This is a genomic window from Methylobacterium sp. PvP105 (assembly GCF_017876975.1).
In the GTDB taxonomy this organism is placed as follows: Bacteria; Pseudomonadota; Alphaproteobacteria; order Rhizobiales; family Beijerinckiaceae; genus Methylobacterium; species Methylobacterium radiotolerans.
Genome location: NZ_JAGIPA010000001.1, coordinates 2,399,268 through 2,510,452, shown reverse-complemented (window position 1 = coordinate 2,510,452; position 111,185 = coordinate 2,399,268). Strand labels below are relative to the sequence as shown.

109 protein-coding genes, 3 tRNA genes and 2 pseudogenes (1 of these 114 only partly in view) are annotated in these 111,185 nt (G+C 68.3%); 52 read left to right on the top strand and 62 right to left on the bottom strand.

The features are described 5' to 3' along the window. Positions 1-113: 113 nt before the first annotated feature. The 5 genes from J3A75_RS12050 to J3A75_RS12030 all read right to left on the bottom strand — a co-directional run bounded on the left by J3A75_RS12050 (position 114) and on the right by J3A75_RS12030 (position 7,466). The gene (locus J3A75_RS12050) at positions 114-1,439 is read right to left on the bottom strand and encodes an adenylate/guanylate cyclase domain-containing protein (RefSeq protein WP_012318478.1); all 1,326 of its coding nucleotides are present in this window, start codon (positions 1,437-1,439) and stop codon (positions 114-116) included. Beyond that, positions 1,439-2,851 carry a GTPase HflX gene (hflX, locus tag J3A75_RS12045; protein WP_012318477.1) on the bottom strand — a complete coding sequence of 471 codons (1,413 nt, stop codon included), beginning with the start codon at positions 2,849-2,851 and terminating at the stop codon, positions 1,439-1,441. Before hflX ends, J3A75_RS12050 begins: the two co-directional genes overlap by 1 nt. A gap of 362 nt (positions 2,852-3,213) precedes the next feature. Next, positions 3,214-3,465: an RNA chaperone Hfq gene (gene hfq / locus J3A75_RS12040; protein WP_007563033.1), complete on the bottom strand. Its 252-nt coding sequence runs from the start codon at positions 3,463-3,465 to the stop codon at positions 3,214-3,216. Positions 3,466-3,660: 195 nt separating this feature from the next. Further along, positions 3,661-5,025, bottom strand: coding sequence for a sigma-54-dependent transcriptional regulator (locus J3A75_RS12035; RefSeq protein ID WP_012318476.1), 1,365 nt, complete (start codon positions 5,023-5,025; stop codon positions 3,661-3,663). Beyond that, a complete protein-coding gene (locus tag J3A75_RS12030) occupies positions 5,022-7,466 on the bottom strand; it encodes a sensor histidine kinase NtrY-like (RefSeq protein WP_012318475.1) in 2,445 nt (814 codons plus the stop codon). The genes J3A75_RS12035 and J3A75_RS12030 overlap by 4 nt, the downstream gene beginning before the upstream one ends. Before the next feature lie 131 nt (positions 7,467-7,597). Here J3A75_RS12030 and J3A75_RS12025 point away from each other — a divergent pair. Both J3A75_RS12025 and J3A75_RS12020 read left to right on the top strand, forming a co-directional pair. Continuing rightward, positions 7,598-7,690: transfer RNA gene (locus tag J3A75_RS12025), tRNA-Sec, on the top strand. 210 nt (positions 7,691-7,900) lie between these two features. Continuing rightward, positions 7,901-8,149, top strand: coding sequence for a hypothetical protein (locus tag J3A75_RS12020; RefSeq protein WP_012318474.1), 249 nt, complete (start codon positions 7,901-7,903; stop codon positions 8,147-8,149). A gap of 33 nt (positions 8,150-8,182) precedes the next feature. Here the strand turns inward: J3A75_RS12020 and J3A75_RS12015 are convergent, their stop codons facing one another. After that, the gene (locus J3A75_RS12015) at positions 8,183-8,575 is read right to left on the bottom strand and encodes a hypothetical protein (protein WP_024830507.1); all 393 of its coding nucleotides are present in this window, start codon (positions 8,573-8,575) and stop codon (positions 8,183-8,185) included. 161 nt (positions 8,576-8,736) lie between these two features. Between J3A75_RS12015 and J3A75_RS12010 the strand changes: the two genes are divergently transcribed. Next, the gene (locus tag J3A75_RS12010) at positions 8,737-8,973 is read left to right on the top strand and encodes a DUF4170 domain-containing protein (protein WP_012318472.1); all 237 of its coding nucleotides are present in this window, start codon (positions 8,737-8,739) and stop codon (positions 8,971-8,973) included. A 196-nt stretch (positions 8,974-9,169) separates the two neighbouring features. Continuing rightward, positions 9,170-10,114, top strand: coding sequence for a ribose-phosphate pyrophosphokinase (locus J3A75_RS12005; RefSeq protein WP_012318471.1), 945 nt, complete (start codon positions 9,170-9,172; stop codon positions 10,112-10,114). A gap of 36 nt (positions 10,115-10,150) precedes the next feature. Here the strand turns inward: J3A75_RS12005 and glgX are convergent, their stop codons facing one another. Beyond that, the gene (gene glgX, locus J3A75_RS12000; protein ID WP_070999164.1) at positions 10,151-12,271 is read right to left on the bottom strand and encodes a glycogen debranching protein GlgX; all 2,121 of its coding nucleotides are present in this window, start codon (positions 12,269-12,271) and stop codon (positions 10,151-10,153) included. 54 nt (positions 12,272-12,325) lie between these two features. Then, positions 12,326-13,747, bottom strand: coding sequence for a trehalose-6-phosphate synthase (locus tag J3A75_RS11995; RefSeq protein WP_024830509.1), 1,422 nt, complete (start codon positions 13,745-13,747; stop codon positions 12,326-12,328). Between the two features lie 439 nt (positions 13,748-14,186). Here J3A75_RS11995 and J3A75_RS11990 point away from each other — a divergent pair, with 439 nt between their 5' ends. From J3A75_RS11990 to J3A75_RS11975, 4 genes are all read left to right on the top strand, one after another. After that, complete coding sequence (locus J3A75_RS11990) at positions 14,187-14,732, top strand: hypothetical protein (RefSeq protein ID WP_012318468.1); 546 nt, start codon at positions 14,187-14,189, stop codon at positions 14,730-14,732. 4 nt (positions 14,733-14,736) lie between these two features. Beyond that, complete coding sequence (locus tag J3A75_RS11985; protein WP_012318467.1) at positions 14,737-15,174, top strand: phage holin family protein; 438 nt, start codon at positions 14,737-14,739, stop codon at positions 15,172-15,174. A gap of 5 nt (positions 15,175-15,179) precedes the next feature. Further along, complete coding sequence (locus tag J3A75_RS11980; RefSeq protein WP_106427818.1) at positions 15,180-15,551, top strand: DUF3618 domain-containing protein; 372 nt, start codon at positions 15,180-15,182, stop codon at positions 15,549-15,551. A gap of 109 nt (positions 15,552-15,660) precedes the next feature. Next, a complete protein-coding gene (locus J3A75_RS11975) occupies positions 15,661-16,452 on the top strand; it encodes a hypothetical protein (protein WP_070999160.1) in 792 nt (263 codons plus the stop codon). Between the two features lie 177 nt (positions 16,453-16,629). Here the strand turns inward: J3A75_RS11975 and J3A75_RS11970 are convergent, their stop codons facing one another. From J3A75_RS11970 to J3A75_RS11960, 3 genes are all read right to left on the bottom strand, one after another. Continuing rightward, positions 16,630-18,159 (bottom strand): malonate--CoA ligase, encoded by a 1,530-nt coding sequence (locus J3A75_RS11970; protein ID WP_029361210.1) that lies wholly within the window; start codon positions 18,157-18,159, stop codon positions 16,630-16,632. Between the two features lie 117 nt (positions 18,160-18,276). Continuing rightward, positions 18,277-19,686, bottom strand: a complete 1,410-nt coding sequence (locus tag J3A75_RS11965; protein ID WP_012318463.1) for a malonyl-CoA decarboxylase — start codon at positions 19,684-19,686, stop codon at positions 18,277-18,279. Positions 19,687-19,962: 276 nt separating this feature from the next. After that, on the bottom strand, positions 19,963-20,154 hold the full coding sequence (locus tag J3A75_RS11960; protein ID WP_012318462.1) for a hypothetical protein: 192 nt from the start codon (positions 20,152-20,154) through the stop codon (positions 19,963-19,965). A gap of 334 nt (positions 20,155-20,488) precedes the next feature. On the opposite strand from J3A75_RS11960, the gene J3A75_RS11955 reads away from it, so the two are divergent. Continuing rightward, a complete protein-coding gene (locus J3A75_RS11955) occupies positions 20,489-21,664 on the top strand; it encodes an MFS transporter (protein ID WP_012318461.1) in 1,176 nt (391 codons plus the stop codon). Here J3A75_RS11955 and cobD read toward each other — a convergent pair. Continuing rightward, positions 21,657-22,691 (bottom strand): threonine-phosphate decarboxylase CobD, encoded by a 1,035-nt coding sequence (cobD, locus tag J3A75_RS11950; protein ID WP_029361211.1) that lies wholly within the window; start codon positions 22,689-22,691, stop codon positions 21,657-21,659. The genes J3A75_RS11955 and cobD overlap by 8 nt on opposite strands. On the opposite strand from cobD, the gene cbiB reads away from it, so the two are divergent. Beyond that, positions 22,683-23,678 carry an adenosylcobinamide-phosphate synthase CbiB gene (gene cbiB / locus J3A75_RS11945; RefSeq protein ID WP_012318459.1) on the top strand — a complete coding sequence of 332 codons (996 nt, stop codon included), beginning with the start codon at positions 22,683-22,685 and terminating at the stop codon, positions 23,676-23,678. The genes cobD and cbiB overlap by 9 nt on opposite strands. A gap of 119 nt (positions 23,679-23,797) precedes the next feature. Beyond that, entirely contained in the window at positions 23,798-24,712 is a 915-nt protein-coding gene (locus J3A75_RS11940; protein ID WP_012318458.1) for an NAD(P)-dependent oxidoreductase, read from the top strand. 19 nt (positions 24,713-24,731) lie between these two features. On the opposite strand, the gene J3A75_RS11935 is transcribed toward J3A75_RS11940, so the two are convergent. The 5 genes from J3A75_RS11935 to cobU form a co-directional block, all read right to left on the bottom strand. After that, the gene (locus J3A75_RS11935; RefSeq protein WP_012318457.1) at positions 24,732-24,908 is read right to left on the bottom strand and encodes a hypothetical protein; all 177 of its coding nucleotides are present in this window, start codon (positions 24,906-24,908) and stop codon (positions 24,732-24,734) included. 101 nt (positions 24,909-25,009) lie between these two features. After that, positions 25,010-26,356, bottom strand: coding sequence for an MFS transporter (locus tag J3A75_RS11930; RefSeq protein ID WP_012318456.1), 1,347 nt, complete (start codon positions 26,354-26,356; stop codon positions 25,010-25,012). A 78-nt stretch (positions 26,357-26,434) separates the two neighbouring features. Next, positions 26,435-27,877 carry a cobyric acid synthase gene (locus tag J3A75_RS11925; protein WP_076730191.1) on the bottom strand — a complete coding sequence of 481 codons (1,443 nt, stop codon included), beginning with the start codon at positions 27,875-27,877 and terminating at the stop codon, positions 26,435-26,437. Positions 27,878-27,900: 23 nt separating this feature from the next. After that, the gene (gene cobO, locus J3A75_RS11920) at positions 27,901-28,503 is read right to left on the bottom strand and encodes a cob(I)yrinic acid a,c-diamide adenosyltransferase (RefSeq protein ID WP_029359427.1); all 603 of its coding nucleotides are present in this window, start codon (positions 28,501-28,503) and stop codon (positions 27,901-27,903) included. Further along, complete coding sequence (gene cobU / locus J3A75_RS11915; protein WP_029359428.1) at positions 28,500-29,057, bottom strand: bifunctional adenosylcobinamide kinase/adenosylcobinamide-phosphate guanylyltransferase; 558 nt, start codon at positions 29,055-29,057, stop codon at positions 28,500-28,502. Before cobU ends, cobO begins: the two co-directional genes overlap by 4 nt. Before the next feature lie 117 nt (positions 29,058-29,174). Here cobU and J3A75_RS11910 point away from each other — a divergent pair. From J3A75_RS11910 to J3A75_RS11875, 8 genes are all read left to right on the top strand, one after another. Next, positions 29,175-29,250, top strand: a tRNA-Glu gene (locus tag J3A75_RS11910). Positions 29,251-29,628: 378 nt separating this feature from the next. Beyond that, positions 29,629-30,147, top strand: coding sequence for a hypothetical protein (locus J3A75_RS11905; RefSeq protein ID WP_127991222.1), 519 nt, complete (start codon positions 29,629-29,631; stop codon positions 30,145-30,147). Between the two features lie 68 nt (positions 30,148-30,215). Further along, a tRNA-Ile gene (locus tag J3A75_RS11900) sits at positions 30,216-30,291 on the top strand. A gap of 419 nt (positions 30,292-30,710) precedes the next feature. Next, on the top strand, positions 30,711-31,628 hold the full coding sequence (locus J3A75_RS11895; RefSeq protein WP_209650243.1) for a hypothetical protein: 918 nt from the start codon (positions 30,711-30,713) through the stop codon (positions 31,626-31,628). Positions 31,629-31,859: 231 nt separating this feature from the next. Next, entirely contained in the window at positions 31,860-32,108 is a 249-nt protein-coding gene (locus J3A75_RS11890) for a DUF4926 domain-containing protein (RefSeq protein WP_070999147.1), read from the top strand. Between the two features lies 1 nt (position 32,109). Then, positions 32,110-32,442 (top strand): DUF6883 domain-containing protein, encoded by a 333-nt coding sequence (locus J3A75_RS11885; protein ID WP_127991225.1) that lies wholly within the window; start codon positions 32,110-32,112, stop codon positions 32,440-32,442. A gap of 8 nt (positions 32,443-32,450) precedes the next feature. Next, entirely contained in the window at positions 32,451-32,858 is a 408-nt protein-coding gene (locus J3A75_RS11880; RefSeq protein ID WP_070999145.1) for a hypothetical protein, read from the top strand. A 43-nt stretch (positions 32,859-32,901) separates the two neighbouring features. After that, a complete protein-coding gene (locus J3A75_RS11875) occupies positions 32,902-33,600 on the top strand; it encodes a thermonuclease family protein (RefSeq protein WP_070999144.1) in 699 nt (232 codons plus the stop codon). 63 nt (positions 33,601-33,663) lie between these two features. On the opposite strand, the gene J3A75_RS11870 is transcribed toward J3A75_RS11875, so the two are convergent. Further along, positions 33,664-33,861 (bottom strand): hypothetical protein, encoded by a 198-nt coding sequence (locus J3A75_RS11870; RefSeq protein ID WP_070999142.1) that lies wholly within the window; start codon positions 33,859-33,861, stop codon positions 33,664-33,666. A gap of 286 nt (positions 33,862-34,147) precedes the next feature. Between J3A75_RS11870 and J3A75_RS11865 the strand changes: the two genes are divergently transcribed. Beyond that, on the top strand, positions 34,148-34,765 hold the full coding sequence (locus tag J3A75_RS11865) for a PAS domain-containing protein (RefSeq protein ID WP_312892390.1): 618 nt from the start codon (positions 34,148-34,150) through the stop codon (positions 34,763-34,765). Positions 34,766-34,964: 199 nt separating this feature from the next. Next, a complete protein-coding gene (locus tag J3A75_RS11860) occupies positions 34,965-35,231 on the top strand; it encodes a hypothetical protein (RefSeq protein WP_209650242.1) in 267 nt (88 codons plus the stop codon). Between the two features lie 265 nt (positions 35,232-35,496). On the opposite strand, the gene J3A75_RS11855 is transcribed toward J3A75_RS11860, so the two are convergent. Both J3A75_RS11855 and J3A75_RS11850 read right to left on the bottom strand, forming a co-directional pair. Further along, positions 35,497-36,099, bottom strand: coding sequence for a MucR family transcriptional regulator (locus tag J3A75_RS11855; protein WP_209650241.1), 603 nt, complete (start codon positions 36,097-36,099; stop codon positions 35,497-35,499). A 331-nt stretch (positions 36,100-36,430) separates the two neighbouring features. Then, positions 36,431-36,676, bottom strand: coding sequence for a hypothetical protein (locus J3A75_RS11850; protein ID WP_209650240.1), 246 nt, complete (start codon positions 36,674-36,676; stop codon positions 36,431-36,433). A 250-nt stretch (positions 36,677-36,926) separates the two neighbouring features. Between J3A75_RS11850 and J3A75_RS11845 the strand changes: the two genes are divergently transcribed. Beyond that, positions 36,927-38,840 carry a potassium transporter Kup gene (locus tag J3A75_RS11845; RefSeq protein ID WP_209650239.1) on the top strand — a complete coding sequence of 638 codons (1,914 nt, stop codon included), beginning with the start codon at positions 36,927-36,929 and terminating at the stop codon, positions 38,838-38,840. 93 nt (positions 38,841-38,933) lie between these two features. Here the strand turns inward: J3A75_RS11845 and J3A75_RS11840 are convergent, their stop codons facing one another. Continuing rightward, positions 38,934-39,941: a magnesium and cobalt transport protein CorA gene (locus J3A75_RS11840; protein WP_209650921.1), complete on the bottom strand. Its 1,008-nt coding sequence runs from the start codon at positions 39,939-39,941 to the stop codon at positions 38,934-38,936. 243 nt (positions 39,942-40,184) lie between these two features. Here J3A75_RS11840 and J3A75_RS11835 point away from each other — a divergent pair, with 243 nt between their 5' ends. Then, positions 40,185-42,317 carry a carbohydrate porin gene (locus J3A75_RS11835; protein WP_209650238.1) on the top strand — a complete coding sequence of 711 codons (2,133 nt, stop codon included), beginning with the start codon at positions 40,185-40,187 and terminating at the stop codon, positions 42,315-42,317. A 108-nt stretch (positions 42,318-42,425) separates the two neighbouring features. Here J3A75_RS11835 and J3A75_RS11830 read toward each other — a convergent pair whose 3' ends face one another. Together J3A75_RS11830 and J3A75_RS11825 are read right to left on the bottom strand one after the other, a co-directional pair. Continuing rightward, complete coding sequence (locus J3A75_RS11830) at positions 42,426-45,602, bottom strand: efflux RND transporter permease subunit (protein WP_127991227.1); 3,177 nt, start codon at positions 45,600-45,602, stop codon at positions 42,426-42,428. A gap of 39 nt (positions 45,603-45,641) precedes the next feature. Next, entirely contained in the window at positions 45,642-46,877 is a 1,236-nt protein-coding gene (locus J3A75_RS11825; protein WP_070999126.1) for an efflux RND transporter periplasmic adaptor subunit, read from the bottom strand. Positions 46,878-47,407: 530 nt separating this feature from the next. Between J3A75_RS11825 and J3A75_RS11820 the strand changes: the two genes are divergently transcribed. Then, positions 47,408-47,827, top strand: coding sequence for a TerB family tellurite resistance protein (locus J3A75_RS11820; RefSeq protein ID WP_209650237.1), 420 nt, complete (start codon positions 47,408-47,410; stop codon positions 47,825-47,827). Positions 47,828-48,217: 390 nt separating this feature from the next. Here J3A75_RS11820 and J3A75_RS11815 read toward each other — a convergent pair whose 3' ends face one another. Beyond that, positions 48,218-48,958 (bottom strand): carbonic anhydrase, encoded by a 741-nt coding sequence (locus J3A75_RS11815; protein ID WP_209650236.1) that lies wholly within the window; start codon positions 48,956-48,958, stop codon positions 48,218-48,220. Positions 48,959-49,541: 583 nt separating this feature from the next. On the opposite strand from J3A75_RS11815, the gene J3A75_RS11810 reads away from it, so the two are divergent. From J3A75_RS11810 to J3A75_RS11800, 3 genes are all read left to right on the top strand, one after another. Further along, positions 49,542-49,850, top strand: a complete 309-nt coding sequence (locus tag J3A75_RS11810; RefSeq protein ID WP_209650235.1) for a hypothetical protein — start codon at positions 49,542-49,544, stop codon at positions 49,848-49,850. Positions 49,851-50,055: 205 nt separating this feature from the next. Then, on the top strand, positions 50,056-51,393 hold the full coding sequence (locus J3A75_RS11805; RefSeq protein WP_209650234.1) for a DUF2157 domain-containing protein: 1,338 nt from the start codon (positions 50,056-50,058) through the stop codon (positions 51,391-51,393). Continuing rightward, positions 51,390-52,049 (top strand): GDYXXLXY domain-containing protein, encoded by a 660-nt coding sequence (locus tag J3A75_RS11800; protein ID WP_209650233.1) that lies wholly within the window; start codon positions 51,390-51,392, stop codon positions 52,047-52,049. Before J3A75_RS11805 ends, J3A75_RS11800 begins: the two co-directional genes overlap by 4 nt. Positions 52,050-52,393: 344 nt before the next feature. On the opposite strand, the gene J3A75_RS11795 is transcribed toward J3A75_RS11800, so the two are convergent. The 3 genes from J3A75_RS11795 to J3A75_RS11785 form a co-directional block, all read right to left on the bottom strand. Next, a complete protein-coding gene (locus tag J3A75_RS11795; RefSeq protein ID WP_209650232.1) occupies positions 52,394-53,650 on the bottom strand; it encodes a pilus assembly protein TadG-related protein in 1,257 nt (418 codons plus the stop codon). Beyond that, on the bottom strand, positions 53,650-54,060 hold the full coding sequence (locus tag J3A75_RS11790; protein ID WP_209650231.1) for a TadE/TadG family type IV pilus assembly protein: 411 nt from the start codon (positions 54,058-54,060) through the stop codon (positions 53,650-53,652). Before J3A75_RS11790 ends, J3A75_RS11795 begins: the two co-directional genes overlap by 1 nt. 124 nt (positions 54,061-54,184) lie before the next feature. Continuing rightward, on the bottom strand, positions 54,185-54,439 hold the full coding sequence (locus J3A75_RS11785) for a hypothetical protein (protein WP_209650230.1): 255 nt from the start codon (positions 54,437-54,439) through the stop codon (positions 54,185-54,187). A 162-nt stretch (positions 54,440-54,601) separates the two neighbouring features. Between J3A75_RS11785 and J3A75_RS11780 the strand changes: the two genes are divergently transcribed. Continuing rightward, positions 54,602-54,796 carry a hypothetical protein gene (locus tag J3A75_RS11780; protein ID WP_209650229.1) on the top strand — a complete coding sequence of 65 codons (195 nt, stop codon included), beginning with the start codon at positions 54,602-54,604 and terminating at the stop codon, positions 54,794-54,796. Positions 54,797-55,108: 312 nt separating this feature from the next. Here the strand turns inward: J3A75_RS11780 and J3A75_RS11775 are convergent, their stop codons facing one another. Then, positions 55,109-55,660: a PAS domain-containing protein gene (locus J3A75_RS11775; RefSeq protein ID WP_209650228.1), complete on the bottom strand. Its 552-nt coding sequence runs from the start codon at positions 55,658-55,660 to the stop codon at positions 55,109-55,111. Between the two features lie 1,085 nt (positions 55,661-56,745). Here J3A75_RS11775 and J3A75_RS11770 point away from each other — a divergent pair. Continuing rightward, a complete protein-coding gene (locus J3A75_RS11770; protein ID WP_070999115.1) occupies positions 56,746-57,012 on the top strand; it encodes a hypothetical protein in 267 nt (88 codons plus the stop codon). A 212-nt stretch (positions 57,013-57,224) separates the two neighbouring features. Here J3A75_RS11770 and J3A75_RS11765 read toward each other — a convergent pair whose 3' ends face one another. The 3 genes and pseudogenes from J3A75_RS11765 to J3A75_RS11760 all read right to left on the bottom strand — a co-directional run bounded on the left by J3A75_RS11765 (position 57,225) and on the right by J3A75_RS11760 (position 58,373). After that, positions 57,225-57,524 (bottom strand): hypothetical protein, encoded by a 300-nt coding sequence (locus tag J3A75_RS11765; RefSeq protein WP_209650227.1) that lies wholly within the window; start codon positions 57,522-57,524, stop codon positions 57,225-57,227. Positions 57,525-57,771: 247 nt separating this feature from the next. Continuing rightward, a pseudogene (locus J3A75_RS36505) lies at positions 57,772-58,036 on the bottom strand (hypothetical protein); the annotation flags it as partial. Between the two features lie 154 nt (positions 58,037-58,190). Next, positions 58,191-58,373 carry a hypothetical protein gene (locus tag J3A75_RS11760; RefSeq protein WP_070999111.1) on the bottom strand — a complete coding sequence of 61 codons (183 nt, stop codon included), beginning with the start codon at positions 58,371-58,373 and terminating at the stop codon, positions 58,191-58,193. A gap of 153 nt (positions 58,374-58,526) precedes the next feature. On the opposite strand from J3A75_RS11760, the gene J3A75_RS11755 reads away from it, so the two are divergent. Continuing rightward, positions 58,527-59,234, top strand: coding sequence for a thermonuclease family protein (locus J3A75_RS11755; protein WP_312892386.1), 708 nt, complete (start codon positions 58,527-58,529; stop codon positions 59,232-59,234). A 302-nt stretch (positions 59,235-59,536) separates the two neighbouring features. Here J3A75_RS11755 and J3A75_RS11750 read toward each other — a convergent pair whose 3' ends face one another. After that, positions 59,537-60,145: a thermonuclease family protein gene (locus J3A75_RS11750; protein WP_312892385.1), complete on the bottom strand. Its 609-nt coding sequence runs from the start codon at positions 60,143-60,145 to the stop codon at positions 59,537-59,539. Between the two features lie 492 nt (positions 60,146-60,637). Here J3A75_RS11750 and J3A75_RS11745 point away from each other — a divergent pair, with 492 nt between their 5' ends. The 3 genes from J3A75_RS11745 (at position 60,638) to J3A75_RS11735 (ending at position 61,944) form a co-directional block, all read left to right on the top strand. Then, positions 60,638-60,952, top strand: coding sequence for a hypothetical protein (locus J3A75_RS11745; protein ID WP_127991229.1), 315 nt, complete (start codon positions 60,638-60,640; stop codon positions 60,950-60,952). 373 nt (positions 60,953-61,325) lie between these two features. Further along, positions 61,326-61,565, top strand: coding sequence for a 3',5'-cyclic-nucleotide phosphodiesterase (locus J3A75_RS11740; RefSeq protein WP_083374326.1), 240 nt, complete (start codon positions 61,326-61,328; stop codon positions 61,563-61,565). Between the two features lie 127 nt (positions 61,566-61,692). After that, entirely contained in the window at positions 61,693-61,944 is a 252-nt protein-coding gene (locus J3A75_RS11735; RefSeq protein WP_083374325.1) for a 3',5'-cyclic-nucleotide phosphodiesterase, read from the top strand. A gap of 762 nt (positions 61,945-62,706) precedes the next feature. On the opposite strand, the gene J3A75_RS11730 is transcribed toward J3A75_RS11735, so the two are convergent. The 5 genes from J3A75_RS11730 to J3A75_RS11710 form a co-directional block, all read right to left on the bottom strand. Then, positions 62,707-63,174: a MucR family transcriptional regulator gene (locus tag J3A75_RS11730; RefSeq protein WP_070999105.1), complete on the bottom strand. Its 468-nt coding sequence runs from the start codon at positions 63,172-63,174 to the stop codon at positions 62,707-62,709. Between the two features lie 409 nt (positions 63,175-63,583). Next, positions 63,584-65,089 carry an IS66 family transposase gene (gene tnpC / locus J3A75_RS11725; protein ID WP_024827169.1) on the bottom strand — a complete coding sequence of 502 codons (1,506 nt, stop codon included), beginning with the start codon at positions 65,087-65,089 and terminating at the stop codon, positions 63,584-63,586. A gap of 102 nt (positions 65,090-65,191) precedes the next feature. Next, the gene (tnpB, locus tag J3A75_RS11720; protein WP_024827170.1) at positions 65,192-65,539 is read right to left on the bottom strand and encodes an IS66 family insertion sequence element accessory protein TnpB; all 348 of its coding nucleotides are present in this window, start codon (positions 65,537-65,539) and stop codon (positions 65,192-65,194) included. After that, entirely contained in the window at positions 65,536-65,952 is a 417-nt protein-coding gene (gene tnpA, locus J3A75_RS11715) for an IS66-like element accessory protein TnpA (protein ID WP_070998920.1), read from the bottom strand. Before tnpA ends, tnpB begins: the two co-directional genes overlap by 4 nt. A 40-nt stretch (positions 65,953-65,992) precedes the next feature. Then, positions 65,993-66,454 (bottom strand): PAS domain-containing protein, encoded by a 462-nt coding sequence (locus tag J3A75_RS11710; protein ID WP_209650226.1) that lies wholly within the window; start codon positions 66,452-66,454, stop codon positions 65,993-65,995. Between the two features lie 620 nt (positions 66,455-67,074). On the opposite strand from J3A75_RS11710, the gene J3A75_RS11705 reads away from it, so the two are divergent. Continuing rightward, a complete protein-coding gene (locus J3A75_RS11705) occupies positions 67,075-67,323 on the top strand; it encodes a hypothetical protein (RefSeq protein ID WP_070999103.1) in 249 nt (82 codons plus the stop codon). Between the two features lie 27 nt (positions 67,324-67,350). On the opposite strand, the gene J3A75_RS11700 is transcribed toward J3A75_RS11705, so the two are convergent. Continuing rightward, entirely contained in the window at positions 67,351-67,740 is a 390-nt protein-coding gene (locus J3A75_RS11700; RefSeq protein ID WP_070999102.1) for a heme utilization protein, read from the bottom strand. A gap of 629 nt (positions 67,741-68,369) precedes the next feature. Continuing rightward, positions 68,370-68,549 (bottom strand): hypothetical protein, encoded by a 180-nt coding sequence (locus J3A75_RS11695; RefSeq protein WP_149311573.1) that lies wholly within the window; start codon positions 68,547-68,549, stop codon positions 68,370-68,372. A 1,057-nt stretch (positions 68,550-69,606) separates the two neighbouring features. On the opposite strand from J3A75_RS11695, the gene J3A75_RS37245 reads away from it, so the two are divergent. Continuing rightward, entirely contained in the window at positions 69,607-69,855 is a 249-nt protein-coding gene (locus tag J3A75_RS37245) for a hypothetical protein (RefSeq protein WP_312892383.1), read from the top strand. A 56-nt stretch (positions 69,856-69,911) separates the two neighbouring features. Here the strand turns inward: J3A75_RS37245 and J3A75_RS11685 are convergent, their stop codons facing one another. Together J3A75_RS11685 and J3A75_RS11680 are read right to left on the bottom strand one after the other, a co-directional pair. After that, entirely contained in the window at positions 69,912-70,151 is a 240-nt protein-coding gene (locus J3A75_RS11685; protein ID WP_070999098.1) for a hypothetical protein, read from the bottom strand. Between the two features lie 460 nt (positions 70,152-70,611). Then, positions 70,612-70,872, bottom strand: coding sequence for a hypothetical protein (locus J3A75_RS11680; protein WP_209650225.1), 261 nt, complete (start codon positions 70,870-70,872; stop codon positions 70,612-70,614). A gap of 228 nt (positions 70,873-71,100) precedes the next feature. Here J3A75_RS11680 and J3A75_RS11675 point away from each other — a divergent pair, with 228 nt between their 5' ends. Together J3A75_RS11675 and J3A75_RS11670 are read left to right on the top strand one after the other, a co-directional pair. Beyond that, positions 71,101-71,289, top strand: coding sequence for a hypothetical protein (locus tag J3A75_RS11675; RefSeq protein ID WP_209650224.1), 189 nt, complete (start codon positions 71,101-71,103; stop codon positions 71,287-71,289). Positions 71,290-72,205: 916 nt separating this feature from the next. Continuing rightward, positions 72,206-73,389, top strand: a protein-coding gene (locus J3A75_RS11670) for an IS3 family transposase (protein ID WP_209650223.1) whose coding sequence is annotated in 2 segments (ribosomal slippage) — positions 72,206-72,470 and positions 72,470-73,389 — 1,185 coding nt in all. Because the reading frame shifts where the segments join, the coding sequence is not laid out codon by codon here. A 267-nt stretch (positions 73,390-73,656) separates the two neighbouring features. Here the strand turns inward: J3A75_RS11670 and J3A75_RS11665 are convergent. Further along, on the bottom strand, positions 73,657-73,923 hold the full coding sequence (locus J3A75_RS11665; protein ID WP_209650222.1) for a hypothetical protein: 267 nt from the start codon (positions 73,921-73,923) through the stop codon (positions 73,657-73,659). Positions 73,924-74,100: 177 nt separating this feature from the next. Between J3A75_RS11665 and J3A75_RS11660 the strand changes: the two genes are divergently transcribed. Beyond that, positions 74,101-74,721: a PAS domain-containing protein gene (locus J3A75_RS11660; RefSeq protein ID WP_209650221.1), complete on the top strand. Its 621-nt coding sequence runs from the start codon at positions 74,101-74,103 to the stop codon at positions 74,719-74,721. 100 nt (positions 74,722-74,821) lie between these two features. On the opposite strand, the pseudogene J3A75_RS11655 reads toward J3A75_RS11660, so the two are convergent. Further along, positions 74,822-75,546: pseudogene (locus tag J3A75_RS11655) on the bottom strand (transposase); the annotation flags it as partial. Between the two features lie 219 nt (positions 75,547-75,765). On the opposite strand from J3A75_RS11655, the gene J3A75_RS11650 reads away from it, so the two are divergent. The 9 genes from J3A75_RS11650 (at position 75,766) to J3A75_RS11610 (ending at position 86,953) form a co-directional block, all read left to right on the top strand. Beyond that, entirely contained in the window at positions 75,766-76,698 is a 933-nt protein-coding gene (locus tag J3A75_RS11650) for a hypothetical protein (protein WP_209650220.1), read from the top strand. Then, positions 76,695-78,971: a glycosyltransferase family 4 protein gene (locus J3A75_RS11645; protein WP_209650219.1), complete on the top strand. Its 2,277-nt coding sequence runs from the start codon at positions 76,695-76,697 to the stop codon at positions 78,969-78,971. Before J3A75_RS11650 ends, J3A75_RS11645 begins: the two co-directional genes overlap by 4 nt. Positions 78,972-79,031: 60 nt before the next feature. Beyond that, positions 79,032-80,108 carry a WcbI family polysaccharide biosynthesis putative acetyltransferase gene (locus tag J3A75_RS11640; RefSeq protein WP_209650218.1) on the top strand — a complete coding sequence of 359 codons (1,077 nt, stop codon included), beginning with the start codon at positions 79,032-79,034 and terminating at the stop codon, positions 80,106-80,108. Next, positions 80,105-80,908 (top strand): class I SAM-dependent methyltransferase, encoded by an 804-nt coding sequence (locus J3A75_RS11635; RefSeq protein WP_209650217.1) that lies wholly within the window; start codon positions 80,105-80,107, stop codon positions 80,906-80,908. The genes J3A75_RS11640 and J3A75_RS11635 overlap by 4 nt, the downstream gene beginning before the upstream one ends. A 97-nt stretch (positions 80,909-81,005) precedes the next feature. After that, complete coding sequence (locus J3A75_RS11630) at positions 81,006-82,289, top strand: glycosyltransferase family 1 protein (RefSeq protein ID WP_209650216.1); 1,284 nt, start codon at positions 81,006-81,008, stop codon at positions 82,287-82,289. Continuing rightward, positions 82,286-84,037: a hypothetical protein gene (locus tag J3A75_RS11625; RefSeq protein WP_209650215.1), complete on the top strand. Its 1,752-nt coding sequence runs from the start codon at positions 82,286-82,288 to the stop codon at positions 84,035-84,037. The genes J3A75_RS11630 and J3A75_RS11625 overlap by 4 nt, the downstream gene beginning before the upstream one ends. A 189-nt stretch (positions 84,038-84,226) precedes the next feature. Next, positions 84,227-85,237 carry a GDP-mannose 4,6-dehydratase gene (locus J3A75_RS11620; RefSeq protein WP_209650214.1) on the top strand — a complete coding sequence of 337 codons (1,011 nt, stop codon included), beginning with the start codon at positions 84,227-84,229 and terminating at the stop codon, positions 85,235-85,237. A 215-nt stretch (positions 85,238-85,452) separates the two neighbouring features. Continuing rightward, positions 85,453-86,187: a PAS domain-containing protein gene (locus J3A75_RS11615; RefSeq protein WP_209650213.1), complete on the top strand. Its 735-nt coding sequence runs from the start codon at positions 85,453-85,455 to the stop codon at positions 86,185-86,187. Next, the gene (locus J3A75_RS11610) at positions 86,144-86,953 is read left to right on the top strand and encodes an IS5 family transposase (RefSeq protein ID WP_209650163.1); all 810 of its coding nucleotides are present in this window, start codon (positions 86,144-86,146) and stop codon (positions 86,951-86,953) included. The genes J3A75_RS11615 and J3A75_RS11610 overlap by 44 nt, the downstream gene beginning before the upstream one ends. 6 nt (positions 86,954-86,959) lie before the next feature. On the opposite strand, the gene J3A75_RS11605 is transcribed toward J3A75_RS11610, so the two are convergent. The 9 genes from J3A75_RS11605 to J3A75_RS11565 all read right to left on the bottom strand — a co-directional run bounded on the left by J3A75_RS11605 (position 86,960) and on the right by J3A75_RS11565 (position 96,536). Continuing rightward, positions 86,960-87,193, bottom strand: coding sequence for a hypothetical protein (locus J3A75_RS11605; RefSeq protein ID WP_245364333.1), 234 nt, complete (start codon positions 87,191-87,193; stop codon positions 86,960-86,962). Between the two features lie 59 nt (positions 87,194-87,252). Further along, on the bottom strand, positions 87,253-87,996 hold the full coding sequence (locus tag J3A75_RS11600; protein WP_059409657.1) for a hypothetical protein: 744 nt from the start codon (positions 87,994-87,996) through the stop codon (positions 87,253-87,255). A 50-nt stretch (positions 87,997-88,046) separates the two neighbouring features. Next, positions 88,047-89,393 (bottom strand): hypothetical protein, encoded by a 1,347-nt coding sequence (locus J3A75_RS11595; RefSeq protein WP_209650212.1) that lies wholly within the window; start codon positions 89,391-89,393, stop codon positions 88,047-88,049. 9 nt (positions 89,394-89,402) lie between these two features. After that, positions 89,403-90,830 carry a peptidoglycan-binding protein gene (locus J3A75_RS11590; protein WP_209650211.1) on the bottom strand — a complete coding sequence of 476 codons (1,428 nt, stop codon included), beginning with the start codon at positions 90,828-90,830 and terminating at the stop codon, positions 89,403-89,405. Continuing rightward, complete coding sequence (locus tag J3A75_RS11585) at positions 90,827-92,188, bottom strand: hypothetical protein (RefSeq protein ID WP_029360572.1); 1,362 nt, start codon at positions 92,186-92,188, stop codon at positions 90,827-90,829. The genes J3A75_RS11590 and J3A75_RS11585 overlap by 4 nt, the downstream gene beginning before the upstream one ends. Further along, on the bottom strand, positions 92,185-92,787 hold the full coding sequence (locus tag J3A75_RS11580; RefSeq protein ID WP_143739314.1) for a hypothetical protein: 603 nt from the start codon (positions 92,785-92,787) through the stop codon (positions 92,185-92,187). The genes J3A75_RS11585 and J3A75_RS11580 overlap by 4 nt, the downstream gene beginning before the upstream one ends. A 4-nt stretch (positions 92,788-92,791) precedes the next feature. Beyond that, positions 92,792-94,753 (bottom strand): AAA family ATPase, encoded by a 1,962-nt coding sequence (locus J3A75_RS11575; RefSeq protein WP_059409659.1) that lies wholly within the window; start codon positions 94,751-94,753, stop codon positions 92,792-92,794. A gap of 85 nt (positions 94,754-94,838) precedes the next feature. Then, a complete protein-coding gene (locus tag J3A75_RS11570) occupies positions 94,839-95,939 on the bottom strand; it encodes an AAA family ATPase (protein WP_209650210.1) in 1,101 nt (366 codons plus the stop codon). Between the two features lie 3 nt (positions 95,940-95,942). Continuing rightward, positions 95,943-96,536: a hypothetical protein gene (locus J3A75_RS11565; RefSeq protein ID WP_059409661.1), complete on the bottom strand. Its 594-nt coding sequence runs from the start codon at positions 96,534-96,536 to the stop codon at positions 95,943-95,945. A gap of 273 nt (positions 96,537-96,809) precedes the next feature. Between J3A75_RS11565 and J3A75_RS11560 the strand changes: the two genes are divergently transcribed. From J3A75_RS11560 to J3A75_RS11550, 3 genes are all read left to right on the top strand, one after another. Beyond that, positions 96,810-97,442, top strand: a complete 633-nt coding sequence (locus tag J3A75_RS11560) for a LuxR C-terminal-related transcriptional regulator (protein ID WP_012318436.1) — start codon at positions 96,810-96,812, stop codon at positions 97,440-97,442. Between the two features lie 78 nt (positions 97,443-97,520). Beyond that, positions 97,521-98,354, top strand: coding sequence for a hypothetical protein (locus tag J3A75_RS11555; RefSeq protein ID WP_209650209.1), 834 nt, complete (start codon positions 97,521-97,523; stop codon positions 98,352-98,354). Between the two features lie 436 nt (positions 98,355-98,790). Then, the gene (locus tag J3A75_RS11550) at positions 98,791-100,437 is read left to right on the top strand and encodes a hybrid sensor histidine kinase/response regulator (protein WP_053621581.1); all 1,647 of its coding nucleotides are present in this window, start codon (positions 98,791-98,793) and stop codon (positions 100,435-100,437) included. Between the two features lie 17 nt (positions 100,438-100,454). Here J3A75_RS11550 and J3A75_RS11545 read toward each other — a convergent pair whose 3' ends face one another. From J3A75_RS11545 to urtA, 8 genes are all read right to left on the bottom strand, one after another. Further along, entirely contained in the window at positions 100,455-100,727 is a 273-nt protein-coding gene (locus tag J3A75_RS11545) for a hypothetical protein (RefSeq protein ID WP_053621582.1), read from the bottom strand. A gap of 97 nt (positions 100,728-100,824) precedes the next feature. After that, complete coding sequence (locus J3A75_RS11540; protein WP_024830534.1) at positions 100,825-101,031, bottom strand: hypothetical protein; 207 nt, start codon at positions 101,029-101,031, stop codon at positions 100,825-100,827. A gap of 317 nt (positions 101,032-101,348) precedes the next feature. Beyond that, entirely contained in the window at positions 101,349-102,677 is a 1,329-nt protein-coding gene (locus tag J3A75_RS11535; RefSeq protein WP_209650116.1) for an IS701 family transposase, read from the bottom strand. A gap of 64 nt (positions 102,678-102,741) precedes the next feature. Further along, on the bottom strand, positions 102,742-103,437 hold the full coding sequence (urtE, locus tag J3A75_RS11530) for an urea ABC transporter ATP-binding subunit UrtE (protein WP_024830535.1): 696 nt from the start codon (positions 103,435-103,437) through the stop codon (positions 102,742-102,744). A gap of 2 nt (positions 103,438-103,439) precedes the next feature. Further along, positions 103,440-104,237: an urea ABC transporter ATP-binding protein UrtD gene (gene urtD, locus J3A75_RS11525; RefSeq protein WP_012318430.1), complete on the bottom strand. Its 798-nt coding sequence runs from the start codon at positions 104,235-104,237 to the stop codon at positions 103,440-103,442. Next, positions 104,234-105,388 carry an urea ABC transporter permease subunit UrtC gene (gene urtC / locus J3A75_RS11520; protein ID WP_209650208.1) on the bottom strand — a complete coding sequence of 385 codons (1,155 nt, stop codon included), beginning with the start codon at positions 105,386-105,388 and terminating at the stop codon, positions 104,234-104,236. The genes urtD and urtC overlap by 4 nt, the downstream gene beginning before the upstream one ends. Positions 105,389-105,393: 5 nt before the next feature. Further along, positions 105,394-106,965 carry an urea ABC transporter permease subunit UrtB gene (gene urtB / locus J3A75_RS11515; protein ID WP_070999060.1) on the bottom strand — a complete coding sequence of 524 codons (1,572 nt, stop codon included), beginning with the start codon at positions 106,963-106,965 and terminating at the stop codon, positions 105,394-105,396. Between the two features lie 179 nt (positions 106,966-107,144). Next, entirely contained in the window at positions 107,145-108,440 is a 1,296-nt protein-coding gene (gene urtA / locus J3A75_RS11510; RefSeq protein ID WP_012318427.1) for an urea ABC transporter substrate-binding protein, read from the bottom strand. Positions 108,441-108,756: 316 nt separating this feature from the next. Here urtA and J3A75_RS11505 point away from each other — a divergent pair, with 316 nt between their 5' ends. Together J3A75_RS11505 and J3A75_RS11500 are read left to right on the top strand one after the other, a co-directional pair. After that, a complete protein-coding gene (locus tag J3A75_RS11505; RefSeq protein WP_012318426.1) occupies positions 108,757-108,975 on the top strand; it encodes a DUF6894 family protein in 219 nt (72 codons plus the stop codon). A gap of 254 nt (positions 108,976-109,229) precedes the next feature. After that, the gene (locus J3A75_RS11500; protein WP_043073482.1) at positions 109,230-110,009 is read left to right on the top strand and encodes a Crp/Fnr family transcriptional regulator; all 780 of its coding nucleotides are present in this window, start codon (positions 109,230-109,232) and stop codon (positions 110,007-110,009) included. A 3-nt stretch (positions 110,010-110,012) separates the two neighbouring features. On the opposite strand, the gene J3A75_RS11495 is transcribed toward J3A75_RS11500, so the two are convergent. Continuing rightward, positions 110,013-110,732 (bottom strand): HWE histidine kinase domain-containing protein, encoded by a 720-nt coding sequence (locus J3A75_RS11495; RefSeq protein ID WP_012318424.1) that lies wholly within the window; start codon positions 110,730-110,732, stop codon positions 110,013-110,015. Between the two features lie 57 nt (positions 110,733-110,789). Next, positions 110,790-111,185: the 3' portion of a Crp/Fnr family transcriptional regulator gene (locus J3A75_RS11490; RefSeq protein WP_012318423.1), read on the bottom strand. Its footprint extends 336 nt past the window's final position; 396 of the gene's 732 nt are visible here — the last part of the coding sequence; its start codon lies beyond the right edge, outside the window — the gene reads right to left on this strand; it ends in the stop codon at positions 110,790-110,792.

The following is a 111,185-nucleotide window of genomic DNA, read 5'->3' as shown; positions in this document are numbered from 1 at the left end:
ATCCCGGCGGGCGTAGCAGAAGTTGCCGCGGCCGCCAGCCTCACGGCGCTGCGAGCCCGCCCGCGGCAGCGGACACCGCAGCGAGGCCTGCGCTCCGCGCGGGCCGGCTCGCCTCAGGGACCCGGCGCCACCGCGATCGCCGACAGCGTGAGGTGCTCCGGCAGGGCGGCGTCCGGCACCGGGACGGCCCGGATCCCGGCCGGGAGGACGCCGCCGAGCAGATCCAGGAAATCCCCCGAGGCGGCGAGCTCGATCTCGGCCGCCTTGGCCCGGGTCTCGATCCGCGCCAGGGCGTTCATCGCCGGGCCCAGCACCGTGTACTCGGCCCGCACCCCGTCGTCGAAGACCCCGACCAGGAGGTCGCCCGCGTGCAGGGCGACGACCACCCGCAGGGGGAACAGCCCCTCCCGGGTGCGGGCCGCGTTGAGCGCGGCGATCCGGTCGTGGATCGACAGGGCGCAGGCGAGCGCCGCGCGCGCCTGGGCGTCGGGGTGTCCGACGACGAACTGCACCAGCACCGCGTCGCCGATGTACTTGTCGACGAGGCCGCCCTGCTCCGCCACCGCCGCCTGGGCGGCCGCCCGGACCGCCAGCAGGGCCGTCACCATGGCCTCGGGCGGGTGCTCCCGGGAGAGCCGCGAGAAGCCGCGGATGTCGAGGATCATCAGGCAGGCGTGGCGCCGGTGGATGCCGAGGCCGGAATCGCCGTCCTCGGCGGCGAGGTCGAGGGCGACCGTGTCGGGCACGAAGCGGGCGAGCTGGGAGCGCTCGTGCTCCATGCGCAGGGCCCGCGCCACCGCGGCGCGCAGGCGGATCATGCCGTCGACCACCAGGAGGCCCGCCACCATGAAGGTGGCGAGCCCGGTGACCTGCGCGGTCGGGAAGGTGTCGGCGTTCGGGAACAGGTCCGGATGGACCAGGCCGACCAGGAAGGCCGCGCTCCAGCAGACGGTGACGAGCCCGCAGAACAGCAGGGTCTGCGCCACCCGCATGCTCAGGCCGGTCTGGAGCAGGAGCAGGAAGGCGGGCAGGCGGCTCACCGCGTCGGCGCCGAGCCCCGCCCCGCCGCCGGCCAGCATGTGCTCGATGATCACGTAGACGGCGAGCCCGGCATTGAGCCCGGTGCCTGCCCAGCTGTAGGCGTTGGCCGCGGGGCCGCCGCCCCGCTCCCGCAGCCCGAACCAGACCGTGCCGAGCCCGTACAGGCCGAGGATGAGCCAGTGGCTCAGGGCGTGCAGCGAGCCGTCATAGGCCTGGGCCGCCATCAGCAGCACCAGCACGATCACCACCCGCAGGCCGAGCAGGCGCAGGCCGCCGCCGGCCTGCATGGCCCGCAGCACCGCCTCGTCGTCCGATCCGGGATCCGCCCGGCGCTCGGCCGGAGCCCGCGCGGGCCCCAGCGCGGAGAGCGTCGGGTTGCCGGCGCTGCCCGAGGCCATCAGCCGCCCCGGCCGAGGCGCCGGGCCGCCGCGAAGCGGTTGAGGAAGCGCGGCTCCTTCTCGGGGGCGATCCGGATCGCGAGGTGCAGGGTGCCGTCGGCCTCCGAGCGGCGGTCGAGGATCTCGGCGTTCTCGTAGAGCCAGTTCAGCGCCGCCCCGTCCTCCGGCGGCAGCGCCACCGCGAAGCTCGCGCGGTTGCGCCCGACCCGCGCCTCGATCCGGCTGGTGAGGGCGGCGAGCCCCTCCCCGGTCAGGGCCGAGACCAGGACCGGCGCGGCGCTGTCCCGGTCGTTGCGGGCCCTGGCCTGGCCGCTGAGGTTCAGGAGGCGGGTGCGCTCGTCGTCGTCGAGGAGGTCGGCCTTGTTCCAGACCTCGATGATCCGGTCGGCGCTGGTCTCGATGCCGAGTTCGCGCAGCACCGCCCCGACATCCTCGGCCTGGGCCTCGGAATCGACGTGGGAGACGTCGCGCACGTGCAGCAGCACGTCGGCCTCGATGGCGTCCTCGAGCGTCGCCCGGAAGGCCGCGATCAGCGGCGTCGGCAGGTCGGAGATGAAGCCCACCGTGTCGGACAGGATCACGGTCTCGCCGTGGGGCAGCTTGGTCGCCCGGGCGGTCGGATCGAGGGTGGCGAACAGCATGTCCTTGGCGGTGACCTCGGCCCGGGTCAGGGCGTTGAACAGGCTCGACTTGCCGGCGTTCGTGTAGCCCACCAGCGCCACGATCGGGTACGGCACCCGCGCCCGGCTCTGCCGGTGCAGGCCGCGGGTGCGCACCACCGCGTCGAGGTCGCGCTCGATCCGGGTCATGCGCTCCTGGATCATGCGCCGGTCGGCCTCGATCTGGGTCTCGCCGGGGCCGCCCAGGAAGCCGAAGCCGCCGCGCTGGCGCTCCAGGTGGGTCCAGGAGCGCACGAGCCGGGACTTCTGGTAGGCGAGGTGGGCGTGCTCGACCTGCAGCGTGCCCTCCCGGGTCGAGGCGCGGCGCCCGAAGATCTCCAGGATCAGGCCGGTGCGGTCGATGACCTTGGCGCCCCAGGCCTTCTCGAGGTTGCGCTGCTGCACCGGCGACAGGGCGCAGTCCATCACGACGAGGCCGATCTCGCGGGCGCGGATCAGGCCGGCGATCTCCTCGACCCGGCCCTTGCCGAGATAGGTGGAGGGCCGGATCCGCGGCAGGCTGATCGCGAGGCTCTCGACCACGTCGAGCTCGATCGCGGCGGCCAGCCCGGTCGCCTCGTCGAGGCGGGCCTCCACGGAGCGCGACGGCGCGGCCGGTCCGGGGCCGGCCCCCGCCGCGCCGCGCGCGAGGTAGGGGCCGATCACCAGGGTGTGGGTCGCCGCGGCGATCTCGCCCTCGGGGGCGGCCTGCGCCTGGAGGCGGGCTTCGCCGGACGTCAGCGTTTCGGTCATACGGCCTTTGGCACCGCCGGGACGCCGGCGGCTTCGTTCGAGAACTCGGACTCGACAGAATGGGGATGCGGGCGCGCCGGGCCAAGGCTCGGAGGCGGAAACGCGGCGGATATCCGCAGCCGCGCCGCAGCCGCGCCGCAGCCGCGCCGCAGCCGCGCCGTCTTCCCGAGGGCCGCGCGGCGGGGCCCGGGATCCGGACCCGCCGCCGTGCCGGCTCCGGGAACCCGTCGCGTTCGCGGATCCCGGGCTCGCCTGCGGCGCCCCGGAATGACGGCGCGAGAGGCCCGGGCCGGACGCGCGAGTCTACGCCCGGGCGACGGTCATCCGACGCAGCGGCCCCGCCCTCGTCCTGCCGCCGGCCCTCACGCCTTCTCGGCGGTCTCGTCCGGCTCGAACAGCTGCACCGGGTGGCCCGGCATGATCGTGGAGATCGCGTGCTTGTAGACCAGCTGGGAATGGCCATCCCGGCGCAGCAGCACGCAGAAATTGTCGAACCACGTCACCACGCCCTGGAGCTTGACGCCGTTGACGAGGAAGATCGTCAGCGGGATCTTGTTCTTGCGGACATGGTTGAGAAAGGTGTCCTGAAGGTTCTGTGCGCGTTCGCCCGCCATCTTCTTGGCCTTCTTGTTGTCCCGGCTCACTCGGCCCGGATGGGTATGCCGCGGGCCGGATCGTCCGATCATCCGGTCCGGCGTCGTGTATACAAGCACCATGACGACGTGAAAGCGTGGGCGCAAGCAACCCCCGTTCCAGCCGATCCGTGACGGATCGGCCCCGCCCTCAACGCGCGCCCCGGCGCCGCGGCCTCACGGGCCGATGCCGAGGGACTTCAACTTGCGGTGCAGGGCCGAGCGCTCCATGCCGATGAACTCGGCGGTGCGCGAGATGTTGCCCGAGAACCGGGCGATCTGCGCCACGAGGTACTCGCGCTCGAAGATCTCGCGGGCCTCGCGCAGCGCGAGGCTCATCAGCTTCTCGCCGCCCGCGCCCCCCGGCGTCGTCGGCACCAGGGCGCCGATCTCGGAGGGCAGCATCTCGGAGGTGACCTCCTGCTCCGGGTCGGCCTGCGTGAGGATCATCAGCCGCTCGACGTTGTTCTTGAGCTGGCGGACGTTCCCCGGCCAGTTGTGCGACTGCAGCACCGCCATCGCGTCCTCGGCGATCCGGCGCTTGGGCAGGCCGGTCTGGGACGAGATGTTGTCCATGAAGAACTGGATCAGCTCGGGCACGTCCTCCCGGCGCTCCGACAGGGCCGGCACCCGGATCGGCACCACCGAGAGGCGGTGGAACAGGTCCTCGCGGAAGCGGCCGGCGGCGATCTCCTCCTGAAGGTCCCGGGAGGACGAGGAGATGATGCGCACGTCCACGTGCACCCGCGTCGTGCCGCCGACCCGCTGGAAGTTCTGGTCGACGAGGACGCGCAGGATCCGGTTCTGGGTCTCGCGCGGCATGTCGGCGACCTCGTCGAGGTAGAGGGTGCCGCCGTGGGCCTCCTCCAGGGCGCCGACGCGCCGGCCGCTCTCGCCCTCGACCCCGAACAGCTCGGCCTCCATGGTCTCGGGCAGGATGGCGGCGGCGTTCAGGAGCACGAACGGGCCGTTCGCGCGGGCCGAGGCCTTGTGCAGGCTGCGCGCCGCGAGCTCCTTGCCGGAGCCCAGCGCCCCGGTGATCATCACCCGGGCGTTGGTCGGCGCCACCCGGTCGAGGGTCTGGCGCAGCTGGTTGATGGCGAGCGAGGTGCCGACGATGCGGTTGGTCGCGCCCGAGCGCGCCGTCAGGTCGCGGACCTCGCGCCGGAGCCGGGAGGCCTCCAGCGCCCGCTCGGCCACCAGGATCAGCCGGTCGGCCTTGAACGGCTTCTCGATGAAGTCGTAGGCGCCCGCCTTGATGGCCGAGACCGCGGTCTCGATGTTGCCGTGGCCCGAGATCATCACCACCGGCAGGTCCGGGTTGGCGGCCTTGATCAGGTCGAGCACCTGCAGGCCGTCGAGCCGGGAGCCCTGCAGCCAGATGTCGAGGAAGACGAGGTGCGGCCGGCGCGCCTCGATGGCGGCGAGCGCCTCGTCCGAGCCGCCGGCCGTGCGGCAGCGGTGGCCCTCGTCGTCCAGGATCCCGGCGACGAGGTCGCGGATGTCGGCCTCGTCGTCGACGATCAGGATATCGGCGCTCATGCGTGCATCTCCGCGATCCGGGGGGCCGTCGGCGCGGCGCCCTTCTCCTCTGTCGTGACGGGACTGGTCTGAGGACCGATCTCAGGGGCCGCCGCCGGTTCGGGCCCGTGCTCGCGCGGGACCCGCATCCGGACCTGGCCGCCGCGGCCGGCGGGATTGTCGTTCAGCTCGATCCCGCCGCCGTGCTCCTCCAGCACCTTGCTGACGATAGCAAGCCCCAGTCCGGTGCCACCCTCGCGGGTGGTCATGTAGGGCTCGAGCAGGCGCTGGCGCCCCTCGGCCGGAAATCCCTTGCCGTTGTCGGTGACGGCGATCACCGCGAACCCGTCCTCGACGGCGAGGCTCAAGGAGATCTTGCCCTTGCCGAGCTCGGCCTCCGGCACCTCGGCCACCGCCTCGACGGCGTTCTTGAGGATGTTGGTGATCACCTGGCTGAGCAGCCTGATGTCGAAGGCCGCCACGATCTTTTCGGACTCGCCGGCGCCGCCCTCCGCCGCGCCCGTCTGGGCCGAGAACGCGAAGTCGATGTCCGGGTGCGCCACGCGCATCATGAACAGGTTCTGCTTGGCGATCTCGGTGAGGTCGTTCGGCGCGATGGCCGGCTTCGGCATCCGCGCGAAGGCCGAGAACTCGTCGACCATGCGCTTGATCTCGTCCACCTGCCGGACGATCGTGGCGGTGCACTGGTCGAACACCTCCTTGTCGGCGGTGATGACCTTCCCGTACTTGCGCCGGATCCGCTCGGCGGAGAGCTGGATCGGGGTCAGCGGGTTCTTGATCTCGTGGGCGATGCGGCGCGCCACGTCGCCCCAGGCGGAGCTGCGCTGCGCCTGGACGAGGTCGGTGATGTCGTCGAGCGTCACCACCGAGCCGCGGGAGGCCCCCTGCGCCTGCTCGCTCGTGACCCGCACCGTGATGGTGCGCTCGCCCCGGGACCGGGTGAGCTGGACCTGCTGCTGCTGCAGGCTGCGCGGGCGCGCCTCGCTCTCGGCCAGCACCGGCGCGAGCTCCGGCACCGCGCGGGCCAGCGGCTGGCCGACGAGCGCGTCGCTCGCGAGGTCGACCATCCGCTCGGCGGCCGGGTTGGCGATGGTGACGAAGCCCGCCGCGTCCAGGCCGATCACCCCGGGCGAGACCCCCGACAGCACGGCCTCGGTGAAGCGGCGGCGGGTGTCGATCAGGTCGCTCGCGGCGATCAGGCCGGCGTGCTGGCGGCGCAGCTCCTGGGTCATCTTGTTGAAGCTCTCGCCGAGATGGGCGAGGTCGCCGCTGGTCTTCTTGGTCGGCACCTGGGCGTAGAAGTTGCCCGACGCCACCTGGTCGGCGGCGTTGATCAGCCGCCGGATCGGCGCCACGAACCGGTTGGCGAAGTTCATCCCGAACCAGACGGCCGAGAGCAGCGCGATCAGGGCGATCAGCAGGAACACCGACGCGAAGGTGATCTGGATCGAGCGGCGCAGCGAGTCGTAGGTGAGGTACTCGGCCGCCGCCGCCCGGGAGACGCCGGGGAACTCGATGGCGAGCTGGCTCACCTCCCGCTGCACCATCAGCACGGCGTCGTCGTAGGCCGGCATGCGCAGCAGCGCGGCGAAGACCCGGCCCTCGGTGGGCAGGAGGCAGATCGGGTCGGCGGAGTTGGCCGCGTCCTCGAAGGCCGCCGCCGAGGGCAGCCGGTTCGTCTTCAGGACGTCGATCTTGGCCCGGGCCACCACCTCGGTCGGCCCGCGCATGATCTGCGCCACCGGCAGGCCGAGATTGGTCGCCCGGGTGGTCAGGAAGGTCTGGAACCAGTCCCGGTTCACGTCGAAGTTCGGCCGGGCCCGGGTCAGGTCGTCGGCGAGGATGCGGATCTCGCGGGCGAGGCTCTGGCACTGGTTCTCCTGGTAGGCGTCGGCCACCTCCACGGATTTCAGCACCACGTCGCGGACCCGGTCGGTGAAGCCGAGCGACAGGCCCCGGTCGATCGTCACCGAGGCGACCACGGCGAGCAGGATCGTCGGCAGGATCGCGATCAGCGAGAACAGGCCGACGATGCGGGTGTGCAGCCGCGCCACCGCGGCGTTGGCCTTGCGGGCGTGCAGGAAGACCCGCGCCTCCCAGGCGATGATGACCGCGAGGCCGAGCACCAGGGCGGCGTTGATGGCGAGCAGCGTCACGCCGTAGGCCGGCGTCGGCGTCACCCGGATCACCCCGGCCAGGATCAGGAAGGTCGCGAGCGCCGAGACCAGGGCGGTGACCACCATGGCGGCGCCGATCCAGCCGGGACCGCGCGGGCCCGGCCGCAGCGATTCCGCCAGGGGCGTGCCGGACGGCTGGGCCGCGTCGGCACCCGCGGGCGTGCCCGCGTCCTGCTGGTCCGCGGTCTCGCCCGTCCCGTCGGCACCCCTCTCGGGGACCGGCGCGGGGCCTTCCTCTGTCCGTGAGCGTCTCAGGAACGGCATGACTGGTGCAAGGCCACAACAGTGTGGCGGAATTAATACGAATCCGGGCGCCCGGGCGGTGGACCGGCGGCGCGATCCGCCGCAGGCGGCCGGCCTTGACCCCGCCCCGCCCCGCCCGTACCCCCGGCCGTGGAGGCGAACGGGGTCTGGTGGCCCTCCTGGTCTTCAAAACCAGCGGTACGCCAACAGCGTACGGTGGGTTCGATTCCCATCCGCTTCCGCCACTCTTCGCGCAGTCGCGATCGGCAGATCAGTGTTCGCCGATATCCAGGCGACACGTGCGATAAAATTCGCAATACTGCTGCATCGGAACTGTGGGGGTGCCGGCTCGTTTCCCGCGGTCGATCCCGCACGGGTGCCCTCGTGAAGAACCGGTCCGCCACCATCGTCCCGTCCCCGCCGGCCTCGGCCGGCCGTGCGCGCTGAGGCCGGCCATGCTGGACAGACTCGTCACGTTCCTCCCGCCCGGCGCCCGCGAGGCGCTGCGGACCCTCGCGGCGCGCCGGCCTGTGCGACGGCCCGCGCTTCGGCCGGGCACCGAGGCCGCGATCCTGCCGGGCCTCGACACCCGGCCCGCCCCGATGGCGCCCTTGCACCCGCCCGCCGCCATCAACGACAATCCCCTCCAGGCCCTCCACGACGCCGTCGAGCGGGATCTGCGCGCCAGCGGCCACCTGCGCTGAGCCCGGGCCGAGGGCCCGTCCGTCACCGCTCCGTCACCGCTTGGCCGGCGCGGGGGCCTCGGGAATCGTCCCGGGCGCGATCCAGTGGCAGGCCGTCGTGCCGCGCACGCCGGCACAGTCGTAGCTCTGGCCGCCCAGCGTCACCTTGTCGACGATGCCGGTGAGCTCCGTGCGCGCCAGCGCCGCGCAGCCGAGATGGTCCGCCTTGGGATCGGCCAGGTGCGCCGCGGCGGCCGCCGCGCCGTCGCGCATCAGCATGCGGTAATTGGCCAGCGACGGGCAGCCGATCACCGGCGGCCCGGCCCGCCGGTCCGGGGCGCTCCTGTCGGCGCGCGCGCGGGGCGCCTGCTGCGCCTGAACCGGCGCGGCGCCGAGGCCGAGGGCCAGCGCGACGAGGACGGCGTCGGAGAGAGGGCGGCGTGTCATGGGCCGCTCGTAGCACGGCGCGTCCGGGGTTGCGCATCCGCCGCGGCGCCGCGCCCGGCCGCCGCGCAGGCCTGCGGCGGGCTCAGGGCTCGCCTGCGGATGTTCAGGCTTGACCGCGGGCCCGCCATTTGCGAGCGCCGCCGTGGAACGGAGGACGGGCCATGACGACGGCAATCGACAGCGACCAGAAGCTGCACTTGGTCTTCGGCGGTGAATTGCAGGATCTCGACGGGGTCCGGTTCCGGGACATCCGAAACCTCGACATCGTCGGCATCTTCCCGGACTACGCCTCCGCCCAGGCCGCGTGGCGGGCCAAGGCCCAGGCCACCGTCGACAGCGCGCAGACGCGCTACTTCGTGGTGCACCTGCACCGGCTGCTGGAGCCGCCGGCCCCCTGAGGGGACCGCGCGCGGCCCCGGCCCGGCTCCGGGTCCGCCGCGGGCACCCGCGGTGCGTGCGGGGCGGCCGTGAAGGCATTGTGACACTTCCTGCCCGCTGCTAAGAGCCTCGCCCGTCATCGGATCGTTCCGGCTCCTCGGGAGACCGGTCTGAACAAGAGCGGCGGGAGGTCCGGCCGCCAGCGAGCGGCCGCCCATGAAATCCTCGATCAAGATCATCGCCGGGAATGCCAGCCGGCCCCTGGCCGAGGCGATCGCGGCCTATCTCGAATTGCCGCTCGCCAAGTGCATGGTCCGGCGCTTCGCCGACATGGAGATCTTCGTCGAGCTCCAGGAGAACGTGCGCGGCGAGGACGTGTTCATCGTCCAGTCGACCTCGTTCCCGGCGAACGACCACCTGATGGAGCTGCTGATCATGATCGACGCCGCGCGCCGGTCCTCGGCCCGGCGCATCACGGCGGTGATCCCGTATTTCGGCTACGCGCGGCAGGACCGGCGCACCTCCGGCCGCACCCCGATCTCGGCCAAGCTGGTGGCGAACCTCATCACCGAGGCCGGCGCCGACCGCGTCCTGACCCTCGACCTCCACGCCGGCCAGATCCAGGGCTTCTTCGACATCCCCACCGACAACCTGTTCGCCGCCCCCGTGATGGTGCGCGACATCAAGGAGCGGCTGCCGAGCGCCGACCGGATGGTGGTGTCGCCGGACGTGGGCGGCGTGGTCCGGGCCCGCGCCATCGCCAAGCGGATCGACTGCCCGCTGGCCATCGTCGACAAGCGCCGCGAGCGCCCGGGCGAGTCCGAGGTGATGAACATCATCGGCGAGGTCGAGGGCCGCTCCTGCATCCTCGTCGACGACATCGTCGATTCGGGCGGCACCCTGGTCAACGCCGCCGAGGCCCTGCTCAACGCCGGCGCCAAGGACGTCTCGGCCTACATCACGCACGGCGTCCTGTCGGGGGGCGCGGTCTCCCGCATCGCCGCCTCGCGGATGAAGGAACTGGTGATCACCGACTCGATCCAGCCGACGCAGGCCGTCAAGCTCGCCCGCAACATCCGGGTGGCGACGATCGCGCCGCTGCTCGGCGAGGCGATCGGCCGGACCGCGACCGAGTCCAGCGTGTCCAGCCTGTTCGACTGACGGCGCCTCCCGGCCGATCCCGGGGGCGCCCCGCCCCTACCGGCCCTGCACCCAGCCGCCCCGGTCGCCGGTCTCCGTTCCCGGCGCGGTGAGCACCAGGACCGTGCGGCCCGGCAGCGGCACGGCGCCCCCGGCCGCGATCGCCGGCGCGCCGGGGGCGCGGGCGCCCGCGGGCTCGCCCGTGTCGAAGACCGGCGTCCACGGGCCGCCGATCACCGGGGCGAGGCGGAAGCCGACGGCCTCCGCCCCGGCATTGAACAGCATCAGCAGGCGGTCGCCCGGATCGCCGTCGTTGCCGATCTGCATGCCGAACACCTGGAGCCCGTCGTCGGACCAGTGCCGGACCTCCATCTCGATGCCCTCGGGGGAGAGCCAGTGCACGTCGCGCAGCGGCTCGTCGGGGTCGATCAGCGCGCCCGTGAAGAAGCGTCGCCGCCGCAGGGCCGGTTGAGCCCGGCGCAGGGCCAGCAGGTTGGCGACGAAGTCCGTGAGGGCGGGATCCGGATCGACGCTCCAGTCCATCCAGCTCGTCGGGTTGTCCTGGGCGTAGGCGTTGTTGTTGCCGCCCTGGCTGCGGGAGCGCTCGTCGCCCATGAGCAGCATCGGGACGCCCTGGGCCAGCATCACGGTCGCCAGCATGTTGCGCTTCTGCCGGGCGCGCAGGGCGAGGATCGCCGCGTCGTCGGTGTCGCCCTCGACGCCGTAGTTGCGGCTGACGTTGTGGTTATGGCCGTCGCGGTTGTCCTCGCCGTTGGCCTCGTTGTGCTTCGCCTCGTACGCCACCGTGTCGGCGAGCGTGTAGCCGTCGTGGCTGGCGATGAAGTTGACGCTGGCCAGCGGCGAGCGCCGGGACGGGGCGAACACCTCGCGCGAGCCGGTCAGCCCCTGCGTGACCTTGGCGAGGGTGGCGGAATCGCCCTTCCAGAAGCCCCGTGTGGCGTCGCGGAACTTGTCGTTCCACTCGCTCCAGCCGCGCGGGTAGCCGCCGAGCTGGTAGCCGCCCTCCCCGATGTCCCAGGGCTCGGCCACCATCTTGACCCGGGCCAGGACCGGATCCTGCGCCACCGCCTGGAAGAAGGCCGCCTGCGGGGTGAAGGCGAACGGGGCGCGCCCGAGGCTCGAGGCGAGGTCGAAGCGGAAGCCCGCGATGCCGTAGGCGGTGACCCAGTGGCGCAGGGAATCAAGCACGAGCTGCATCACCCGCGGGTGGCTCGCGTCGAAGGTGTTGCCGCAGCCGGTGCAATCGAGATTGCGGCGCGGATCGGCGGGGTCCAGCTTGTAGTAGCTGGCATTGTCGATGCCGCGGAACGACAGGGTCGGGCCGGTGTGGTCGCCCTCGGCGGTGTGGTTGTAGACCACGTCGAGCCAGGTCTCGATCCCGGCGGCGTTCAGCTCCCGGATCGCCGCCTTCAGGCCGCCGAGGCCGCCCTCCCCCAGGTAGCGCGGGTCCGGGGCGAAGTAGCCCAGGGGCTGATACCCCCAGAAATTGACCAGCCCCTTCTCGACCAGGAAGCGGTCATCCGCGAAGGCCTGGATCGGCAGCAGTTCCAGGGCGGTGACGCCGAGCTTCACGAGATGCGCGATGATCGCCGGGTGGGCGAGCGCCGCGTAGGTGCCGCGCTCCGCCTCGGGGATGTCGGGATGGGTGCGGGTCAGCGCCTTGACGTGCGCCTCGTACACCACCGTCTCGGCGAGCGGCCGGCGCACCGGATTGAGCGCGAGGTCGGGCACCTCCGGGGCGGTGACCACGCATTTCGGCATGTAGACCGCGCTGTCGCGCCGGTCGATCCGGTCCTCGCGCCCGCCCCGGCGATGGCCGTAGAGCGCGTCGTGCCAGCGGATCCGGCCGCGGATCTCCCGCGCGTAGGGGTCGAGGACGAGCTTCGAGGCGTTGAACCGGTGGCCCGCCGCCGGGTCCCAGGGGCCGTGCACCCGGTAGCCGTAGAGCTGGCCCGGCAGCACGCCGCGCAGGTAGCCGTGCCAGACGTCGTCGGTCCGGCAGGGCAGCCGCACCGTGCGGGTCTCGTGCCGCTCCCCCGGCTCGAACAGGCAGATGTCGACCGCGGTGGCGTGCTCGGAGAACAGGGCGAAGTTGACGCCGCGCCCGTCGAAATGGGCGCCGAGCGGCGCCGGCACCCCGTCGTCGACGGCGATCATGCGGGGCGTCCGGTCACACGGAGGGCGGCGGGCGGAAGCAGCGGGCGGCGCCGGCTATTCGGCGGCCGCCGCGGCGGTGGGCGGCTCGCGCTCGATCGTGCGGAAATTCTCGAGCTCCGCCAGGAAGTTGCGCGCCCACCAGTCGACGTCCTCGCGGGTCATGCGCTCGACCATCGGCTTCCAGCGCGCCAGCCGCTCGGCCTTGGGCATGTAGAGCGCGGCCCGGATCGCCTCGGCGACCTCGAACCGGTCGTAGGGGTTGATCAGCAGCGCCTCCGGCAGCTGCCGGGCCGCCCCGGCGAATTTCGACAGGACCAGCACGCCCGGATCGTCCTCGGACTGGGCGACGACGTACTCCTTGGCGACGAGGTTCATGCCGTCGCGCATCGGCGTGACGAGGCCGACCCGCGCGGCCCGGTAGAGGCCGGCCAGCACCGGGCGGGGATAGGCCTTGGTGATGTACTGGATCGGTGTCCAGGCCGGGTCGCCCAGCGAGCCGTTGATCTCGCCGACCTTCTCGTTCACCTCGCGGGCGAGCTGCTCGTATTCCGGCACCTCGCTGCGGGATTTCGGCGTGATCTGGATGTAGGTGACGTTGCCGCGCTGGTCGGGGTTCGAGGCGAAGAAGCTCTCCACCGCCTCCATCCGCTCGGGCACGCCCTTGGAATAGTCGAGCCGGTCGACGCCGATCAGCAGCTTGCGGGTCCGCAGGCCCGCGATGGTCTCGCGCACGACCTTGTTGGCGTTGGCCTTCTCGGCGGCCTCCTTGAAGCCCGCCACGTCGATGCCGATCGGGAAGGCGCGGATCCGGGTCCGGCGGCCGTCGACCATCAGCGAGCCGCCGCCGAGCGGGATCGCCCGCTGGGTGTCGACGAGGTTGCGCTGCAGGTTCTGGACGTCCGCCTCGGTCTGCAGGCCGATCAGGTCATAGTCGACGATGGCGCGCAGGAGCTCGCCGCTCGCCGGCAGCGAGTTGAACACGTCGGCGGCGGGCCAGGGGATGTGGTGGAAGTAGCCGATCGGGTTGTCGAGCCCGAGGCCGCGCAGCTCGGCGGCGAGCGGCAGCAGGTGGTAGTCGTGGACCCAGATGATGTCGTCGGGCTCGACCAGCTTGGCCAGCGCCCGGGCGAAGGTCCGGTTCACGCGGCTGTAGCCGGCGTAGTCCGAGCGCGAGAAGGCGCCGAGCCCGAGCCGGTAGTGCATGATCGGCCACAGGGCCCGATTCGCGAAGCCGGCGTAGTATTCCAGGTGGTCCTGCGGCGAGAGGTCGACGACGGCGTACTGGACCCGGCCCCGGTCGATCAGCGTCGGCTCCTCGGACGGCTCGTCCGTGATGGTGCCGCTCCAGCCGAACCACAGACCCTCGTAGGCCGTGAAGGCCTCCTTGACCGCGACGGCGAGGCCGCCCGCCGCCACCGCCTTGCCGCCCTCTTCCGGGACGGCGACGCGGTTCGATACGATCACAAGGCGTGCCACGCGGGTCGACTCCGGATCAGGGGCGCGGGTCGGGTCGAGGATCTCGCCGCGCCTGCATCGGGACATCACTACTATGTCAGAACGCGCGGAGTCCCTGCGCGATCCTTTGTTGGTCGTCCGGCAACCCAAGCGTGAAGCCGGGCGCGGGTCAAGTCGAGGCCCTGCCGTTCCGGGACAGGGCGACCGCTCCGTCCCGACCGGGCGCCCCGGGCGAGCGTCGTGCAAGCGTTGTGCGAGCGTTGTGCGAGCGTGGCGGTTCTGGCAGACCTTGCCTGAACGGGGACTGAGCGGTGCCGCGCGCCGCCCCGGACCCGGCGCGCGCACCGGAAGGACGCACGGAGGCCGGAACCCGCGACAGCCGAGTCGGTTACTCAGCCATCGCGGGGCCCGCGGTCGCCGCGAGCGGCCCCGTCCCCGCGCCGCGAGGAGTGTTTTCGAGATGGCCGGCAACGAGTTACCGCAAGGCACCCCCGTGGACCCGATCGCGGATCCGCACCGCGAGGGGCCGCACGACGCGCCGCACCACGCGCCGCACACCGCCGCGGAGGAGCGCGCGCAGTGGCGGGCCCTGCAGGGCGACGTCGAGGGGCTCGCCGACGTGGCGGCCGAGCGCGGGCGCGGCCTGCTCGACGCGGCCCGGCTGCAGGCGCAGAGCTACGTCGAGCAGCGCAAGAGCGATGCCGCGCAGTCGGTCCACGACCTCGCCCAGACGATCCGCAATTCCGGCCGCGACCTCGGCGACAAGCCGAACGTCCGCGCCTTCTTCGACAGCGCCGCCGACGGGCTGGAGCAGCTCGGCTCCTCGATCGAGCGCCGCAGCCTCGGCGAGTTCTACAGCGAGGCCGAGTCCTTCGCCCGGCGCGCGCCGGTCGCCGTGGCGGTGGGGACCTTCGTGGCCGGGCTGATCGCCGCCCGCTTCATCAAGTCGTCCAGCCTGCCGCCGGAGGCGCCGGACGGCGACGCCCGCGACAGCTTCCGGGCCTGACGCCATGACCCACGGCTCCGACCCGCGCCAGGCGGGCCCGTCCACGGGCCCCTCCGCCGGCCCCTCCAGCATCCAGAGCCTGATCGGCGACGCCCTGCGCGAGACCAACGAGCTCGCCCGCAAGGAGATCGCGCTGTTCCGGGCCGAGATGGCCGGCAACGTCCGCCAGCTCATCGTCGGCCTCGCCTGCATGGTCGGCTCGGCGGTGTTCGCCGTGGTCGCCCTGCTGGTCCTGATCGGCGCCTTCGTGAAGTGGCTCGCCACCATCGTGGGCTCCGAGTGGCTCTCGGCCCTGATCGTCGGCGGCGTGCTGCTGCTCCTCGCCCTCGGGATGGCCCTGTGGGCGCGCAGCGTCCTCTCCCTCTCGACCCTGGCCCCGACGCGCACGACGCGCCAGGTCCGCCAGGATGCCCAGGCCCTGTCGGAGCGCGTGTCCGGATGAGTACGATGAACGACCTCGAGAAGGAGATCGAGGAGAGCCGTGCCCGGCTCGACGACACGATCGACCGCATCCAGGGCCGGCTCTCGGTGCCGAATCTGGTGGACGAGATGCTGGGCAATGCCCGGCGGGTGCCGGCCCTGAACACCACCTACGATTCGGCCCTGGAGGCGGTGCGCCGCAACCCGGTGCCGGTGCTGCTGATCGCGGCGGGCGTCGGCCTGCTGTTCAACCGGATGGCCCGCGACGCCCAGCGCCGCCGCACCGAGGTCTCGGCCGAGCGCGTGCCCACCCTGAACACCGGCGCGGCCCGCGGCTACGACCCCGACCTCCCGACGGTCCGCCCGGCCCGCGATCCGCTGGACACGACCGAGATCTGAGGACCGACCCGTCCGGATCCGGGACGAGACACCTCGCGCGCCCGGGCGAACGACCGGGCGGACCGGCGCCGAAGGCGGGCCGCCGAGACCGACATTTGAGGACAGCGCCATGACCGACAAGCCGGGTACCCCTTCCAGCACCCCCGAGCAGCTCGCCGCCGAGGCGGGCATGCCGCACGGCGGCGGCGACAAGAGCCTGCGGCCGGACCCGGCCGGCCTCGGCGACCCGGGCGCGCCCGGCACGGCCGCGGGCGACTTCACCCTCCGGCCGGACCCGCGCGGCCTGCACGACCCGCTCCAGTCCGGCGCGGCGACGGGCTCGCACGACGCGGCCGGGCACGACGCCGCCGCGGCCGCGAAAGACGGCATCCGGGCGGCGGGCGACCGGGCCACCGAGTTCGCCGGACAGGCGCGCCGCACCGTGTCGGGCCTCGCCGACGACATCAACGACCGCCTCGGCGGGGCGGCCGACCAGGCCCGCGACCGCGCCTCCGCGGCCTACGACGATGCCCGGGAGCGGGCCGGCGCCCTCCATCGCCGCAACATGCGGGCGCTGGACGACCTGACCAACCAGGGGATCGCGGGGATCAACCGCGGGCGCACCGCCGTCGAGCGCTTCGTGGACGACAACCCGCTCCTCGTCGGCGTGGTCGGCGTGGCCGCCGGCCTGCTCCTCGGCGCGCTGCTGCCGCGCACCCGCCAGGAGGACCGGAGCATCGGCCCCTGGGCCGACGAGGTCCGCGACCAGGGCCTGCGCTACGCCCGTGAGGTGACCAATATCGGCCGGGAGTTCGTCCAGACCGCCCTCGATCCGGACAACCTCAACGCCGCCGCGCGCAAGGTGGCCGATCCGGAGGGGCACAAGCCGCCGGAGGGCGAGCGGACGCAGCACAATCTCTGATCCGGGTCCCGGGCCAGGCGCCGGCGGGTCGCTCCCGCACCGTCCGCACGGGCGGAGCGGGAGCGACCCGGGGCGCCGCGCGCCGGGAATCGCGGCGGCCGGCTTCCCGCCCCGGCGCGCGGGGACGGCGGGCCCAGGGACCGAGCTTCGTCGGCCCTGGCGCCGACGGCCGGATCGTCAGGCCCGGTACAGACCCGCGTGCGCCTCGCGGAGCAGGTTCTTCTGGACCTTGCCCATGGTGTTGCGCGGCAGCTCGTCCACGAACAGGACGCGCTTGGGGCACTTGAACCGGGCGAGGCGGCCCTCCAGGGCGGCCTGCACGCCGGCCTCGTCGGGGCAGCCGGCGCCGCCCACCACCACGGCGGTGACGGCCTCGCCGAAATCCGGGTGCGCCAGGCCGATCACGGCGGACTCGACCACGCCCGGCAGCGCGTCGATCTCGGTCTCGACCTCCTTCGGGTAGACGTTGAAGCCCCCCGAGATGATCAGGTCCTTGCCGCGCCCGACGATGTGGACGTAGCCCCGGCCGTCGACCTTGCCGAGGTCGCCGGTGATGAAGAACCCGTCGGCCCGGAACTCGGCCGCGGTCTTCTCGGGCATGCGCCAGTAGCCCTGGAACACGTTCGGGCCCTTCACCTCGATCATGCCGACCGCGTCGGTCCCGAGGGCCGCGCCGGTCTCGGGATCGACCACCCGCAGGGACACGCCCGGCAGGGGGAAGCCGACCGTGCCGGCGACCCGGTCCCCCGCGTAGGGGTTCGAGGTGCTCATGTTGGTCTCGGTCATGCCGTAGCGCTCGAGGATGGCGTGGCCGGTGCGGGCCTGCCATTCGCGATGGGTCTCGGCGAGCAGCGGCGCCGAGCCCGACACGAACAGGCGCATGCCCCTGGCCGCCTCCGGCGTCAGGCCCGGCTCCTTGAGGAGCCGGGTGTAGAAGGTCGGCACGCCCATGAGCACGCTGGCCCGCGGCATCAGGCTCAGGATCAGCTTCGGGTCGAGCCGGGGCAGGAACAGCATGGATCCGCCGCTCGCCAGCACCGTGTTGGTCGCCACGAACAGGCCGTGGGTGTGGAACACCGGCAGGGCGTGGATCAGCACGTCGTCGGCGGTGAAGCGCCAGGAGTCGACCAGCGTCCGGGCGTTCGACGCGAGGTTGTCGTGGGTCAGCATGGCGCCCTTCGAGCGCCCGGTCGTGCCCGAGGTGTAGAGGATCGCCGCGAGGTCCTCCGGGCCCCGGGGCACGTCCGCGAAGGCGGCGCCCGCATCGGCGGCCCGGTTGGCGGCCCGGTTGGCGGCCTCGGCGGCGCTGCCGCCGCCCGCCCCGTCGAGGGTCCAGATCTGCCGGACGCCGGCGGCGGCCTCGGTCAGGGCGTCGCGCCGGCCCGGGTCGCAGACGAACACGGTGGGCTCGGCGTCGCCCAGGAAGTAGCCGATCTCCGCCGGGGTGTAGGCGGTGTTGAGCGGCAGGAACACGGCGCCGGCCCGGACCGCGCCGAGATACAGGAAGATCACCTCGGGGCTCTTCTCGACCTGCACGGCCACCCGGTCGCCGGGCGCGACGCCCGCGGCCCGCAGGGCCGCTGCGTAGGCGCCGGAGCGGGCGATCAGGTCCGCGTAAGCGTAGCGGCGCCCGTCCGGCGTCTCGAGCGCGGTCTTGGCGGGATCGGAGGCGCCGTCCCGCACCAGGGAGAAGAGGTGGTTCGTCATCGTGAGGCTGGGCTATCACGGGCTGTGGGTCGCGCGCACCCATAGCCGCCCGGAGGCCCACTCGGCGAGCCCTTTCCGCGGCGGCCCGCCGTCCGTGCGGCCCGGAGAGCCGGGTCCCTACGCCTCGGCGAGCACCACGGCCCGGGGCGGCGGCAGCTTGGCGCGCAGCTCCCGGGTCACCGCCGGGGCCGCCACCACGGTGCCGAGATTGGCGTAGGTCTCGTGGTTCCGCTCGATGGCGGCGAGGTCGTACAGGTAATTGACCATCAGGCCGTGGGACTGGGCCAGCCCCTTCTTGGACGTGTCGCCCAGGAAGTTGATCCGGTCGAGGCGCGCGCCGTTGCCGAGATGGAACCGGGCCACCGGGTCGAGGGGGCGCCCGCGCTCGTTCTTGGCGCGCAGGAAATAGGCGGCCGCCGCCGGGATCAGCGCCCGGCGCACCGTCTCGGCCCGGGCCTTGTCGGCCGGCCAGGCCGGGTCGTCCAGCGCCCGCAGGGTCTCGACATCCTCGGGCAGCAGGCCCTGCGGGCTGTCGGCCCGGCGCTCCCGCGCCAGCCACGCGGCGAAGCCCGGCACCGGCGAGAGCGTCACGAAGGTCTTGAGCGTCGGGACCTCGCGGGTCAGGTCCTCGACCACCTGCTTGATCAGGAAGTTGCCGAAGGTGACGCCGGCGAGGCCCTTCTGGCAGTTCGAGATCGAGTAGAACACCGCCGTCGTGGCGGCGTGCGGCTGCAGCGGCTTGCGCTCCTGCGACAGGATCGGGGCGATCGCCGGGGCGATCTGGTCGGTGAGCGCCACCTCCACGAAGATCAGCGGCTCGTCGGCGAGCGCCGGGTGGAAGAACGCGAAGCAGCGCCGGTCCGGCGGCTCGATGCGGGCGCGCAGGTCGTCCCAGCCGGAGATGGCGTGCACCGCCTCGTAGCGGATGATCTTCTCCAGGATGTGCGCCGGCGTCGTCCAGTCGATGTGGCGCAGCACCAGGAAGCCGCGGTTGAACCACGAGGCGAACAGGTGCTCGAAGTCGCAGTCGAGGCTGTCGACGGCGTCCATCAGGGCCGGGTCGGCCTCGTCGCCGGCGCGCAGCGCCCGGCGCAGGTCGAACAGGTCCTCGCGCATCCGCACGAGGCTGAGCGTGCCGCCGCGGGCGAGGTTGAGGCGGCGGATCAGCTCCTGGCTGCGCGGCTCAGCGGCCTCGTGCAGGCTGCCGAGGCGGGCGCGGGAGGGGGCGGCGCGGTAGGCGGCGATCGCCTCGTCGACGGCGGCGTGGTCCGCGTCGAAGTCGAGGGCGATGGCCCGCAGGAAGGCGTGGCGCTCGGCCTGGCCGAAGCTCGCGTAGCGGTCGAGGATCAGGCGGGCCAGCGCCACCCCGGAGGCCTCGCCGCGCCGGGAGATCAGGTCCTCGCACAGCTTCACGAGGTCGCCGGCGCTGGCCCGGGATCCCATGTCGCCGCGGCCGATCCCGATCAGGTCGCGGCCGCGCTCGCTGATGGTCTGAAGCAGGTCGCCGAAGAAGGAGATCGCCGCCATGACCTTCGCACTGACCCCTGTCGACCCGGATTCGAGACGTGGCCGGCCCCGCGACGCCGGCTCGTCGATCGGGCGCGGGCGGAAGCGGATCCGGACGCCGCCGGGCGTCCCGATCCGCCCGCCATTCTACGGCGCCGCGGCCGCCGCGACCAGAGCTTGACCGGTCGCCGACGCGGGGCTCCCAGGGTGCGGGAGCGGCACGAAGATCGTGTGACGGGGGGGCGCACGACGGAGCCGGGCGGTCGGTCGTCAGGTCGCGCCGTCAGGGCCGCGCCGTCAGAGCCGCTCGGCCACCGTGGCGAGGTCCGCCCGCTCGCGCCAGTCGCCGACGCCGTGCTGGCGGGCGAATCGCAGCTCCGCGGCGCGGCGGGCGCGCTCGGGATCGCGGGCCCGCGCGATCGCGACCGAGCCGATCGTGAACGGCACCCCGAGGATCTCCTTGGCGAAGTCGACGCGGTAGTTCGGCATCCCGTACTCCCTGCTGCGGCGGCCCCGGCGCCGTTCTCGCGGAACGAAACCGCCCTCTCGTTCGTAGTCCGGTCCGTAAACCTCGCGAGGCTCGTCGCCCGGCGCACCGGTCCGCGGCGCCCGCCGGCATGGGGGCAGCGCCGGCTGCGTCTGATGCATATGGTGCGCCGTCGGCCCCGGTGAAGGGCCCCGGGGTGTGCCGGCAGGGATGCATCGCCGCAGCTTGCCCGGCGGCGCGCTCCGCCCGTATCGCTCGCGGCTCCGATCACCCTCCCCACACGGACCCGACCATGGCCCTTCCGCGGCGGCGTGCCTGCCTGCCCCCGACCCAGCCGTGACCACGCCCCTCGACGCGAAGGCCCGGCTCGGCCTGACGCTGATCGCCGGCGGGGCCGTGGCCAACATCTACTACAACCAGCCGCTGCTCGGCCTGATCGTGGCCGAGTTCGGCGACCGCGCCGCCCTGTGGGTGCCGACCACGGCCCTGGTCGGCTACGGGCTCGGCATCGTCGGGCTCGTGCCGCTCGGCGACGCCCTGCCGCGCCGCGCCCTGATCGTGGGACAGTGCCTCGGCCTCGCCCTGGCGCTGCTCGCCGTGGGCCTCGCCCCGAACCTCGCCTGCCTCGCGCTCGCCCATCTGGTGGTCGGGGTCCTGTCCTGCGCGGCCCAGCAGGCGGTCCCGTTCGCGGCCGAACTCGCCCCGGACGCGAGCCGCGGGCGGATCGTCGGCCAGGTCATGACCGGGCTCCTCACCGGCATCCTGCTCGCCCGCACGGCGAGCGGCTTCCTGGGGGCGCATCTCGGCTGGCGGCCGGTCTTCCTGGTCGCGTCCGTGCTGGCGCTCGCCATGGCGGGCATCGCGCGGGCCACCCTGCCCCACACGGTGCAGACGCACCCGCTGCGCTACCGCGCCCTGATGCTGTCGATCCTCCACCTCGCCCGCAGCCAGCCGGTCCTGCGCACGGCGAGCCTGTCGCAGGCGCTGCTGTTCGCGGGCTTCAACGCCTTCTGGGCGACCCTGGCCCTGCTGGTCGAGGGGCCGCCCTTCGGCCTCACCGCCGCCGGGGCCGGGCTGTTCGGGGTGATCGGCGTCTGCGGGGCCTTCGTGGCGCCGATCTCGGGCCGCTTCACCGACCGGCGGGGGGCGAAGCCCGTCGTCCTCGGCGGCAGCCTGCTGGTCGCCCTCTCCTTCGCGGTGCTCTGGGCGGGGGGCACCTGGTCGCTCGCCGCGGTGGCGCTCGGCGTGCTGCTCATCGACATCGGCATGAACGGCGCGCTCATCGCCAACCAGACGCGGGCCTACGCGCTGGTCCCGGGGGCGCGGGGCCGCATCAACACCGTGCTGTTCACGACCCTGTTCGTGTTCGGGGCGCTCGGCGCCTACGCCGGCTCGCAGGCCTTCCTGCTCGTCGGCTGGCCGGGCGTCTGCGCGGTCGGCCTCGCCTTCTCGGCGCTGGCCGTGATCGTGGCGGCCCGCGACCCGCACCCGCCGGGGGCGCGGCCTACCTGAGCACCCGCGACAGCCGGCACCAGCCCGCCCTGTCGGGCGGCAGGCCGAAGCGCAGGCGCTCCGGGCGCCCGGCGAAGCGCCGTACCGCGATCCCGGACGCCGCCAGCCGCCGGTAGAGGTCCGGCCCGTCGGGGAAATCGGCGGTCCGGAACAGGCACGTGCCGCCGACGACGCGGCCGCCGGCCCGGGCGATCATCCGGTCGAGGCGGCCCGCGTCCGCGGCCCGGGCCCGGGCGGCCTCGGCGCGCCAGCCCGCGTCCGACAGGGCCGCGCGCCCGATCGCCAGGGCGGGGCCCGACACCGCCCAGGGTCCGAGGGCCTCGGCGATCCGGGCCGCCGTGCCGGGCTCGGCGACCGCGAAGCCGAGGCGCAGGCCGGCGAGCCCGTAGGTCTTGCCGAAGGAGCGCAGCACCACGAGGCCCGGCGCCGAGTCCGGTGCGGCGACGTGAGGGCACAGGCTCTCCACCGGCTCCAGGTCGGCGAAGGCCTCGTCGGCGACGAGCAGGCCGCCGCGCCGGTTGAGCGCCGCGGCGAGCGCCCGGCGCTCGGCCAGCGGGTGGGTCCGCCCGTCCGGGTTGTTGGGATCGACGAGCACCGCCGCCCGGGCCTCGCCGAGGGCGTCGACGCCCGCGACCTCCGCCACCGCGTGCCCGGCCCGCGCCCAGGCGGCGGCGTGCTCGGCGTAGGTCGGCCCGACCACCGCGACCTCGGTCGGGGCCAGGAGCCGGGGCAGGGTCTCGATCAGGATCTGGGTGCCGGGCGCGGGCACGACGTGGTCGGCATCCGGCGCGCCGTAGGCCGCGGCGGCGGCCTCCCGGAGGGCGCGGACCTCGGCGGCCTCGGGCAGGCGCGTCCAGGCGCTGGCCTCCAGTGCGGGCACGCGATAGGGGACCGGGTTGATCCCCGTCGAGAGGTCGAGCCAGGGCTCCGGCGCGTCGGGAAAGGCTTGTCGGAGTCCGCCGAGATCGCCGCCATGCGCGATCGGGGCGACCTCACGCGCGGGAACGCTCCACACCGAATGGTCCATCTGCCCGGTACGTTTGCCGACACGCTCGCCGTCCTCGCCGTCGCCCTCGGGATCGAGGCGGCGGCCGGCTATCCCGACGCGCTCTACAGGGCGGCCGGTCACCCTGTCACCTGGATCGGCCGGCTGATCGCCGCCCTGGAGCGCGGTCTCAACCGCGGCTCGGCGCGCCGGCGGCGGGCCGCCGGCTGCCTCGCGCTGGCGCTGCTCCTCGCCGCGGTCGGCTCGGCCGCCCTCGCCGTCGCGGCGCTGGCGGGGCTCGCCGGCCCCCTCCCCGCCCTGCTCCTCCTCGGCCTGATCTGCGCCAGCCTGCCGGCGCAGCGCAGCCTGCACCAGCACGTCGCCGCCGTGGAGACGGCCCTGCGCGCGGGCGGCCTGGAGGCGGGGCGCCGGGCTGTGGCGATGATCGTCGGGCGCGACCCGGACCGCCTCGACGAGGCGGCGGTCTGCCGGGCCGCGATCGAGAGCCTGGCGGAGAACTTCTCCGACGGGATCGTGGCGCCGGCCTTCTGGATCGGCTGCCTCGGCCTGCCGGGCGGCGCCCTCTACAAGGCGATCAACACCGCCGACAGCATGATCGGCCACCGCAGCCCGCGCTACGAGGCCTTCGGCTGGGCGGCCGCGCGGCTCGACGACGGCGTGAACCTGCCGGCCTCCCGGCTCGCGGGCCTGCTGATCGCCGGGGCGGCGGCCCTGCGGGGCGCCGACGCCCGCGGGGCGCTCCGGGCGATGGCCCGGGACGCGCGCCGGCACCGCTCGCCGAATGCCGGCTGGCCCGAATCCGCCATGGCCGGCGCGCTGGGCCTGCGGCTCGCGGGGCCGCGGGTCTACGACGGCACCCTCGTCCCGGACGCCCATATGGGCGACGGCCGGGACGCGGCCGCGGCCGACGACATCGCCCGGGCCCTGACCCTCTACCGGACGGCCTGCTGGCTCCAGGGCGGGCTCGTGCTGGCGCTCCTCGGGCTCTGCCTGACCCTGGCGGGCTGAGCCGTCTTCGCTCCGCGCGCCGGGACGGCGGCATGCCCCGATCGGGCCTTGGCACGGCCCGCGCACCGGACGCATCGTGGCCGGACGGGGCCGGACGGGGCCGGATGAGGGAGACGCCGATGCGCGCTGTGTTCGTGGACGCCAGCGAGACCCTGGCGGCGGTGGCCCGGCGGCTGCTGCGCCCCGACGACCCGCCCTTCGCGATCCACGCGGATCCCGGCATCGCGCCGCAGGATCTGCCCGCGATCCTCGACGGCGCCGAGACCGCGGTGATCGACCACACCGCCCTCCCCCTCGACGTGGCCCGGGCCTGCGCGGGCCTGAAGCACGTCGTGTTCCTCGGCACCGGCGCCCGCAGCTACATGGACCCGGAGGCGCTCCGGGACGCGCTCGGCGTCACCGTCCACACCATCAAGGGCTACGGCGACACGGCGGTCGCCGAGTGCGCCTTCGCGCTGATGTGGGCCGCCGCCCGCGGCCTGCCCGAGATGGACCGGGCGATGCGCGCCGGATCCTGGCTGCGCACGGAGGGGATCCAGCTCACCGGCAAGACCGTCGGCCTCGTCGGGTTCGGCGGGATCGCCGCCGAGATGGCGCGCCTCTGCCGGGGCGTGGGCATGCGGGTGCTCGCCTGGAACCGGACACCGAAGGCCCATCCCGGCGTCGACTTCGTCCCCCTCGACCGCCTGCTCGCCGAGAGCGACGTGGTCTCGCTCCACCTGCTCCTCACCGACGCGACGCGCGGCTTCCTGTCGGCCGCGCGGATCGCCGCGATGAAGCCCGGCGCGATGCTGATCAACACCGCCCGCGGGGCGGTGCTCGACGAGGCCGCCCTGGTCGAGGCCCTGCGCACCGGCCAGGTGGCGCGGGCCGGGCTCGACGTGTTCACGGTCGAGCCCCTGCCGGCGGATCACCCGCTGGCGAGCCTGCCGAACGTCACCCTGTCGGCGCACTCGGCGTTCCGCACGCCCGAGGCCAGCGACAACCTGATCGGCGCCGCCCTCGCGCATTGCCGGCGGATCGCCGCCGGCTGAGGGATCGGCCGCGCGATCCTCAGTGCTCGGTGCCCGGCATGTTCGGCCGCGGCGCGCCGCCGTGGTGGTGGATCAGGTTCGAGCGCTCCGGGCTGCCCTTGGCGTCGGCGACCTGCTTCCGGGCCGCGGCGGCCAGGAACCAGATGCCGCCGAGCGTGCCGAAGGCGAGGATCAGTAGCGGGAATCCCTGGCTCATCGCGGTGCCCTCCTCGACGATGGCCCGCGGACGCGCGGGTCGGCATCATCCTGCCGGACAATCCGGCCTGAGGAAGGATAACGCACGAACCCGGCCCGTGTTCAGGCCGGTCGCGCGCCGGCCGGGACCGACCGCCGCGCCGCGTCCCGCCGCAGGGCCGAGAGGACCACGAACATGAGGCCGGCGCCCAGGGCCAGGCAGGCGGCCAGGAACAGCATCGGCACGAGGTCGCTCTTGGTCTGGTCGCGGATGAAGGGCACGGCGTTCTGGGCCACGAAGCCGCCGAGATTGCCCACCGAGTTGATCGCCGCGATCCCGGCGGCCGCCGAGGCGCCGCGCAGGAACGTCCCGGGCATCGACCAGAAGACCGGCTGGGCCGCGAAGGTCCCGGCCGCGGCCACGCACAGGCAGGCGAACTTCACGGCGTTGCCCGGCAGGACGACGCTGAGCGCGAGGCCCGCCGCCCCGACCAGGGCCGGTCCGACCACGTGCCAGGTCAGCGCGTTGCCCTGCGCGCCCGTGCGGGCGGCGTGGCGCGGCACCCACCACAGGGCGAAGGCCGTCGCCATCCACGGGATGATGTTGAGGAAGCCGTTGGTCAGGTTCGAGACGCCGAAGCCCTTGACCACGGTCGGCAGCCAGTAGCCCAGGCCGTAGGCGGCGAGCGGCAGCGAGACGTAGACCCCGGCGAGCATCAGCACCCGCCGGTCGAGGAGCGCCGCGAACGGGTTGCCGTGGTCGACGTGGCCGCCGTCCTCGCGCTCGGCCCGGAGCGTGCGGGCGAGCCAGTCGCGCTGGGCCTGCGACAGCCAGGGCGCGGTCTCGGGGCCGTCCGGCAGGACGAACAGCACCACCGCGGCCATGAGGATCGCCGGCGCGCCGGTGGCCAGGAACACCCATTGCCAGCCCTGGAGGCCGAGCAGCCCGTCGAGGCCGAGCAGCGCCCCGCCGACCGCCGCGCCGACCGCGTTGGCGACGGCGCTCGCGATCATGAACCAGCCGATCATCCGCGCCCGGTGGGTCTGGGGGAACCAGAGCGTGAGGGCGAAAAGCACGCCGGGGAAGAAGCCGGCCTCCGCGGCGCCGAGCAGGAAGCGCAGCACGTAGAACATCGCTGTGCCCTGGGTGAAGCCCAGCAGGACGGTGACGATCCCCCAGGTGATCATGATCCGGGCGAACCAGATCCGCGCGCCGACCCGCTCCAGGAAGACGTTGGCCGGCACCTCGAACAGGAAGTAGCCGAGGAAGAACAGCGAGGCCCCGAGGCCGTAGGCGGTCTCGGAGAGGCCGAGGCTGCCGACCATCTCCAGCTTGGCGTAGGAGACGTTCTGCCGGTCGATATAGGCGATCAGGTAGAGCAGGCCGAGGAGCGGCATCAGCCGCAGGGTCACGGTCCGGACGGTGCTCGCGGCGAGATCCTCCCCGGCGGGGGACGGCGTGGGCGGCATGGGGCGTTCCTCCGAGCGCGTGCGGCCCTTCGTGGCGGGGCCGGCATGACACGGAGTAATCCCTGGCTCAGGCCCCGGCTACCGGGCAAGCGCCAGGAGGCGGTCGCAGTCGACATGGGCCGCGATGTGTCGCGCGAGGCCGTCGAGGGCCGCCTCGACCCCGGCCTCGTAGCCGGCGCCCTCCGAGAGGGTGCCGAGGCGCGCGAGCCAGGCCGCCCGCTGGGCGTCGTCGGCGAACAGGCCGTGGACGTAGGTCCCGGCCACGCGCCCGTCCGCCGAGACCGCCCCGTCCCGGCGGCCGTCGGCGAGGCGCAGCAGCGGCCGGGCCGTGTCGGGGCCCGCGGTCGCGCCGATATGCATCTCGTAGCCGGAGAACGGCACGCCGTCGGGCAGGCTCGCGCCGGTGACGGCGGCGAGGCGCTTCTCCGGCGTCATCACGGTGTCGACGTCGAGGAGCCCGAGGCCCGGCACCGTGCGCGGCGCCCCCTCGATCCCGTGCGGGTCGGCGAGGCTCTTGCCCAGCATCTGGTAGCCGCCGCACAGGCCGAGCACCCGGCCGCCCCGGCGGACATGGGCGCGCAGGTCGACGTCCCAGCCCTCCTGGCGGAAGGCCTCCAGGTCGTCGATCGTGGTCTTCGAGCCCGGCAGCAGCACGAGGGCGGCCTCGGCGGGGATCGGCGTGCCGGGCCGGACCAGGACCACGGACACGCCCGGCTCCGCCCGCAGCGGGTCGAGATCGTCGAAATTGGCGATGCGCGGCAGCACCGGCACCGCCACCGTGACGGAGCCCGGTCCGCGCGCTTCCGAGCCGGCGAGGCCCAGCACGTCCTCGGCCGGCAGGCGCGCGGCGCCGGGGAAGTGCGGCACGAGGCCGAGCGCCGCCCAGCCGGTGCGCTCGGCGATCAGCCGCATGCCGTCGGCGAACAGGCTCGGATCGCCCCGGAACCGGTTGACGAGGAAGCCGGCGATCAGCGCGGCGTCCTCGGGGTCGATCACCGCCTTCGTGCCGACGAGGCTCGCGATGACTCCGCCCCGGTCGATGTCGCCGACCAGCACCACCGGCGTGTCGGTGGCCCGGGCGAAGCCCATATTGGCGATGTCGCCCGCGCGCAGGTTGACCTCGGAGGCGGAGCCCGCGCCCTCGACGAGGACGAGGTCGGCGTCTTCCGCGAGGCGCGAGAAGCTGTCCAGGACGGCGGACATCAGCCGGGGCTTCCAGGCCTGGTAGTCGCGCGCCTTCACGGTGGCGACCATCCGGCCCTGCACCACCACCTGGGAGCCGACCTCGCTCTGCGGCTTCAGCAGGACCGGGTTCATGTGCACGGAGGGCGCCACCCGGGCGGCGCGGGCCTGGAGCGCCTGCGCCCGGCCGATCTCGCCGCCGTCGGCGGTGACGGCGGCGTTGTTCGACATGTTCTGCGGCTTGAACGGCCGGACCCTCAGGCCCCGCTCCGTGAAGGCGCGCGCCAGCCCCGCCACGATCAGCGACTTGCCGACATCGGAGCCGGTGCCCTGGATCATCAGGGCCTTCGCGCGCGGCGGGCTCAGAACTCGATCCCTTCCTGCGCCTTCACGCCGGCGGCGAAGTGGTGCTTGACGCTGCCCATCTCGGTGACGAGGTCGGCGGCCTCAATCAGGGCCGGCTTGGCGTTGCGGCCGGTGACCACGACGTGCAGGTCCGGCCGGCGCGCGCGCAGGGCGGCCAGCACCGCGTCGAGGTCGAGATAGTCGTAGCGCAGCGCGATGTTCAGCTCGTCGAGGACGAGCAGGCGGATCGTGGGATCGGCCATCAGCCCCGCGGCGACGTCCCAGGCGTGGCGGCAGGCGGCGATGTCCCGGGCCTTGTCCTGGGTCTCCCAGGTGAACCCCTCCCCGAGGGTGTGCCACGCGACCCGGTCGCCGAAGGCCGCCACGGCGTGGCGCTCGCCCGTGTCCCAGCCGCCCTTGATGAACTGCACCATGCCGACCCGCCAGCCGCGGCCGAGCGCCCGCAGCATCAGCCCCAGAGCCGCCGTGCTCTTGCCCTTGCCGGGGCCGGTATGGACCAGGAGGAGGCCCTTCTCGAGGGTCTTGGCGGCCACCTCGGCGTCCTGGACGGCCTTGCGCTTCTCCATCTTCTCCCGGTGGCGCGCGGCGTCGTCGCTCATGCGGAGGCTCCTGTCGGGTGGACTTGTGTCTGAGGGGGCTGCGGCTTCACGAGCAGCGGCAGGCCGGCCACGGTGAGCACGACCCGGTCGGCCCGCGCGGCGAGTTGCTGGTGGAGGCGGCCGGCGGCGTCGCGGAAGCGCCGGGCGAGGGCGTTGTCGGGGACGATCCCGAGCCCGACCTCGTTGCCGACCAGCACGAGCGGGCCTGGGGCGTCGGCGCAGGCGGCGAGGAGCCGCGCCGTCGCCTGCGCCACGTCGGCCTCCGCCAGGATCAGGTTGGTGAGCCAGAGCGTGAGGCAGTCCACCAGGACCGGTCCCTCGGCCTCGGCGACCGCCTCCGGCAGGGCGAGCGGCACGTCGCGGGTGCGCCAGGCGCCGCCGCGCCGCGCGCGGTGCTGGGCGATGCGGTCGACCATCTCGTCGTCGAAGGCCTGGGCGGTGGCGAGGTAGAGCCACGGGCCGGGACAGGCTTCGATCAGCCCTTCCGCGTAGGCGCTCTTGCCGGACCGCGCCCCGCCGAGGACGAGGGTCATGCGAGGGGTGGGCTGGGGCATGGCTCTCCATCGCCCCAACCCGGCGCGCGGTCAAACTCGGGACCTGTGGCACCTGTGCCGCGCCTGGACGGTTGCCGGGCGTCTCCGGTCCGACTATAGAACCCCGGCCCAGCCAGAGCGCCCTTCGTCTAGCGGTCCAGGACGTCGCCCTTTCACGGCGAAAACACGGGTTCGATTCCCGTAGGGCGCGCCAGCAAAATCAAGCACTTAGCTGAAATTGCTGACGCGGCTCACACTGGCGTCTCACACAGCCGATCTCAACAGCGTGTGTGGGTGCTGCCTGAGCGCGTCTACGTGTGAGACGCTGCTAGCGTGGCCGCCTATGCAGTGGCGCGACCTTGCGGTTTCACACGACCACGATGCCGTTGTCGTTTGCGGTTCGTCCCGGAGCCGCGGCGGAATCAATTGGCCGGGAGATCGCATCCACGAAGCGTGGCGGCATGCCGTGCGACGTTGAGAAACTTCGGGCAGGCGTCACGTTCAGCATCGCGAGAACCAGGGGCGCGCAATGATACGGTTTGCAACCGCGCCTCTGATCCCGAGCGCCAAGAAGGAAGAAGTCGAGTCACCGATGGCAAATGACGACACGCTCGCGAAGGCCTTGGCCAACGTGAGGCACCAGCGCGAGAGCCTTGAGGCTGAGTACGAGCGCTTGAGCGGCGAGCTGACGAAGCTCCGCCTGGCTGAGCGGTCACTTGCATCTATCGTGGAAGGCGCACCGCTGGACGAGCCTGCCGACGATCTGTCAACTCGCCGTCGCGCGCCGGCGAGTGAGGACCGGCCTCGTGGTAGCCGTGGTCCCCGGGGACCGCGCGCCAACTCTGCCAAGGGGCGGTTGAAAGCGCTTCTTGAGGAAGCTGGCTCTGAGGGTCTGACGCACGCCGAGATCAGCGAGCGCCTGACAGATGTGGCGGCCAACACCTTGAACACGTACCTCAGCGTGATGGCTAACAGCGGCGAATTGGAGCGGCAGGGCGATAAGTACCGGACCGGCGCTCCGGCGGCGAACGCAGCGGACGAAGGCGCCGTTGAGGACGATCGGACTGAGGACGATCAGGAAGACAGCGAGAGGGCTGAGGCCGCGGAATAGGCCCGACAGTCCTACGCGGCCCTGTCGACAGGTTGAATTTGCAGGGCCGCGAGGGCTATGCGGACGCGGGGCCTGTAGCTCAACGGTTAGAGCCGACCGCTCATAACGGTCTGGTTGCAGGTTCAAGTCCTGCCGGGCCCACCAATCTTCTTTGCGTCGTTGAAGAAACGCTGAAGGCGGGGCGTCAGGTAGGCTGCCGCCCAGCTGCCGCGGCCTCGACGATCATTTGATGCATGGCAGTGTCTTGCTTCGCCCTCATCAGGATGATGCGAGCCGCGGTTCGTGCCCTTTCGGCGCGGATCCGCCCCCTAGGCTTCCCGTCCCGCAACGCCCGGGTCGCCATGTTGCGGAACCAGTGTGCGTCGGCGATCGCGATCGCACACCGCTCGGCGAGCGTGCTGTACTCGGCCGGATCTTGGCTCCTGGTCGGCATGACAAAGCCTTCCTGTGGGGTGGGGGCGGTCGGACAGGACGTGCAACGGCTATACCAGCAACCGCCAGCGTCATATTCATCGACGAGAACGGTGAGGGGCCTGGGGTGCGGCTGAGGGAGGTAGCATCTGATGCGAGCTGATGAAGCGAGTGGACAACAGTTCTATCTTACAGGAAGTGTCCTGGGCTCATCTAAGTCGATTGCCATAAGTAGAGAAACTTTTACCGAAGTGGCAGAAGCGCATGCTTTCTATGTGAATGTGATTTTAATTGAAGAGAAATATGACACCGTTGTAGAAAACTATTACGAGTTCGAGCGTGAGTTAATCGAAATCGCCGCTCGGCATATGCTTTTCGAAATCACGGATGAGGTTTTTTTCGGGCAGACAAGTTTAATTAATAGGCGACTCCTGAACCTCCTGTCTGCAGCAAAGATGTATATTGATCATACTCGCAAGCAATTGATTGCTATGTTCGGAAGAAAATCGAACCTTGTAGCTTCAATTTCCGAAAAAAGCGAGACCGTTAAGGCGACAAATACAGGCTATTTTTTGCTTGAGCAAATTCGAAACTACTCACAGCATGCAGGCTACGCTGTCGAAGATTTCAGCGTTGGCGCGTCATCAACGAGAACAAACGACAAAGTGTTGAGTTATTACGATCTTCGAGCAAGGATTAATATCGATAGTATAATTGGCGATCCAAAAATCGATCGATCATTGCGCGACAAAACATCGGAAATTCAAGGAAGAGACGCTAAGGATTTAATCAGGGATGGGATCGACGGTGTAAGTGAGGTTCATCAACATCTCAGGGATGGCATTGACTTGCACCTGACAGCAAGGCGCGATGTTCTGCATGCAGCTCTTGCACTATACCAAAATCAAGAGCCAAGGTACGCAAATGAGTCGCCAATTCTTGTTAGAAAAGAAAATAGTACAACCACATTCCATCGATATATATCGAAGGATATTATACATAGACTTGAAAATTACAGAAGGAAGAACAAGCAGCTGAGAGGACTTACTAATCGCAGGGTTATAAGTTGACCTATCAGACGAGCCGTGCGCCTGATCTGACCTGTGTTCCATTCGCACCCGTAGCCGGGATGCCGAGCGCGGCCACTCCATAAGCTCATACTTCTGCACACAGCCCGCGCCGCGCCAGGCTTATACGTCTGCGCGTCGCCGAGCGAGGCCACGAACAGGGCGTTGCACTGCCGCACTTGCGGAAGGCTCGTGACTGCTACAGGTTGTAGCCCTGCAACACGCGGGACGACCATGTCCTACCAAGAGCCGGTCCAGTTCCAGAGCTACGAGCGTCCTCGGCGATTCGATATCGATGACCTTGATGTCGTCGCCCTCATCGATGATCGCGTGCTAGAAGGTCGCAAGTTCAAGGCCGGAACACGGGGCACGGTGGTGGCAGTGTACGCTGACGGCTATGCCTACGATGTCGAGTTTAACGACTACGACGGCATAGTCACGGTCAGGCATCAAGATATCGGACTGGTGCGGCGAGCGGACTGAAGTGACCTATGTTCCGTGGCCACTCGGATTCTACATCAATCCGAGAAAAATCACTGGATTTCTGCTCAATAAGGCCGGACAGAAACCAGATCGCGCGAAATTCTTTCTAGATCTTGGTTTTGATCCGCAGCACCCAGGCGTCTTGGAGCACGCTCTGTTTATGCACACCAGCCTCGGCAACTATCAAGGGTACATCGAGGTGGTTGACAGCAGTAGAATATATTTCCGCGGCTCGCTTTTGACACCGAAGGGGCCGGCGCAGAACGTGCAATCTATCTGGCAGCTTCAATACACAGACCCAACCCGCGTAGCGACCTTCATCACGGCCATTTGAAGCTTCGTATGCGCACAGCCTTCGCCGCCCTCGCTCTCGTCGTCGCGGCTGGCGAGGCTCAGGCGGTAGGCAAGGTCACTCTGACCGTCAGCCAGATGCTCGCTGAGCCAAAAGGGCACCGCGGCGAAACGGTCATCGTCCGTGGGATCCGGTGCGTCGACCCCGGACCGGGCGGGTTCATCTGCGAGGCCACGGTGGGCGGCCAGCAGCTGCGGCTGGATGCCTCCGGTCTCGGCGGCGGGACGACGGAAGCGATTGCCGAGAGACTGATCGGCCCGTGCAACGGGCTCGCGGCGCTCGCCAAGGCGAGCTGCACCTTCGACGTGACGTTCGTTCCGACCGGCGCCGGCTTCGAGGACGGCGTGACGATCGTCCACACGCCCGAGATCGATATGAGCTCACCTCGGCATCGGTGAAGCCTTTGGTTGCCGGCGCCAGCAGCGCCTCTATCCTGGCGGGATGCGCACAGCCCTCGTCGCCCTCCTGCTGCTCACCGGTCCGTCCCTGGCTGCAGAACCGATCGTCGGCCGCGCCTCGGTCACGGACGGCGACACGGTGGTGATCCGCGGGACCCGCATCCGCCTGCACGGCATCGACGCGCCGGAGAGCGCGCAGCTCTGCCAGGACGCAGCCGGCAAGTCCTATCGCTGCGGGCAGGTGGCGGCGCTCGCGCTGGCGGACCGGATCGGCGAGGCGAACATCTCGTGCGAGCCCCGCGACACCGACCGATACGGCCGCACCGTTGCCGTGTGCCGGAAGGGCGAGGAGGACCTGAACGCCTGGATGGTGAGTCACGGCTACGCCACGGCTTACCAGCGCTACTCCCGCGACTACGTCGGGGCCGAGACCACCGCGAGGGCGCTGAAGCGCGGGCTCTGGGCCGGCACCTTCGACCCTCCGTCGGACTGGAGGCGCGCCAAGCGCGCGAGTGGGATCGAGACCCGGCCGGAGATGGAGAAGCCCCCGGCGGCCGCTCCGGCGCCCACGCAGGCCGTGTGCGCGATCAAGGGCAACATCTCGCGCAATGGCGACAAGATCTACCACCTGCCCGGGACGCGGGACTACGACCGAACCGTCATCACCACCAAGTCCGGTGAGCGCATGTTCTGCAGCGAGGACGAGGCGAAGGCGGCGGGCTGGCGAGCGGCGCGAGGCTGATCCGTTCTGCTCCGCTCGGCTCTGCCCCGATCTGCTCACGGGGCGGGGGGCGCCGAGTTGACCTCAGCCTCGCTCAGCCATCTTCTGCACAAGCTCCAAGAGCCTGCGCCGATCCTCAGGATCGCTAACGAGAATGAAGGCGGCCAGCAACTCCGCGCATTCAGCCTCGCTCGCGATTGCAGCGGTGGAGCCAGTAGAGGTCGGCGTTCCCGCATCGACGGCGTTCGATGGCTTGTAGAACGCAGACGTGGGCACCTGCATCGCCTCGGCGATCCGCTTCAGCAGCCGCTCTGTCCTCTCCTGCCGAAGCGCTGCGGCTCCGCGAGCTCCATCCCGATGGGACGCGTCCGAAGACGGATCGCTGAGCGGGCGTGCCTTAGATCCCATAGTTCTCCGAGCGGGCGCAAAAGGCGCCTCTTGTCTAGGTTCCGGTCAGTTGTATCCTATTTGATTGCGCGCAATGCGCAACGGGTGCGCTAGCGCAAAGCTTGCTCATAGAAGTTGTGGCGTGCGACACGGCACACCCTACCCAGCGCAGATTGCCAGCGTGTTGCTCGTGCCGAAACTCAACTCCTTGGATGGTAGGTCCCCCTACCAAGCGCTTCAATCCGCGCTCGATGAGCAGGACTTAATCGGCCGGTGGCAGTGCGACGTCATAGGTGGCCGCGTAGTTGTCGACGGCTTCATCGCGCAGCTGTTCAATGTTGATCCCGGTGACACGGAGAGCGGCGTTTCTGCCGAGGCCTATGTCGCAGCCATCCATCCCGACGATTGCGAGAGGGTCCGCTCTGTGGCTCGGCGCAGCGCCTCGGAGGGCGCTCCGTTCCTCACGGAATACCGCGTGATTTCGGGCGATGGCGCAGTCCGGTGGGTGTTGGCGCGTGGCCGGTTCTTCAACGATGACGCCGGCCGGCTCATGCGCGGAAGCGGCATCCTTGTGGACATCACTCGTGTGCGAAAGGACGAGGACGCGCTCGACGAGACGGAGGCTTTCCCAGACGAAGCGCCGCTGGACAGGGCAGCGGAGCACGCCATCAACGCACAGGAGGCGATCGTTGAGTTGCAGGATCCTGAGCTGAAGGCCTGCGCGGATGCATTGCTTATGGCGCTCGGTCGCAAGCTCGCTCAACGACAAGTGCAGGACCGGCGCCGGCGCATGAACTGACGAGGGAGTGTCTGGTTAGTTCACTGAGCACTGGGGAAGCGCCTGATCTCACCAGCGAGTGAGCCGAGCCGATATGCAACTTGGCTCGCGGGTAGGATGGCGGGTGGCGGTTACCGGACCATGCTCGCATTGGCCCCAGAATTGTCTGAGGTGGAGACGCACGCGCCTGGGTGCGCGTCGGACGAGATCCGAGGCGGGAATGGACGATGAGGACCGGGAGTTCGAGCACTCGCCCTTGTCCGGCACATTCCGCTTCGATGGCGGAGCCGTCGACGTCGAGATCTACCGCTATGCCGGCATGCAGGATCCCTGGCAGCTGGTCGTGATTGACCTGTCGTCAGGCGGCTGCATCGCTTGGGCTAATACCTTCGCCACGGATCAGGAGGCTTATGAGGCCTTCACCGCGATGGTCGAGACGGACGGCATGGCAGCCTTCGCTGGCAATCGGCCCCAAGCACGGCATTGACCACCGCGGTATCGCCCAGGAAAAAGCCCGCGCCGGCGAACCAGGCGGGCCTTCCCAGATCCGAGGCAAGTGGGGGCAAGCGCCTGGATCCGGTGCAACCATAAGGCGACATAGGTAAAGAAAAGCCCCGCGCGGCGGTGCCGGCGGGGCTGAAGTCGGGAGGAAACGTCGGGTCATCGCAAGCGGCAGGCCACCGGCACAAAAAAACCGCCGCGGCCGGAGCCGGGCGGTTTGGAGGGGTCGACGCTTAGGGTGCTGGGCAGCCTTACTCCGCTGCGACAGCAGCCTTCTTCGACTTACGAGCGCGGGCAGGTTTCTCAGCGGGCGCAGGCGCGGGCTCGGCCATCTTCTTCCGACCACGAGTCTTGGGAGCCTCCGCAACCGTCTCATCGGCGGCAGCAGCCTTCGCAACCGTCTCATCGGCGGCAGCAGCCTTCGGGGCCGCGTTCCGGCGCTGTGTCCCCAGCCCCGCGTTGCGAGCGAACTCGGCTCGCATGGCTGAGTAGTTGGCCGCCGTGGTCGGGTAGTCCCGCGGTAGGCCGAAGCGCTCCCGGTACTCCTCAAACGTCAGGCCGGCGCCGGTCAGATGGCGTTTGAGTGTCTTGTACGGCTTGCCGTCGATGAAGCTGATCAGCGCGTCCGGGGTGATCGATTTACGAATCTGCGAGGGCGTCGCTTTCTCCATCTTGGGCTCGGCAGAAGCAGAGGGGCCATTGAGCCCAGAGAGCGCGCCGTGAACCTCGGCTAGGAGAGCCGGAAGGTCAGCCGGCCGAACAGAATTCTTTGACACGTAAGCTGCAACGATGTCGGAGGTGAGTTCGATGAAATTGGTCTGTTCCGACGCAGAAATTGAGGCGGTCTCGTCCATTTGCAACTCCTCAGTGGGCGCACCACGAACGGGACCGGTGCGGGCCGTAGTCAAGGGATATTTGTGGAATTTTACGATATTGCGACCAGCATCAACATTTTTCTTGGAGAATATCTGACGTGTATCAGCAGCAACGCTCGCTCAACTTCGCTAGCTGAGGTCTCCCTCGACGCTCGGCTCAGCGATACCGAAATCTGTCGTCACGCCGTCTCCTCGCGTGATCTCTGGAGACTTGGCTCGCTGCGGCTCAGGCCTGAATGCGGCATCGTTGACGATGCTGCAGCACACCGACCGGGTCATGGCGCTTTGCTCGCTGGTCTCGAGCTCCTGCTTACGCCGTCAGGCGCCGCGTATTGTCCGCGACCAACTGCCGGTAGCGAGCAACGACCTGGTCATAAGTGCCGCCAGCAAGCAGCGTGTTGGAGGCCTCCATCGCAGCCACGACCTTTTCGCCTACCATCGACATCATTTCGGCCTGCGCCTCTGCCCCGCCCCAAGCGATCCGCACCAGCCTCAACTCAATCACCTTCTGCGCCTCGATGGCGAGCAGGAACGCGGCACAGAAGGGGTTCAGCATGGAGGCTCCAGAAAGTGGTGGCGTGCCATAACGTTGAGGCGCGCCCCGTGGTGCCCGAGGGTGGTTACGCGGGCACAACGGAGCCAGGCCATGCCTGCCAGCGCGGTGTCTCTACGCCGTAAGCGGCGCCCCGTGCTGCGATGCGCATAGGCGTACATCGCACGCTTCGGCTCGGGCGAACGTTCAGGAGCTATCGACCGTTTACGCCCGGACCCGAATGGCCTCGGATCGCGGACAGAGGAACCCATAGATGCCTGCACCTGGTACAACCGGGTTCGCAACGGCGCGGACGCAGCTGCCGGCCGATGCAGGCCATGGCTCCAAGACCTCGTTCTGGGCCCTGACGCTCGGATCCGTCGGCGTCGTCTACGGCGATATTGGGACGAGCCCACTCTACGCTCTCAAGGAGTCCCTGCACGCCGCGGCCGGCGGCGCGCACGCCCCAACACGCGACATGGTCTTCGGGGTCGTCTCACTGATCCTGTGGGCGCTCATCCTTATCGTCACGCTCAAATACGTGCTGCTCGTCATGCGAGCAGACAACGAGGGCGAAGGCGGCACCCCTTCCCTCGTTGCCCTTGCGCAGCGGGCGCTCGGCCATACCGGGGGGCCGGTCATCGTACTTGGCATGGTGGGCGTCGCGCTGTTCTACGGCGACGCCATCATCACCCCGGCGATCTCGGTCCTCTCCGCCGTGGAGGGGTTGAAGCTCGTCACCCCCGCCTTCGAGCCGTACGTGCTGCCGCTCAGCCTCGCCATCCTGATTGGACTGTTCGCGGTCCAGAGTCACGGCACGGCCCGCGTTGCGACCTTCTTCGGGCCGATCACGGCATTCTGGTTCATCGTCATGGCGCTCGGCGGTCTCGGCCATCTCGTCGACGACCTGAGCATCCTGGCGGCCTTCAATCCGGCCTACGGGATCAGCTTCCTGCTCAACCACGGCACGGCCGGCCTGCTAGCGCTGGGCGCCGTCTTCCTGGCCGTGACCGGGGCCGAAGCCCTCTACGCCGACATGGGCCATTTCGGCCGTTCGCCGATCCGCGCGGCTTGGTTCGGTCTCATCCTGCCGGCACTCGCTCTCAACTACCTAGGCCAGGGCGCGATGCTCCTGGCCCATCCCGAGTACATCGAGAACCCCTTCTTCCTGCTATATCCTTCCTGGGCTCTGCTGCCGATGGTGCTACTTGCTACCGTGGCGACCATCATCGCCAGTCAAGCTGTCATAACCGGCACTTTCTCAATCACGCAGCAAGCTATGCAACTGGGCCTGTTGCCGCGCATGCGGGTTCAGCGAACATCCGAGACGGAAAAGGGCCAGATCTATATCCCGCGGGTGAATTGGTGGCTGCTCGTGGCCGTCGTGTTCTTGGCGGTGCTGTTCAAGTCGTCGAGCGCGCTGGCGGCGGCCTACGGCATTGCGGTGACTGGAGACATGGTAATCACAGCCATCCTCGTCTTCGTCGTTGCCTGGAGGTTCTGGCGCTGGCCCGCCGCAGTCGCCGCGCTCGTCATCGCGCCGTTCCTGCTCATCGAGCTCGTGTTCCTGTCGGCCAACGCGCTCAAGCTGCTTCACGGCGGCTGGGTACCTCTGACCATTGGAGCGGCGCTGGTCACGGCGATGTGGACGTGGCGGCGCGGCTCGGCCCTAATCGCCGCGGAGATCCACCGGCGCCGCGTGCCCTTGTCGAATTTCACTCGGATGGCCGAGGCCGGCTCGGTCCTGCGCGCACCGGGCACGGCCGTATTCCTGACCGGCTCGCCGGGCGACACGCCTGGGGCCTTGATGCACAACGTGAAGCACAACCACGTGCTGCATGCTCGCAACTTCATCCTGCACGTCGTTACCGACGACCTGCCACGCGTTCCGGAGGCGGAGCGCGTCACGGTCAAGCCGCTCTCGGACGTCTTCACCTGCGTGAGCGTGCGGTTCGGGTTCATGGAATTGCCGGACCTGCCTCGCGCCCTGGCCGTGGCCGGGTTCGACGCTGACGCTCTGTCCTACTTCCTAACGCGCCGTGTCTTGGTGCCCTCGTCAGAGACCGGCATGCCGGTTTGGCAGGACCGGCTCTACATCGCGATGGCTCGGGCTGCGACGGACGCCTCGCGCTACTTCCGCATCCCGGCGGAAAGGGCCGTTGAAATCGGTGCCCGGATCGACATCTGACGGCGTGCGTGTCATGGGCGCGCTGTTCCTGGCTTGCTTGCGCGGCCCATATGCGAGCGCCGGGCCTCAATCCTGCTGTCGAAGACTGTCGCGTCAGAGCCAGCCACTCTTGCGGAAGCGCCAGTACAGGAGGGTGCAGGCGCCAAGGATGCCGGCCAGCACGACATAGTAGCCATAGCGCCACTTTAGCTCGGGCATATTATCGAAGTTCATGCCGTAGATACCCGCTATCGCGGTCGGCACCGCGAGGATCGCCGCCCAAGCAGCGAGCCGACGCGTGATGACGGTTTGCTGCGCCTGTCCCAGCATCAGACTCGCCTCGAAGGCGAAGGCCAGCACCTCGCGCATCGCGTCGATCTCGTCCTGCACTCCCCGCAGGTGGTCGGACACGTCCCGGAATAAGGGCTGCATCTCCTCGTCGATGGCCACGAGGTCGCCGTGTTCCAGCTTCCGGCAGACCTCGACCAGGGGCACCACAGCGGAGCGCAGCCGCAGGAGATCGCGCCGCAACTGGTAAAGTCGCTCGACCTCTGCGGCCAGCAACTCGCGCCTAAGGATGCGGTCTTCGATGGCCTCCACCTCGGCCAGCACCGACTCCATCACGGGCGCGTAGTTGTCGACAATGAAGTCGAGCACCGTGTGGAGGATGTAGTCCTCGCCGTGCGCCAGGAGCTTGGGACAAGCTTCCGCCTTCTCGCGGGCCGAGGCGTAGGAGACCGAGGCTCCGTGGCGCACCGTCACCACGAAGCCTCGCCCGACGAACAGGTGCGTCTCGCCGAGCGCGATGCGGCCATCAACGAGTTGGGCCGTGCGGGCGACGACGAACAGGCAGTCGCCGTAGCGTTCGAGCTTGGGCCGCTGGTGCGCGCTCTGGGCGTCCTCGATGGCGAGGGGGTGCAGGCCAAACTGACCCTGGATGTCCGCCAGCAACTCGGTCGAGGGCTCGTAGAGGCCGATCCAGACGAGATGCCCGTCCTTGCGCGCCCATTCGCCGGCTTGCCCGATGTCCACGTCCGCCACGCGCCGTCCGTCGGCGTAGGCTGCGGCCATCACCACCCCCGGCGTCTTCGGCGGGGCAACGGCATTGGTTTTCGCGAGCATCATCCGCCCCCCTTCGAATCGCCGACTTTGGCGCCCGGCGACTGCAACGGTTCAGATGCGCCTAGGGTCGCATGCACAAAAGCCCGATCAGGGGCGGGACTTGACGGACGTCGAGTGTGTTGCCCCGGCTCAACAGAGGCCTCTCGTTTGCGTGATCTTCCTACTGTCGAAGCCGGACCGCTTTGACTCCGCCGGTTCATCGTGACTGTTCGCGGGGAACGGACACCTTGGAACAGACGGCGAATGAGGGATCGGGCGCTTCCCCCGTGCATCGACTGGCTCGCCGGCGTCTGCGGCCTCGCCATCCTTCTGTCGCCCGGTCTCTCCCGGGCGGCAGATCTCCCGAGAAGGGAGGGGGCGACGCTCCCGGCCTTCGTGGACTGGTCGGGCGGATACCTCGGCGTGCAGGCGAGCGCGGGGGCGTCCTACGGTGCCTTCAACTTCGACCGGACGGTTGTCGGAGGGCGGCCGGTCGAGGTGTTCCGGACGGGCGACGCGACTGGTAGCCGCGATCGAGGCCAGAACGCCACCACCGCGGTCGGCGGCCTCTTCGGGGGCTGGACGTGGCAGACCGGACGCTGGGCCTACGGCGTCGAGGCCGACCTCTCCGCGGCCAACCTCAAGCGACCGCTGGCGCTGGCTACACCCGGTTTCGGCTACGAGGAGATCGACGTCGACGGCAGCCTCCTGCGCGCCAAGACGGACCTCTACGGCTCCCTGCGTGCGCGCATCGGCTACAGCTTCGAGCGCTACCTCGTCTACGCCAGCTTCGGCCTAGCAGGCGCGAACTCGCGCTTCCTTGCTACCTACCCGGACTTGGCCAACGGCGGCACGGTGGCGGCACGCGCGGAGCAGGGCTACCTCGGCTTCACGCTCGGCGCGGGCATCCAGTTCGCCTTCCACCCGAACTTCGCGCTCGGCATCGACTACCGCTACGTCGACTTCGGCGAGAGCCGCAGGTTCGGCCTCGGCGCGGTGCCGGGACCGGCGGGCGGACCCGTGTCGACTCAGGCGTCGGCCACTGGCAACCAGATGTTCGTCCGCCTGATCTGGTTCCCGGAGGGCCTGCGCCTGCCGCCGGAGGAGGACGAAGCCGCCCCACACGACCCGGGCGACGGTGGAGGCGACCGCTTCTCCCTACACGGGCAGACGACCCTGATCGCGCAGGGCGTTCCGGGTTTCCGCTCGCCCTATCTCGGCCCGCAGAGCCTTGTGCCGCGCCAAACGCAGCAGACTACGACGGCGACGATCTTCCTCGGCCTCAAACTGTGGGAGGGCACCGAACTCTACTACAATCCGGAGTTCAGCCAGGGCTTCGGGCTGTCGGGCACGACGGGCGTGGCCGGCTTCGTCAACGGTGAGGCCCAGAAGGCGGGCGCGGCCTTCCCACGCCTCCGCTCGAACCGCTACTTCGTGCGCCAGACCTTCGGGCTGGGTGGCGAGACCGAGGACGTGCCGGACGGCCCGAACCAAGTGGCGACCCGGCGCGACATCGAGCGGATCACCGTGGTCGCCGGCAAGTTCGCTCTCGGCGACTTCTTCGACGGCAACCGCTACGCCCACGACCCGCGCGTTGACTTCTTCAACTGGTCGCTCTGGGCATCGTCCGCCTGGGACTTCCCGGCGAACCTGCCTGGGTTCACGCAGGGCGTGATGGCCGAGTACAACCGTAAAGAGTTCGCGATCCGGGCCGCCTACACGCAGGTGCCCAAGCAGCCCTCCAGCGACGTTCTCGACCCGCGGATTTTCGAGCGGGCTGGGCTGAACGTCGAGTTCGAGGGGCGCTACCGGATGCTGGCGCTCGACCGGCCGGGTGTGCTGCGGCTCGGCTTCTTCTCGAACGTCGGCAACGTCGCCGACTTCCGTCAGGTGGCAGCACTGACTCAAGCGGGTGTGTTCGACGACGCCGTGGCAGCAACCACTCTGACGCGCCGCCCGCGCCGCAAGACCGGCTTCTACGCCAACCTGGAGCAGGAACTGACGGACGACCTCGGCCTGTTCGCACGGGCGAGCTTCAACGACGGGCGCAACGAGAGCCTGTCGTTCACCGACATCGACCGCTCGCTCTCCGGCGGGTTCTCTCTGAAGGGCGCGGCCTGGGGACGGCCCAACGACACCGTAGGGATCGGTGCCGCAGTCAACGGCATCACCCCGGCCCATCGGGCTTTCTTCGCGGTCGGCGGCCTGGGCCTGCTCATCGGTGACGGGCGGTTGACTCGTTACGCACCCGAGAGTGCGTTCGAGGCATTCTACGCGGTGAGCCTGACGAAGGCGATGACGGTGACGTTCGACTACCAGCATGTCGAGAACCCAGCCTACAACGGCGACCGGGGTCCAGCAGACTTCCTCGCCGCCCGCCTGCATGTGGATTTCTGAACGGGCGCCGGAGCTTGCCACCGATCATGGCCAGCCTGACAGTTTCCCAGTTGTTGTCGGGGCAGGCAGATCAGGACAATCCCGATCAAGTGAGGAGCGTGTGGCGCATTAGCCTCCGACCTGTGCGAGGTTGCGGCTCTCATGCGGATCCGACACCGATGCCTCCTGTGGGGCTGCCCCAGGGGCGCGCCGTGAGAAGGCTAGGACGAGGGCCGGCAGGATCAGGAGAATCAGCACCGGTGCGAGGCTCATGCCGCCGACGACCACGAGGGCAAGGGGCTTCTGAACCTGAGAGCCAACTCCCGAGGAGAAAGCAGCCGGCAGAAGGCCAACGCCGGCCACTACACAGGTCATAACCACCGGTCGCATCTGGGTCGCGCACGTCTTGAGCATGGCCTGGACCCGCTCCTCCCCGCGGGCGATCAGGTCGTTGAAGTGCGCGATGACGATGATCCCGTCCATGACGGCGATGCCGAGGAGCGCGATGAAGCCGATCGCCGCCGAGACGCTGAAGGGCGTCCCGGTCAGAACGAGGGCGAGGACGCCTCCGGCAGCAGCCATAGGGATGACGCTCAGCGCCAGGAGCGTGTCGACGACAGAGCCAAAGTTGACGAACAGCAGGATTGCGATGAGGCCGACCGCCAGGGGCACCGTCACCGAAAGGCGGTCCAACGCGCCCTGCATGTTGTTGAACTCGCCGACGAGTTCCAGGCGGTAGCCGGCCGGCAGCTTGACCTCGGCGGCCACGCGCTCTCGCGCTTCCAGGATGGTGCTGCCGAGGTCCCGGTCGCGGACGCTGAACTTTACAGGCAGATAACGCCCCTGCCCCTCGCGGTAGATGTAGGCCGGACCCGAGACCAGTTCGACGCTCGCCACCTCGTTCAGTGGCACCTGGATCACCGCGCCGTTCGGGCCCTGGCCCGCGATCCGCAGGTTACGGATGGCCTGGACGCTCTGCCGGAACTGCTGGGCGAGGCGCACGACAATGGGGTAATGTCGGTCACTCCCCGAATCGTAGAGGTCTCCCGCGCTGTCGCCGCCAATTGCCGTGCGCACCGTGGCGTTGATGTCACCTGGCGTCAGGCCGTAGCGGGAGGCCCGGACCCGGTCGACGTGAATCTGGACGGTTGGCTGGCCGAGAGAGGTGAAGACGCCGAGGTCGGTCACGCCCGGAATGTCCCTGAGCACGGACTCGACGCGGCGCGCCACGTCGGTAAGGACCTGCAGGTCGGGGCCAAACACCTTGAACGAGTTCTCGCCCTTGATGCCTGAGACCGCCTCGGCAACGTTGTCCTGCAGGTACTGGGACAGGTTGAACTCGATGCCGGGGAACTCGCGGCGCAGCCGGTCGAGCAAGTCCGTAGTCATCGTCTCCTTGCTCACGCCGGCCCGCCACTGGTCCGTGGGCTTCAGCGGCGCGAAGAACTCGCCGTTGAAGAAGCCGGCTGCATCGGTACCATCGTCCGGACGGCCGTGCTGGGAGACGACCCGCTCGACCTCGGGCACCGCGGCGATGATCCGCCGGATGCGGTTGACGTAGCGATTACCCTCGGCGAGCGAGATCGTCGCCGGCATGGTGGCGCGCACCCAGAGGTTGCCCTCTTCGAGCTTTGGAAGGAATTCGAGGCCGAGGCTACGCCCGGCGGCCCCGACACCGCAGGCCAGGATCGCGGCGAGGCCCAGCGTCACGATGCGGTTGGCCAGCGCCACCCGGATCGCTGGGCGGTAGAGGCGGTCGAGCACCCGCACCAGCACGGTCTCGACCTCGCGCACATGATCCGGCAGCAGGTAGGCGGAGAGCACGGGCGTGACCGTGGAGGTCGCGATCAGGCCGCCGAGGAGGGCGTAGGCGTAAGTCTGCGCCATCGGCCCGAAGATGTGGCCCTCGACGCCGGTGAGCGTGAAGAGCGGTAGGAAGCCGGTGACGATGATGATAGCGGCGAAGACGATCGAGCGGCTGACGTCGTTCGATGCCCGCAGGATGTTTCCGAGCTTGCCCGTGAACGCGAGTGGCGGCCCAGAGGTCGATGGCGGCCCGTGTCCCGAGAGACGCCGGAAGATCGCTTCGACCATGATGACGGTGCCGTCGACGATCAGGCCGAAATCGAGCGCCCCCACCGAAAGGAGGTTTGCGGACTCGCCCCGGGCGACCAGGATGATGACGGCGAAGAACAGGGCGAAGGGGATCGTGGCTACGACGATGAGCGCGCTGCGCAGGTTGCCGAGGAAGAGCCACTGCACGATCAGGATCAGGACGATCCCGAACAGCATGTTGTGCAGCACGGTATGGGTCGTCACCGCGATGAGGTCGGCTCGGTCGTAGATCCGCTCGATCTTCACGCCCGGCGGCAGGATACCGGCCGCCTCGATCCGCTCGACCTCGGCCTTCACCGCCTCGATCGCCGGCGTGCTCTGCTCGCCCCGGCGCATGAGCACGATGCCCTGGACGATGTCGTCGTCCTCGTTCATTCCCGCGATGCCGAGGCGGGGCTGGTGCCCGATCGAGACCGAGGCCACGTCGCGTACGAGCACCGGGGCTCCGCTGGACTGGCTCAGCACTGTCTCCTCGATGTCGTCGGTGGAACGGATCAGGCCGACACCGCGCACCACTGCCGACTGACTACCGAGGCTGATCCGGTTGCCGCCGACGTTGAGGTTGCTGTCGTTGAGCGTCTTAACCACCCCCGCGAGGGTGAGGCCGTGGGCGGTGAGGCGGTCGAGGTCGACCGCGATCTCGAAGGTCTTGGTCTTGCCGCCCCAGCCGATCACATCGATCACGCCGGGCACCGCTTTGAACAGCCGGCGCAGAACCCAATCCTGCAGGGACTTAAGGTCGAGGATGCTGTAGCCCTCGGGAGCAGTGAGCTTGTATCGGAATATCTCGCCGATGGGGCTTACGGGCGAGATAGTGGGCTTGGCGCCGTTCGGAAGCGGATCAAGCTGGGCGATCCGGTTCAGAACTTGCTGCTCCGCTTCACGATAGTTGAACTCGAAGCCGAACTGCAGCTTCACGTCGGACAGGCCGTAGAGCGAGACGGTGCGTACCTGCTTGAGGTTCGGCAGCCCCGCGGTGATCGCCTCGATTGGTACTGTGACGTAGCGCTCGATCTCCTCGCCGGAGAGCCCGGGCGCCTGGGTGATCACGTTCACCATGGGCGGCGTCGGGTCCGGATAGGCTTCGATGTTGAGGGTTCGGAAGGCCACCAAGCCCGCGGCGAGCAGGAGTACGAACGCCAGCACCACAAGGGCGCGTTGGCGCAGTGCGTGCTCGACGATGAGTCTCATGCGCGTCCTTTCAGGCCTGAACCGAAACTGTCGGGCGCATCAGCCCCGGGTCACCATGCGGTCGATGAATAGGGAACCTCGCGAGATCACCCGCTCGCCGACCGTGAGGCCTTCGAGGACCTCGATGTTGCCGCCGTCGATGATGCCGGTGCGGACGCGGCGGCTCTCGACCACGTTGCCGGACTTCAGGACCCAGACGCTCGCCTTCGGTCCCTCCAGCACTACGGCAGCCCGCGGCACAGCGGTGGAGAGATGCTCGCGCTCGTTGATGATACGCACGCTCGCATACATTTCTGGCTTGAGGATGCGATGCGGATTTTCGATGTCGGCGCGCACGGTGATCCGCCGGGTCGCGGGATCGACCGAGGAGCCGATGAAGTTGATGCGCCCCTCGAAGGCCCGGTCGGGATGGGAGAGCACCCGGAACTGAAGTCGCCCGCCCATCGAGACTCGGGCGAGGTCAGCCTCGCGCAGCTGCACGATGAGCCAGACCTTGGACAGATCACCGATGATGTAGGAGGGCTCTCCCCCGCTCGTCGTAACATACTGGCCGGGGCCGATCTTGCGCTGGATGATGGTTCCGTTCAGCGGGGCGTTGATCGCCGTCTCGGGGTTGATCGCCCCGTTCTGAAGGCGCGCCATTTCGTCGTCGCGCAGGCCGAGGATGCGCAGACGGTTGCGCACGGCCTCCAAGCCGACCTCGGCGGTTTTGAAGTCGCTGCTCGCCGTGTTGAGGTCGTTCTGGACGCCCTGCAGTTCGCGCAGCGTGGTGACGCGGTTCTCGTAGAGATCGCGCTGGCGCTTCTCGGCGGCCTGCGCGAAGGTGAGTTGCGAGCGCGCCTTGTTTAGGACGTTCAGCGCCGCGAGGTAGTCGTTCTGTGCCTGGACCATCTCATTGGCCTGAATCGAGAACAGGTGCTGACCTTTCACAACCTGCTCGCCGGTGCGCGCGAAGATGGACACTACTCGACCGGGATAGGGCGAGAAGATCGGCGTCGACTGATACTCGTCGACCCCGATTTTTCCTTCCGTGACGATCTCCTCGAAGAATTGTCGCTGCTCGACGGCCTCGCTCGTCACTGCCGCGAGCTGGGCATCCGTCAGGGGGAAACCGGATTGGGCCGGGGACGTGAGAGTCGTCGAAGCCGCCGTTGCCGGCTGAGGGAAGAAACGCCATGCCGCGACGCCGCAAGCGGCACAGAACACCACGATGGCGATCTGAGCCGTGCAACTCAGTCCTTTGAGCGGATGGGCCGAGTCCCATGATGCCGTCATAACGAGATACACCCACCCGCGTTGATTGCGCGCCGAGACTCACCGGCTCTGGATTTTCCGCGAACTAAAGAGTTGAGCGTCACTAAAGTTCTCGAGAGGCAGAAAATAATCGCTCTTGGCACTCTTGTGACACATTGAAGACGGTGAATCGTGACTATTCGACGCTGTGACGCAAGATTTAGCTGGCTAACTCACTGCGACATGCGATTTTGCTTCAAGTTAAATTTTCCATCCAAGGGGTTGATGAGGTCTTGGCCGAGAGACGGCCGCCGACCGCAGCGCTTTGCCGGCTGGTCATTCTTCGTGAGAGCAAGGCGCTTTGAGACCCCCGTGCGAAGGAGCTCTCTGCTTAGCGACTCATCGAGCGCTATCGCCAGGATAGGACACGTGCACCGCGCAAGATTAATCCGGCAGGCAACAATAAAGTTGCGAGCCTTAATCAAGCCTTAGTGATAGACACTGGCAGTTTCGTACTTTATGAAGCGCCGCCGGTGATCAAAGGGCGCCGTGCCGCACGGAGAGACCTGATTATGTTCAACATGTTCAAGTCCCAATCGTCGCTCGACCTTTCGCCGCGCAACTGCCTGGCTGTCTCCCTGCTCTACTGCATGGCATCCGATGGCGAGATCGATCCGGAGGAGGTTGGTCACCTGATGTCCGTTCTCGGTCGCAACGCGACACGGCAGCAGTTGGACGCAGTCCTCAAGTATATGCGCTCGACCCCGCCGGACCAGTTCCTCGGCGAAGTGGCCACCAAGCTGCGGCCGGAGCAGAAACTTTGCATCGTGCTGAACATGATCGACAGCGCCATGTCGGATGGCGAGGCCGAGCCGGGCGAGGAGCGGTTGATTCTGCAGTTCGCTCAGGCTTTCGGGCTGACGGAGAGCGAGCTGACGCCGCATTTCCGCACGCTGGTCGCCAAGAATGACCGCGCCGTTCTAGATCGCTGAACGCGCGGGCCGTTACCCCAACAATCAGATGGTTGGTAGCTTCGTCCGCATGGCCGCTTCGCGTCGGTCCACTGTTTCCGGATCTGGCCAAATTATAGCCGGCCGAGTACGGCGCTCTCTTTGGGCCGCGGGCCAATCGCGCCACGGAAGACGGTCTGCTTGCCTTCCGGAATGCTATAGGCCCAATTTTCTATCTGCTGGGGCGCCGAACTCACCAAGCAGATCTCATGCGGCCCACGTGGATGTGTTGTTGTGATTTAGGGGCGGGCGCCACGAGGCGGTGACGTAGTTCACACCAACTCTACCTGGATCAAGTCGTATTTGCTTGGACGGTCCACCGGGCGCAACTGGCGACCGGTGGACCGTCCGTTCCTCACCGACCCACAGCCCTCAGATATCCTCCATCCATTCGATGTGTCCGTCGGACAGCCCATAACGCGCGCCGACGACTTTGACCTTTCCTTGGTTGAGCGCGCCGGTGATCACCAGGCTCTGGGTTGTCAGCCGCTTGGCGACGCGGCGCGCGTTGCTCCGCACGGAGGCTTCCAGGAGGTCGCCTCCCTGGGCCTTGGCCTCCAGCACGGCCGGCACAATCGGTTGCACCATCTCCCCAATGACGCCTGGGAACGTTGCGTTCTTCTCTACGACGTCGACCGCCGCCGCGACGGCACCACAGGATTGATGCCCGAGCACGACGACGAGGGGCACGCCCAGGACGCCAACCGCATACTCAATGCTCCCGAGCGCCGCTGTGTCGACGGTGTTGCCGGCGTTCCGGACAATGAATAGCTCTCCGAGACCACGACCGAACAGGATCTCGGGCGAGACGCGGCTGTCCGAACAGCCCACCAGCACGCAGAACGGTGCCTGACCTCGGGCAAGCTCGAGACGACGCTCACGTCCGTTGGCTGCCAGTGAGGGCGCCTCGTTCCGGAAGTTCTCGTTGCCCTCCTTCATCATTTTGAGCGCATCTGTGGGCGAGAGGGAGGTCTTCGCCATCTGTGATGCAGCCTGAACGGCACCGCTCGGCAGCGCGGACGCTGCCAGGACGCCTGCGGCCCCTATCAGAAGGCGTCTGCGGCCGAGCTGGAGGCGGCCGGCATCGGCGTAGCATTCACAGAGCGTGGACATGGTGGCAGATCCCTCTAGGTTCCGAGAGGTCAGCCGCCCCGCGGTGGAACCAAGCGCGCATCGGACGACAAGCGATTTAATATTACACTGCCGGATTTCTTCAATCGGCATAGAATTACAGACAGTGAATTATCCAAATAGTATAACGGCTGCTAGGGGTGGAAATCTTCCGTTCTGCTTCTGAGCGATCGGCGCAACTAAGCAGACGCTGTCGCCCACTCGCTGACGCTTCCATGCAGATCCACCGTCACCTGAGAGGGTTGCCGCCGGTTCATTCCCCGCCTTTCGCAGCAGGCGCGATCCAAAACAGGATGATGAGCACCGATTTGGACGGCGTGGGGATGGCCCTACGCGGAGGTGTGGCCCAGATCCTTATTCCAATCTATCGAAAGCGAGCCAACCACGCAGCACTCCTTCATCAAAGTCCTGGCATGCTCGCCGCATGCGAAGGAGTTGATCCATGCGGACGTGGCTTGCGGTTGGTGTGGCGGTTCTATCGCTTGTGGGGAGCATCGACGCTGCCGAGGCTCGCGCTCGAATCCGTTTGCCCTTCGGACGCACGGTAGCGCCCCAGCGACCTTCGATGCTTCCCCCCACGGCCGCTCTGCAGGTTCAGGCTGGCTCCGTCAGCCGGATCGGCTACCGGCCTGCAATCGTCATCACGCCGGGCCAGGCTGCCGTCGCGGCCGCTGCAACGGCAGCGCCGATCGCGGCCGCATCTGATGTCGCTGCCAACGCTGAGCCGACGCCGAAGCTCCAACGGGTTACAGTGCCCCCGACGCCTCCTTCGCCGCGTATCCAAGAAGTCCGCGCGGTCGCTCCGCCCTGCGAGGCCGGCAAGCGTGTCGGCGGCATCGATCGCGAGGATGCCGGGTTCTGTCTGATCAACTGATCCTTTGCTTCATTCGGCGGCAAGTTCCCTGACGCGCCCGAGAGGGGATTAGTCTGTTTCCCCTCGGATTGGAGGCACTGGAGCAAACCGATATATTCACGCTGTGGTCAGCATCATCCGAGGTATGGGGCATCACCTTCGATTGAAATAGCGTCGCTTTAAGACTCAACCTGTCACGGTGCTTGGAACCGCTCGAAAGCTACTGATGCCGCTCTCCTACTCCGCACGCCTGCGACGTGATCTGCGTGATTGGCAGGAGCGCGGCCTGCTCCAGCCGGAGCAGGCGGAACGCATCGCCGCCCATGCCCTCGCCCCACGCGGTTCCAAGCATCTACAGGCGGCGCTGAGCCTGTGCATCCTCCTGCTGATGGCTCCCTCGATCATCGCGTTCGTGGCGGCGAACTGGTCCGGGCTCTCGCCTGCGTCCCGGCTGGTCGTTCTGCTGCTCATCAACGCCGCGGCCGTGTTGGGCACCTACATCGCCGCGGCTCGCCAAGCCCGCGAGCGACCGGGGTGGGCTGGCAGGTTCGTCGATGGGCTCGCGACGCTGTCCCTGGCCATCGCGGCAGCTACCCTGGCCTTCGTCGGACAGACCTTTCACGTCGCTGCGGATCCCCGCGGCTTCGCCTGCACCGTCGCCGTCCTCGGATTGGCGACGGCGCTCGTCGCGCGCTCGGGCGGCGCGGCCGTCGTCGCCTGCCTCGCCCTCATCGCGGCCGATGTAAGCTTTGGCGAACTCGACCTCGCGACGCTGCGCGCGGATATCGCCTCTGGTGCCGGGCTCTGGTTTTGGGTCGTCGGTCCGGCGCTGTTCCTCGCGAGCCTGTCCAGCTGGTTGCCGGCTCGGGAGTTCACGCTACTCCTGATCCTGGTTGTTCTGACCAACCATCTCGGCGGCGCACCGGCCGGCCTGACATTCCTCCTGCCGCCCGACCGCATTCTGATCGTGGCCGCGCTCGCTCTCGCCCTCGGCCACGGGCTGACGCGCTTCCAACCTCCAGGCGGAGCGGCATTGCGTCTGCGCGACGGGGCGCATGCTCTCATGCGCGCGGCTGTCGGCCTCTGCCTGCTCGGCATCATCATGGTCGCGGTGCGCACGCTCGGCTTCGGCGGAGCGCGCTCGACCTTCACGGTACCATTGGCGTTTGGCGCGATCGCACTCGCAGCAGCGGTCATAACGCGCTTTCGATGGCCCTCACGCGCGACCGCCCTCACGAGCGATCTCCTGGTTCTCGCCGCGGCCGCGACGGCGCTCACGGTCTGGCTCATCGCCGGCGGAGGCCGGGAGCCCTCGACCTTCTGGACCGTGTGGGGCGGCATCGTCCCGGGCCTTATGCTTGTCGTCGCCGGTGATCTGGAAGGCAGGCGTGAACTCTACGGCTGGGGCATGGCGCTGACTGCAGGCATCACGATCGCGATGCTCGCCGCCTCCCGCAACCTGATCGCGTTCTCCGGCAATCTGCTGCTGTGCGCACTTATGCTCAGTCTCGCGTTGGTCGCCTGCCGCTGGGCCACCCGCCGTATCGCCGGGAGGACGGCATGAAAGGCCTTCTCGGGCTCGCTTTCGCCGGTCTGCTGGCGATCCAGGTCTCACCCTCGGTGAACCTGGCATGGCAACAGACACAGCGGCTGAATGACGGGCGTGCAGTTCGCTTGGCCGTTGAAACCCGGGACCCCCGCGACCTCCTGCGCGGCGAGTACAGCGTGCTCGCCTACGAGATCGGGCGGTTGCAGGGGGTCGGCGCGAGGACGACGCCGATGGCCTGCGATCTCGAGGCCCGCGAGAGTTGCCGGCTGGATGCGGGGCGCGACGTCTACGTCCGGCTGTCTGTCGACGCCGATGGCGTCCACAGGGCGGAGGAGGCCCGGTTCGCGGGACCGGCAGAGGACGGCTTGTTCATCAAAGGCCGTTTGGCATCCGGGACGCTTGTGCGTCAGGGGGCTCCACTCAGCGTTCGGGCCAGGACGAACGGCCAGCCGGCGGAGCCCACCACGTGCGACCGTCCAGCCTGTCTGACGGGCGTCGTGACCTATGGCATCGAGCGCTGGTACGGAGCGCAGGGTGTTCCGGGCAAGCTTGATCGGACGGCGCGCAAGGACGTCCTGGTTGACGTGCGCGTGGTGTCGGACGGAACGGCGGTAATCGACGGGATCACGGTGGCGGGCAAAACCTTCGCCAGGACGGCCCGCCTCTGGTGAAATAAGGAGGTTGTGAGCGACGTCGCCCAGCGCGCCTGCCTCGGTTTCTTAGCCTCGGCGCTTAGGGAACGGTGGACGTTCTACGGTGACGGAGGCGAAATTACGGTACCCGTCGGATCTCGGTTCTTGGCCAGACACGGTCCCACGGGGTTATGTCTTCAAATGACCAAGGTGGGTGGAATGCGGCCGATCCGCTTCCCGGGCTGCGATGCATGAGAGCTGACGTTGCCGCCGCTCAGGCGCATGTTCCATCTGAGTTCCCAAGCGCCTTTCTTGCTCAGGTTGACGGCGGAGGTATCCCATTTAATGATGGGTGACCAGTGCTAACCGTCAGCTTTACTCCACTAGTTCACGAGTACAGAATGGCCGCCTGATGTCGCGCTTGGCAGCGTCGAGCCGAACGTGAAGGCCGAGTTGCCGGTGAAGTGCACCTGCGAGGCGATCACCGACCCAAAGCGAGCAGGGTTTGTGGTCGTACCATTGCCTGTGAACGTCACCGACGTGGCCGGCGCATACAAAACCCCGTCTAGGAACACGGTGGAATTGCCGCTGATCGAAAGTGACGCGCCGGTCGATGAACGCGACTGAAATAGAACAATGCCTTGGAGAGCGCCGTTACTTGGGGCTGTCAGGCTGATCGACGGTGTGCCGACGATGTCTAGCGAGGAAGTCGCATCGAGAAACATCGTTACACCCGATCCCGATATGCTGGCGTTGCTGTTTATCTTGACCGAAGCACCTTTGAAATAGTAGGTCCCCGCCGCGAGTGTGACACTCCCCCTGAACGTCGTCGCGCCAGTGAAGCAGCCCGATGTCACAGTGCCGTTCAACGTGCCGCCTGCCTTGCAATTGACGGGGGTGGGTTCGGCGACATTTGCGAGCGGGTCTGCCGTAGGGGAGCCGCACTTCGAGATGGCCGGGCTGTAGCCGCGTGGGTTCTGCGACGGCGACGTCGTCTGGCAGATCGACGTCGCTGTCATCTGCGCAGCATTGCCCTTCGACGAGATTGCAGTTGCCGCGGAGGACTTTGCGCGCGCCGCGCAGTTCAGCTTAACCGTCGTGCTGCCGACAATCGTGAGTGTATCTGAGTTCGTGGGGTCAAGCGCGTACAGGCAGGCCGTACCAGCGCCACCATCCCCGTCGGTGGCCGTGATCGCGATTGAGTGGGCCGACAAGCTGAATGGGCCGGCAGAGCCGGCAAAGCGCGAGAAGAAGCCGAGCACCCGGTTCTGATGCGCCTCGTCTCTGGACGCGGTCACCCGCACGGCGTTCGCGGGTGCATTGGCATCTGCCGGTCGGTACGTTTTGGTCGAGGCGTCGTAGAAGACCAATTCGACGTCGCTGGCGAGCGTGACCTGCCCGGCATTGGGAGGGGCATTCAGGTTGGCCAGCGAGACTGCGGTCTGAATGGCTTTTGCCGTGTCTGGCAGCTGGCGCACGCCTGCCACCGCTCCTGCGTCGGCGGCGATCTGCAAGCGCATGGCGTTGTATCGCAGCACACCCAGATCCACGGCGAAGGCGCCGACGCCGAGCATGACCGGCATGGTCAGTGCGGAAAGGAGCGTTATGCCGCCCTCTTCATCGCGCCAGAACCCCCGCATCACTGCGTTTCCTGGGGCAGGGTTGCGGAGGCGGTCATCGATCGGGTGCCGTAGAGGCTCGCGAAGAAGTTCGTCGGCGCCGCGCTGGTGAGGGGTATCGCGGCTGTGACCAGATAGCGGGTGGCGTCAGCGGGATCCTTGTCGGCTGTTACCATCGCTCGGCCCTGCGCCCAGCGTGGGAGGGCCGCCACGACGGCATCATGGGCGGTGGTCGTTGTGACGCGACCGAGCGCGAGCTGGCGCGCTTCCGTCCATACCGCTTGCTGCGCGGAGGTCAGCGTGAAGAAGGCGAACGAGAACTCGCAGATGGCCATCATCAGGCCGACGAAGAGGGGCGCTACGAGGCTGAACTCGACAGCGGACGCACCCGAACGGTCAGTGCGCAGTTTCCAGAGCAAACGCGATACCATTGTCAGTGTCTGAACCGTAATGCCTGGAATGGTATACGAGCTCGGCTACGGCGTCGGCCTTGTTGGACTGGTTATAGGCAGCCAAATTGACTCAATAATTAACAGGCTATGACCAGCATGACGTCTACTGATGGCTGGTTCGCGCGGCCTGGCAACGCCATTCTGCTGTATCTGCCGCCCTCTGAAGGTCGCGGTCCCGCTGGTCGCGCAGCCGGAAAAGCCGCTTCAGCTTCGTCACCAAGAGACCTGCGGCCTCCGATTTGTCCCGCCCCTCTCGGTGCAACACTCGCAGCCGATGCAGCAGTGCAGCGACCTCCTGATCAACCGTTATGATCTCCGCATTCTGTTGCAGCAGCTGATGGATCAAGGTCTCCGACATGCCCCCCCCCGAAGCTCCTCCTGGCGCTCGCCGTCTCATGCCTCCGGAGCCCGCGACGATCACCCCGTTCAATCTGTGCCAAACCTCCGGTCGAACCTCACGCGATCGTGAGGTATGGATTTTGCTGTACATGGTATCTGCCGAGCACGAGGGAAGTCCAACATGCTCGAAGAGACGCCGGCTGCGATGGCTATAGCCGTCCGCACCCTACTTGATTGCGCCTATATCGACGGCGGCGATACTGTCGCAGTCCGCTTCGAGGCGGCCGACGGCCAGATCATCGGCGTGCTGGTCCCGCGAAGGGTGTTTGCCGCACTACAATCGGCTACTCCAAACGGCTCGAAGCAACAACAATGAGCTCTCCGAAGCGGCACTAATGTCACTAGAGAGAAACAAGGCGCGTCGCGTCCCTTCTGGGACGGAGAGCGAACGACCAGCAGTTTGGCAGAGCGGCAATCCACGAAGGCTCACAAACGGCTGCTTAGGAGAAGTGACGACAGCGGTTGGAGCGACTGGGTTGGGTCGCAACCTGCCGCCCGCCCCTGTCGGGAAAACGGTTTTTCTATTGACAGGCCGAACGACCCTGGCAAATCGCTGCGCGGGACGGATGTTCGCCTGCCCGCTTCGCGACTTAATGAGATGGTCGGCGCCTTTGGCCGACTCTAACGGTTAGCGGCGTGACGCTAGGGAACGCCCGATCCCAAACAGCAGCGTTTCGGACAAGCGGCGCAGGTCGACGACACTGCCGCGCTTGAGCGCCGCATGCACCTCGATGCAATGATCCGCAGCCGCGATCAGCGGATCTTCAGGATCGTGTCTAACGGCAGCGGCATGGATGAACGGGCTGCTGTGGCTGTCCGTGGTGTCGATGTAGACGCCGCGCCCCTGCATGGCTCCGGCTTTATCGCGCACCAGAGTGCCCCGATTGAGGATCCAACGGACCTCATTCTTTTCGCCAAGGATTCGGAATTCGGCCGAGAAGGGGCCTCCGGTTTGGCGAACCCGTCTGATCCGCTCAAAGACCCAGTCGCGGTCATCCGGATGGGTTCGTCCCAAGGCAACCTCAAGAGAAAGTGGCTCCCCGGCCAGGCTAGGATTGCCGGCGAGAATAGCCGCCGCACCTTCATCCAGGACGGAACGACCTGCTGCAACATTCGTATTCCAGACGCCAATCAGACCTGCTGCTTGCAAAGCAGGCGCTATTGCGTCAGTGAACATCATGAAGCCTCCCCGCAGGTTTAGGTTCTGGCTAAGTTCAGATGTAGCTGCACGGTTGTCATACAAGTTGTCAATCCGTACTTGTATGGGACGTCTAATGCGGCGCAATGACGCAATGTTTGATTGAGATCCGTGCACTTCTCCGACATAACAAGAGTGCATTCGCTACGGTTGGAATGAGGTTTTAATCCAGCCGCAGCTGTAAGCGTGATCGGGATGAATGAGGCCGCCAAAGCTGCCTTGCAGCGGATCGCGCAAACCCTTGGGGTTTCAGAGGAGATGTTCCTGGGCGACCGCGACGCGTGGCCAAGCACGGCGGCTAGGCATCGGCCTTCAGATGAGCTCGAACTCCTCCGGTTGTTTCGAGCCATCGAAGACCCGGAAACTCGCCGCGCCTGCCTGGCCTTCGTCCGCAATTCTGCTGGCTCGAACGCTGGCGCCTAAGCGGCCCTGACGCTCCTGGGAAGCATCAGATCAAGGCGTAGCCCTTGCGCATTTCGCCTGCTGTTTGACCTCGAGGCTTGCGCGACGAGTCGGGAGTTGCCTTCGGCACTCCCAATCCGCCTTCCCTACCAATTCACCTGTCCAACGCGGAGTCGGTCAATCATGGCAAGCGCTTGCGTGCGCGCCTTACTCTCGGTCGGTAGCGCGGTGTCGGATCGCTGCACGAGCTTGCCGTGCTTGCGAATAGCCCAATGGTAGCCGCCCGCTTCGCGCTTTGACGGGACTAGATCGAAGGTGAAGGGGTGACGCTCTTCCACCTGATTTATCCCCCTGACTTCGCTGTCTGTCATTAAGCCGGGAGGATATGAAGCATCCCACCAATCGCACCGAGAGCTCCAAACCCAATCAGCGCGACAGCGATGTACATCCGCATCCGACTCGTGTCGGCCGCCCACGATGGCTGAGGATCCTCAGCGCTCTCAAACCAGTCTGCCACGGCGCCTTTCCGCACAAAAGGATGTTGGGGGGCGTCGTCTAGGTCCGTTCCACGACGGACGAATGACCTTGGCCATTCGTGTGCGGCGTAATCGCGTTGTCGCGCTACCTGACGTAAAAGGCGGCCGGCGGAGTGATGGAGAGCAGCCATGGTCAAGGACAAGAAGAGCACGTTTCCCGGCTCCCTGCGGGACCATAAGGACGCTGCGAATGCCGAGGCCGAGAAGGTCAGCGCCAAGATTGACGAGGCTTTTGGCAAGCTCGCTAAAAAGATGCGCGAGCGCGCTGACAAGACAAAGTCAAAGATGGATGAAACGCGCAAGCCCGAGAAGCGCGCTGTTCTGCTCCGGCGCTTTGAAATTTATGCAGATGCCGCCAATTATCTTGAAGAGCGTTTGCCGGAACGCGGCGAGTAGTGCCCGTGGCCTAAGAAAAGAGCTACTCCCGAAGGCGTGACCCGAAGTCTGGGAGCAAACGCCCACGAGGGGCTGAATGACTGCGACACCATCGCAACCAGTCCCTCATAGCCTTCCACGCTGCATCGCAACAATCAAGCCGACGACGCACCGCACTGCAATCTGGGCGTGCTCATCCACCTTGGTCTAAGCACACAGGCTCGACGCATCCGTCAGCGTGCGGCGTGCCCATCCGCTTTTCTGCGATCCTTTTTCCTGCGCTTCTTGCTCGGCTTGACCTCACTCTCCGCGTCCTCGGTCCCGCGCTCGCTCAGGGCAAAGCTGTGTAAATCTGCCAGCGCCGCGTCACCTGCGGCGGGAGCGTCAGTCAGCGCGTAGAACGCCGCGCGCACGATTTCCTTCTTATGCGCATTAGGGTGCCGCTCACGTACGGCGGCCCGCAGCTCCTTAGGCTTCATGCCCGGCCTGACGATTGCCTGCAGCGTGGTCGCGATTTCTTCGATGGATGCCATGTTCAGCCCCGAATGATTTTGCCGCAGTGCGGCAGCTCGGGACCGTCCTACATGACAGTACCGTGACAATCAAACCAGCTGTTGGCGTTGCAAATCGGGTCTAGATCCCTGGCGGCACCAAGGCTAAGAGACGCCTGTTCTATCCTGAGACCGGAACGCACCTTGCAGGCGCCGCCGCGAAAGCGGGCGCCTGCTTCTTTATATGTAGCCGGCTTCATATCTCGGGGCTTTAAAGATTTCTAGGCCGTCACGATGCGCTACCGCAGCACCTCCTCTCTGCCTTTTGCGCTTCAAGCCAGCGGTCACGCGGCTTGCAACTCGCGATACGCGGAGCCAGAGCGACCCTCAGCACGTCGCCAGACCGGACCGGGGCGCCAGCGCAATGGAGCTGCATCGACGCCACTCTGTCGCTGACCTCGAACGTCAACCGGGCCCAGATCGAGGCCGACGTGTTCGGACACCTTGCGGATGATCGCGGCGAACGTGCCGGCGGTCATGTGGGTGCGGTCGCCGCAGGTAGCCCGCCTCCGCCGCGCCGCCGCGAACACGATTGTGGCGACCCGCTGCGAGGTCGTTCGGTCGGTCGAGATGTGGGGGCTGCTGCGTGAGCGGCCGCCGGGCTTCCCGAACACTCTCGGTGCTACCCTTGGGCTGGCCTGGCTTCTCTCAGTGGGTCAGGTGGCCGAACGCGATCTCGGTGGCCGTGATCGCCCGGACCGGGCCGCTGATCGGCGGCACCAGCGCCCCCCAGGCGTCCAGCCGGATGATCCTGGCCTGCCGATGTACCCCGAAGAGACGGACGACCGTCCAGCCCGGCGTCTCGGCCTGCGTCCCGAAGACATCAAGCAATCCAAGCGCCCGGGCCGGAGTGTGAGGCCACCCGACGTCGCGATAGCCAAGGCAGCCGGCACATCCCACGCCAGGCGTCGATGGCGCTATCGTTGTGGTAATTCTTCGCTTGCATGAAACGAAGATGCCCGCGCGGGGTTCGGAGAAGCATCAGTGACCCGTCTTGGTGCCTGGGGTACGAGCCTGATCGTCGCCGCGCTTCTCACCACGTCTACCCTTGCCGCTGAGTCGATCGTCGGGCGTGCTTCTGTCACAGACGGCGACACGGTGGTGATCCGCAACACCCGCATCCGCCTACACGGCATCGATGCACCTGAAAGCGCTCAGGTTTGCGAGGACGCCAATAGCCAGGAGTACCGTTGCGGACAGACAGCAGCGCTCGCGCTATCCGATCATATCGGCGAGGCGAGCGTCTCCTGCGAGCCCCGAACTACTGATCGCTACGGCCGCACCGTGGCCGTTTGTCGGAAAGGGACCGAAGACCTGAACGCCTGGATGGTCACGCAGGGCTACGCCATCGCCTTCCGCCGCAACTCCACGGAGTACGTCAGGCAGGAAAACGAGGCTCGTATCCGAAAGCGCGGGATCTGGGCCGGTACCTTTGAGGATCCTGCCGACTGGCGCAGACGGCGGCGAGGTGGCCATGGCGAAACACTGCCCGGGGCCGAGATGCCGCGCGCCACGCAGGAGGCCATGACCTGTACGATCAAGGGCAATATCTCTGGCTCCGGCGATCGCATCTACCACCTGCCCGAGAGCCGGGACTACACGCGGGTGGTGATCGACGAACGGGCCGGTGAGCGCATGTTCTGCTCTGAAGCCGAGGCGCAGGCTGCGGGTTGGCGAGCGTCACGCCGGTAGGTACGGCCACCTCATAAGGCTACAGCCCACTCAAGTCCGACAAGCTCGACGCTTTCGTCGAACGCCTCAAGGCGCACCAGCGCACCCTCATCCTGGGGCTGGCTGAGCACGATAGGCTGCCGGCCGGGAGCGTGCTGCGTCAGGTCGCCGAGCTGAAGAAGGTCATTGCTGCGGTCGAGGCTGGCGCAGACGAAATGATTAAGCTTGTGTTGCTCGGCGGGCTCTCAGGGGTGATGCGGCCGGAATGTCACTTTGGGCCGCATAGTACGGGTCCAGTCACAGGCCGCCCTGCACGGACGCTCTCAGCCAGAGGCCGCTCGCCACCCAGCTGCTCTCGCCTCGCGTTCGGAACAGAACATTCGCTCGCCCAGGTCCTCGTCTATGCGAGTCTGCCCGTAGCTGGGCGAACTAGGTAGGTAGTAGATCCGCTCGCCGCTGCCCGAGATGCTGCCCTTGATCTCGCAGGCCGCTGCATCCACAGGAGCCGCCGCTTTCGGCTTTGCAGTCTCTGGCCGGATGATTTCGGGCCGTAGATCGACGTCCGATATTTGCTTCCTGCGACGCCAGTCTGCAGGCATTTCGAACACGCCAGCCCAGAGCCCGCGTTTAGCGGCTAACGCCGCCTTCTCCTGCGGGAGGTACTCCTCCGAGTAGCGACGGAGGGCGACCGCATGCCCTTGCGCCACCATCCAGGCGTTCAGGTCCTCGGCATCCTTGCGGCAGACGGCGAAGAGGCGTCCGTGCTGATCTGTCTCACGTGGTACGCAAGTGAGCAGTCCTTCACCGATGTGCTCGGCCAACACGCGGGCGGCCTTCTGCCCACAGCGGTACGCTTTACCAGCAGCATCATCACAGCTCTGCGCACTCTCGGGCGCGTCGATGCCATGCAGCCGAACGCGAGTATCCCGCATGAGCAACGTGTCACCGTCGACGACACTGGCGCGCCCCGTGATGGGCTCCGCCGCCAGAGCCGGTCCGGCCCACACTAGAACAGCAGCTGTGAAGAGTCGCATTGGCCAGCCGTCTATTCGATATCGACGACAAGAACGTGTCGGCGGGCAGGCTGGTTCGCATAAAAGGTCATGCCACCGCGCCCCACCGGCTTCAGTCTGCCGAAGGGCCGCAAGAATGATCCATCTCGTTGCGACGACGACACGGCTAGTCATGGGCTCGGCGACCTACGCCGGCCGGCATCGCATCGGTAGAGCGACACCACCGACATGCAGGACCACTCTGACCCGCACTCCGGGTCCACGTCTGACTCAGGATCGAATTGCGATCCTGGGTCGAGCGACAGCGGCTCCTGCTCGAACTGATCGGACGCGACCGCCGGCGAATCTGGCGCCCATTGGCACTGAAGCAGCGAGCCGGCGTTGTCGTGAGGAGCGCGGAGAACACCCGCTATGCGAGACCCGAACAACGATCGCCGAGCCCGTCAACGGGCACTCTGGTACCTGCTCGTGATCCTGCTCGGCGTCTGCGTCGCCATCTACTACGGGTGGCGTCTTCTCGAACCGGATATGGTGTGGGCCACCGGCGGCAGTGACGGCCGCTGGCTGGGTCTGTTCGTCTGCATCCTGCTCGTCAGCTTGGGCGGTGTGGCGCTCTGGAATGGCCTGCTCGCCCGACCACTGACATCCGAGGAAGAGCGCCTGCGTGATCAGATGCGCGAATGGGAGCGAGAGCGCTCTCGCTTCATGAATGGCAGCGGCCAATAGCGTCGTGGCGACCGCAGGCATCAGGCGCGTTCCAGCAGATCGACAAGGAACGATCCGGCCGCGGCGATAACGTTCCCGCAGCCGCGCCAAGCAGAATGTTGGCCACCGGCTGCGGATCGGCCGACACCTCCGCCAGTAGGGTCTCGGGCGCCTCCTGCCCACGGTCCTGGAGTATGCGTTCGAGGACTGCGCCCATCGCGGCTTTCCCGGCCGCCATCGTGATGGTGGCTGCCGATCTTCGATCATGATCGGTGGCTTGGCGCTCAATTCCGCAAACGGCTGCAGAGCAGGGATCTGGTTCAGAGAGCGGAAGGGATAAAACTGGCGCTAGGTTCGTTATGGCGTCGACGAACCGCTCGCTTAGGGACCAAACGTGCGCAGCCTCATCCTCGCCGTCAGCTTCATCGCTATCGCCGCCCCCGCCTCAGCCCAAGCGCCCCAGCGCGGCAACGCAGACCTACAAACCAACTGTGCGGGTGACGCCCTCGCATTCTGCGCCGGCATTGATCCGAACAGCCCGCAGATGGACGCCTGCTTTAAGAAAAACCTGAGCCGGATGTCCCCGAATTGCCGTCGTGCCATCGACGCCTACGAGAAGGCCGGCGGTAAGTAGCAACTCGACGATCGGTCACAACCCGACTGCCGCGAAGGGAGCGAACCTCAATTCCATCGGCAGAAGGGATAGATCACCGAGCCAAGCCGTTAGCGCATCAACGAATTCCTCCGACCGGGCATCCAATATGCGAAGCGTCATCCTGGCACTCGGCCTCATCGCCGTCGCGGCTCCCGTGCTTGGGGCTCCAGATGCGTCGGCCTCAAAGCGTGGGAATAAAGATCTGAAGACCTACTGCTCCGGCGATGCGGTCACGTTTTGCAGCGGCAATGATCCGGACAGCCCGGAGATGGACGCATGTTTTAAGAAGAACATGGACAAGATTTCGGAGAACTGCCGGCGTGCGATCACGGCCTACAAGGGTGGTGGGGGCAAGTAGCGCCTCCACCTTGCTTGTGAGACAGACACCCACGCCGAAACCGCTCGGCCATAGGAGTAGACGAGGGTGATTACGGGCCCGCAGCTTCTCGCGGCATGGTTCTCCGTCGGCTTAGCACCAGCGGAACTGGCCAAGCGTGCCAAGGTGCCTCTGAGTGTCCTTGCGCGAGCAGAGGGCAGCCCAGGCGAGCCGGCGATCACGATCGCGCAGCTAAATGCCCTGATGCATGCGCTGCGCGCGGCTGGCGCCAGCTTCACGCCAGCTGACCCTTCGTCGGATCGGGTTGCGGATCAGCTGTAAACTCGATCCATCCCTGCCTCCGTGATCGCAGCGAAGGCCCGCTCTGTGCCTCCGCGGATGGGCTTTACTCGTTTGGAGGATTTGACCCGCAGTTCGCTGCCTTGCACCATAGGTTGTCCTCCCAAGGGACACCCATCGGCCTGGCCTGGATGGCCCCCCAATTACGGGTCGGGCCGGTGGGGCTCAAGCATTCAGCAGCGCAGCTAGACGGAACCACGCAGCGCAACATTTGTTGGCGCAGCGCAGCAAGGTGATAGCGCCAGCATCACTGCGCTGTAGCCCTTCTTGGGCGTTTCCTCCCTAGACTCGGGCCACTCCTTCGGGGGTGGCCCCTTTTGTACTGAGGTCTCGGCGGCCTTTTTGCCTCGGGCCGCGTCGCGTACTGGCCCTGCCGTGAGGAACGGCACCGAGCCCCGTCAGCCCGTGATCAGATCGGGCGACGAGGCCGAACGTTCTGCGGCTTCAGGATCTGGCAGCCTTGCGCCTCTTCGGAGCAGTCTCAGCCATGGCTCCTGGGCGCCCGAGACCGATCGCCTTAGCGAGGGCCGAGCGCTGCTCGGCGTAGCTCGGCGCGACCATCGGATAGTCGGCCGGCAGGCTGTAGCGGTCGCGGTAGCTGCGCGGATCCAGGCCGTGGCTGGTCAGGTGGCGCTTCAGCGTCTTGTAGGTCTTGCCGTCGATGAAGCTGACGATCCCGTCGTGCCGGACCGACTTGCGGATCTGGGCCGCGGTCGGCCTTTCAACCTCCTCCGCAGAGGCGGATGCATCGGGAGCGCTGCCGGAGGCTAAAGCGGCTATCGCACCGTGCACACTCTCGATCAGCTTCGAAAGCTCGGAGGCAGGGATCGGGTTGTTCGCGACATACGCGGCAACAAGTTCGGCTGCCAAGTCGGTGGTGCTTGGAGCCCGCTCAAAGCTTTCTTCCGCCACTTGAATTCCTGTCTACGTCCTATCGCTCAGGCCAACGCGCTGAGAACCGCACGCACAACAGGCAATCCAGAGCAAAATCAAGGTCCAGACCAATGTCATTCGCACGCTATGTGCACAATCATGCAAAATTTTTTTAGGTGAACCCCGATGTACGTTGTGCGCTCAATTCATCCGTCTTAGACGGTCCTTAAGTTCCTGCTGGGCAAGTCGCCGACCGACTGCCATCAGCAGCGCGTCTGCTCGCTCTTTCAACCCCGGATCTTGTAGCCGGTTGATAACTCGCTGTGCAGCTAGGGCATGGTCTGCTGCCTCCTCCAAGGGCGTCACGGAGGATGCAGGATCATCGGCTGTGGGGGTGAGCTTTCCGTACGCCTGTGGTGAAGGCCGCGATCTTCGTTGAGGCGGCGTGTCAGGCGGCGATCGGCTGAGGGTGGGTCTCGGTCCAGTTCCAGGGGAGCAGGTCGTCGAGGCCTCGAGCCGGATGGTCGGGCAGCCGGCTGAGCACATCGGCGAGCCAGGCCTGCGCATCGATGCCGTTGAGCTTGGCGGTCTCGATCAGCGTGTAGAGGGCGGCCGCGCGATGGCCGCCGGCATCCGAGCCGGCGAAGGTCCAGTTGCGGCGGCCTACCGCGATCGGCCGGATCGCCCGTTCGGCGGCGTTGTTCGACAGGCAGGCGCGCCCGTCGTCGAGGAAAAGGATGAAGGCGCTCCAACGCTTGAGCATGTAGTCGATCGCTTGCGCCACCGGAGCCTTGGCGGAGAGCTTGGCGCGGTTCTCCCGTAGCCACGCTTCCAGTTCGGCGACGAGGGCGGCCGAGCGGGTGCGACGGTGCGCGCGGCGTTCATCGGCGGCAAGACCGTTGGTGGCGCGCTCGGTGGCGAAGATCGCATCGATCCGCGCCACCGCCTCAATGGCGATCGGAGCCTTCCTGAGCTCGGCCAGCTCGAAGAACTTGCGTCGGGCATGCGCCCAGCAGGCCGCCTCGCGCAGCGGGCCTGGTTTACGGCCGGGTTCGTACAGCCGACCGAACCCGGAGAAGGCATCCGCCTGCACGATGCCGTGGAAGTCGCCCAGCCAAGTCTCGGCATGCGCGCCGGAGCGGTCGGGGGAGTAGAAGTAGGCCACAGCCGGCGGCTCGGGACCGCCGAAGGGACGGTCGTCACGCACCACCGTCCAGAGCCGGCCCGTGCGGGTCTTGCCCTTGGCCAGGACCGGGACGGGCGTGTCGTCGAGATGCAGGCGCTCAGCCCCTCGAACATGGGCCTCGATCCGGGTGACCAGGGGCGACAGGGCGGTGGTCACCGCTCCGACCCAGCCGGCCAGCGTCGAGACGTCGATCGGTACGCCCTCGTGGGCGAAGCGCTGGCTCTGGCGATGCAGCGGCAGGTGCAGGCCGAACTTGGCCATCATCACCTCGGCCAGAAGGTTTGGGCCCGCTCGTCCGCGCGGGATCGGATGGAACGGGGCCGGTGTCTGCGCGATCGTCTCGCAGTCGCTGCACGAGAAGCGCTCGCGTACGTGCTGGATCACGACCCAGCGCGCCGGGATCCGCTCCAGGGTCTCGGTGACGTCCTCGCCGAGGTGACGAAGGCGCGCTCCGCCGCAACAGGCGCAGGTCGTCGGGCCGGGATGGACGACGCGCTCGCGCGGCAGGTGCTCGGGCAGAGGCCGGCGGGCGGGCTTGCGCCGAGAGGAAGCCGCACCGGAGAGCGCTTCGGGCTCGGCGGCCGCCTGCACTTGGGTCTCGGCCAGCGTCTCCTCCAGATCCTCCAGGACGAGTTCGAGCTGGTCAATCCGGGCGCTGCGCTCCGAGGAGGTCCCAAACCGTTCTCGCCGCAGCCGGGCGACCTCCAGCTTCAGCCGTTCGACCGCGATCTCCGAGGCGAGCCGGGCCGCCCGCTCGGCCAGGATCATGGCATGGGCGGCGGCAAGATCGGTGGGAAGCGGCGGGGGCTCGGGCGCGTTCGGCACGCTTGAGAGAAGAACATATTCTTCAAGCGCTGTAACGCGTTATCCTCAGCCGAGAGCGCTCGGACGCCAGCTCTCCTGCGGCATCCGCCAGTCGATACCCGAGAGCAGGTAGCCGAGTTGCGCCGTCGAGATCGTCACGGCTCCATCCGCCACCGAGGGCCACAGGAAACGGCCGCGGTCGAGCCGCTTGGTGTAGAGGCACGCGCCCTGGCCGTCGTGCCAGATCACCTTGATCAGGTCGCCGCGCCGTCCGCGGAACACGAACAGATGCCCGCCATGGGGATCGCGCTTGAGCGTCTCCTGGACGATCAGGCCGAGACTGGAAAAGCCCTTGCGCATGTCGGTGTGGCCGGTGGCCAGCCAGACCCGGACATTGGCCGGCAGCGGGATCATCGGCCCTCCAGGGCATCGAGCACCCGGCGCAGCGCCGCGGCATCGACATCCCGGTCGACCTTGAGACGACGGCCGCCGCCGAGATCGATCTCGATGACACCGGTCTTGCGCCGTGCGCGACGGGGCTGGGCCGCAGCACCCGGATCATCCGACCGCGGCGCCAAAACCGCCGACGACGGCTCCGGAGTGATGGCCACGGGGACGAACACCGGAGCCTGCCCGTCCCCGCCCAGACGGCCTTGCCGAGCCTGGCGTCGCCACGTGAACAGCAGGCCCTGAGCGATCCCGTTCCGGCGGGCCACCGAACACACCGACACGCCGGCCTCGTACGAGGCTTCGACGATCCGCGCCTTGTCCTCGAACGACCAACGCCGCCGTCGTTCGATCCCCTCCAGTACCTCGACCCGCATCATCCTGACCCGCCGACCTTAACGCCAGCATTAAGGTCAGGCTTCAGCCGAGCGCGCGATGCCTCCGGGGGCGGCCTTCACCGGACGCGTACAGCTTTCCCGTCCGCGACCACGTGATATCGACGATGATACCGCGTCCGTGCGTGGGTCGCCCTGCTGCATCCCGCAAGATGTGGCCGCGATCCAGCACCCACCGGGTCACGCCGTCAGCTGACAGGACGCGGTACTCAGCGACGAATGGCGTGTCTTCGTCGATGCAGCGACGGATCAAGGCGTGGACGTGTTCCCGATCCTCCGGATGGATGCCCTTGATGTAGGCCGACAGGGGAAGCCCTAAAGCGGCCTCCTCCGGATCAACGTTGAACAGCAAGGCCACGAAGGTGTCGGCACGTACCAAGTCTGAGAGAATATCCCAATCCCAGCTACCAGCTATTTCAACGGTATCGAGCGCATGTTGGAGCGCTGCTGGGCAGGTTCTACCGTCTCGCGGCGTGAGTTTCGGCATCACATCTCCCGACAAAATCTTCGAACTCGCCGGTCTGCGACAGGCGCGCTCCTGCTACGTACAAGTTGCGCACAGCGCAATCTCAACAATTCAAAAGTGTAACCATTAACGGTCCGGTTGCAACCTGTGTTAGAGCACACTCAGGAGACGATCTGTGCCCCGATGGGGAGGTACCGATGGGACAGCGAACGCGGCCCCCGTTCAACTCCGCGAGCGAGCGAGGGAACACGTTGAGGACTACGGATCTCCGCTGTCGCGGCCCTCTGGAGCGAAGCGGCTCGTGATGCACATCGCCGACGCGCTGCATGTAGCCCGGCAGAGTTCTACAAGCCGCCTGCTGCCGTCGCGCTAGGACGCGAAACTGACAGCGCCGTCTTGGAACAGGAGTGCGAAGCACTTCTGGGCGCCTACAGGCGCATTCGTGACCCAGGGAAGCGGCAGCGGCTGCTAGCCCTCGTGCAAGACGTAGCCGAGCGAGGCTGACCTGCGGACGCATACCGCTCGCAACCGGATCGGGCGACGGTGCTGAGACGCAGGGCGCCCATGCGACCGAGCGCCGGATCTCGCCCATGATGTGATGTGTTCAAGCTCCGCCGCGAACCGGCGGCCAGGAGCGTGCCGTGTACAATCCCTTCTTCTCGTCGCTGATGCTGGCCATTGAGGGGCAGCGCGTCATCGAACTGCGGTTGGTTCGCCTAGCCTGGGGCGGCAGCGAGGGACTGGCCGAGGCGCAGTCCATGGTGATTGAGAAGGTTCACGCCGCCGGCGAGGCGATGACGACACTGATGTTTGGCGGCTCGCCCGAAACGGTCATCGCCCGCTACCGTGAGCACGTGGCTGCGAACACGAAGCGCCTCTCCGCTCCGTGAGGGTCGTGCTGCTCCATCATAGAAAGCCTAGCTGGAACGCTTCGCGCTCCAACTACCGCTGCACTCGACCAAGCCCCCAGACGTGCGCCAAGTGCCGCTACCGCTGCCCTTCGCGGTCAGACTGCCGGCGATCGGCACCTTGTTCGAGCCTTGGGTGATGGTGGCCTGCACGGCGCCGGCCGCCGAGACACCGCCATCGATGTCGACCTCCTCCCCGGGGATCGACGCGTCGCTGTCCTTAATCTGTACCTTATAGCTCGTGCTGGCCGAGCAGGGTCCCTCCGCAGTGGTGGCGACGATGGTCCAGGAGCCGTCGAACTGGTTCGGTACCTGCACCTTCTTCGTCGCGGCATCCGCTGGGAGGAAAGCGCCTGCCGTCAGGCCAGCCGCGAGGATAAGGATCGGGGTACGTGCCACAGACTGCTCCGGAGATCGCGCCGCCGGAGACGGCTACGCCATCGCAGAACGGATGTGTCGGCTCGATAGTTTCAGCGGCTACCTAGATCCCGCTGCGGCCGAAATACGAGGCGCTCCGGCGGCTCTTCGGAGGGCGCCACTTCCGCGAGCGTTTCGACCTTCGGCAACCTTCTGTTAACCATAACGGCCGAGGTAGCTCCCGGCGACCGGCTGGGGGGCTGAGCGCCGGCAGAGCAGCACCGAGACCCGGATGTACGGTCTCGCGGTGCGGCCTCGTCGGCGCAGTCGCATCAAGCCCGCACCTGGAACACCAGGGCGGGCTTCTATCGTCATATCAGGGGACGGACACCGCCCGCCTTAGGTGAGCGCCTGCGGATGCAGCGACGGCGTGCCGGTGTACGTGTCCGGCTTCAGCGGACAGCCCCCATGCGATTTCCGATGGGACATTGATCGGCGAACATCGGGCCTGCTGTAGGTACCAAGGATCATCACCCGGCCGTGACAGGCGGGGCAGCGTTTAAGCGAGGCAGAGTGGGCGACCGCGGCTTCGTTCAAGCTGACGGCACGCCATAACCCGTCGACCTTCACCTCGCAGGTGAGCGGCTCATCCACCGGCATGCTCTACGCCGTCAGACCCGGATTTCTTCCGCGGACAGGCCACCCGCCCTCAGGTGATCGGGGATGTCGCCGTGGTCGTAGTACCCGGCCTCGTGCGCCATAGCGTCGAGCGCGGCGATCGGGTCGGATGCCGAGCCGGTCCAGAGGATTGCGCCCGTCGCGGCCTGACGGATCTGGAACACCTTCATCATCGGACCCTCAAGCTTCGGCGTATGGTTAAGCGCCATTGCCGCCGCTCGTTCCGAGGTCGCTTGCCGAACGAGAGTCAGCGACGGTGCACACGATCCTCACGATCGCGTGGGCTGACGCCAAAGTCGCGCGCCATTGATCTAGATTGCACACAATCGATATGGATCATGATGCGGGCCAGCGAGACATTAAAGGGTTGCACGTGGATCGGCGCGTTTCCTCAACGGAAGATGGTGATGGTGAGCGTCTTCCAGTTCCGACGCCTGACGCTGTAACCGAGCTGATCGTCGCCTTATCGATCTGCGCAAAGTCACTCGACCAGCTGGCCGATTAGGTGGTCCAGTGTGCCTCGCATGCGAACGATCCCAACGCGCGACAGGACCTTTTGGCGGCCGCACGGGGTCAACGCATCCGGGTCCTTGAGGTGCAAGGCACGCTCGCCGCTTTAAGCGGCGCTTTGGTCGAACGAGATGTTGCGGACAAGCGGCTTTGAGGGCTGCGTTCATCAGATAGGTCTGACCGCGCCGAGATAGGCCGATGATAGGACGGCAGCGACGAACCGTTTGAATTTTGTATGCGGTTGGGACTGCCGCGATAATCCATGCGTTACTAAGCATGGCCATTACCGATCGCTCCGCTCGCACCATCGCGACGCTGAAACAGCTCGCCCGTGAGCTCAACGTTCCGGTTGAGGCGTTCCTCCGAGCGCCCGCGGAGGGCGAGGCAGGAGACCTACTGACCCTCGTGCGCCTTTGGTCCTCGATACCGGACACAGAGGGGCGTCGCCGGGTCCTCAGCGTAGCGCGCCAGGAAGCGGAGCAATCCGAGGGCAAGGAGCGCGCCTGATCCGTCCCGATCCATGATGGGCAACCCCGCTTCTGGCCGCATGGCTTGACGGTCACGCTTGCCGTAGCCAGCGGGATGGCTTCCAGTTTCGCACCCACCATGCTCCCAAACGCCGCCGCTCTGTGGCGCAGCTCGCTTGAGGATCTGTCCGAGCACGCCTCGCCGTGCCGGTATCTCCTCCCGGCTCGATGGGTGGCCCTCCGGACGAACGCGATGGCCTTCTGCGAGAAGTTCGGCGCCGAGGCCCACCGGCACGGCTGGACGGCGCCGGAGCTGTTCGCGGTGCATCCGGAGCACGGCACCCTGCGCGTGGACTACTGCGGGGTGCTCATGGTGGTGAGCGAACCTGCCCGCGGTGTCGAGGCGCAGCGGATCCTGTTCGAGCGGCTGACCGGCTACCGGAACAAGGTCGGCCAGCAGTGGGGCACTCCGATCTGGGAGTTCGCCAGGAAGGCTCACTGACGCGAGAGGTGGGGAGCCCCGGCAGCCTCGACACAAGCGATTAGGCCCAGGTCCCCTCAAGCCTCGCTGTCGGACAAGCCGGACGACGATAAACCGTGCCGCTCCTCAAGCTCGGCTCGGCCGGCTTCGGTGATGCGGTACTCGACGTTCTTCGTGTCCGGATCCGTCCGACCGGTAGCGACAACCAAGCCCAGCACCTCCAAGCGTCGCATGTAGCCGCTCACCTGATAGAAGCGAGCGCCGGTCTGAGCGAGCGTGCGGAGCCGGTAGAGGCTGCCAGGCGGGAGCTTGTACATCGCCCACCAGTATAGCCGTTGACAGCTCGGACGTCAGGGCGACCGGCGCCGGTGCGCGACCTGCGCTCGCCGCCGAGCTTTACCAGAACCAGATGATGCGGCCGGACATCGCGTAGATAACGAACCAGAGCCCGACGGCCAGGACGATCGACGCCACGACGACGGCTAGATGAGGCTTCCCGCGGCGGCTATCGGGGCGAACAGTAATAATCTAGTCCTTTAATGACGAATCATGAGTCTTGAGTGCCCAAACTTCTGAATATTATTATAAAATTTCTGCAGATAGAAAGTAATCTATGTTGTTTTTCGATAATTATATCGCTGCTCATCATTTGATCATTTGTTTGACGCGCAGTTATATTACAGAGATAGCAGGCGATCTCGAAGCACTCGCCTACAGCGATGCACTCAGCCCGCCCGGTCCAGCACCGTGGCGGGCTCTTTCACGAGAGCACGACGGTCAGTTCATCGCCTTGGGCCGATCCCCAACGAAAGGGCCGATCCCGGCGGCCTCGACCGTTGTGAGGAAGGCCGCGTGTGCATCCACATCCGTAGCGAATGTGTCCTGCCACCGCGTACAGCCGGAGAAGTGGATCACCTCCATCCGCCACCGATCCTGCGTACCGGCAAGGCGGTAGATCTCGACCTCAACCTCATGCCCGTCGCAGGTGAAGAGACCTGATAGGGGTGAACTCTCGAAGTCGTAGTCCTCGTCGTCCACCCTGCCCGCTCCGTGCCGCCGAGCAGGCCGCCCGCCCGGTCTCAACCTGAGACAGATGCGTAGAGGATGCTCACACGATCCGGCAACTAACGCTGGCCATCTGGGCATGCGAGCTGCGCTGGGTATCGGCTCCTACAGGTGAGGTAATCGAGACCCATGCCGCCGCAGAGCGAACCGCTTTCTTCTGCCACTCGGGGCGAAAAGGCTGGGCGGCTTGCAGCGAGCGAGATGATCAAGACGCTGAGCCCGGAGACAGGCAGCGTTCAGGGCCTTGTGCGCCGGATCGAGGAGGTCGGGATTATCGTGGCCCAAGAGCATCTGCGAGCCGGCGCGCTACCGGCTGAGGTTCAGGCGTGGCACATCGGCTTCCAAGCGGGGATGAGCCTCGAACTCGGAGTTTACATGCGCCGCTTTTGATCGGGCAACGGCTCCCCCGCCTCATGAGTAGATCGGGCCGCCAAGGTGTGTGGCTGGGCCGCTCTGGCAATCGACCAGCCGCCGGGCGATGGTTGCGCATGTCGGCGCCCCCGGATCAGGCATGCGAAGTGAAGGTGGATGGCGCTTGGCGCACCGTCAGCCTCGACGAGGCGCATCTCCGGCACCGCGACGACCTCAAGCGTTGCCCGGCCTGCCATGGGCGTGTGCTCATCATGGGCACTTACGGGTCGCTCCGGCGCTTGGCCATGGCGCACCGCCGCGGACATGATGGCTGCCCTTTGAGGCCGCTGCACTACCAAGGGGTGGCAACGCGGCATCCTGAAGCGGTCGAGTAGGCGCTCGGCGACGGCACAGCTCGATATGAAGGCGCACCTCGTTCCGTAGCGGGCCGTGGTGCGGACGATTCGCGCAGCCAGCGTCCGCTTATGGGGCATCAGCACAGTCAGCTGAATGACGGAATCTGCTTGATAGGAGGCGGTCCGCTCTTCTGGCGGATCGGCTCCTGAGCGGACCAGCCGACGGCGGCCCAAAGGACGCAGGCGACGGCTCGGACAATTTGTCCGAAACGCTTCAACGAGCGCAATTTTGTCCGGGCGTCTGGCAAGCGCTGACAGATCGCTGCGAGGGTGTACCCGGGGGGCCGGGGGCGCCTGCGTGGTGCGACGATCAATGACGCCGCGACGCTCACCCAAGCATCGTTGACATCGAGTCGTACCGTATCATCATGAGCAATCACCGTTGCATAGAATGATATGGTCATTCGATGACCCATGGCCGCTTCATCTCGTACCTGCGCGTCAGCACTGATCGTCAGGGCCGATCCGGGCTCTGATCTGCCCCCAATGAAGTGGTCCGCCCTGAGGTATGGCTTTCGGGCCAGGATGAGGACGGACAGATGGGAACGAAGCGGCACAAGCCGGAGGATGTCGTCGCCAAGCTGCGGCAGGTGGATGTGCTGGTCTCGCAGGGCCAGAGCGTTGGGGACGCGATCCGCACGATCGGCGTGACGGAGGTCACCTACTACCGCTGGCGCAAGGAGTACGGCGGCCTGAAGAGCGACCAGGTCCGGCGCATGAAGGACCTGGAGACCGAGAACCAGCGGCTCCGGAAGGCAATCGCCGATCTCACGCTCGACAAGCTGATCCTGCAGGAGGCTGCCCGGGGAAACTGACCAGCCCCGCGCGCCGACGCGCCTGCATCGAGCATGTCATGGACGTCCTGGACGTCTCCGAGCGCCGCGCTTGCAGTGCGCTCGGGCAGCATCGCTCGACCCAGCGCAAGGTGCCGCGGGGCAGAGACGACGAGGCGGCGCTGACCGCCGATCTTGTGGAGCTGGCGCGCCGGTACGGGCGCTACGGCTACCGGAAGATCGGCGCGCTGCTGAAGGCGGCCGGCTGGTTGGTCAACGACAAGCGGGTCGAGCGGATCTGGCGGCGCGAGGGGCTGAAGGTGCCCGGCCGCCAGCCGAAGAAGGGCCGGCTGTGGGACGGGGATGGTTCCTGCCTCCGGCTCAAACCGGAGCGGCGCGACCACGTCTGGGCCTATGACTTCGTCGAGGCGCGCACCCATGACGGGCGCAAAATCCGGATGCTGAACGTCGTCGACGAGTTCACCCGCGAATGTCTGGCGATCCGCGTTGCGCGCAAGCTGAAGGGAGCTGACGTGATCGACGTGCTCTCGGACCTGTTTATCCTGCGCGGCGTGCCCCAGCACGTTCGTTCAGACAACGGACCCGAGTTCATCGCCAAGTCGGTGCAGTCCTGGATTGCGGCCATTGGCGCAAAGGCCGCCTACATCGCGCCGGGCTCACCATGGGAGAACGGCTTTGTCGAAAGCTTCAACGCGCGATTGCGGGATGAACTCCTGAACGGCGAGATTTTCTACACCCTGAGGGAGGCACAGATCATCATCGAAAGCTGGCGTCGGCACTACAACACGATCCGCCCGCACGGTGCGCTTGGTTATAAGCCACCAGCGCCGGAGGTGTTCGTGCCAGCCATGACCGCTTGGCCGACTGCGCTCGCCCGACCGGCTCCGTCGGCCAAGCTACCCGTAGAGCAGAGGCCGACCCTGCACTAACTTTGAACTCGGACCACCGCGTGGGGGCTGGTCAGACCCGATCCGCGCTCTCCATACAGGCCAGCAGCCGTGATGATGGCTGCATCAACAGGCCGGACACACGGCAGCACCTGATCCTGCGCGCACAAATCTCTCCAACACCCCCTTGAATCCGATGGGGCGTCCACACACGGCCATTCCTCGTCGGTGCGACAGTTGCAGCTCAGGGTTGCAATCGATCGCTGCGATGCTAATGCATGAAGCTGCGTCTCCCCTTCCGCCTGCCGCTCAGGCGGAAGGAAGCTTGACCATCGTCTGAACCGCCGCCACGAACCGAGCGCGCGCTGTGGGCTCCGCTCGCGTCAAGTAAGCAAGAACCAACGCGAGCAACGCTACCTCCTCCGCGTTAGCCGGGCCATGCAAGGGCGTCACTTCGGTATCCACGCCACCGAAGCTCGACACAGGAACGCCGAGCGTCTCGGCAACGCGTCGCAGCGTCCGGTCGGACGAGGCGGTTTGCTGGGCCGACAGCGACGGTTCGAGGTCGTCTTGCATGCTTGTCTTCCGATCTGGACGTGACCCATCTGCTTGGCGATGGCGACGAGGGTTGCGCCCGTCAGTTCATACCGTAGATGCCGCACAACCAATGCAAAATTTTTCTCGCTTTCACATCTAGTAATTGCACACCAGCCTGGGGCAGAATATACTAATCTGGGTTGGAAACGCGCACGAATGGGACAGCGATCGACGACGCGGGTCAATGCGATCGACGGGTTCACCGAGCCGCTCGATCGCCTGCGCGCCGCGCTGAACGCCTCGTGCGTTGTCGGCACCTGGGACTGGGACATCGTGCGTCGCACGATGGTGTACGACGGGGGCGCGGCCCGGCTTCTCACGGGCGATGAGTCGCTGGCCGAACAGGAACTCAACGGAGTAGACGCCGTCGCGGCCGTCCATCCCGCCGACCACTCTTGGTTGATCGCGCATGTGCAGTCAGCGGTGCGGGCTGGCGGCCTTGTCCTAGCCGAGTATCGCGTCATCGATGCCGACGGCCACGTGCGTTGGCTGCTGAGCCGTGGACGAACCTACCACGACGCGACGGCGCAGCCGGTGCGCTCGCGTGGGATCATCATCGACATCACCGAACTGCGTGGTGATGGTGGCGAGCGCTACGTCGTCACCAGCAGCTTGGCCGCGACTCCCGACATGCTGGAGCGGGCGGCGGATCTCGCCATGGAGCTGAAGCGGATGTTGACTGCAGACGCCCCCGCGGATGTGCGCGCCGCCACGGATGTGCTTCTGTTCGCCATCGGCCGTGCTCTGGTGGCCAGCGCGTCAGAGACCAGTCATTGATTGCAGCGATCGACCAGGACCGGAGCCTCGCCATCTGATGCTTCCATATCGCGCGGCGTCGATTCGCTGCGTTTGTCACTCAAAACAGACCGTTGGATTACTCACGGGTAAACTCATCGAGGACATTCAGCATCCGGTATCTGCGACCGTTATGCGTCCGGTGCTCGACGAAGCCGTAGGACCAGACGTGGTCAGGCCGCTCGGGCCGCAGGCACACGCACGAGCCGTCATTGAGCCAGAGGCAGGCCCGCTTCGGCTGTCGGGCTGGAACCTTGCGCCCCTCCCGCCGCCAGATCCGTTCGACCCGCTTCACGTTGGTCGTCCAGCCATCGCGCCGGAGCAGCGGGGTGATCCGACGGTACCCGGAGCGCCCGTACCGCAGAGCCAGTGCGACGATGGCGGCGGGCAGTGCGGCCTCGTCCTCGACCACCACGGCGCGCTTGCGCTGTGTTGAGCGGTGCTGACCGAGCGCGCGGCAAGCGAACCGTTCTGACACGCCATGCTCGGCTACGACGTAATCGACACAAGCCTGGCGGCGAGCTGGGCTCCGAAGTTTCCCGAAGCCGCCTCCTTCAGGATGAGCTTCTTCAGCGTCAGGTCCGAGATCGCCCGGCGGAGGCGCTGGTTCTCGGTTTCCAGAGACTTCAACCGCCTGACCTGATCTCCCTTCAAGCCGCCGTACTCGGATCGCCAACGTTGGTACGTGACCTCCGTCACCTCGATGGATCGAATTGCGTCAGAGACCTTGCGGCCTTGCGAGACCAAGACATCGACTGGGCGCAGCTTGGCGACAATCTCTTCAGCCGTATGCTTCTTTCGACGCATCATGACATCCTTCACATGGCGCGAAGCCATACCCCAGGGAGGACCACTTTTCAGGGGGTCAGGCCAGACGTCGGCGATCGGGCGGCGGCGAGGCCTGCAACCGCAGATTTCTACTTGCGATTGCAATTAGCACATGGTTTAAATCGCTGATCGCACGGCCTCCAGTGTGAGCCGTTTCAAGGGTGCGATGCGCACCGCAGTCGGCAAGAGATCTACGATATGTCGAAGGCTATTCTGTTTCGCAGTGACCCCGGAGATGGTCTGTCGAAATCGAACGCCGTCTACCGCAACATCCAATCCGCCCTTGAAAGACTGGCGCGCGCGGAAGGGCGGGATATTCAATCGGGTTACGATCCCTTTCCGCTGGCGACGCCCCGCAAGGGAACGACATACACAAGTTCTCACAGTATTGTGGCCTTGGGAATGACGGCGCATCGGCATTTTCTGGATGTCGTATCGACCAGTGTCTTTTATCTGAACCCGAGCCGGGCGCCGCTCTCGGAAGATCCCGCGGTGGCCCAGATGGTCGGTTGCGTCGGGTCGGACCAAGCGTCGACCCGCATCAGCTTCCTTGGCCCCCGCGCCCGGAAGGCATCGGTCTTTCTGTCCAGGAACAGGGCCGCCTGCTATGAACTGCCGCCCGTCGATCTGGTCGGTCCGGCTCCGGCCGATCGATCGCGGCTGACGATGATCAACCATGCGAGCGACGATCGATTGGCGCGATCGGTCCTGTACCGATTCCTCGAATGCACCGACTTCGCCATCGACGTGTTCGGCCTGACGGGACCAGCCCACAACCGCGTCCGATATCTCGGCGATGACGAGATCAGTGAGCAGGCATCGAGCGTCCACATTCATATCGGCGTCCCCTGCCGCAGCGACGAACGCATCCGGATTGTGGATAGCTGGCAGAGCCGCGTGCCGGTGCTATGCTTTGACGGCAGGGACGACGATTGTCTTCAAACGATATTGCAGGATGTTCGAGACAATCACAACGTCATGCTGTGCCGGTCTTACAATCAGGCCTGCGATTTTATTGCACTTCTGCTTAGCACACCCAACCTGTACCGGCAGCTTGTGGCCCATGGCCGTGCGTCCGCGGCACCGGCCGCTCGAACTTGGGACGATCTGGCCAGGGATTTGGCGGCATGACGTTCCGGATGGGCTGGCTGACCCCATTCAACAACAGGACCGGCGTTGGGACCTTCAGCAAAGCCATCACCGACGCGCTTCCCGACTCGTTTGACGGTCGGACGCTCGACGTAACGATCTTCGCGCCGGTGACGGCTGGCATGTACAGCAGTCGACACCGGATTCTCGACATCAACACGATCGACCCCAAGAGTCGGATCTATGAGATGTTCGACGTCTTGCTGTATAATATCGGCAACAACGACGAGCACCACGGCGCGATTATTTCAGCTCTGCGAAACTATCCCGGGATCGTTATCTGCCATGACTACGTGTATCAGCACGTCCTGGCCAAGATGGCCCAGGAAGGCGGCAGCGATTTCGCCGATTACATCGCCCTTGCGGCCCGCTATGGCTCGCCGGAGGGTCTGCGCCGCGTGCGCGAGTCGAACATCACGCGTCTGACGGGCCTGCACTACGCCGTGTGGGATTCGGATTTCTGCGCCGACATGCCCCTCGGTGCGCCGCTGTTCCAGCTCGGCTCGGCGCTCGTCGTCCATTCACGCTATGCGGAAGACCAGGCAAGGCCGTCCTTCGACGGTCCGATCCTGCGCCTCGGCATGCCGTACGATCAGCGACCGGTGCCGGTCGCGAATGCCGACACCGGAGGCTTCGGGCGACGCGGCGTCGTGGTGTCCTTCGGCCATGTGCAGCCGCAGAAATGCATCCACGACGTGCTCCTGGCCATGGCCGAGTCGCCCCGCCTCCGCGACGGGCTCGTCTACGTCGTCTCGGGCTTCTCAAGCAACGCGGCCTATCTCGAGCGGCTGCGTAGCCTCGTGGCCGAGCACGCGCTCGGGACTTGCGTCCGCTTCGCCCTCGATCTCAAGGACGGGGATCTGGCGGATCTCAGCGCGCAAGCCGACGCGTTCATCAACCTGCGTTATCCCAATACCGAGGGGGCGTCCGTCTCCCTGGTCGAGCAGCTCATGACCGGTAAGCCGGTCGTGGTGTTCGATTCGGGTTGTTATGCCGAGGTTCCCGACGATGCCGTCATCAAGGTCGTCGGACGGCGCGACGTGGATGCGGTTGCGGACGCGATGCACCGGCTGCTCGGCGACCGGGCGACGCTGGCGGCCATCGGTTCCCGCGGCCGCACCCACGCGATGCGCCTCGATTCGCGCGGCTACGCGGCGCAGCTTCTAACCTTCATCGCCCGACAGGAGGACCTGCTGCGTCGACGCTCCGATGCCGTCGCCATCCAATCGCTTGATGCGGCGCGTCCGGGCGCGGCCGAATGCGCGCACGACGCCGCGTGGCGGGAGTCCTTGGCGGTTGCCCGAGGGACAATGAGTCGTCTGGAGATGGGCATTCTCGCGGACGATCCCACGATCCTCACCGACCTCGGCCCCGAGCAGATCGTCGATTTCGTGCAGGCCGCCAGACTGCGCCGCGGCACGGACCTCCGCCTGACCGCCGCCCTGCGGGCCTTCTTCGGAGACGGCCGGGATGCGGTCGGCAAGGCGCGCATCCTGCACGCGGTGAACGCCATCGCGTCCGCCGGCGACGACGAGGCCGCCGCCCTGTTGCCGGAGATCGTGCCCACGCGGGATGCGGCCTTCTGGGACGTCGTGGCCGCCCTCGGGGAGGAGACCCTTATCGGCGTGATCGCAGGCACCTGTTTCGGGGCGCGACAGCCGGATGCCTGGAAACGTGCGCGCACCTCCGTGCCATCCGGCCTGCGCCGCATCCGCCTAGCCGGCGTCCTGGCACGGTCGGAGCCGAGCGACCTGAAGGTATCGCCGCAGGACCTGCAGTTCCTTGCCTGGCGGCTGCGGCAGGGGGAGTCCTCCGAGGCGGATCTCTCGCTCGATCCCCTGCCCGTCGGGCGGTCGATCCGGATCGGCGCCCGCGATCAGGACCGCTTCGTCCAGCTCGAGGGGTTCTACGACATCCAGGGCGACCACGTCTGGAGCAAGCCTCACATCGCGCTGCTCCGTCTCGCACCCGATCGCGCAGTGCACCGGATCGTGCTGGCCGGCGAGGTACTCAGTGACCAGACGCAGGTGGCGGTCTCGGCCCAGACGCGGTCCGGCCTCCTCGAGGGGGTGCGATCGCAGAGCGGCGGCACTGTTCACTTCGAACTCAGCCTATCGCCCGCGAACGACCTTCCGGTCGATCGGGTCCTTCATATCGCGATCGACAGCACGGACTGTTCCTCGCCGGCGGACCTGAAATTATCGGACGATCTACGGCCGCTCGGATTCATGCTCAAGCACGTGACCGGCATCTGAATATAAATAATCTGTCGTTGTATCGATGTTTTTCGACGACGAGATCCATGGGGACAGCGTATGCGGTTGCTGATATACGGGGGATGCCACGCGCTAATCCTCAAGCGTCTGATTGATGAGCTGGGTGACTCCCCTCGGACCCGCGTGGATCTTCTAATCAACTACGATCTCGTCGCGTCCAATCAACCATTCAACTACGACATGTTGAAAAATTACGACGCCGTGATCTACTCTCCGATCCAAAACAAGGGAATCTACAACACCAGTTATCTCGATGAGGCGTGTGCCTCCAGCGGGGTCCAGGCGATCCGCTTTCCGTGGCTCGAGTGGCACGGCTACGCCGTGAGCGCGGACAAGGGTCAGTTCTGGGGGCACCACGGCTGGCATTTCCCCGACCTCATCGCGTTGGGCCGCGACTTCGAGGACGAGCAATCCTTCGCACGCACGGCCATCCACGAGTTTCCAAGCGTGCAGACGATCCGGCACCTGTTCGACGTCACCACACAGCGTCTGGCCGCGCAGGAGATCGAGACGGACTGCCATGTGCGCGTATCCGGGTTCATCGGCGAGAATTTCAGGCGGCGAAGGCTGTTCCTGACCCCCGACCATCCGACGGCCGAACTCTACCGCTGCGTCGTCGAACAGATCGAGGCGCTGCTCGGTCGCCGGCTGATTCCCTCTTGGTCTCCGGACATGCCCGAACTGCAGCCCGAAGAGCGCACGCCGATCCTGCCGCGGATCGCCGCCGAGACGGATCTCGCGTTCACCGATACGTCGTGGCGCTGCGAAACCCAGCCGCTCGGGGCGATGAGCCTGGACGCGTTTCTGGCCCTGCATTTCCAGGCCGGGCGCCGCTCCCGGGACGTAGACGGGGCGCCGCCCGAGGTCGTGCTCGCGACCGCGTCTCGGCCGACCTGGGCAAGCCCCATCGATCCCTCCGCCGGTGAGCCAGGCCCCGCGATGCTCCCGATCTTCCATCAGGCCCTGATCCGGGGCCGCCGACCGGCTGCGGGCGACATGCATTTCACCGGCGAAATCATCGCCACGCTGTCCGGGCACGAAGCGGCCGAAGCAACGCCGCGACAGCTTCGCGGAGCCTATCGCCTCCGCGCCCACGACTGGATCTTTAGATCATGAGTACGGAATCCCCCGACCCGACCGGCCCGATCTGGGTTCCTCCGCGCAGGAACCTGTCGAAGGATGCGTGCTTCTTCTATCACACCACCGACCTCTCGGACGGCTCGACGGTCTATGGGCAATGGGACCTGCGCGGCCGCTACGCCGATTATATCGGTCACGTGGATCTGCGGGGTGCCCGCGTGCTCGATGTCGGCACCGCCTCGGGCTTCCTCAGCTTTTCCGCCGAGGAGGCCGGCGCCCGCGAGGTCGTGTCGTTCGATCTGGACACGGCGGCACGCCAACATCTGCTTCCCTTCCACCGGAGTCTCTACGTCACGGATCACGCGGCCTGGATGCAGATCCAGACCCGAGCGTTCGAAAGCTGGAAGAACGCCTACTGGTTCACCCATCAGGACCGGGAATCGCAGGCCCGGGCGGTCTATGGCGATGTCTACGATCTGCCCCGCGCGATCGGACAATTCGACGTCGTGATCCTGGGCGCCATCCTGGAGCATCTCGGCGATCCGATCCGGGCCATCGGCGCCATCGCCAAGGTCGCTGCCAAGCGGATCGTGATCAACACGGATCTCATCGCCGGCCACGAGCCCATCGCCCAATTCAAGGGCGACCCGGAGCATCCAGATCGCAACTATATCTTCTGGTCTTATACACTGGAAACTTATAGGCGCATTCTTGAGATCTGTGGGTTTGCGATCGAACATACGGAAGAGCACGAATTCTCTGCGCTGTCCGTGGATGCGGGCGAGCACAGCTGGCAGGGGCGATCCCGGACCGCCATCGTCGCCTGTCGGATGTGAGGCGATCGCCGGCACCGTCACCGCCGGAGATCAGAATGAGCCCGCCGCACGACGCGCAATCTCTGCGTCGCAGTCAACGCCACCGGAGCGCCCTGCCATGATGCCGAATCTCTTCCGGGCGCCTCGGGGCGCCGACTTCACCCCGGATCGCGCCTTTCATCGCATCAAGGATTACTTCGCAGCCCCGAGCGCCCCCGGCCCGCGTCTCGTCATGGACGTCTCCACCGCGATGCGGTGGATCGGCCGCAACGCCGTCGGGATCGTTCGGACCGAGCGCGAGATCGCCAAGCACTTGGTCACCAGCGGGCATGATGTCGAGCTCGTCTATTATGATCGCGACAATCTCGAATTCCGTGTCCTGACCGAGGCGCAGTGGACAGATCTTCTGCCGGACATGCGGACATACTCCCGAAAACGATCGACCCTGCCAAACTACAACGCGCTGTTCCTGTTCCAAGAGAACGACATTCTGGTGAGTGCGGGCCTGCAATGGGATATCGAATTTCTCAATATCGTCTATCGGTCAAAGAAATCGTTAAATTTTAAGGTCGTTCAGCTGATTTACGATCTGATACCTATCGATATGCCGGAATATTGCGCGCCCGGCATGGACGTCCTGTTCCCACGGTTCATCATGGATACGGTCTGGACGGCGGATGTGGTCTACGCCATTTCCGAGAGCACGAAGACCGCCTTCGTCGAATACGCGAAGACCCTCAAGGCGGCGCGCATCCCGCCCGTTCGGCGCATCCGGCTCGGCTGTGACATCCCGCAGCAAGCCACGCCGGATCGCGGTTTCGGAGGCCTCCAGCCCGGCCGGTTCGTCCTTTACGTGAGCACCATCGAGCCGCGCAAAAATCATCGTATGCTCTTCGACATCTGGCGATTGCTATCGAAAAGACTTGGCGACAGGTTGCCGAAACTTGTACTGGTCGGAAGCAGGGGTTGGAACACCGATAATTTCATCGCCAATGCCGAAGCCTGCCTCGCGCTCTACCCGGACAAGATCACCATCCTCGAATCCGTCGCCGACGAAGATTTAAACTGGATGTATTCGAACGCGTACTTTACGGTCTATCCATCCCTCCACGAAGGGTGGGGACTTCCGATCGCAGAAAGTCTGGCGCGCGGCACGCCCTGCATCGCGTCCGACTCGTCGTCGATGCCGGAGGCGGCGGATACGTTTTGCCAACTCATCGACCCGTACGACTTCGTGGGTTGGAAGTCGGCTATCGAGGCGTACATCACACAGCCGCACCTCGTCGCAGAGGCACGCGAGACGATCAGGTCCAGCTACAGGACCGTGACCTGGGACGAGGCGATCCGCGCGTTCGTCGCCGATCTCACGATGATCTCCAACCGCATGGTCGGTCGCGCATGAGAATCGCGACGTTTGCGACCTATCGGGCGGTGACGGCGCGGCACGGCGGGCAGATCCGGCTCCGGGCGCTCCACGAAACCTTGATCCGCGACGGCCTCGCGATCTGTCATGTCGCCGTGCACACGGGACACGAAGACGATCTCGCAAGCAACGAGATCTCCATCGCGCTCGATGCTGCGACACAGGCCGATCTGCGTCGGAACCAGATGCGGGCCGATGTTCACGCCTGCACGGTCTTCGATCGTCATCCCGACCGCTATCACGTCGTTGAAAGCGGCCTCGACGCCTTCGAGCCGGATGTCCTCTGGCTCGAGCAACCCTGGCTCTGGCCCCTGGTCAAGGCGTACGTGGCGCGGAGCCGGCGTCCGCACAGCGTCATCGTGTACGGTTCGCAGAACGTCGAGGCTGAGCTCGTCGCGACCGCGGAACTGGATTGGGACGCGGCGGCGCGGGCGAAACTCGCTGCGGACGTCAAGGCGTTGGAGGATGATCTCTGCCGTGCGGCGGACGGGATTGTGTCCGTCTGTCCAACCGACGCGAAGACGTTCCATCGGTACAAGAAGCCGGCACTTCTGGCACCGAACGGCGTATCGCCTCCGGCGGCTCCGGGGGGCCTGGATTACTGGAAGGCCGTCTATCGCCATACTACGACGGCCCTGTTCGTCGGATCGGCCCATCCGCCCAACGCGCAGGGTTTCGAGGCGATGCTCGGATGGGACATGAGCTATCTCGCGCCCGACGAGAAGATCGTCGTTCTGGGGGGCGTCTGTGATCTTCTCCAAGAGCGACCGGCCTTCCGGAAGAATCGCAGCCTGATCTTGCCGCGCGTCGATCTTCTCCACCAGCAGGATCCGGGCGGCCTCGCAACGTTGCTCGGATTGTCGAAGGCCGTTCTTCTCCCGATCGTCTCGGGGGGCGGGACCAACCTGAAGACCGCCGAGGCACTGTTCAGCCGGAAGCCGATCGTGGCCACGACATGCGCGTTTCGCGGTTACGAGGCCTTCCTCGATTTCCCGAACGTGCGGATCAGCGACGATCCGCACGAGTTCCGCGCCTTGCTGAAACAGCAGCTGCGGGCCCCGGACGATGCGGCCGTCTGGACGGATGCGCAGACCGAGGCCCTCGATCGGCTTCTCTGGTCACGCAGCACGGCGGAAGTGGCGCGCTGGATCAGGACGCTGGCGGTCAAGGTCCGGACGGTCCCACAGCTGGCGGCGGGCTTGCGCACGCCGACCGTCCCCGGCCCGCAGAGCCCGAAAGCCGTCACGGTGGAGGGGATGCTGCTGAAACCGATGCTGCACGAAGGCTGGCACACATTCGAGGTGCAGGGCACGTGGAGCAAATCTCGGATCGCGACGCTGCGGATACCGAATCCCTACGCGGGCGCCTCGGTCAACGTCACCGTCGAGGTCGAGGTGATGAGTCGAAGAGGTATGAGCAATACGCTCAGCATCTATTCGGCGACCGACCAGCATTTTTCGAGACGATGCAGCTTCAAGGGGCGAAGGCAAACTGTCACGTTCACTATCCATCATGCCGAGCTGACGCAGAGAGACGTCTTCGAGGTGTACATCGAAGTACAGAAACTGTTTCAGCCCCAGACGCGGACGGGCGTTGCCGACGAGCGGGCTCTGGGTTGCCGGATCGTGCGGATGACGATGACACCCGTGCCGGCCTCGACACCTCGACGCGTGCCGCGATCCAAACGGTCGTTCGACCGCATTCGCGCGCTGAACTTCGGTCAATAACCGCGACCGGCCTGCATCTGTGCGCCCGGACGGTACGGAAACGCTCTCTGTCGGGCCCGCATCCCCGGCCGCCCTGGGTGCACCCTGCGCGGATGCTGACCCCGCCGGATTCACGGACGGTGTCACCCGCGCCACGCGGCGTTCGGGTCGGGAGCGAGCGGTAGTGGAAAGGGATGGGGACAGGAAGGCATGACCAAGCGCGCGCTGATCACGGGTGTGACGGGCCAGGACGGGGCGTATCTGGCGCAGCTTCTGCTGCAGAAAGGCTATGCGGTCACCGGCATCGTGCGTCGATCCAGCCATGCCGGTGTGTTCGACCACCGGCTGAAGTGGCTCGGTATCCTCGACGATGTCGAGTTCGTGGACGGCAACCTGCTCGACCTCGCCGCCCTGATACGGATCGTCCAGGCCGCCAAGCCCGATGAGATCTACAACCTCGCCGCCCAGTCCTTCGTCACCTCGTCCTGGCAGCAGCCGCTGCTGACCGGGCAGGTGACGGGCCTCGGCGCCGCGCACATGCTGGAGTGCCTGCGTACCGTCGCCCCGGGCGCGCGCTACTACCAGGCCTCGACGTCGGAGATGTTCGGCCTGATCCAGGAGGAGCGCCAGAGCGAGACGACGCCGTTCTACCCGCGCTCGCCCTACGGCGTGGCCAAGCTCTACGCCCACTGGATGACGATCAACTACCGCGAGAGCTTCAATCTGCACGCCTCGAACGGCATCCTGTTCAACCACGAGAGCCCGCTGCGCGGCGTGGAGTTCGTCACCCGCAAGGTCACGGACGCGGTGGCCCGGATCAAGCTGGGCAAGCAGAAGGAACTGCGGCTCGGCAACATCGACGCCAAGCGCGACTGGGGCCATGCCCGGGACTACGTCGAGGCGATGTGGCTGATGCTGCAGCAGAACCGGCCGGACGATTACGTGATCGCCACCGGCCGCACGACGACCGTGCGGGACATGTGCGCGATCGCGTTCAAGCATGTCGGGCTGAACATCGACGATCACCTCGTGATCGATCCGGCCCTGTTCCGTCCGGCGGAGGTCGAGGTTCTGCTGGGCAACCCCGCCAAGGCGAAGGCGACGTTCGGCTGGGAGGCGCAGACCAGCCTGGAGGCGCTGATCACCGAGATGGTCGACGCCGACGTCAAGCGGTTGAGCTCAGGCTGGTTCGAGAATCCCCGGATCATGCAAGACGCCTGACCGGGGATTAGCGAAAGGCTCAGGCCGGTGCAGCAGCGTATTGGTCCGGCTGAATATATTGCACTTGATCGAATCATTGGAGGAAATACTCTGATGGATAGTCGATCTTCGTCATCGTCCCGATCCACCGTATAGACACGATGTCTCATCAGCGATCGCTAACCGTCAACATCTTCCGCTCGAGCATACGCGCCGCCCATACGGCGGATCCCCTGTTGATACATATCCTCGAGCTGGCGCAGCATCTTCTCGACATTCCGATCGCCGTCGCGGGTTTCACGGCCGGGGGAAAGCAGGTCCTTCACGCATCGGTCGGGTTGGACGCGTACGACGGCGCCGATGACCTAGCGACCGTTGCCATCACCATCCAGAAGGACGATCTGCTGGTCATTCCCGATACGTCCGTCGATCCCCGCCTCGGCGGCGATATCCTCGCCACCCAGACGCCTGGCATACGCTTCTACGCCGGGGCGCGACTGCGCATGCCGGACAGCACGACGCGCGTCACGCTCTGTCTCCTTGATACGGAACCACGCATCGACTTCTCGGAGGCGGGACGCCGAACGCTCCGACATCTCGCGCGTCTCGCCATGGATTGGATGGCGTTGCGTTTGATCGAGGTGGAACGCGACGCGACCCAGTCCCGCTTCGATCACATCGCTGGCACGTCACCCGACGGCATCATCTGCGCTAACGAGCGCGGCCGCATCACGTTCTGGAATGAGGCCGCGGAACGGATGTTTGGCTACCCCGCGTCGGAGGCGCTTGGGCAACCGATCAACCTCCTCGTCGCGGAGGGCAAGTCCTACGAGACGCGAAGCGGCTTTCGTCGGTTCGGGACGCGCGCCGCACGGAATCTAGAGGCTGTTATGGACCTGGGGCGGGTCTGTGCTCAGATGAGCGGGGATGAGCGCTCCCCGCAAGCCGTATCCGTCCGACGTTTCCGATGAGGAGTGGGCGCTGGTTGCGCCCTACCTGACGCTGCTGCGTGAAGATGCCGGTCAGCGTGAGCATGCGTTGCGCGAGGTGTTCAACGGCCTGCGCTACGTGGTGCGAAGCGGCTGCCCGTGGCGGCTGATGCCGCATGATCTGCCGCCCTGGTTTGCCGTGTATCAGCAGGCCCAGCGTTGGCTGGCTGCCGGCTGTTTCGAGCAACTGGCCGAGGATCTGCGCGCGGTGCTGCGCACGGCGTCGGGTCGCGCGCCGGAGCCGACGGCGGCTGTGCTCGACAGCCGGACTTTGCGCTCCTCGCCCGAGAGCGGCGAGCGGGCCGGCTACGATGGGGCCAAGCGCAAGAAGGGCTCGAAGCTGCACATGGCGGTGGACACCCTCGGCCATCTCCTGGCGCTGCACGTCACGCCCGCCGATGCCGATGATCGCGCTCAGGTCGGCCGGCTGGCCAAGGCCGTGCAGGCGGCCACCGGCGAGAGCGTCGAGGTCGCCTTCGTCGATCAGGGCTACACGGGCGAGAAGCCGGCCACAGCCGCCCGCGAGCATGGCATCGCACTGGAGGTGGTGAAGCTGCCCGAGGCTAAGCGCGGCTTCGTGCTGCTCCCACGCCGTTGGGTCGTGGAGCGCTCCTTTGCCTGGGCCACCCGCTTCCGCAGGCTCGTCAAAGATTACGAGCGCTATGCCAGCACCCTGGCAGACCTGCACCTCGTCGCTTTCGTCTGCCTCATGCTCAGACAGGCCGCTCAAATGGCCACAGGTTCATAACAGCCTCTAGGTGAAGCCCTGGAGGAAGGTCCGCTGGCCGGGGCGCGCGGTCTTGCTCTCCACCTCCGCGCGGGCCGGCAGGGCGAGGCAGAACGTGAGGCAGAGCGGCAGGCAGAGCGGCAGGCAGAGCGGCGGGCGGAGCGCCGAACCGAGCGCCGCACCGAGGGCGCGGACGCCGGCGCGCCGCCGCGGCCGGGTCGGTGCTGCAAAGCGGGGGTCGTTCGGGAGGCGCTGATGCACGGGACTCGTCCTCGGCTTGGCGATGGGCGCGGGCGGCCGATCCGGCCGTCGGCGACGCGTCAGAGTTGCGGCGCGGCGGGCGGGCGCGGCGGTGCCAGCTGCTGCGGCGGTGCGGGCGTGCCGGATACCGGTGCCGCGGCTTCGGCGGCCTTCGGGGGCGGCGCGGCCGGCGCCGGCCGGGTGGCCGGGACCGCGCCGCGGACCGCGTCGCGCAGGAAGTCGCCGGTGCTGGCCTCCTGGGGCGTCGGAGCCGGAGCCGGGGCCGCCCGCTCGGCCGGAGCGGCCCGCGCCGTCGGGGCCGGCCGCGCGAGGCCGGCGTCGCGGGGCGCGGGCGCCTGGGACACCGCCGGCGCCCGCCTGCCCTCGCCCGCGGGCACCGTGATCCGGTAGGTGTAGGTGGCCTCCTCGCCGGTGACGAAGGTGACGATCACCGACACCGTGTCCTGGCCGGAGAAGTCCGGCCGGGCCGTGTAGTAGAGCGTCCGCGCGTCCCGCTCGACGTCCTGGCAGCCGTCCCGCGACGGGGTGCCGTCGATGTTCTGGCCGAGGACCAGGAACTCGCGCCGCTGCTCGATCCGTCCGCCGCGCGGGGGCGTGACCAGCTCGATCGCGGCCGCCGGAACCGACGGGCAGCCCGGCCGGGTCTCGTGGGTGGCGTAGCCGTCGAGGCGGACCCGCTGCCCGGGCCGCGCGGTCACGCTCGTGGACCCCGCGAGCGCCGGTCCGGCGAGGCAGAGCCCCAGGAGGCCGGCGAACATCCCGGCGGCGCCGGCCGCTCCCGTCGTCGCGACGCGTCGTGCCATGGATCCTCCTCGAATTGCGGGACGGGTGGCCCCGGTCCGCGGCGGGGCCCTCACTTCGAGTCGCCGCGGGTCAGGACCGGCTTGCCGCCGTCGGTGCGGAACCGGACAGCGTAGGTGCTGTTCGCCGACCGGGCGTCGCAGGTGATGACCACCGGGCCGCCCATCGGATTGGGCATCTCGCAGGTGCCCTTCACCTTGAAGGTGGACTGGTCGCGCTCGGCGTACATCACCTCGTCGACGGGCTGGTGCAGGGTGCCGCCCTCGACGAAGCCCTTGGCCGAGGCCAGGAACGCCATGGCCTTGCCGTCGGTGGTGCCGAAGATGAACCCGGCCTTCGGGCTGCCGACGACGGAGGTGTTCACCGCCTCCGGGGCGCAGGTCGCGGTGAGGTCCTCCCCGTCCATCATCAGGGACTCGCAGCGGCCCCTGAAGGACAGCTTCAGGAACGTGCCCGATGGCGGATCGCGCGCCTCCGCGCTGTCGCCAGGCGGAGGCTGCGACGGCGACGGCGACGGCGGCGTGTCGGGCGGGGCCGGAGCCCGGGCCTCGGCCGGCCGGTCGCGGGCCGGCGCGGTCCCGCCGTCCCGCCGGTCCCAGCCGCCGCGGGGCTGGCCGGGCTGCCAGACGCAGAGACGGACGCCGTCATTGTCCCAGCAGGGGCCGCTCGGCGACAGGGCACCGAGGGCCTCGGCGGCGCGCAGGCCTCCCGACGACCCGTTCCAGAAGGCCGTGGCCCTCAGCGGGTTCTGCGAGTCGCGGACGAGCTGCGCCACGACGTCGAGCTTGCCCGCGGCGTAGGAGCGGATCTCGAAGCCGCGGGCGCCGGTCTGGCCGGTCTCCGACCGGAACTGGCAGGCCCCGTCGAGGCGGACATCGCCGGCGACCTCGAGGTAGCAGTCGGCGGCCCGCGGGGCGCCGGCCTCGGGCGCCGCCGCGGGGGCGCCGCCGAAGCCGGGGCGGCCCTCGCCGACCTTCCAGGCGCAGATCCGGCTCCGGGACCCGGTCCAGCAGGCGCCCTCCCCGGTGACGCCGTCGGCGGGACCGTCCTCGGGCTTGCCGCCGGGCTCCCGGTTCCAGGGCGCCGTGCCCTGGCCCGGCGCCGTCACCGACACGACCACGCCGTCGCGCAGGTAGCCGTCGGTGTAGGTGGCGAGGCGGAACCCGCCCACGCCGTAGCTGCGCGCGTCGGTCAGGAACTCGCAGACCCCGTCGATGACGGTCCTGCCGTCGGCCGCGAAGAAGCAGTCGGCCTTGCGGACCTTGATCTGCGCCTGCGCGGCGGCGGGCAGGAGCAGGCCCGACAGCAGGGCCGCCAGCGGCGCGGCGGCGCGGCGGCCGATGCGGTTCCCGGCCCGAGGGGCCGGGAACCGCGCGGGATATTTGCGGCGGGGGCCCATGGCCGTCTCCTATGGATTGCCGAGGAGGCGGCGCGCCGCCTGGATGGTCCGGTCGTTGCGCTGGTCGACGACGCGGCCCTGGTAGAGATTCCGGTCGGCGAGGCGCTGCTGGAGGGCGGCCCAGAAGCCGGCGCCCCACTGGTCCTGCTCGAGATTCTGCAGGATCTCGGTGGACTTGAGCTCGAGGGCGCGGATCGTCAGGTCGGCCGCCTTCGCGGGGTCCCGCTGCAGGCCGGCGCCGCCGAGATCGTACAGGAAGGCCGCCGAGGTCGCCGCGGGGGCGAAGGAGCGCTCGACTGCGAGGCGCTCGAGATACCGGGCCGCCAGGGGACCGTCCGGCGCGGTGACCCGCTGCTCCTTGTTGGCCGGGGACAGGTGCATCGCGGCGTAGAGGTACTGGGCCACCGGGACGCCGCTCTCCGCCAGGCCCCGGAGCTTCGCCGCGTCGGCGGCGTTGGAGACCGCGCCCTTCGACAGCGCGATCAGGTCCTCGACGCTCGGCGTCGCCGCGGGCGGCGCCGGAGGCGGCGCGCCGGCGGGCTTTGCGGCCCCGGGGTTGCCGGCCCCGGGGTTGCCGGCTCCGGGGTTGCCCGCCCCCGGATTGCCCTGCGGGCCGGCACCCCGGCCGGCCAGGGCCTGCACGGCCGCGCGCGTCTGCGGCGTCGCCGTCCCGTCGGCCGGCCCCGTGTAGAAGCCGCGCTTGGCGAGGTTGCGCTGGATCGCCGCCACGAGGTCGGGGGGCTGGCGGCCGAGCTCGTCCGTGAACGTGTTGATGGCGAGCGGCAGCTTGGCCGCCACCGTGTCCATGTAGAGGTCGGCGGCCTTCTGCGGATCCCGCGGGACGCCGCTCCCGGCATCGGTGTAGCAGCCGGCGATCCAGTAGAGCGTCGACCAGGAATCGAGGTAGTTGTTCCGGGCCGCGACCGGGTTCGCCTGGAAGGCCAGCCCGTAGCGGCAGCCCCGCTCGAGATCGTGCTGGCCGCGGGCCGGGTTGAGCAGGAGCTCGGTCATGCCGCGCTGAGCCCCGGGGAAGCCGAGGTCGGCGGGCTTCCGGTAGTAGGTCAGCGCCTTGGCGGCGTCGGGCTTCACCGGGTTCTTGGCGTAGAACGCGGCCCATTCGGGATTGTAGAGGGCGCCCATGAACGACCGGGCGCTGACGTCGCCGGCCTCGGCGGCCGAACGCAGCTTCTCGAAGGCGGCCCGGTCGCCGTCCTTGCCGGCCCTGTCGAGCAGGTCGAGATAGAGCTTCTCGTTCTCCTTGCTGTCGGCGGGCCTGCCCCACTCGCCCGCGGGCCTCAGCAGCGCCAGGGCGAGGCCGGCCAGGAGCGCGACCGCGGCCTGGGGCAGGACCAGCCAGGCGAGGCGGTAGCGCGCGTCCGCGTACCAGAGCGTCGCGTGCGCCCGGATCCGGTCGGTCCCGATCGTGACGCCGCTCATGACTTGGCTTTCATGTAGGCGCGCAGGGCCGTGATGACCGCGGCATTGCGCTTGTTCTCGACCGGGAGCGTGTAGAAGCCGCGGGCGGTCAGCGCGGCCTGGATCGCGCCCCAGAACCCGTCGCTCCAGTTGCCCGCCTCCGGGAACAGCAGCCAGAAGGTGATCTGGTCGTCCTTGAGGTCGACGCCCCGCAGGGCGAGGGCGGCGGCCTTCCGGGGATCCTTGGCGACGTTGCCGTAGCCGGAATCGTACAGCACCGCGGCCTCGCCCGCCGCCATGCCGTTGCCGGCGGCCGCGGCGCGCTCGTAGGCGGCGACGGCGACCTGCGCGTCCGGCGCGAAGACGTCGCCCTTGTTCATCACCGGGTTGAACAGGCGCGCGTAGGCGGTGAGCGCATCCGCGTCCCCGGCATCGGCCCGGCTCTTCAGCTCGGCCAGCTTCCGCCGGTCGCCGTCCCGGGCGGCGGCCTGGAGGGCCATCACCTCCGGGTCCGGGCCCTTGGGCGCCATCCGCCGCGGCTCGGGCCGCGGGGTCGCGACCGTGGCGGTGATCCCCGCCTCCACCTGAAGGGCCGTGATGATCCCGGGATTGGGGCGCCCGTCCACCGGACCGATGTAGCGGCGCTGCTCGGCCAGATGCCGCTGGATGCCCGACACCAGGGCGGGGTTCTGCCGACCGAGATCGTTGATGAAGGCGTCCATCGTCGGCCGGTGCCGGCGCCACAGCACCGCGGTCACCAGCCCCCCGGCCCGCACCGGGTCCTGCGGCAGGCCGCTCTCGGGCTCGACGTAGCAGGTGGCGAGCTTGACGGTCAGCCGCTCCTCGCCGGTGATCGTGCGCTCGAGAGTCTCGGGGGCGTCGATCCAGGTCTGGGCGAGGCGGCAGCCGCGCCGGAGGTCGCGGTTCGGGTTGGTCGGATCGAGCAGCACGTCCGCGAGGCGCGCGACCGCCAGGAGGTCGCCGATCGCGGCGCCCGGTCCGTAGAGGGCGGTCGCCCGGGCGAAATCGTTCGGCGCGGGCTTGTTGGGGAAGTAGGCGGCGGTCAGCGGGTCGTAGAGCGTCCCGAGCTTGGTCGCGGCGTCGATCTGGCCCCGGGTGGCCGCGGCGGTCAGCGCGTCGAACGCCGCGCGGTCGCCGTCCTTGCCGGCCCGGTCGCGCAGGGCGCTCAGCTCGGCGAGCCGCGCCTTCGAGGCGGTGGCCGGCTGCCCCCAGACGCCCTGCGCGGCCAGCGCCATGCACAGGCCCGCGACCGCGCAGGTCACGGCCTGCGGCAGGGCGAGCCAGGCCAGCCGGTAGCGGCGATCGTCGTACCAGAGGGCCGCGTGCGCGCGCAGCCAGTCCCCGCGCGCGACGCTCATGGCCGCGACGGCTCCCGGGCCGTCCCCGCGGTGTCCACCAAGTGCCGGACCGCCGCGCGGGTCGCGTCGTTGCTGCGCGGCTCGATCGGACCCGTGTAGAGACCGCGCGCGGCCAGCGCGGTCTGAAGTGCCGCCCAGAAATCCGGGCTCCAGACCGCGCCGATCCCGGGATCCGTGACGAGGCAGCCGCTGTCCGGGTCCGTCTCCAACTGGCGCATCACCAGCGCCGCGGCCCGGGCCGGGTCCCGCTCCAGATTGCCCGGGCCGCGGTCGTGGAGTTCGGCCGCCATCCCGGCGGCCACCCAGTTGCCGGCGGCCCCCGCGCGCTCGAAATACACGGCGGCGAGCCGGGCATTGCGCGCGGGTTCACCGGATCCCGCGGTGAAGGGGCTGTAGAGGTGGCCGAGGGTCACGAGCGCCGCGCTCTCGCCCCGATCGGCCGCGGCCACGACCGCCGCCACCGCGGTGGTGCGGCGCACGACCTCCGCGGCGAGGCCGCGGAGCACCGCCAGCGACGCGGGCCCCGCGGGGCGCGCGCCGTCGCCTTCGGGAGAGCTTCCCTCCGGTCCGGGCGGCGGGGGCGTGTCGGGCCGCGCCATGCCGCTACGCCCCCGCCGCCGGACGCGCCGCGTCCCCGGCGGGCCGGAGCGCCCGCTCGACATCCACGAGCTCGAACTGGCCGTAATCGCCCAGGGGATCGCTGGCGAGGCGCATCGCCTGGGCCTCGCGCAGGCGCTCCAGGAGCGTGCGCATCTCGCGGGCGTTCGCCCAGTCGTGCCGCTGCGCGCGCTGCTCGACCCACGGGATCAGCAGGGTCTCGAAGCGCGGCGGCAGCCGGAACGATTGCCGCGACGCCATCAGGCGTAGGATCTCGACGAGGTCGTACGGGTCGTAGGCCGGGAATTCGACGGTCTTGGTGAACCGGCCGGCGAGGCCGGGATTCGTGTCGATGAACCGGGCCATGTCGCCGGTGTAGCCGGCGACGATCACGATGATCCGGTCGCGGTTGTCCTCCATGAACTTCAGGAGGGTGTCGATCGCCTCCTTGCCGAAGTCGCTGCCGCCCCCGCCGCCCTCGGCCAGCGTGTAGGCCTCGTCGATGAACAGGATGCCGTCGAGGGCCTCGCGGCAGCGCTCCAGGGTCTTGGCCGCGGTCTGGCCGACATAGCCCGCCACCAGCCCGGCCCGGTCGACCTCGACCACGTGCCCCTTCCGCAGGACGCCGAGCGTCCGGAAGATGTCGCCCATGATGCGCGCCACCTCGGTCTTGCCGACGCCGGGGGGCCCGGTGAACACCATGTGCTGGCTCACCGCGCCGACCTCGATGCCCTCGGCGCGGCGCCGGGCATCGACCAGCACCCGCGCCGCCACGGTCTTCACCTGCTCCTTGACCGGCGCGAGCCCGATCATCGCGTCGAGGCGGGCCATGACCTTCCGGGCCGCGTCCATGTCGACCGCGCCGCCGGCCTGGCGGCCGAGGGCCGCGGCGATGTCGGCGGGTTCGAGCCGGTTGATGTCGCCGCCGGGGCTGGCGGCGAGGCGCAGCGCCTGCGCCTGGCGGGCCTTCTCCAGGACCGTGCGCATCTCGCGGGCGTTGGCCCAGTCCTCGGCCTTCGACCGGGCCCCGACATAGGCGGCGAGGTCCTTCTCGAACCCCTCCGGCATGACGAAGCCCTGGCCCGCGGCCATGCGCTTCAGGATCTCGGCGAGCTCCGGCGGGCTGTAGGGCGGGAACTCGACGGTCTTGGTGAACCGGCTGGCGAGGCCGGGATTCGCGTCGATGAACCGGCGCATGTCGTTGGTGTAGCCGGCGACGATCACGATGATCCGGTCGCGGTTGTCCTCCATGAACTTGAGGAGGGTGTCGATCGCCTCCTTGCCGAACTCGCCGCCGCTCCCGCCGCCGGGAGCCAGCGCGTAGGCCTCGTCGATGAACAGGATGCCGTCGAGGGCCTCCTTGCAGCGCTCCAGGGTCTTGATCGCGGTCTGGCCGGCGTAGCCTGCCACCAAGCCGGCCCGGTCGACCTCCACGAGGTGGCCCTTGCGCAGCACTTTCAGCGCCTTAAAGACGCTGCCGAGGACCCGCGCCACCTCGGTCTTGCCGACGCCGGGGGGGCCGGTGAACACCATGTGCTGGCTCATGGCCGCCACCGGCAGGTTCTGGGCGCGGCGCTGCTGCTCCACCTGCATCCGGGCGATGACGCCCTTCACCTCCAGCTTCACGGGGTCGAGCCCGACCATGCCGTCGAGGGTCGCGAGCGCGGTGGCCAGGAGGTCCTTCTTCTCCGCGGCCGCGCCGTCGTCGACGAAGCGGATCGGGCGGATCTTGCGGCTCGCCCGGGCCCGGTCCAGGGCGCGCCGCGTCGCCTCGATCCGCGCCGGGATGTAGCTCGCCGCGAGCAGGCCGCCGACGAGGCCGCCGAGGATCAGGCTGTTGCGCAGCAGCGCCGACGGCGTCGCGGCGAGCGACCCGAGCACGTCCGGCCGCAGGGCGACCAGCAGGCCGGTGGCACCCAGCACGATGACCGCGAAGAGCGCGACCGGATGCTTGTCGAGGCGTTCCATGGACGTGGTGAACCTTGGTGCTGGCCCTGGTGATGGCCTGGGTGCTGGCCTGGGTGCTGGGCGCGCGTGGCCCCTCGGGCCGCCCTCAGGCGTCCTCGCCGGTGGCGCGGAGCAGGTCGACGATCTCCAGGCGGCGCAGGTCGCCGCCCTGCAGGGCGACTCGGGCGGCCTGGGCCTCGCGGGCCTTCTCCAGGAGGGTGCGCATCTCGCGGGCGTTCGACCAGTCGTCGGCGCGGGACCGCTGCGCGAGCCAGGGGGTCAGCGCCGCCTCGAACCCCTCGGGGAGCGTGAACTGCTGCCGGGCCGCCATGCGCCTCAGGATCTCGCAGAGATCCTTCGGGCTGTAGGGCGGGAACGCGACGGTCTTGGTGAACCGGCCGGCGAGACCGGGATTGGTGTCGATGAACCGGCGCATGTCGTTGGTGTAGCCGGCGACGATCACGATGATCCGGTCGCGGTTGTCCTCCATGAACTTCAGGAGGGTGTCGATCGCCTCCTTGCCGAAGTCGCTGCCGCCCCCGCCGCCCTCGGCCAGCGTGTAGGCCTCGTCGATGAACAGGATGCCGTCGAGGGCCTCGTGGCACTTCTCGAGGGTCCTGGCCGCGGTCTGGCCGACATAGCCCGCCACCAGGGCCGCACGGTCGACCTCCACGAGATGCCCGCGGCGCAGCACCTCGAGGGACCGGTAGATCTCGCCGATCGCCCGCGCCACCTCGGTCTTGCCGACGCCGGGCGGCCCGGTGAACACCATGTGCTGGCTGATCGCCGCCACCGGCAGGCCCTCGGCGCGCCGCCGCTGCTCCAGCTCCAGCCGCGCGATCAGGGCGTTGACCTCGCGCTTGACCGGCGCGAGCCCGACCATGGCCTCGAGATTCGCGATCACGGCCTCGGGGGACCGGGCCTCCACGACCCGGCGCGGCGCCACGATCAGGCGCGGCAGGGCCAGCAGGCCGCCGGCCGGCTGCCCGAGGCCGGCCTCCGCCTTCCGCGCGGCCGTCGCGGTCGCGGCGAGGCCCAGAGCCGCCAGCAGGGCGACGGCGATCCCGATCGCCGCCTTCCAGCGCAGCTCCGGCCCGGCGGCGTTCCACCAGGCGACCGGGCCGTAATCGGTGCTCAGCAGGAGCGGGGTGAGGACCGCGACCACCAGCCCGGAGGCGGCGAAGGGGAGGATGGCGGATTTCGACATCCGTCAGCCTCCGCAGGGCTTGCTGGTATTCCAGATCACGGGGATCCGCTGGACGCCGCCGGTCGTGTCGACCTTCAGGCCCGGCGTCAGCTCGACGAAGACGTCCTTGGCGGCGCCCTCGACGGTGATCTCGCCCTTGCCGGTCTCGTAGGGCGCGGGGAACGGGACCGCGATGTTGATCGGCCCGTCGGCGATGTTGAAGGCCGGGGACAGGTAGTTCCCGGCCCGGATGCGCACCACGCCGCCGGCATCGGCCGCCATCTTCGACAGGCGCATCTGGCCCAGGGGGGCCCGGCAGGCCTTGGCCTCCGCGACGATCTTGTCCTTCTCGTCGAAGGGCAGGGTCTCGGCGGCCTTGTCGATCTCGGCCGCCTTGACCAGCGTCAGGGCCGGCCGCGCGGCCGTCCCGGCCGTCTCCCCGCTGCCCGAGAGCAGCACGCCCGCGACGGCGCCCGCCGCCACCAGGCCGCCCACGATTGCGATGAGGCTCGGCGACAGGCCCGGCTTGGCGGCGGGCGGGGCGCTCGGGGCCGCGCGGGGCTCGGAAAGCCTATCCTGAGCCTGCCGCTCAGCATTCTGATGTTCGACTTCCGACATCCAGCGGGCCCCCGACCATGGAGCGACGTAATTCGTGCGTCGCGTCGGCGCGCACGACATGGCAAGCAGCCTCGCTATCTTTGGAAAGATTCGAAAAAATTCGTGGGCCGTTGCCTGTCACCATGACGGGTCGACTTCTAGGCAGGCGGAAAAAACCGGTCTACTAGTGTATATGACCTATCGTCGCAGGCTTGACACGGCCTGGATTTCTCTCGGCATGGCTCAGCGCCGCGACGTCATGGGAAAGATTCCGGTGCTGCGATCGGGAGTGGCATGAACGGCTCCGCGCCAGAGACCCTCATCGTCGCCGACGATCACCCGCTGTTCCGCGAGGGCATGCGGCGCGTCGCGGAACGGCTCTACCCGCAGGCCCTGGTCCGGGAGGCCGCCACGATGGAGCAGGTCCTGGCGATGGCCCGTGCCGGGGCGCCCCCGCGGGCGTTCTTCCTGGACCTCCTGTTCCCCGGCCTCGATCCCCACCACTCCATTCGCGCGCTGCGCGTCGAGTTCGAGCGGGCCTCGATCATCGTCGTGTCGATGATCGAGGACGAGGGCCTGATCCGGACCGTCATGGCCGAGGGCGCCGACGGCTTCATCGGCAAGGCGCTGCCCGCGGCGGAGATCGCTCAGGCGATCGCGGCGATCCGCGACGGCGCGTTCGTGATCCGGCGCAGCCCGGTCTCGGGTCTCGCTGCGCCCCGCGGCCCGCTCCCGCCCCTGACGCAGCGCCAGCGCGACGTGCTGCGCCTCGTCGCCCTGGGGCGCACCAACAAGGAGATCGCCCGGGAGCTGGAGATCTCCCCCTTCACCGTCCGCATCCACGTCTCGGCGCTCCTGCGCGCCCTCGACGTCACCTCCCGGTCCGCGGCGGCCGCGAAGGCCGCCACGGCCGGCGTCGGGGATTGAGGGGGACACCGTGCGGCGGGGCCGATCGTACACCTGTCCGAATGGCCCGGTGCCGGGCTCCGTGGCAGAGCCCGGCGCATGCGATGGGCGGGACGGGAACACGGGCGCGCGGCCCGCGGGCGGTTTCTGACGGGTCCGGCCCTGGCGGTGCTGCCCGGCCTCGCTGCCGGGCTGGCTGCCGTGCCCGCCGCGGCCGATCCCGACCTCGCCATGCTGCCGCGCGGAGCGGTGCTGGCGGCGATCTGCGGGCGGCCCGCCGACAGGGAGGCCGGGACCTGCCGGATGAGGGACGGCCGCACGGCGGAATTCTGGACCGCCGCGATGTTCTCCACCGAGACCGGGAGCTGGTTCACCGGCTTCGTCACGATGCCGGCCCCGGGCGAGGATGCCGCCGCACCGGACCGGCGGAGCGTCGCGGCCGCCACCTACGCCCTCAAGGACATGCGCTGGCGCCTCGAAGGCGTGCAGGTCCTGTCCGGCCGGATCGGGACCGGGAACCGCAACGGCGGCGCCCCGGAGGTCGACGAGCGGCTCGGCGCGGTGTTCAGGCCGCTGAGCCGGGGCCGCCTCCTGATGGGCCTGCGCCTCACCGTCTACGGGACGGCCGGATCGCAGGGCTTCTCGTTCCTCCTCCTGCAGTTCCGCGACGCGCCGGCGCGCTGGGCCCTGGCCGGCGAGGTCGCGGCGGGCGCCGACGAGACGGCCGGCTGCGCGGAGAATCCCTGCCGGCTCGGGTCGAGCACGGGGCGGCTGGAGATCCTGCCGGAGGATCCGCGCGATCCCGCCGCGTGGCCCCCGGTCCGGGTCACGCTGAGCGGCACCGTGCTGGGCGCGGACGGGACGCTCCGACCGGCCAAGGACCGGGATGCCCGGGTCCATCGCTTCGATCCGGCTGCCGGTGCCTACCGCTGACGGCGCCCGCGCGCGCGCGGCCGGTCGACGAGATCAGTCCTGCGGTGCAGTAAAAAATATCGGGCCGCATATTTTCCTCTTGCGTGTCCCGTGGCAGCACAGCGAGGATTGTGGCGAAGACTGAATAAGGGTCGCACGCACGGAAGACTCGTCATCGCCGCCGTATCGCGCTCTCTCGTCGTGTCTGGTAGTATCGATTACCGTCAGGTAGACTTGTGAGATCTGTCCACGGCCGGCGACGGCGGCGCGCCGTCGCCCGGATCCCGGGCGGCGACGCGGCAGGGCAACTGCACGATGAAGCGACAGCAGGAGACCGGGAGCGGCACGGCGGGATCCGGGGCGGGATCCGGGGCGGACGCCGCGGGGACCGTCCCGGCGAGGCGGGCGATCGGCGGCACCGCCGGGCGGCGCGCCGCCGGCCGGGCCTGAGCCGCCGATGTTCGGGTCGCGGCGCCGGCGGGACGAGGCGTACGACAACGAGAAGGCGCAGGCGCTCATCCGGGCCGTCGTCATCGGCCTCGCCTGCCTGTACCTCCTGCCCCAGATCTACGGCGGGATCGCCCCGCCGGAGGCCCGGTTCGTCGCCTACCTCGTGACGTGCCACTGGGCCTTCGCCGTGGCGCTGTACGGCTGGATCACCCGGAATCCCGGCAGCAACACGCCGCGCCGCGTCGTCACCTTCGTCCTCGACCTCGGCGGGATGACCTACACGATGGCGGTGGGCGGCGCGCCGTTCCTGCCGCTCTACGCCATCGTGATCCGGCTGATCGTCGGCAACGGCCTGCGCTACGGGGTGACCGCCCTGAAGGCGTCCACGGCCGCGGCCCTGGTCTCGATCGCGATCACCACGTACTGCAACGCGTACTGGCGCGCGAACCCGTTCCTCGTCCTGACGCTGACGGCCATCACCGTCCTCGTGCCGACCTACATCTACAGCCTGCTGGAGCGCCTGCGCGGCGCCTACGAGCGCGAGCAGGAGGCGAGCCTGTCCAAGTCGCGCTTCCTGGCACAGGCGAGCCACGATCTGCGCCAGCCGATCCACGCCATCAGCCTGTTCACCGCCTGCCTGCGCGGCGCCAGGCTGGGGCCGGAGGAGCTGCAGATGGTCGAGAACATCGACCGGTCGCTGCAGAGCGTCTCGCGCCTGTTCAAGTCGCTCCTGGACATCTCGACCCTCGACAGCGGCCGGGTGGAGCCCCGGCCCGAGCCCGTCGCGATCGACGACGTCATCGAGGATGTGCGGCGCCAGAACTCGGAGGCCGCCCAGATCGCCGGGACGGCTCTGCGCAGCCGTGCCTGCGCGGTCGTGGTGCGCACCGACCGGGCACTGCTCACGACGATGCTCCAGAACATCGTCAACAACGCGATCAAGTACGCCCCCGGTCGGCCGATCCTGATCGCCTGCCGCCGGCGGGGCGACCGGCTCGCCGTCCAGGTCTACGATCGCGGCCCCGGAATCCCGGTCGCGCATCAGGAGCGGGTCTTCGACGAGTTCTACCAGGTCCGCCGCCGCGGCGACCGGGATGTCGAGGGCGTGGGCCTCGGCCTGCCGATCGTCCGGCGGCTCGGCGAGCTCCTGGACCTCGCGGTGACGCTGCGCTCGGTGCCGGGTCGCGGGACCTGCGTGACGATCGGCAACCTGCCCCTCGCCCGGGCTCCGGAGCCCGCGGCCCTCCCCGCCGGGCTCGACCCGCCGGCGACGATCGGCGGCCTGCGCGTGCTGCTGGTGGAGGATGACGGGGCGGTGCTGCGGGCCACGGCCAGCCTGCTGGAGACGTGGGGCTGCCGCGTTCAGCCCGAGACCGGGATCCCCGACGCCGTTCCCGAGATCGACCTCCTCGTCACCGATTTCGAGCTCGGGAACGGCGTCACCGGGACGGACTGCATCGCGGCGGTCCGGCGGCTCGCCGGCCGCGCGCTCCCGGCGGTGGTGATGAGCGGCCACGACGAGGCGCGCGTGCGCGAGGATCTGGGGGCTCCGGACATCCCGATCCTCTCGAAGCCGGTCCGGCCCGCCGAGCTGCGCTCCGTGCTCACCGCCGCGAGCCTCCGGCTGCGCCCTCGGCCCGCGCCGGCCGCCTGAGACGCGCGGCCGACGCCTCACCGGGCCGGTTCGGCCGGATCCGTGCCGGGACGCGCGGTCCCCGCTCCGCCGCCCTGCTGGTCGAGCATCGCCTTGAGCAGGGCGTCCCGCGCGAGGCCGTGCTCGGTCGCGACGCGGTCCACCATCCGGAGCGCCTGCGCGGCGGCGGAGCGGTCCGTCACCGGCGCCTGCGCGAAGGCCTGGCTGAGCCGCGTCCCCGCGACGTAACCGATGACGATCCCGACGAGGACGCCGCAGGCGCCGACCAGGATCAGGACGCCGATCTTCATGACTCACCCGTCGGCTGCCGCGAGACTGCCGGCCTTCCGAGCATGCCGCGCGGGTGATCTCAAGGGGCGGCCGGCTCGGCGGCCTCGGGTCGCCGCGTCAGCCCTGCTCCGCGCGGTCCGCGCCGTCGCGGGCTTCGGCCTCCCGCCGGGCCGCGCGGGCCTGGGCGATCAGGTCGACGGCCGCCAGCGGGGCGTTCGCCCCCACGCCGCCGGCCAGCAGCAGGCCCGGCGGCACCGTCCGGATCTGGGCACGGCCGCCGCGGACGCCGCGGCGCCCGGCCCTTCGATCGGTCGCGTTCGTCATGACAGCGCGTCGCCCGTCAGCGCGGGCCGGCCTGCGGCCGCGGCCGCGGTACGGCGATGGTGACCAGCTCGCCGGTGATCGGATCCAGGATCGTCATGGGCGCCTCCGTGGTTGAGCCCCATGGCGGACCTGAATTGTGTTTTAACATTGGCCGATCGAGGCCATATGCACAGTTTTGGCGGTCGATGTCGCCCCCTGCCCCGCCGCGATTGTTGAATATCCGTCCCGATATTCGGCTCGAAGGGCTGTATTCCCAGGCGCGCCGGCGGCGGGGGCGGGGGCGCGGCGCGCCCTAGCACTACCTGGGCACTTTGAGGTCAGATGGTAGCCTGAAGCGGCTCTGACAGTGTGGACATCGGACGGGCGGGATCAGAGCGGCAAACAGCTGTCCGAGAATGGCCTTCCGCACGGCGGGCAGGCTGGGTGACGGCGGCGGACCCGGCAAGCGGGCTGTCATTTTTTCCCCGCTCCGTCCGACGATGCTCGGACAGACGCAGGTGCTGCAGGTAGGCGTAGGCGATGCACGTCATCAGCGTGTGCCGATGCAGCCCCGTCCAGGAGCGGCCCTCGAAGTGGTCGAGGCCGAGTTCCTCCTTCATCTGCTGGTGGGCCTGCTCACACACCCAGCGTGCCTTGATCGTGCCGGCCAGCGCCCGCCGGGTCGTCCGGGGCGACAGGTTGGACAGGTAGTACTTGCGCTCGCCTGACGTGCGCCACTCCCCCACGAGCCAGACCTCCGCGCCCGGCAGATGGCGGTTGTTGCCCCAGACCGGGCCATCGCCCACCCGCACCCGGATCATGGCGAACCGAGCCGTGAGCTTGCCTCTCGTGCCCTGGCGCCAGGTCACGCGCCGCCAGGCGAGATCTGCCAGAACCGCCTCGGCGTCCTGCGGCTCCTGGTCCGGCACGGGCTTGCGCGCCCGGCCCGTTGGCGACACGAGCTGCACGTCGGCGGGGTAGACCTTCTGGGTCTTGGCGATGCCGACTGCCCAGCTCAGACCACGCGCGTCGAGGCCGTGCCGGAACGCGGCGCTGCTGCCATAGCCCGCGTCGGCGAGCACCACACCGAAGCGCAGGCTCTCAGCCCGCAGGCGTTCGAGTTCGGAGAGCGCGATCTCAATTTTGCTCCGCGGCGCGACCGCCGCCTCCGGCACGCCAGCTTGCGCACACCGCTCCGGGACGCTCGTCCACTCATCGGGCAGGAACAGGCGCAAGGCGACCGGCACGGGCACCTCATCGTGCGCCAGGGTGAGGGAAACCAGCGCTTGGCAGTTCGCCTTTTTGCCCAGCGCGCCGCAGTACTGGCGCGCTACGCCGACTGAGAGTGTGCCCTTCTTCGGCAGGGCTGTGTCGTCGATGACCAGGTACGCGTCCGGTCCACCGACCAGCCGATCGGCTTCACGGGCCAACGCCGTCCAGAGTGGGCCGTCGTCCCAAGCTGGACTGGCGATGAAGTGCTGGAGTTGATCGTGGCCCGACAGCCCGAGGCGTCCGGCCATTGGCTGCAAGCTCTTGCGCTCACCGGGGCCAAGCAGGCCGCGCAGGTACAGCGGCGCCCAAGTCCGCCGAGTCTTGCGGCCGATCACAGCGAGAAACGGCGTCAGCCACGCAGCAAGCCCATCTGTCTGGTCGCGATCCTCAGCCATCGCTGCCTCCTGAACCATCGCCAGGAAACAACTCACCAAGGCGCATCAAAGTGCCCAGGTAGTGCTAGACGGACATCCACCGGAGGACGTCGGCCTCGACCATCCCGGCCCGGGGGCCGGCCAGCACCACCTGCCCGCGATCCATCACCGCGTAGGAATCGCAGAGGTCGCGGGCCCACTCGAAATACTGCTCCACCAGCACGATCGCCATCTCGCCCTTGCCGCGCAGGTAGGTGATCGCCCGGCCGATATCCTTGATGATCGAGGGCTGGATGCCCTCGGTGGGCTCGTCGAGCACGAGGAGCTTCGGCCGGGTCACCAGCGCCCGGGCGATGGCGAGCTGCTGCTGCTGCCCGCCCGAGAGGTCGCCGCCGCGCCGGTGCAGCATGTCCTTGAGCACCGGGAACAGGTCGTAGATCTCCCCGGGGACGTGGCGGTCGCGGCGCTTCAGCGGCGCGAAGCCGGTCTCGAGGTTCTCCTTCACGGTCAGCAGCGGGAAGATCTCGCGGCCCTGGGGCACGAAGGCGATCCCGGCCCGGGCCCGGTCGTAGGGGGCGAGATCCTGGATCGGGCGGCCGGCGAGGCGGATCGCGCCGGAGCGCACCGGCTGCTGGCCGACGATCGCCCGCATCAGCGAGGTCTTGCCGACGCCGTTGCGGCCGAGCACCGTCGTGACCTGCCCGGCCTCGGCCGTGAGGGAGACGCCGCGGAGCGCCTGCGCGGCGCCGTAGTAGAGGTCGATGCCGTCGACGGAGAGCATGGTCATCGCCCCAGATACACCTCGACGACCCGCGGGTCGGCCGAGACCGCGTCGATCGAGCCCTCGGCCAGCACGGCGCCCTCGTGCAGGCAGGTGACCCGGCACCCCAGATCGCGGACGAAGTGCATGTCGTGCTCGACCACGAGGACGGCGTGCTCGCCGGCGATGCGCCGGAGCAGGCGGGCGGTCTCGGCGGTCTCGGCGTCGGTCATGCCGGCCACGGGCTCGTCGACCAGCAGCAGCTTCGGGTCCTGCGCGAGCAGCATGCCGATCTCCAGCCACTGCTTCTGGCCGTGGCTGAGATCGGCCGCCGGCCGGCCCCGGTGGGCGAGCAGGCCGACGGTCTCCAGAAGGGCGTCGATCCGCTCCCGCGCCACCCGGTTGCGCCAGCCGAACAGGGACGCGAAGGCCGCGCGCGGCCCTTTGAGGGCGAGCAGGATGTTGTCGGCGACCGTGTGGCTCTCGAACACCGTGGGCTTCTGGAACTTGCGGCCGATGCCGAGGTCGGCGATCGCCGGCTCGTCGCTCCTGAGCAGGTCGTGGCTGCCGTCGAACAGGGCGATGCCGCTGTCCGGCCGGGTCTTGCCGGTGATGCAGTCCATCATGGTGGTCTTGCCGGCGCCGTTCGGGCCGATGATCGCCCGCAGCTCGCCGCGGGCCAGCGTCAGCGACAGGCCGCGCAGGGCCTTGTAGCCGTCGAAGGTCACCCGCAGGTCGTCGAGGTAGAGGAGCGCGTCCGTCTCCCGCTTCCGGTTGGCGGGGCCGCGGGTGTCCGGGCGTTCGAGGAGGTCGGTGCTCATGCGCCCTGCCCTTGTTCGACGCGGTCCGGGGCGATGTCGGGCTCCGGCGGCAGCTTGGCGGCCGCACGCCGGGAGCCGAGGCGCTCGATCGCGGTGCCGACGAGGCCGCGCGGCAGGAACAGCGTCACGACCACGAACAGGGCGCCCAGCGCGAACAGCCACGCGTCGGGCATCGCCCCGGTGAGCACGGTCTTGGCGTAGTTGACCAGCACGGCGCCGAGCGCCGCGCCGACCAGCGTGCCGCGGCCGCCCACCGCCACCCAGATCACCGTCTCGATGGAGTTGGTGGGCGCGAACTCCCCCGGGTTGATGATGCCGACCTGCGGCACGTAGAGGGCGCCGGCGACGCCGGCCATCATGGCCGAGACCGTGAAGGCCAGCGTCTTGAAGTGCTCCGGCCGGTAGCCGAGGAAGCGGGTGCGGCTCTCGGCATCGCGCACGGCGATCAGGATCTTTCCGTACGCCGAGACCGTCATGACCCGGGCGATCAGGTAGCCCAGCGCCAGCGCGATTCCGGTGGCGACGAAGATGCCGACGCGGAAGTTCTGGGACTGAACCGGGAGTCCCAGAAAATCCTTGAAGTCGGTCAGCCCGTTGTTGCCGCCGAGGCCCATGTCGTTGCGGAAGAAGGCGAGCATCAGCGCGTAGGTCAGCGCCTGCGTGATGATCGACAGGTAGACGCCCGTCACCCGCGACCGGAAGGCGAGCCAGCCGAACAGGAAGGCGAGCAGGCCCGGCACCAGCAGCACCATCAGGGCCGCGAAGGCGAAGTGGTCGAAGCCGTACCAGTACCAGGGCAGCGCCTTGTAGTTCAGGAACACCATGAAGTCGGGCAGGACCGGGTTGCCGTAGACGCCCCGGGATCCGATCTGCCGCATCAGGTACATGCCCATCGCGTAGCCGCCGAGGGCGAAGAACGCCCCGTGGCCGAGCGAGAGGATGCCGCAATAACCCCAGACGAGGTCGAGGCTGACCGCGAGCAGCGCGTAGGCGAGGTACTTGCCGAACAGCGCCACGAGGTAGGTCGGCAGGTGCAGGCCGGAGCCCTCCGGCACCGCGAGGTTCAGCACCGGCACGGCGAGGCAGAAGGCGGCCAGGACGGCGAGGAAGATCCAGCCCTTCCGGTCGATGAGGGGGGTGCGGGACGGCATGGGGCTCACGATTCCACCGCCCGGCCCTTGAGCGCGAACAGGCCGCGCGGGCGCTTCTGGATGAACAGGATGATGAAGATCAGGAGGCCGATCTTGGCCAGCACCGCGCCGATATACGGCTCGGCGAGCTTGTTCACGACGCCGAGCGTCAGCGCCGCCACCAGCGTCCCCCAGAGGTTGCCGACGCCGCCGAACACCACCACGAGGAACGAGTCGATGATGTAGCCCTGGCCGAGGTTCGGCGAGACGTTGTCGATCTGCGAGAGGGCGACGCCCGCCATCCCCGCGATGCCGGAGCCGAGCCCGAAGGTCAGGGCGTCGACGTAGGGCGTGCGGATGCCCATCGCGGCGGCCATGCGGCGGTTCTGGGTGACCGCCCGGGTCTTCAGGCCGAACGACGTCCTCCGCAGCACGAACAGGAGGCCCAGGAACACCGCCAGCGCGAACACGATGATCCACATCCGGCCCCAGGTGATCGACAGGCCGTAGAGGTCGAAGGCGCCGCTCATGAAGGCGGGGGCGCCGACCTCGCGGTTGGTCGGTCCGAAGATCGTGCGCACGCCCTGCTGCAGCGCGAGGCTGACCCCGAAGGTGGCGAGCAGCGTCTCCAGGGGACGCCCGTACAGGAAGCGGATGATGAACCGCTCGATCAGCACGCCGACGAGGCCGGCGACCAGGAACGCGCACGGGATGCTGATCGCCAGCGACCAGCCGAACAGGGACGGCGCCTTGGTGCGGATCAGCTCCTGCACGAGATAGGTCGTGTAGGCGCCGAGCATGACCATCTCGCCGTGGGCCATGTTGATCACGCCCATCACCCCGAAGGTGATGGCGAGCCCGATGGCGGCGAGCAGCAGGACCGAGCCGAGCGAGATGCCGTACCAGACGTTCTGGAGGGCCCCGAGGATCGCGAGCCGCGTCTCGATCGCCGCGATGCCGCGGCCGGCGGCGGCCCGCACGGCCTCGTTCGGATCCGCCGCGAGACCGCGCAGGATGCCCATCGCGTCGCCATCGCCCCGGGCCTGGATGGCGGGAATCGCGGCCAGCCGGTCGGCGTCCGCGGTGCCGGGCCTGGCGAGCAGCACGGCGGCGCGGGCCTCGGTGAGCGCCTGCCGGACGCCCGCGTTGGTCTCGCGGGTCAGCGCCGCGTCGAGGGCCGGCAGCGCCGCCGCGTCCCGGGCCTTGAACACCGCGTCGGCGGCGGCGCGGCGCTTGGCCGGATCGGGGCTGGCGAGGTCGAGCTGGCCGCGGGCCGCCTCGATCGCCCGGCGGACCCGATTGTTGGCCCGCACGGGCCTGAGGTCGGGGCTGTCGGCGGCCGGGGCGCCGGTCCTCGCGTCCACGACGGCGCCACCCTGCCGGATCAGCAGCGTCTTGTCCGGGCGCACCAGCAGGCGGCCGTCCGACAGGGCCGCGAGGATCGCGTCGGCGCGCGGGTCGCCGCTCGCCGCGAGGCCGGAGACGCCGGCCTCGATCTCGGCGTAGCCGTCCCCGGCGAGCTGGCCGTAGGGATCGGCGGTCTGCGCCAGCGCCGGGACGGCGAGGAGCAGGAGGAGGAGGCAGAGGAGACGGAGCATCGAGACTTTCGGCACGACGGCTGACTCTCCTCCCCCTTGCAGGGAGGAGCCGGAGTTGGGGGTGGTGCAGGATCGAGCGGGGCGGTGCCTTCTGCACCACCCCCACCCCTCCCCCTCCCCGCAGGCTTGAGCGGATCCCGGGCAGGCCCGGGATCGCCCGGGGAAGGGATGGAGACGCCTCAGGCGCCGCCGCAGGACTTGGTCTTGGTGTTGTAGTTGCCGCACTTGAGCTTGACCCAGTCGGCCTCGAGGTCCTTCGAGCCCTCGAGCTGCTTCGACCACGCCTCGCCGGGGATCAGGCCCTCGGTCTTCCACACCACGTCGAACTGGCCGTTCGCCTCGATCTCGCCGATGAAGACCGGCTTGGTGATGTGGTGGTTCGGCAGCATCGTCGCGGTGCCGCCGGTGAGGTTCTTCTGCTCGATGCCCGGCAGCGCGTCGATCACCTTGTCGGGGTCCGTGGTGCCGGCCTTCTCGACCGCCTTCACCCACATGTTGAAGCCGATGTAGCTGGCCTCCATCGGGTCGTTGGTGACGGCCTTGGGGTTCTTCTTGAACGCCTGCCACTTCTTGATGAACGCCTCGTTCTCCGGCGTCTTGATCGACTCGAAGTAGTTCCAGGCGGCGAGGTGCCCGACCAGCGGCTTGGCGTCGATGCCGGCGAGCTCCTCCTCGCCCACCGAGAAGGCGACGACCGGGATGTCGGTGGCCTTGATGCCCTGGTTGCCGAGCTCCTTGTAGAACGGCACGTTGGCGTCGCCGTTGATGGTCGAGACCACGGCGGTCTTCTTCCCGGCCGAGCCGAACGCCTTGATCTTCGACACCTCGGTCTGCCAGTCCGAGAAGCCGAACGGCGTGTAGTTGATCAGGATGTCCTCGTCCTTGACGCCCTTGGACTTCAGGTAGGCTTCGAGGATCTTGTTGGTGGTGCGCGGGTAGACGTAGTCGGTCCCCTCCAGCACCCAGCGCTTGGCGCCGCCGCCATCCTCCGACATCAGGTAGTCGACCGCCGGGATCGCCTGCTGGTTCGGGGCGGCGCCGGTGTAGAACACGTTGCGCTCGCTCTCCTCGCCCTCGTACTGGACGGGGTAGAACAGGATGTTGTCGAGCTCCTTGAACACCGGCAGCACGGACTTGCGCGACACGCTGGTCCAGCAGCCGAACACGGCCGCGACCTTGTCCTTGCTGATCAGCTCGCGGGCCTTCTCGGCGAAGAGCGGCCAGTTCGAGGCCGGATCGACCACCACCGGCTCCAGCTTCTTGCCGAGCACGCCGCCCTTGGCGTTCTGCTCGGCGATGAGCATGAGCATCACGTCCTTCAGGGTGGTCTCCGAGATCGCCATCGTGCCCGACAGCGAGTGCAGGATGCCGACCTTGATGGTCTCCTGCGCCCGCGCGGCGCCCGCTCCCAGCGTGCCCATCGCCAGCCCGGCGGCCAGCGCGGCGGCCGAGGCCCAAGTTCCAAATGCCTTCATGGCGGTCCCCTGCGTCGTCTTCCTCGCGACGGGCCGACCTTCGCAAATCGTGTGCCAATTATTTAGGCATGCCGCGTCGGGAGGCTGTTCCGGGTCCGGCGGCGCCCAGAAGGGCGGCGTTTCGCCCGCCAGACCGGCAGCGCCGTGCCGCGTCCTGCGGCGTCCGCGAGCGGGCGGACCAAGCGATAGGCATCCGCGCCGGGACTTTCGCGCGCACGTTGATCGGACGCGGATCGATGCCACTTACCTCAGCCCCCGGCGCGCGGCGCCCGCGCGCCGGGGCGGGAGCGGGTCCGGACCTGAGCTGAAGGATGTCATGGCAGAGCGCTACTATTTCCGCCTGAGGAGCGACGGCGAGACGATCGAGGACGAGACGGGCGTCCTCGCCGCGACGGTCGCGCACGCGGAATCGGAAGCGCTGGTGCTGATCGAGGAGTTCCGGAAGGCCGGCGAGCTGCCGGACGCCGCGGCGGGCTGGCGGATGGAGATCCATGACGGGAACGGCACCGTCCTGCGCACGCTTCGGCTCTCCTGACACGCCGATCCGGCCCGCATGGCCCGGCGCGCCCTCCGCGGCCGATCCCGGGAGGCGGCGCCGGTCCGGTCGCGCCGAGGGCCGCATTCGGGCGCCGGCGCACCCCGGCGTCGAAGGTTCCTCGCGGATCGGCGCCGTCGGGATCCGGATCAGAGGCGTGGAGATCATTTGATGACCTCGCGGAGTAAGGATAAGCCGTCGCGCGTTCACGCAGAGGCGCCTCCGCGCGCGGGGCAGGACGTCCGGGAGATCCCTTGAACCCCTTCCTTCGCAAGCTGGCGCTGCGCGCGAACCTGGACGACGGCGACGTGGCCGCGCTGGGCGCGGCGACCAGCGATGTCGCGCAGGTCGAGGCGGGCCGCGACCTGGTCTCGGAAGGCGTGCGGCCCGACGCCGCCTACGTGATCCTCGACGGGTTCGCCTGCCGCTACAAGCTGGTGCCCGACGGGGGGCGCTCGATCCTCGCCTACCTCGTTCCCGGCGACGGCTGCGATCTGCACGCGTCGCTGCTCAACCGGGCGATCCACTCCGTGGCGACGCTGACGCCCTGCACCGTCGCCTCGGTCCCCTACCGGACGATCAAGGAACTCGCCGCCCTCCGGCCCAACATCTACCGCGCCCTGTGGTGGTCGGTCCTAGTCGACGAGGCCGTCCTGCAGGAATGGCTCGTCGGGGTGGGGCGCCGGTCCGCCGACAAGCAGGTCGCCCACATCATCTGCGAGCTCTTCGCGCGCCTGAACGCCGTCGGCCTCGGCCTGGAGCCCGAGTACCGCCTTCCGCTGGCGCAGTCCGAACTGGCCGACACGGCGGGGCTCTCGAACGTCCACCTCTCGCGCGTCCTCTCCGACCTGCGCAGGGCCGGGCTGATCGAGAGCGGGCGCAAGAGCGTGCGCGTGCCGAATCTCGAACGTCTGCGGGAGTTTTCCGGGTTCACGCCCGACTACCTGCTCCTGCCCGGCCCGAACCCGGCCGTGGAGGCGCTCGGCGCGCTGCCGCAGATGACCGGGCAGGTGCGGGCGGCGTCGAGCTCGTGAGCCTCACCGGCCGTCGCTCTCGCAGCCCGTCTCGGGATCCTCGGCCACGCGGCGCCCGACCTGGGCCGTGAGCGGCACGCGGATCGTGCAGCGCAGCCCGTCCGGCTCGTAGCGCAGGTCGACCGCCGCGCCGAGATCGTAGGCCAGCATCTCCGTCAGCACGTCCGTGCCGAAGCCGCGCCGGCCGGAGGGCACGACCCCGCGGCCGCCGGTCTCGGCCCAGTCGAGGCTGAGGACGGGCGGTCCGGCCTCCGTGTCCGCCACCCGCCACGCGGCGCGGATCCGGCCCTGGGGGAGCGCCAGGGACCCGTGCTCCACCGCGTTGCTGGTCAGTTCGTGCAGGGCCAGCGCGACGACCTGGGCGGCCTTGGGGCGGAGGCGCACCCGCGGGCCGGCGAGGCTGGCCTGCTCGCCCTCGCGGGCGAGGTGGAACATCAGCTCGTCCGAGATCAGCGTGTGCAGGTCGGCGTCGCCGAACGCGTCCGTGGCGGCCTGCACCCGCATGATCGCCCCGAACCGGCCGTCGAGATGCGCCACGTAGCTCTCGACATCGGCGGCACTGTCGGCGGACCGGTGCATGACGGTGCGCAACATCGCCATCGTGTTGCGCATCCCGTGACGCAGGCTGTCCGGGAGCCCCGCCCCGTCGAGCAGCCGGCGCAGGCGCGCGTTGTCGGCCTCCAGGAGTGCGAGACGCTCCGCCGGATCGCGAGGGTCTGTCATGCCGGGCCACTCCGGATGTCGTTCAACCTGGCTCAATCGCCTCGGGACCGGCAGGGTTCAGCGCGCGGCAGCGTGGTCGGCCTCGATGAGATGGAGATACGCGGTGTCGAAATGCGCGAGCCGCGCGAGCGCGGCCGGATCGTGGATCGTCAGGCGCCGGCTGCGCAGGGTGATCAGCCCCATGCCGCGCAGTTCCTGGAGCGTGCGGTTGATGTGCACGCTGGTCTGCCCCATCGCGTCGCCGAGATCGTTCTGCGTCATCGGCATCGCGCAGGTATTCCCGTCCGTCAGGCCGACGGCCGCGAGGCGCGCGTGCAACTCGCAGAACAGGTGGGCGAGGCGCTCGATCCCGGTTCGGCTGCCGAGGCTGACCGTCCACTCGCGCTGGATCGCCGCATTGGCCAGGGCCTCGCGGTGGAAGGCCATGTCGAGCCGCGGGCTGCGGGCGGTCAG

Bases quoted from the DNA above. Each gene is read 5' to 3' on its own strand.
- J3A75_RS12050 (WP_012318478.1), bottom strand. From the start codon at position 1,439: ATGGCCTCGGGCAGCGCCGGCAACCCGACGCTCTCCGCGCTGGGGCCC.
- hflX (WP_012318477.1), bottom strand. From the start codon at position 2,851: ATGACCGAAACGCTGACGTCCGGCGAAGCCCGCCTCCAGGCGCAGGCC.
- hfq (WP_007563033.1), bottom strand. From the start codon at position 3,465: ATGGCGGGCGAACGCGCACAGAACCTTCAGGACACCTTTCTCAACCAT.
- J3A75_RS12035 (WP_012318476.1), bottom strand. From the start codon at position 5,025: ATGAGCGCCGATATCCTGATCGTCGACGACGAGGCCGACATCCGCGAC.
- J3A75_RS12030 (WP_012318475.1), bottom strand. From the start codon at position 7,466: ATGCCGTTCCTGAGACGCTCACGGACAGAGGAAGGCCCCGCGCCGGTC.
- J3A75_RS12020 (WP_012318474.1), top strand. From the start codon at position 7,901: ATGCTGGACAGACTCGTCACGTTCCTCCCGCCCGGCGCCCGCGAGGCG.
- J3A75_RS12015 (WP_024830507.1), bottom strand. From the start codon at position 8,575: ATGACACGCCGCCCTCTCTCCGACGCCGTCCTCGTCGCGCTGGCCCTC.
- J3A75_RS12010 (WP_012318472.1), top strand. From the start codon at position 8,737: ATGACGACGGCAATCGACAGCGACCAGAAGCTGCACTTGGTCTTCGGC.
- J3A75_RS12005 (WP_012318471.1), top strand. From the start codon at position 9,170: ATGAAATCCTCGATCAAGATCATCGCCGGGAATGCCAGCCGGCCCCTG.
- glgX (WP_070999164.1), bottom strand. From the start codon at position 12,271: ATGATCGCCGTCGACGACGGGGTGCCGGCGCCGCTCGGCGCCCATTTC.
- J3A75_RS11990 (WP_012318468.1), top strand. From the start codon at position 14,187: ATGGCCGGCAACGAGTTACCGCAAGGCACCCCCGTGGACCCGATCGCG.
- J3A75_RS11985 (WP_012318467.1), top strand. From the start codon at position 14,737: ATGACCCACGGCTCCGACCCGCGCCAGGCGGGCCCGTCCACGGGCCCC.
- J3A75_RS11980 (WP_106427818.1), top strand. From the start codon at position 15,180: ATGAACGACCTCGAGAAGGAGATCGAGGAGAGCCGTGCCCGGCTCGAC.
- J3A75_RS11975 (WP_070999160.1), top strand. From the start codon at position 15,661: ATGACCGACAAGCCGGGTACCCCTTCCAGCACCCCCGAGCAGCTCGCC.
- J3A75_RS11970 (WP_029361210.1), bottom strand. From the start codon at position 18,159: ATGACGAACCACCTCTTCTCCCTGGTGCGGGACGGCGCCTCCGATCCC.
- J3A75_RS11965 (WP_012318463.1), bottom strand. From the start codon at position 19,686: ATGGCGGCGATCTCCTTCTTCGGCGACCTGCTTCAGACCATCAGCGAG.
- J3A75_RS11960 (WP_012318462.1), bottom strand. From the start codon at position 20,154: ATGCCGAACTACCGCGTCGACTTCGCCAAGGAGATCCTCGGGGTGCCG.
- cbiB (WP_012318459.1), top strand. From the start codon at position 22,683: ATGGTCCATCTGCCCGGTACGTTTGCCGACACGCTCGCCGTCCTCGCC.
- cobD (WP_029361211.1), bottom strand. From the start codon at position 22,691: ATGGACCATTCGGTGTGGAGCGTTCCCGCGCGTGAGGTCGCCCCGATC.
- J3A75_RS11940 (WP_012318458.1), top strand. From the start codon at position 23,798: ATGCGCGCTGTGTTCGTGGACGCCAGCGAGACCCTGGCGGCGGTGGCC.
- J3A75_RS11935 (WP_012318457.1), bottom strand. From the start codon at position 24,908: ATGAGCCAGGGATTCCCGCTACTGATCCTCGCCTTCGGCACGCTCGGC.
- J3A75_RS11930 (WP_012318456.1), bottom strand. From the start codon at position 26,356: ATGCCGCCCACGCCGTCCCCCGCCGGGGAGGATCTCGCCGCGAGCACC.
- J3A75_RS11925 (WP_076730191.1), bottom strand. From the start codon at position 27,877: ATGATCCAGGGCACCGGCTCCGATGTCGGCAAGTCGCTGATCGTGGCG.
- cobO (WP_029359427.1), bottom strand. From the start codon at position 28,503: ATGAGCGACGACGCCGCGCGCCACCGGGAGAAGATGGAGAAGCGCAAG.
- cobU (WP_029359428.1), bottom strand. From the start codon at position 29,057: ATGCCCCAGCCCACCCCTCGCATGACCCTCGTCCTCGGCGGGGCGCGG.
- J3A75_RS11905 (WP_127991222.1), top strand. From the start codon at position 29,629: ATGGCAAATGACGACACGCTCGCGAAGGCCTTGGCCAACGTGAGGCAC.
- J3A75_RS11895 (WP_209650243.1), top strand. From the start codon at position 30,711: ATGCGAGCTGATGAAGCGAGTGGACAACAGTTCTATCTTACAGGAAGT.
- J3A75_RS11890 (WP_070999147.1), top strand. From the start codon at position 31,860: ATGTCCTACCAAGAGCCGGTCCAGTTCCAGAGCTACGAGCGTCCTCGG.
- J3A75_RS11880 (WP_070999145.1), top strand. From the start codon at position 32,451: ATGCGCACAGCCTTCGCCGCCCTCGCTCTCGTCGTCGCGGCTGGCGAG.
- J3A75_RS11875 (WP_070999144.1), top strand. From the start codon at position 32,902: ATGCGCACAGCCCTCGTCGCCCTCCTGCTGCTCACCGGTCCGTCCCTG.
- J3A75_RS11870 (WP_070999142.1), bottom strand. From the start codon at position 33,861: ATGCAGGTGCCCACGTCTGCGTTCTACAAGCCATCGAACGCCGTCGAT.
- J3A75_RS11860 (WP_209650242.1), top strand. From the start codon at position 34,965: ATGGACGATGAGGACCGGGAGTTCGAGCACTCGCCCTTGTCCGGCACA.
- J3A75_RS11855 (WP_209650241.1), bottom strand. From the start codon at position 36,099: ATGGACGAGACCGCCTCAATTTCTGCGTCGGAACAGACCAATTTCATC.
- J3A75_RS11850 (WP_209650240.1), bottom strand. From the start codon at position 36,676: ATGCTGAACCCCTTCTGTGCCGCGTTCCTGCTCGCCATCGAGGCGCAG.
- J3A75_RS11845 (WP_209650239.1), top strand. From the start codon at position 36,927: ATGCCTGCACCTGGTACAACCGGGTTCGCAACGGCGCGGACGCAGCTG.
- J3A75_RS11840 (WP_209650921.1), bottom strand. From the start codon at position 39,941: ATGCTCGCGAAAACCAATGCCGTTGCCCCGCCGAAGACGCCGGGGGTG.
- J3A75_RS11835 (WP_209650238.1), top strand. From the start codon at position 40,185: ATGAGGGATCGGGCGCTTCCCCCGTGCATCGACTGGCTCGCCGGCGTC.
- J3A75_RS11830 (WP_127991227.1), bottom strand. From the start codon at position 45,602: ATGAGACTCATCGTCGAGCACGCACTGCGCCAACGCGCCCTTGTGGTG.
- J3A75_RS11825 (WP_070999126.1), bottom strand. From the start codon at position 46,877: ATGACGGCATCATGGGACTCGGCCCATCCGCTCAAAGGACTGAGTTGC.
- J3A75_RS11820 (WP_209650237.1), top strand. From the start codon at position 47,408: ATGTTCAACATGTTCAAGTCCCAATCGTCGCTCGACCTTTCGCCGCGC.
- J3A75_RS11815 (WP_209650236.1), bottom strand. From the start codon at position 48,958: ATGTCCACGCTCTGTGAATGCTACGCCGATGCCGGCCGCCTCCAGCTC.
- J3A75_RS11810 (WP_209650235.1), top strand. From the start codon at position 49,542: ATGCTTCCCCCCACGGCCGCTCTGCAGGTTCAGGCTGGCTCCGTCAGC.
- J3A75_RS11805 (WP_209650234.1), top strand. From the start codon at position 50,056: ATGCCGCTCTCCTACTCCGCACGCCTGCGACGTGATCTGCGTGATTGG.
- J3A75_RS11800 (WP_209650233.1), top strand. From the start codon at position 51,390: ATGAAAGGCCTTCTCGGGCTCGCTTTCGCCGGTCTGCTGGCGATCCAG.
- J3A75_RS11795 (WP_209650232.1), bottom strand. From the start codon at position 53,650: ATGCGGGGGTTCTGGCGCGATGAAGAGGGCGGCATAACGCTCCTTTCC.
- J3A75_RS11790 (WP_209650231.1), bottom strand. From the start codon at position 54,060: ATGGTATCGCGTTTGCTCTGGAAACTGCGCACTGACCGTTCGGGTGCG.
- J3A75_RS11785 (WP_209650230.1), bottom strand. From the start codon at position 54,439: ATGTCGGAGACCTTGATCCATCAGCTGCTGCAACAGAATGCGGAGATC.
- J3A75_RS11780 (WP_209650229.1), top strand. From the start codon at position 54,602: ATGCTCGAAGAGACGCCGGCTGCGATGGCTATAGCCGTCCGCACCCTA.
- J3A75_RS11775 (WP_209650228.1), bottom strand. From the start codon at position 55,660: ATGATGTTCACTGACGCAATAGCGCCTGCTTTGCAAGCAGCAGGTCTG.
- J3A75_RS11770 (WP_070999115.1), top strand. From the start codon at position 56,746: ATGGTCAAGGACAAGAAGAGCACGTTTCCCGGCTCCCTGCGGGACCAT.
- J3A75_RS11765 (WP_209650227.1), bottom strand. From the start codon at position 57,524: ATGGCATCCATCGAAGAAATCGCGACCACGCTGCAGGCAATCGTCAGG.
- J3A75_RS11750 (WP_312892385.1), bottom strand. From the start codon at position 60,145: ATGCGGGATACTCGCGTTCGGCTGCATGGCATCGACGCGCCCGAGAGT.
- J3A75_RS11745 (WP_127991229.1), top strand. From the start codon at position 60,638: ATGCGAGACCCGAACAACGATCGCCGAGCCCGTCAACGGGCACTCTGG.
- J3A75_RS11735 (WP_083374325.1), top strand. From the start codon at position 61,693: ATGCGAAGCGTCATCCTGGCACTCGGCCTCATCGCCGTCGCGGCTCCC.
- tnpC (WP_024827169.1), bottom strand. From the start codon at position 65,089: ATGATCCTGGCCGAGCGGGCGGCCCGGCTCGCCTCGGAGATCGCGGTC.
- tnpB (WP_024827170.1), bottom strand. From the start codon at position 65,539: ATGATCCCGCTGCCGGCCAATGTCCGGGTCTGGCTGGCCACCGGCCAC.
- tnpA (WP_070998920.1), bottom strand. From the start codon at position 65,952: ATGATGCGGGTCGAGGTACTGGAGGGGATCGAACGACGGCGGCGTTGG.
- J3A75_RS11710 (WP_209650226.1), bottom strand. From the start codon at position 66,454: ATGCCGAAACTCACGCCGCGAGACGGTAGAACCTGCCCAGCAGCGCTC.
- J3A75_RS11695 (WP_149311573.1), bottom strand. From the start codon at position 68,549: ATGATGAAGGTGTTCCAGATCCGTCAGGCCGCGACGGGCGCAATCCTC.
- J3A75_RS37245 (WP_312892383.1), top strand. From the start codon at position 69,607: ATGGCCTTCTGCGAGAAGTTCGGCGCCGAGGCCCACCGGCACGGCTGG.
- J3A75_RS11685 (WP_070999098.1), bottom strand. From the start codon at position 70,151: ATGTACAAGCTCCCGCCTGGCAGCCTCTACCGGCTCCGCACGCTCGCT.
- J3A75_RS11675 (WP_209650224.1), top strand. From the start codon at position 71,101: ATGATCAAGACGCTGAGCCCGGAGACAGGCAGCGTTCAGGGCCTTGTG.
- J3A75_RS11665 (WP_209650222.1), bottom strand. From the start codon at position 73,923: ATGCAAGACGACCTCGAACCGTCGCTGTCGGCCCAGCAAACCGCCTCG.
- J3A75_RS11660 (WP_209650221.1), top strand. From the start codon at position 74,101: ATGGGACAGCGATCGACGACGCGGGTCAATGCGATCGACGGGTTCACC.
- J3A75_RS11650 (WP_209650220.1), top strand. From the start codon at position 75,766: ATGTCGAAGGCTATTCTGTTTCGCAGTGACCCCGGAGATGGTCTGTCG.
- J3A75_RS11645 (WP_209650219.1), top strand. From the start codon at position 76,695: ATGACGTTCCGGATGGGCTGGCTGACCCCATTCAACAACAGGACCGGC.
- J3A75_RS11640 (WP_209650218.1), top strand. From the start codon at position 79,032: ATGCGGTTGCTGATATACGGGGGATGCCACGCGCTAATCCTCAAGCGT.
- J3A75_RS11635 (WP_209650217.1), top strand. From the start codon at position 80,105: ATGAGTACGGAATCCCCCGACCCGACCGGCCCGATCTGGGTTCCTCCG.
- J3A75_RS11630 (WP_209650216.1), top strand. From the start codon at position 81,006: ATGATGCCGAATCTCTTCCGGGCGCCTCGGGGCGCCGACTTCACCCCG.
- J3A75_RS11625 (WP_209650215.1), top strand. From the start codon at position 82,286: ATGAGAATCGCGACGTTTGCGACCTATCGGGCGGTGACGGCGCGGCAC.
- J3A75_RS11620 (WP_209650214.1), top strand. From the start codon at position 84,227: ATGACCAAGCGCGCGCTGATCACGGGTGTGACGGGCCAGGACGGGGCG.
- J3A75_RS11610 (WP_209650163.1), top strand. From the start codon at position 86,144: ATGAGCGCTCCCCGCAAGCCGTATCCGTCCGACGTTTCCGATGAGGAG.
- J3A75_RS11600 (WP_059409657.1), bottom strand. From the start codon at position 87,996: ATGGCACGACGCGTCGCGACGACGGGAGCGGCCGGCGCCGCCGGGATG.
- J3A75_RS11595 (WP_209650212.1), bottom strand. From the start codon at position 89,393: ATGGGCCCCCGCCGCAAATATCCCGCGCGGTTCCCGGCCCCTCGGGCC.
- J3A75_RS11590 (WP_209650211.1), bottom strand. From the start codon at position 90,830: ATGAGCGGCGTCACGATCGGGACCGACCGGATCCGGGCGCACGCGACG.
- J3A75_RS11585 (WP_029360572.1), bottom strand. From the start codon at position 92,188: ATGAGCGTCGCGCGCGGGGACTGGCTGCGCGCGCACGCGGCCCTCTGG.
- J3A75_RS11580 (WP_143739314.1), bottom strand. From the start codon at position 92,787: ATGGCGCGGCCCGACACGCCCCCGCCGCCCGGACCGGAGGGAAGCTCT.
- J3A75_RS11575 (WP_059409659.1), bottom strand. From the start codon at position 94,753: ATGGAACGCCTCGACAAGCATCCGGTCGCGCTCTTCGCGGTCATCGTG.
- J3A75_RS11570 (WP_209650210.1), bottom strand. From the start codon at position 95,939: ATGTCGAAATCCGCCATCCTCCCCTTCGCCGCCTCCGGGCTGGTGGTC.
- J3A75_RS11565 (WP_059409661.1), bottom strand. From the start codon at position 96,536: ATGTCGGAAGTCGAACATCAGAATGCTGAGCGGCAGGCTCAGGATAGG.
- J3A75_RS11560 (WP_012318436.1), top strand. From the start codon at position 96,810: ATGAACGGCTCCGCGCCAGAGACCCTCATCGTCGCCGACGATCACCCG.
- J3A75_RS11555 (WP_209650209.1), top strand. From the start codon at position 97,521: ATGCGATGGGCGGGACGGGAACACGGGCGCGCGGCCCGCGGGCGGTTT.
- J3A75_RS11550 (WP_053621581.1), top strand. From the start codon at position 98,791: ATGTTCGGGTCGCGGCGCCGGCGGGACGAGGCGTACGACAACGAGAAG.
- J3A75_RS11545 (WP_053621582.1), bottom strand. From the start codon at position 100,727: ATGAAGATCGGCGTCCTGATCCTGGTCGGCGCCTGCGGCGTCCTCGTC.
- J3A75_RS11540 (WP_024830534.1), bottom strand. From the start codon at position 101,031: ATGACGAACGCGACCGATCGAAGGGCCGGGCGCCGCGGCGTCCGCGGC.
- J3A75_RS11535 (WP_209650116.1), bottom strand. From the start codon at position 102,677: ATGGCTGAGGATCGCGACCAGACAGATGGGCTTGCTGCGTGGCTGACG.
- urtE (WP_024830535.1), bottom strand. From the start codon at position 103,437: ATGCTCTCCGTCGACGGCATCGACCTCTACTACGGCGCCGCGCAGGCG.
- urtD (WP_012318430.1), bottom strand. From the start codon at position 104,237: ATGAGCACCGACCTCCTCGAACGCCCGGACACCCGCGGCCCCGCCAAC.
- urtC (WP_209650208.1), bottom strand. From the start codon at position 105,388: ATGCCGTCCCGCACCCCCCTCATCGACCGGAAGGGCTGGATCTTCCTC.
- urtB (WP_070999060.1), bottom strand. From the start codon at position 106,965: ATGCTCCGTCTCCTCTGCCTCCTCCTCCTGCTCCTCGCCGTCCCGGCG.
- urtA (WP_012318427.1), bottom strand. From the start codon at position 108,440: ATGAAGGCATTTGGAACTTGGGCCTCGGCCGCCGCGCTGGCCGCCGGG.
- J3A75_RS11505 (WP_012318426.1), top strand. From the start codon at position 108,757: ATGGCAGAGCGCTACTATTTCCGCCTGAGGAGCGACGGCGAGACGATC.
- J3A75_RS11495 (WP_012318424.1), bottom strand. From the start codon at position 110,732: ATGACAGACCCTCGCGATCCGGCGGAGCGTCTCGCACTCCTGGAGGCC.